Annotated in this window: 99 protein-coding genes, 1 tRNA gene and 2 pseudogenes (2 of these 102 running past the window's edge); 44 read left to right on the forward strand and 58 right to left on the reverse strand. The window is 70.4% G+C overall.

Annotated elements, in window-relative coordinates; genetic code table 11:
* From ACXDC7_RS14895 to ACXDC7_RS14910, 4 genes are all read right to left on the reverse strand, one after another.
* Positions 1-191: the 5' end (the start) of a peptide ABC transporter substrate-binding protein gene (locus ACXDC7_RS14895; protein ID WP_459222589.1), read on the reverse strand. Its footprint begins 1465 nt before the window's first position; 191 of the gene's 1656 nt are visible here — the first part of the coding sequence; the start codon lies at positions 189-191; the stop codon falls past the left edge of the window.
* Between the two features lie 179 nt (positions 192-370).
* Positions 371-2815 (reverse strand): aminopeptidase N, encoded by a 2445-nt coding sequence (gene pepN / locus ACXDC7_RS14900; RefSeq protein ID WP_459222590.1) that lies wholly within the window; start codon positions 2813-2815, stop codon positions 371-373.
* 45 nt (positions 2816-2860) lie between these two features.
* Positions 2861-4207: an MFS transporter gene (locus tag ACXDC7_RS14905; RefSeq protein WP_343045952.1), complete on the reverse strand. Its 1347-nt coding sequence runs from the start codon at positions 4205-4207 to the stop codon at positions 2861-2863.
* Positions 4208-4643: 436 nt separating this feature from the next.
* Positions 4644-5552 (reverse strand): NADP-dependent oxidoreductase, encoded by a 909-nt coding sequence (locus tag ACXDC7_RS14910; protein WP_459222591.1) that lies wholly within the window; start codon positions 5550-5552, stop codon positions 4644-4646.
* Between the two features lie 108 nt (positions 5553-5660).
* On the opposite strand from ACXDC7_RS14910, the gene ACXDC7_RS14915 reads away from it, so the two are divergent.
* The gene (locus ACXDC7_RS14915; RefSeq protein WP_459222592.1) at positions 5661-6098 is read left to right on the forward strand and encodes a winged helix-turn-helix transcriptional regulator; all 438 of its coding nucleotides are present in this window, start codon (positions 5661-5663) and stop codon (positions 6096-6098) included.
* A gap of 5 nt (positions 6099-6103) precedes the next feature.
* Here the strand turns inward: ACXDC7_RS14915 and ACXDC7_RS14920 are convergent, their stop codons facing one another.
* Both ACXDC7_RS14920 and ACXDC7_RS14925 read right to left on the reverse strand, forming a co-directional pair.
* Positions 6104-8260, reverse strand: a complete 2157-nt coding sequence (locus ACXDC7_RS14920; RefSeq protein WP_459222593.1) for a penicillin acylase family protein — start codon at positions 8258-8260, stop codon at positions 6104-6106.
* Positions 8257-8940, reverse strand: a complete 684-nt coding sequence (locus tag ACXDC7_RS14925) for a type 1 glutamine amidotransferase domain-containing protein (RefSeq protein WP_179445688.1) — start codon at positions 8938-8940, stop codon at positions 8257-8259. The genes ACXDC7_RS14920 and ACXDC7_RS14925 overlap by 4 nt, the downstream gene beginning before the upstream one ends.
* A gap of 136 nt (positions 8941-9076) precedes the next feature.
* On the opposite strand from ACXDC7_RS14925, the gene ACXDC7_RS14930 reads away from it, so the two are divergent.
* Positions 9077-10504: a glucose-6-phosphate dehydrogenase gene (locus ACXDC7_RS14930; protein ID WP_459222594.1), complete on the forward strand. Its 1428-nt coding sequence runs from the start codon at positions 9077-9079 to the stop codon at positions 10502-10504.
* 4 nt (positions 10505-10508) lie between these two features.
* On the opposite strand, the gene ACXDC7_RS14935 is transcribed toward ACXDC7_RS14930, so the two are convergent.
* Positions 10509-10898 (reverse strand): ArsR/SmtB family transcription factor, encoded by a 390-nt coding sequence (locus ACXDC7_RS14935; protein ID WP_459222595.1) that lies wholly within the window; start codon positions 10896-10898, stop codon positions 10509-10511.
* Between the two features lie 165 nt (positions 10899-11063).
* Between ACXDC7_RS14935 and ACXDC7_RS14940 the strand changes: the two genes are divergently transcribed.
* The 3 genes and pseudogenes from ACXDC7_RS14940 to ACXDC7_RS14950 all read left to right on the forward strand — a co-directional run bounded on the left by ACXDC7_RS14940 (position 11064) and on the right by ACXDC7_RS14950 (position 12564).
* Positions 11064-11792 (forward strand): methyltransferase domain-containing protein, encoded by a 729-nt coding sequence (locus ACXDC7_RS14940; RefSeq protein WP_459222849.1) that lies wholly within the window; start codon positions 11064-11066, stop codon positions 11790-11792.
* Between the two features lie 27 nt (positions 11793-11819).
* A pseudogene (locus ACXDC7_RS14945) lies at positions 11820-12077 on the forward strand (arsenic resistance protein); the annotation flags it as partial.
* A gap of 79 nt (positions 12078-12156) precedes the next feature.
* Complete coding sequence (locus ACXDC7_RS14950; protein WP_179445684.1) at positions 12157-12564, forward strand: arsenate reductase ArsC; 408 nt, start codon at positions 12157-12159, stop codon at positions 12562-12564.
* A gap of 40 nt (positions 12565-12604) precedes the next feature.
* On the opposite strand, the gene ACXDC7_RS14955 is transcribed toward ACXDC7_RS14950, so the two are convergent.
* Positions 12605-14851 (reverse strand): ATP-binding cassette domain-containing protein, encoded by a 2247-nt coding sequence (locus tag ACXDC7_RS14955; RefSeq protein ID WP_459222596.1) that lies wholly within the window; start codon positions 14849-14851, stop codon positions 12605-12607.
* 83 nt (positions 14852-14934) lie between these two features.
* On the opposite strand from ACXDC7_RS14955, the gene ACXDC7_RS14960 reads away from it, so the two are divergent.
* Complete coding sequence (locus ACXDC7_RS14960) at positions 14935-15939, forward strand: helix-turn-helix transcriptional regulator (protein ID WP_459222597.1); 1005 nt, start codon at positions 14935-14937, stop codon at positions 15937-15939.
* 354 nt (positions 15940-16293) lie between these two features.
* On the opposite strand, the gene ACXDC7_RS14965 is transcribed toward ACXDC7_RS14960, so the two are convergent.
* From ACXDC7_RS14965 to ACXDC7_RS14980, 4 genes are all read right to left on the reverse strand, one after another.
* Entirely contained in the window at positions 16294-17439 is a 1146-nt protein-coding gene (locus ACXDC7_RS14965; RefSeq protein WP_459222598.1) for a hypothetical protein, read from the reverse strand.
* On the reverse strand, positions 17432-17773 hold the full coding sequence (locus ACXDC7_RS14970) for a GmrSD restriction endonuclease domain-containing protein (protein WP_459222599.1): 342 nt from the start codon (positions 17771-17773) through the stop codon (positions 17432-17434). The genes ACXDC7_RS14965 and ACXDC7_RS14970 overlap by 8 nt, the downstream gene beginning before the upstream one ends.
* 194 nt (positions 17774-17967) lie before the next feature.
* The gene (locus ACXDC7_RS14975; RefSeq protein ID WP_459222600.1) at positions 17968-18273 is read right to left on the reverse strand and encodes an XRE family transcriptional regulator; all 306 of its coding nucleotides are present in this window, start codon (positions 18271-18273) and stop codon (positions 17968-17970) included.
* A gap of 5 nt (positions 18274-18278) precedes the next feature.
* The gene (locus ACXDC7_RS14980) at positions 18279-18431 is read right to left on the reverse strand and encodes a type II toxin-antitoxin system RelE/ParE family toxin (RefSeq protein ID WP_459222601.1); all 153 of its coding nucleotides are present in this window, start codon (positions 18429-18431) and stop codon (positions 18279-18281) included.
* Positions 18432-18778: 347 nt separating this feature from the next.
* On the opposite strand from ACXDC7_RS14980, the gene ACXDC7_RS14985 reads away from it, so the two are divergent.
* Entirely contained in the window at positions 18779-19438 is a 660-nt protein-coding gene (locus ACXDC7_RS14985; protein ID WP_459222602.1) for a haloacid dehalogenase-like hydrolase, read from the forward strand.
* A gap of 324 nt (positions 19439-19762) precedes the next feature.
* On the opposite strand, the gene ACXDC7_RS14990 is transcribed toward ACXDC7_RS14985, so the two are convergent.
* Positions 19763-20179: a PIN domain-containing protein gene (locus tag ACXDC7_RS14990; protein ID WP_459222603.1), complete on the reverse strand. Its 417-nt coding sequence runs from the start codon at positions 20177-20179 to the stop codon at positions 19763-19765.
* Positions 20176-20424, reverse strand: coding sequence for a type II toxin-antitoxin system Phd/YefM family antitoxin (locus tag ACXDC7_RS14995; protein WP_459222604.1), 249 nt, complete (start codon positions 20422-20424; stop codon positions 20176-20178). The genes ACXDC7_RS14990 and ACXDC7_RS14995 overlap by 4 nt, the downstream gene beginning before the upstream one ends.
* A gap of 359 nt (positions 20425-20783) precedes the next feature.
* Between ACXDC7_RS14995 and ACXDC7_RS15000 the strand changes: the two genes are divergently transcribed.
* A complete protein-coding gene (locus tag ACXDC7_RS15000) occupies positions 20784-22121 on the forward strand; it encodes a hypothetical protein (RefSeq protein ID WP_459222605.1) in 1338 nt (445 codons plus the stop codon).
* Between the two features lie 779 nt (positions 22122-22900).
* Here the strand turns inward: ACXDC7_RS15000 and ychF are convergent.
* The 3 genes from ychF to ACXDC7_RS15015 all read right to left on the reverse strand — a co-directional run bounded on the left by ychF (position 22901) and on the right by ACXDC7_RS15015 (position 25889).
* On the reverse strand, positions 22901-23992 hold the full coding sequence (ychF, locus tag ACXDC7_RS15005) for a redox-regulated ATPase YchF (protein WP_459222606.1): 1092 nt from the start codon (positions 23990-23992) through the stop codon (positions 22901-22903).
* Between the two features lie 50 nt (positions 23993-24042).
* Entirely contained in the window at positions 24043-24468 is a 426-nt protein-coding gene (locus tag ACXDC7_RS15010; protein ID WP_218843858.1) for a DoxX family membrane protein, read from the reverse strand.
* 161 nt (positions 24469-24629) lie between these two features.
* The gene (locus ACXDC7_RS15015; RefSeq protein WP_459222607.1) at positions 24630-25889 is read right to left on the reverse strand and encodes a M18 family aminopeptidase; all 1260 of its coding nucleotides are present in this window, start codon (positions 25887-25889) and stop codon (positions 24630-24632) included.
* A gap of 154 nt (positions 25890-26043) precedes the next feature.
* On the opposite strand from ACXDC7_RS15015, the gene ald reads away from it, so the two are divergent.
* Both ald and ACXDC7_RS15025 read left to right on the forward strand, forming a co-directional pair.
* On the forward strand, positions 26044-27162 hold the full coding sequence (ald, locus tag ACXDC7_RS15020) for an alanine dehydrogenase (protein ID WP_179445668.1): 1119 nt from the start codon (positions 26044-26046) through the stop codon (positions 27160-27162).
* Entirely contained in the window at positions 27159-27602 is a 444-nt protein-coding gene (locus ACXDC7_RS15025) for an Lrp/AsnC family transcriptional regulator (protein ID WP_459222608.1), read from the forward strand. Before ald ends, ACXDC7_RS15025 begins: the two co-directional genes overlap by 4 nt.
* Before the next feature lie 43 nt (positions 27603-27645).
* On the opposite strand, the gene ACXDC7_RS15030 is transcribed toward ACXDC7_RS15025, so the two are convergent.
* Complete coding sequence (locus tag ACXDC7_RS15030; RefSeq protein ID WP_179445667.1) at positions 27646-28602, reverse strand: sugar-binding transcriptional regulator; 957 nt, start codon at positions 28600-28602, stop codon at positions 27646-27648.
* Between the two features lie 493 nt (positions 28603-29095).
* Here ACXDC7_RS15030 and ACXDC7_RS15035 point away from each other — a divergent pair, with 493 nt between their 5' ends.
* From ACXDC7_RS15035 to ACXDC7_RS15050, 4 genes are read left to right on the forward strand one after another with little or no spacing between them, the layout of a single operon-like run.
* Positions 29096-30103, forward strand: a complete 1008-nt coding sequence (locus ACXDC7_RS15035; RefSeq protein WP_179445666.1) for a sugar kinase — start codon at positions 29096-29098, stop codon at positions 30101-30103.
* 50 nt (positions 30104-30153) lie between these two features.
* Positions 30154-31698, forward strand: coding sequence for a DNA recombination protein RmuC (locus ACXDC7_RS15040; protein ID WP_459222609.1), 1545 nt, complete (start codon positions 30154-30156; stop codon positions 31696-31698).
* A gap of 10 nt (positions 31699-31708) precedes the next feature.
* The gene (locus ACXDC7_RS15045) at positions 31709-33508 is read left to right on the forward strand and encodes a beta-galactosidase (protein ID WP_459222610.1); all 1800 of its coding nucleotides are present in this window, start codon (positions 31709-31711) and stop codon (positions 33506-33508) included.
* A 9-nt stretch (positions 33509-33517) separates the two neighbouring features.
* Complete coding sequence (locus ACXDC7_RS15050) at positions 33518-34915, forward strand: DUF2252 domain-containing protein (RefSeq protein ID WP_459222611.1); 1398 nt, start codon at positions 33518-33520, stop codon at positions 34913-34915.
* 9 nt (positions 34916-34924) lie between these two features.
* Here ACXDC7_RS15050 and ACXDC7_RS15055 read toward each other — a convergent pair whose 3' ends face one another.
* From ACXDC7_RS15055 to ACXDC7_RS15070, 4 genes are read right to left on the reverse strand one after another with little or no spacing between them, the layout of a single operon-like run.
* Positions 34925-35884 (reverse strand): nucleoside hydrolase, encoded by a 960-nt coding sequence (locus ACXDC7_RS15055; RefSeq protein WP_459222612.1) that lies wholly within the window; start codon positions 35882-35884, stop codon positions 34925-34927.
* 58 nt (positions 35885-35942) lie between these two features.
* The gene (locus tag ACXDC7_RS15060; protein ID WP_179445661.1) at positions 35943-36242 is read right to left on the reverse strand and encodes a thiamine-binding protein; all 300 of its coding nucleotides are present in this window, start codon (positions 36240-36242) and stop codon (positions 35943-35945) included.
* Positions 36243-36285: 43 nt separating this feature from the next.
* The gene (locus tag ACXDC7_RS15065; RefSeq protein WP_459222613.1) at positions 36286-37101 is read right to left on the reverse strand and encodes an SDR family oxidoreductase; all 816 of its coding nucleotides are present in this window, start codon (positions 37099-37101) and stop codon (positions 36286-36288) included.
* Positions 37102-37144: 43 nt separating this feature from the next.
* On the reverse strand, positions 37145-38152 hold the full coding sequence (locus ACXDC7_RS15070) for a 4-hydroxy-3-methylbut-2-enyl diphosphate reductase (RefSeq protein WP_459222614.1): 1008 nt from the start codon (positions 38150-38152) through the stop codon (positions 37145-37147).
* A 67-nt stretch (positions 38153-38219) separates the two neighbouring features.
* Between ACXDC7_RS15070 and ACXDC7_RS15075 the strand changes: the two genes are divergently transcribed.
* Genes ACXDC7_RS15075 through ACXDC7_RS15085 form a run of 3 tightly spaced genes read left to right on the forward strand, consistent with a single transcriptional unit; the run spans position 38220 to position 43253 of the window.
* Positions 38220-41747: an ATP-binding cassette domain-containing protein gene (locus ACXDC7_RS15075; protein WP_459222615.1), complete on the forward strand. Its 3528-nt coding sequence runs from the start codon at positions 38220-38222 to the stop codon at positions 41745-41747.
* A 52-nt stretch (positions 41748-41799) separates the two neighbouring features.
* Positions 41800-43014: an exodeoxyribonuclease VII large subunit gene (gene xseA, locus ACXDC7_RS15080; protein WP_179445657.1), complete on the forward strand. Its 1215-nt coding sequence runs from the start codon at positions 41800-41802 to the stop codon at positions 43012-43014.
* Positions 43011-43253, forward strand: a complete 243-nt coding sequence (locus ACXDC7_RS15085; RefSeq protein WP_179445656.1) for an exodeoxyribonuclease VII small subunit — start codon at positions 43011-43013, stop codon at positions 43251-43253. The genes xseA and ACXDC7_RS15085 overlap by 4 nt, the downstream gene beginning before the upstream one ends.
* Before the next feature lie 18 nt (positions 43254-43271).
* On the opposite strand, the gene ACXDC7_RS15090 is transcribed toward ACXDC7_RS15085, so the two are convergent.
* The gene (locus tag ACXDC7_RS15090) at positions 43272-44159 is read right to left on the reverse strand and encodes a LysR family transcriptional regulator (RefSeq protein WP_179445655.1); all 888 of its coding nucleotides are present in this window, start codon (positions 44157-44159) and stop codon (positions 43272-43274) included.
* 89 nt (positions 44160-44248) lie between these two features.
* Between ACXDC7_RS15090 and ACXDC7_RS15095 the strand changes: the two genes are divergently transcribed.
* Positions 44249-45196, forward strand: a complete 948-nt coding sequence (locus ACXDC7_RS15095) for a DMT family transporter (RefSeq protein WP_459222616.1) — start codon at positions 44249-44251, stop codon at positions 45194-45196.
* Here ACXDC7_RS15095 and ACXDC7_RS15100 read toward each other — a convergent pair.
* The gene (locus tag ACXDC7_RS15100; protein WP_179445653.1) at positions 45102-46076 is read right to left on the reverse strand and encodes a helix-turn-helix domain-containing protein; all 975 of its coding nucleotides are present in this window, start codon (positions 46074-46076) and stop codon (positions 45102-45104) included. The genes ACXDC7_RS15095 and ACXDC7_RS15100 overlap by 95 nt on opposite strands.
* Before the next feature lie 83 nt (positions 46077-46159).
* On the opposite strand from ACXDC7_RS15100, the gene ACXDC7_RS15105 reads away from it, so the two are divergent.
* A complete protein-coding gene (locus tag ACXDC7_RS15105; RefSeq protein WP_459222617.1) occupies positions 46160-46318 on the forward strand; it encodes a hypothetical protein in 159 nt (52 codons plus the stop codon).
* A 9-nt stretch (positions 46319-46327) separates the two neighbouring features.
* On the opposite strand, the gene ACXDC7_RS15110 is transcribed toward ACXDC7_RS15105, so the two are convergent.
* The gene (locus ACXDC7_RS15110) at positions 46328-46912 is read right to left on the reverse strand and encodes a DUF4245 domain-containing protein (protein ID WP_459222618.1); all 585 of its coding nucleotides are present in this window, start codon (positions 46910-46912) and stop codon (positions 46328-46330) included.
* Positions 46913-47094: 182 nt separating this feature from the next.
* On the opposite strand from ACXDC7_RS15110, the gene ACXDC7_RS15115 reads away from it, so the two are divergent.
* From ACXDC7_RS15115 to ACXDC7_RS15135, 5 genes are all read left to right on the forward strand, one after another.
* A complete protein-coding gene (locus ACXDC7_RS15115; protein WP_459222619.1) occupies positions 47095-49341 on the forward strand; it encodes a reprolysin-like metallopeptidase in 2247 nt (748 codons plus the stop codon).
* Positions 49338-50027 (forward strand): hypothetical protein, encoded by a 690-nt coding sequence (locus ACXDC7_RS15120; RefSeq protein WP_459222620.1) that lies wholly within the window; start codon positions 49338-49340, stop codon positions 50025-50027. Before ACXDC7_RS15115 ends, ACXDC7_RS15120 begins: the two co-directional genes overlap by 4 nt.
* Positions 50028-50031: 4 nt before the next feature.
* Complete coding sequence (locus tag ACXDC7_RS15125) at positions 50032-51438, forward strand: class II fumarate hydratase (protein WP_459222621.1); 1407 nt, start codon at positions 50032-50034, stop codon at positions 51436-51438.
* An 80-nt stretch (positions 51439-51518) separates the two neighbouring features.
* The gene (locus ACXDC7_RS15130; RefSeq protein ID WP_459222622.1) at positions 51519-51986 is read left to right on the forward strand and encodes an N-acetyltransferase family protein; all 468 of its coding nucleotides are present in this window, start codon (positions 51519-51521) and stop codon (positions 51984-51986) included.
* Positions 51983-53272, forward strand: a complete 1290-nt coding sequence (locus ACXDC7_RS15135; protein ID WP_459222623.1) for a GNAT family N-acetyltransferase — start codon at positions 51983-51985, stop codon at positions 53270-53272. The genes ACXDC7_RS15130 and ACXDC7_RS15135 overlap by 4 nt, the downstream gene beginning before the upstream one ends.
* Positions 53273-53342: 70 nt before the next feature.
* Here the strand turns inward: ACXDC7_RS15135 and ACXDC7_RS15140 are convergent, their stop codons facing one another.
* Together ACXDC7_RS15140 and ACXDC7_RS15145 are read right to left on the reverse strand one after the other, a co-directional pair.
* Entirely contained in the window at positions 53343-54581 is a 1239-nt protein-coding gene (locus ACXDC7_RS15140) for a PhoH family protein (RefSeq protein WP_459222850.1), read from the reverse strand.
* Positions 54582-54958: 377 nt separating this feature from the next.
* A complete protein-coding gene (locus ACXDC7_RS15145; RefSeq protein ID WP_459222624.1) occupies positions 54959-55792 on the reverse strand; it encodes an isoprenyl transferase in 834 nt (277 codons plus the stop codon).
* A gap of 162 nt (positions 55793-55954) precedes the next feature.
* Between ACXDC7_RS15145 and trhA the strand changes: the two genes are divergently transcribed.
* Positions 55955-56626, forward strand: coding sequence for a PAQR family membrane homeostasis protein TrhA (trhA, locus tag ACXDC7_RS15150; RefSeq protein ID WP_179445643.1), 672 nt, complete (start codon positions 55955-55957; stop codon positions 56624-56626).
* Here the strand turns inward: trhA and ACXDC7_RS15155 are convergent.
* The 6 genes from ACXDC7_RS15155 to ACXDC7_RS15180 all read right to left on the reverse strand — a co-directional run bounded on the left by ACXDC7_RS15155 (position 56617) and on the right by ACXDC7_RS15180 (position 64430).
* Complete coding sequence (locus ACXDC7_RS15155; RefSeq protein ID WP_459222625.1) at positions 56617-57117, reverse strand: DUF1203 domain-containing protein; 501 nt, start codon at positions 57115-57117, stop codon at positions 56617-56619. The two genes, trhA and ACXDC7_RS15155, sit on opposite strands and share 10 nt — an antisense overlap.
* 55 nt (positions 57118-57172) lie before the next feature.
* Complete coding sequence (locus ACXDC7_RS15160) at positions 57173-59131, reverse strand: thioredoxin domain-containing protein (RefSeq protein WP_459222626.1); 1959 nt, start codon at positions 59129-59131, stop codon at positions 57173-57175.
* Between the two features lie 163 nt (positions 59132-59294).
* Positions 59295-61331: a hypothetical protein gene (locus tag ACXDC7_RS15165; protein ID WP_459222627.1), complete on the reverse strand. Its 2037-nt coding sequence runs from the start codon at positions 61329-61331 to the stop codon at positions 59295-59297.
* An 88-nt stretch (positions 61332-61419) separates the two neighbouring features.
* Positions 61420-62268, reverse strand: coding sequence for a hypothetical protein (locus ACXDC7_RS15170; RefSeq protein WP_459222628.1), 849 nt, complete (start codon positions 62266-62268; stop codon positions 61420-61422).
* Positions 62265-63026, reverse strand: coding sequence for a helix-turn-helix transcriptional regulator (locus ACXDC7_RS15175; protein WP_459222629.1), 762 nt, complete (start codon positions 63024-63026; stop codon positions 62265-62267). Before ACXDC7_RS15175 ends, ACXDC7_RS15170 begins: the two co-directional genes overlap by 4 nt.
* A gap of 540 nt (positions 63027-63566) precedes the next feature.
* Positions 63567-64430 carry a sigma-70 family RNA polymerase sigma factor gene (locus ACXDC7_RS15180; RefSeq protein WP_459222630.1) on the reverse strand — a complete coding sequence of 288 codons (864 nt, stop codon included), beginning with the start codon at positions 64428-64430 and terminating at the stop codon, positions 63567-63569.
* Positions 64431-64514: 84 nt separating this feature from the next.
* On the opposite strand from ACXDC7_RS15180, the gene ACXDC7_RS15185 reads away from it, so the two are divergent.
* The 3 genes and pseudogenes from ACXDC7_RS15185 to ACXDC7_RS15195 form a co-directional block, all read left to right on the forward strand.
* Positions 64515-64811 (forward strand): hypothetical protein, encoded by a 297-nt coding sequence (locus ACXDC7_RS15185; protein WP_459222631.1) that lies wholly within the window; start codon positions 64515-64517, stop codon positions 64809-64811.
* 50 nt (positions 64812-64861) lie between these two features.
* On the forward strand, positions 64862-65296 hold the full coding sequence (locus ACXDC7_RS15190) for a DoxX family protein (RefSeq protein ID WP_459222851.1): 435 nt from the start codon (positions 64862-64864) through the stop codon (positions 65294-65296).
* Positions 65271-65498: pseudogene (locus tag ACXDC7_RS15195) on the forward strand (ATP-binding protein); the annotation flags it as partial. The gene ACXDC7_RS15190 and the pseudogene ACXDC7_RS15195, both read left to right, overlap by 26 nt.
* A gap of 186 nt (positions 65499-65684) precedes the next feature.
* Here the strand turns inward: ACXDC7_RS15195 and ACXDC7_RS15200 are convergent.
* Positions 65685-66236 carry a helix-turn-helix domain-containing protein gene (locus ACXDC7_RS15200; protein ID WP_459222632.1) on the reverse strand — a complete coding sequence of 184 codons (552 nt, stop codon included), beginning with the start codon at positions 66234-66236 and terminating at the stop codon, positions 65685-65687.
* A gap of 56 nt (positions 66237-66292) precedes the next feature.
* Between ACXDC7_RS15200 and ACXDC7_RS15205 the strand changes: the two genes are divergently transcribed.
* Complete coding sequence (locus ACXDC7_RS15205; protein ID WP_459222633.1) at positions 66293-67702, forward strand: L-lactate permease; 1410 nt, start codon at positions 66293-66295, stop codon at positions 67700-67702.
* The gene (locus tag ACXDC7_RS15210) at positions 67699-68481 is read left to right on the forward strand and encodes an NAD(P)-binding domain-containing protein (RefSeq protein WP_459222634.1); all 783 of its coding nucleotides are present in this window, start codon (positions 67699-67701) and stop codon (positions 68479-68481) included. The genes ACXDC7_RS15205 and ACXDC7_RS15210 overlap by 4 nt, the downstream gene beginning before the upstream one ends.
* Positions 68482-68507: 26 nt before the next feature.
* On the opposite strand, the gene ACXDC7_RS15215 is transcribed toward ACXDC7_RS15210, so the two are convergent.
* Complete coding sequence (locus ACXDC7_RS15215; RefSeq protein WP_459222635.1) at positions 68508-71852, reverse strand: phosphodiester glycosidase family protein; 3345 nt, start codon at positions 71850-71852, stop codon at positions 68508-68510.
* A gap of 119 nt (positions 71853-71971) precedes the next feature.
* The gene (selD, locus tag ACXDC7_RS15220; RefSeq protein WP_459222852.1) at positions 71972-72976 is read right to left on the reverse strand and encodes a selenide, water dikinase SelD; all 1005 of its coding nucleotides are present in this window, start codon (positions 72974-72976) and stop codon (positions 71972-71974) included.
* A gap of 244 nt (positions 72977-73220) precedes the next feature.
* On the opposite strand from selD, the gene ACXDC7_RS15225 reads away from it, so the two are divergent.
* From ACXDC7_RS15225 to ACXDC7_RS15235, 3 genes are read left to right on the forward strand one after another with little or no spacing between them, the layout of a single operon-like run.
* Positions 73221-74393: a Cmx/CmrA family chloramphenicol efflux MFS transporter gene (locus tag ACXDC7_RS15225; RefSeq protein WP_459222636.1), complete on the forward strand. Its 1173-nt coding sequence runs from the start codon at positions 73221-73223 to the stop codon at positions 74391-74393.
* Positions 74380-75078, forward strand: coding sequence for a TetR/AcrR family transcriptional regulator C-terminal ligand-binding domain-containing protein (locus tag ACXDC7_RS15230; protein WP_179445635.1), 699 nt, complete (start codon positions 74380-74382; stop codon positions 75076-75078). Before ACXDC7_RS15225 ends, ACXDC7_RS15230 begins: the two co-directional genes overlap by 14 nt.
* Positions 75059-75940, forward strand: a complete 882-nt coding sequence (locus tag ACXDC7_RS15235) for an alpha/beta fold hydrolase (protein ID WP_459222637.1) — start codon at positions 75059-75061, stop codon at positions 75938-75940. The genes ACXDC7_RS15230 and ACXDC7_RS15235 overlap by 20 nt, the downstream gene beginning before the upstream one ends.
* Here ACXDC7_RS15235 and nrfD read toward each other — a convergent pair whose 3' ends face one another.
* Genes nrfD through fdh form a run of 3 tightly spaced genes read right to left on the reverse strand, consistent with a single transcriptional unit; the run spans position 75941 to position 81206 of the window.
* A complete protein-coding gene (gene nrfD / locus ACXDC7_RS15240; RefSeq protein WP_459222638.1) occupies positions 75941-76930 on the reverse strand; it encodes an NrfD/PsrC family molybdoenzyme membrane anchor subunit in 990 nt (329 codons plus the stop codon). It lies immediately after the preceding gene.
* Entirely contained in the window at positions 76927-77925 is a 999-nt protein-coding gene (locus tag ACXDC7_RS15245; RefSeq protein ID WP_459222639.1) for a 4Fe-4S dicluster domain-containing protein, read from the reverse strand. Before ACXDC7_RS15245 ends, nrfD begins: the two co-directional genes overlap by 4 nt.
* Positions 77925-81206 (reverse strand): formate dehydrogenase, encoded by a 3282-nt coding sequence (gene fdh / locus ACXDC7_RS15250; RefSeq protein WP_459222640.1) that lies wholly within the window; start codon positions 81204-81206, stop codon positions 77925-77927. Before fdh ends, ACXDC7_RS15245 begins: the two co-directional genes overlap by 1 nt.
* 126 nt (positions 81207-81332) lie before the next feature.
* Here fdh and ACXDC7_RS15255 point away from each other — a divergent pair.
* The 4 genes from ACXDC7_RS15255 to ACXDC7_RS15270 all read left to right on the forward strand — a co-directional run bounded on the left by ACXDC7_RS15255 (position 81333) and on the right by ACXDC7_RS15270 (position 85845).
* Positions 81333-81427, forward strand: a tRNA-Sec gene (locus ACXDC7_RS15255).
* 34 nt (positions 81428-81461) lie between these two features.
* Complete coding sequence (gene selA / locus ACXDC7_RS15260; protein WP_459222641.1) at positions 81462-82754, forward strand: L-seryl-tRNA(Sec) selenium transferase; 1293 nt, start codon at positions 81462-81464, stop codon at positions 82752-82754.
* Positions 82755-82757: 3 nt separating this feature from the next.
* Positions 82758-84473: a SelB domain-containing protein gene (locus tag ACXDC7_RS15265; protein WP_459222642.1), complete on the forward strand. Its 1716-nt coding sequence runs from the start codon at positions 82758-82760 to the stop codon at positions 84471-84473.
* A 349-nt stretch (positions 84474-84822) separates the two neighbouring features.
* A complete protein-coding gene (locus tag ACXDC7_RS15270) occupies positions 84823-85845 on the forward strand; it encodes an LLM class flavin-dependent oxidoreductase (RefSeq protein ID WP_459222643.1) in 1023 nt (340 codons plus the stop codon).
* 255 nt (positions 85846-86100) lie between these two features.
* Here ACXDC7_RS15270 and ACXDC7_RS15275 read toward each other — a convergent pair whose 3' ends face one another.
* Positions 86101-87435: a PIN domain-containing protein gene (locus ACXDC7_RS15275; protein ID WP_459222644.1), complete on the reverse strand. Its 1335-nt coding sequence runs from the start codon at positions 87433-87435 to the stop codon at positions 86101-86103.
* Between the two features lie 590 nt (positions 87436-88025).
* On the opposite strand from ACXDC7_RS15275, the gene ACXDC7_RS15280 reads away from it, so the two are divergent.
* Entirely contained in the window at positions 88026-89150 is a 1125-nt protein-coding gene (locus tag ACXDC7_RS15280; RefSeq protein ID WP_179445628.1) for a hypothetical protein, read from the forward strand.
* A 5-nt stretch (positions 89151-89155) separates the two neighbouring features.
* Here ACXDC7_RS15280 and ACXDC7_RS15285 read toward each other — a convergent pair whose 3' ends face one another.
* From ACXDC7_RS15285 to ACXDC7_RS15320, 8 genes are read right to left on the reverse strand one after another with little or no spacing between them, the layout of a single operon-like run.
* Positions 89156-91801: a glutamate--cysteine ligase gene (locus ACXDC7_RS15285; RefSeq protein WP_459222645.1), complete on the reverse strand. Its 2646-nt coding sequence runs from the start codon at positions 91799-91801 to the stop codon at positions 89156-89158.
* Between the two features lie 58 nt (positions 91802-91859).
* Positions 91860-92627 carry an SDR family NAD(P)-dependent oxidoreductase gene (locus ACXDC7_RS15290; RefSeq protein WP_179445627.1) on the reverse strand — a complete coding sequence of 256 codons (768 nt, stop codon included), beginning with the start codon at positions 92625-92627 and terminating at the stop codon, positions 91860-91862.
* Positions 92628-92658: 31 nt separating this feature from the next.
* Positions 92659-94119 carry an aldehyde dehydrogenase family protein gene (locus ACXDC7_RS15295; RefSeq protein WP_459222646.1) on the reverse strand — a complete coding sequence of 487 codons (1461 nt, stop codon included), beginning with the start codon at positions 94117-94119 and terminating at the stop codon, positions 92659-92661.
* On the reverse strand, positions 94116-94952 hold the full coding sequence (locus tag ACXDC7_RS15300) for an ATP-binding cassette domain-containing protein (protein ID WP_179445625.1): 837 nt from the start codon (positions 94950-94952) through the stop codon (positions 94116-94118). Before ACXDC7_RS15300 ends, ACXDC7_RS15295 begins: the two co-directional genes overlap by 4 nt.
* Positions 94949-95746: an ABC transporter ATP-binding protein gene (locus tag ACXDC7_RS15305; RefSeq protein WP_459222647.1), complete on the reverse strand. Its 798-nt coding sequence runs from the start codon at positions 95744-95746 to the stop codon at positions 94949-94951. Before ACXDC7_RS15305 ends, ACXDC7_RS15300 begins: the two co-directional genes overlap by 4 nt.
* Complete coding sequence (locus tag ACXDC7_RS15310; RefSeq protein WP_459222648.1) at positions 95743-96564, reverse strand: ABC transporter permease; 822 nt, start codon at positions 96562-96564, stop codon at positions 95743-95745. Before ACXDC7_RS15310 ends, ACXDC7_RS15305 begins: the two co-directional genes overlap by 4 nt.
* On the reverse strand, positions 96561-97508 hold the full coding sequence (locus ACXDC7_RS15315; RefSeq protein WP_179445622.1) for an ABC transporter permease: 948 nt from the start codon (positions 97506-97508) through the stop codon (positions 96561-96563). Before ACXDC7_RS15315 ends, ACXDC7_RS15310 begins: the two co-directional genes overlap by 4 nt.
* Before the next feature lie 3 nt (positions 97509-97511).
* Positions 97512-99050, reverse strand: a complete 1539-nt coding sequence (locus ACXDC7_RS15320) for an ABC transporter substrate-binding protein (protein ID WP_179445621.1) — start codon at positions 99048-99050, stop codon at positions 97512-97514.
* 190 nt (positions 99051-99240) lie between these two features.
* On the opposite strand from ACXDC7_RS15320, the gene ACXDC7_RS15325 reads away from it, so the two are divergent.
* Positions 99241-100632: an amidase gene (locus tag ACXDC7_RS15325; RefSeq protein WP_459222649.1), complete on the forward strand. Its 1392-nt coding sequence runs from the start codon at positions 99241-99243 to the stop codon at positions 100630-100632.
* On the forward strand, positions 100632-101378 hold the full coding sequence (locus ACXDC7_RS15330) for a FadR/GntR family transcriptional regulator (protein ID WP_459222650.1): 747 nt from the start codon (positions 100632-100634) through the stop codon (positions 101376-101378). Before ACXDC7_RS15325 ends, ACXDC7_RS15330 begins: the two co-directional genes overlap by 1 nt.
* Here ACXDC7_RS15330 and ACXDC7_RS15335 read toward each other — a convergent pair.
* Positions 101354-101908 (reverse strand): TetR/AcrR family transcriptional regulator, encoded by a 555-nt coding sequence (locus ACXDC7_RS15335; RefSeq protein WP_459222651.1) that lies wholly within the window; start codon positions 101906-101908, stop codon positions 101354-101356. The genes ACXDC7_RS15330 and ACXDC7_RS15335 overlap by 25 nt on opposite strands.
* A gap of 33 nt (positions 101909-101941) precedes the next feature.
* On the reverse strand, positions 101942-103177 hold the full coding sequence (locus tag ACXDC7_RS15340; protein WP_459222652.1) for a trans-sulfuration enzyme family protein: 1236 nt from the start codon (positions 103175-103177) through the stop codon (positions 101942-101944).
* Positions 103178-103335: 158 nt separating this feature from the next.
* Here ACXDC7_RS15340 and ACXDC7_RS15345 point away from each other — a divergent pair, with 158 nt between their 5' ends.
* From ACXDC7_RS15345 to ACXDC7_RS15355, 3 genes are all read left to right on the forward strand, one after another.
* Complete coding sequence (locus ACXDC7_RS15345) at positions 103336-103791, forward strand: Lrp/AsnC family transcriptional regulator (protein WP_459222853.1); 456 nt, start codon at positions 103336-103338, stop codon at positions 103789-103791.
* Positions 103792-103864: 73 nt separating this feature from the next.
* Entirely contained in the window at positions 103865-105394 is a 1530-nt protein-coding gene (locus ACXDC7_RS15350; RefSeq protein WP_179445615.1) for an MFS transporter, read from the forward strand.
* A 25-nt stretch (positions 105395-105419) separates the two neighbouring features.
* A complete protein-coding gene (locus tag ACXDC7_RS15355) occupies positions 105420-106454 on the forward strand; it encodes a DUF2330 domain-containing protein (RefSeq protein ID WP_459222653.1) in 1035 nt (344 codons plus the stop codon).
* A 76-nt stretch (positions 106455-106530) separates the two neighbouring features.
* Here ACXDC7_RS15355 and ACXDC7_RS15360 read toward each other — a convergent pair whose 3' ends face one another.
* The 8 genes from ACXDC7_RS15360 to mca form a co-directional block, all read right to left on the reverse strand.
* Positions 106531-107217: an AIM24 family protein gene (locus ACXDC7_RS15360; protein ID WP_179445613.1), complete on the reverse strand. Its 687-nt coding sequence runs from the start codon at positions 107215-107217 to the stop codon at positions 106531-106533.
* A 57-nt stretch (positions 107218-107274) separates the two neighbouring features.
* Entirely contained in the window at positions 107275-107868 is a 594-nt protein-coding gene (locus tag ACXDC7_RS15365; RefSeq protein ID WP_459222654.1) for a putative glycolipid-binding domain-containing protein, read from the reverse strand.
* A gap of 52 nt (positions 107869-107920) precedes the next feature.
* A complete protein-coding gene (nrdF, locus tag ACXDC7_RS15370) occupies positions 107921-108919 on the reverse strand; it encodes a class 1b ribonucleoside-diphosphate reductase subunit beta (protein ID WP_179445611.1) in 999 nt (332 codons plus the stop codon).
* A 13-nt stretch (positions 108920-108932) separates the two neighbouring features.
* Positions 108933-111203 carry a class 1b ribonucleoside-diphosphate reductase subunit alpha gene (gene nrdE, locus ACXDC7_RS15375; protein ID WP_459222655.1) on the reverse strand — a complete coding sequence of 757 codons (2271 nt, stop codon included), beginning with the start codon at positions 111201-111203 and terminating at the stop codon, positions 108933-108935.
* Positions 111179-111649, reverse strand: a complete 471-nt coding sequence (gene nrdI, locus ACXDC7_RS15380; RefSeq protein ID WP_179445610.1) for a class Ib ribonucleoside-diphosphate reductase assembly flavoprotein NrdI — start codon at positions 111647-111649, stop codon at positions 111179-111181. The genes nrdE and nrdI overlap by 25 nt, the downstream gene beginning before the upstream one ends.
* A 32-nt stretch (positions 111650-111681) precedes the next feature.
* The gene (gene nrdH / locus ACXDC7_RS15385; protein ID WP_179445609.1) at positions 111682-111933 is read right to left on the reverse strand and encodes a glutaredoxin-like protein NrdH; all 252 of its coding nucleotides are present in this window, start codon (positions 111931-111933) and stop codon (positions 111682-111684) included.
* 222 nt (positions 111934-112155) lie between these two features.
* Positions 112156-112353 (reverse strand): hypothetical protein, encoded by a 198-nt coding sequence (locus ACXDC7_RS15390; protein WP_179445608.1) that lies wholly within the window; start codon positions 112351-112353, stop codon positions 112156-112158.
* Positions 112350-113309 (reverse strand): mycothiol conjugate amidase Mca, encoded by a 960-nt coding sequence (mca, locus tag ACXDC7_RS15395; RefSeq protein WP_179445607.1) that lies wholly within the window; start codon positions 113307-113309, stop codon positions 112350-112352. Before mca ends, ACXDC7_RS15390 begins: the two co-directional genes overlap by 4 nt.
* Positions 113310-113449: 140 nt before the next feature.
* Here mca and ACXDC7_RS15400 point away from each other — a divergent pair, with 140 nt between their 5' ends.
* Positions 113450-113497, forward strand: the beginning of a protein-coding gene (locus tag ACXDC7_RS15400; protein WP_179445606.1) for a DUF4307 domain-containing protein. 363 nt of this gene lie beyond the right edge of the window; only the first 48 of its 411 coding nucleotides appear in the window; the start codon lies at positions 113450-113452; its stop codon lies beyond the right edge, outside the window.

Consider the following 113497-nt stretch of genomic DNA (forward strand, 5'->3'; position numbering starts at 1 on the left):
TCGGCGGTGTTGCCGGCGATCAGCGGATTCTCGGGGGTGCAGCTGTTGACGCTGTATTCACCGCCGCCCGCCGCTGCTCCGTCGGTGGTCCCGCCGGGATTGGTGCCGCCACCGGAGCCGCAGGCAGCGACCAGCATCGCAGCGGCGATGCTGGTGGCTCCGGCGGCCAGCAAGCGAGTACGTCCTCGCATGTGTCCTCCTTGGTTGTCCCGCTGGTAGCGGTCGCTGTGCGGACGGCGGCTGGTCGGCGCGGACGCCTTGGAACCGACCACACGTCCAAGTTGTGAGCCTTTCTAAGGCATCGCCGAGCACAGTGTCCAGCACACGCCCGACGCCGCAATGTGATTGTGACCAACGGGCGACGGCCGCCTCAGGCGTACCGCTCGATCGAGCGGACCACCCGCTCCAACTGGTCGGTGCCGTCGGTCAGGGCACGCCGGACCAACGGGTCCAGATCGGTACGCCGCAGCGTGCGTCGGGCCTGTTCGAGCAGTTCGGGCGTACCCACCGCCACGGGGAAGGACAGTCGCAGCACCTGGCCCAGCGCCCAGCTCCGGCGGAAGCGGGTGGTGTCCGGCATGGTCGCGAACCAGCGCTCGGCCAGCTCGATCAGCTCGGCCGCCTGCCCCGGCGGGAAGAGCCCGGAGGCGGTGGCATACAGCTCGTAGGCTGGTAGCCGGCTCTGTTCGCTGATGATCGCGAAGGCGAGCGCCTTGTCCGCCGCGCCGGGACGCCCGGCTCGCGCCCGGGCGGCGTGATTCAGCGCGGCGGCCGAACGGTCCCGGGTGAGCATCGGCTCGATGTAGGAGTCGTCGCCGAGCAACGCGAGACGGGTGACGATCGACCAGCGCAGTTCGTCGTCCAACTGCCGGCCGGGTGGCAGCCCCGTCCCGGCCAACCAGCCCGCCAGCCGGGCCGTGTCGGCGCTGGAGCGGATCAGCAGTTGCCAGCCGATCAACTGGCGATCGCTGCCGGGCTCGCCCGCGGCCAGCACCCGCTCCGCGGTGGCCGCCACCCGGGCCAGCCGCGCGGACCGATCGGCGATCGGGGCGAACGGGCCCGCCAGTTGGTCGGCGGCGAACCCGAGGATCGCGCGCAGGATCAGATCGGAGGGCTCGTCGGCGATGTCGGCGAGCACGCGGTCCAGCGCGATCGCGGGGTCGAGCTCGGCATTGCGGACGCTGTCGCGGATGCTGTTCCACAACACCACGCGGGTCTGCGGATCCTTGATCGCCGAGATCGACGACAGGCCGGCCAGCCCGTCGGCCACCCGGACGCTCGCCCAGGTCTCGTCGCCCGCATCGGGCACGACCAGCGACCCGAGCACGCCGGTATCGGCGTCGGCTCCGCGCAGCCGGATGCGGCGCCGGTCGAGTTCGGTGCCGTCGGCGGCCAGGGCAGCGACGGCCAGATCGTGTTCCCGGCGGGTGTCGCCGCGGCGCTGCAGCGTACCGTCCGGACGCGCGCTCAACGTGTCCAGCCCGGATGTGCGCAGCCAGGCGTCGGCCCAGCCGCCCAGGTCGCCGGCCCCGGCCCGGGCCCAACTGAGCAGCAGGTCGCCGAGCTCGGCATTGCCGTAGGCGTACCGGTCGATGTAGTCGCGCAGGCCGGCCAGGAAGACGTCGTCGCCGATCTTGGCGGCGAGTTGTCTGAGCACCGCGGCGCCCTTGGCATAGGAGATCCCGTCGAAGTCCGCGAGCGCGGCCGCGGCGTCGGCGGCGCCGTTGCCCGCCACGGGGTGGGTCGAGGGCGCCTGGTCGGCGACCGAGCCCCAGTCCTTGCGGTTGATCCCGAAATCGATCCACAGCGGATAGCGGGTCCGGTCGGCGCAGACCCGGTGGGCGAGGTACTCGGCGAAGGACTCGTTCAGCCACAGGTCGTCCCACCAGCGCATGGTGACCAGGTCCCCGAACCACTGGTGGGCCAACTCGTGGGTGATCGTGCCGGCACGGGTGCCGCGCTCGATGTCGGTGGTGGCGCCGCGGAACAAGAAGGCGTCGCGCAGGGTGACGCAGCCCGGGTTCTCCATCGCGCCGGCGTTGAAGTCGGGGACGAAGGCCTGGTGGTAGTCGCCGAACGGGTAGGGCACGGCGAACAGGTCGTGATAGGCGTCGAGGCCGATCCTGGTCACCTCCAGGATGTCGGGAGCCTCGGCGCGCAACTGATCGGCCAGGGATTGCTTGGCATGCAGGCCGAGCGCGATGGGACCGGCGGCGCGTGGCGAGCTGTACTCGTCGAGCACCGAGGCATAGGGCCCGGCCACCAGGGTGACGAAGTAGGTCGCCAGCGGCGGCGTCGGCGCGAGCTGCCACAACCCGGGCTCGACCTGGCTGAAGCGGCCGTTGCCGAGCACGGTCCAGCCCGTCGGCGCGCGCACGGTCATGCTGATCGGCGCCTTGAGATCGGGCTGGTCGAAGCAGGCGAACCAGCGCGGGGCGGCGTCGAGGAAGCTCATCGCATAGAGATAGGTACGCCCGTCGGCCGGGTCGACGTGGCGGTGCAGGCCCTCGCCGTCGCCGCTGTAGGCCATCTCGCCGCGCACGACCAGGACATTGTCGGCCGCCAGGTCCGGGAGCGGGATCCGGCCGTCTCGCCAGCTGTCGGTCGGCAGCGGCGAGCCGTTCAGCTCGGCGCCCAGCAGCCGCTTGCCCGCGAAGTCGACGAAGGTGGTCCCGCCCGGGCGCGCGGTGAAGGAGATCGTGGCCGTCGAGGCGAAGCGATCACCCTTCGCGGTCAGGTCGAGCGCGATGTGGATGGACGAAACGGTGATCAGTTGCCGGCGCGCGATGGCCTCCGTGCGCTGCAGGCTGGGCATGGGCCCCAACCTAGCGGCAGAACCCGCGAAATCGCGGGCCCCGGGTCAGGCGGCCGGCGCTTCCTCCTCCAGCCGGGCGTTGCGGCGCTCGGGCAGCGCGAAGGTGACCAGCGCGGCGAGCGCGAAGGCGGCGGCGAAGACCCCGAAGACGAGCAACGGCCCGCCGATGAGTACCAGCGGTGGGACGATCAGCGGCGCGGCGATGGAGGCGATTCGGCCGAAGGCGGCGGCCGCGCCCGTCGCGGTGCCGCGGACCTGGGTCGGGTAGATCTCGGGACCGATGGCATACAGCGCACCCCAGGCACCGAGATTGAAGAAGGACAGCGCGCACCCCGCGGCGATGATCGTTTCCGGGGAGTTGGCGAGCCCGAAGCCGGCGGCGGCGAGCGCCGAGCCGGCGAGGAAGATCGCCAGCGTGGCCCGGCGGCCGATCTTTTCGATCAGGAACGCGGCTGCGGCGTACCCGGGAAGCTGGGCCAGCGTGATGATCAAGGTGAACTCGAACGAGCGGACCAGGTCGAAGCCGCGCTGCACCAACAGGGTCGGCAGCCAGATGAACGCGCCGTAGTAGGACAGGTTGATGCAGAACCAGACGATCCACAGGGCGCCGGTACGCCCGCGCAACCCGCGGGACCAGATCGAGCGGCTGCCGCTGTCCGCCGGTGCCGGGTCGTCCGCGGGTTCGTCGGAGGCGGCCGGCGGGGCGATCCCGGCTGGTTCCTCGAAGGTACGCACGGCGCGCTCGGCCTCGGCGTACCGGCCGCGTGATTCGAGGAATCGCACCGACTCGGGCAGGCCGAGGCGCACGACGATCGCGTAGACGGTCGGCACGATGCCCACGGCGAGGGCCCAACGCCAGCCGTCGGGGCTGCTCGGCACCAGCAGGTAGCCGAGCAGCGCCGCGAGGATCCAGCCGACCGCCCAGAACGCCTCGAGCGCGACGACCATCCGCCCGCGGATGTGGCGCGGCGCGAACTCGCTGACCAGCGTGGAGGCGACCGGCAGCTCCGCGCCGAGCCCGAGCCCGACGATGAAGCGGAGCACCATCAGCACCGCGACCGAACCGGCGAGGGCGGATGCGCCCGTCGCCACCCCGTAGATCAACAGCGTGAGCGCGAACACCTGGCGGCGGCCGATCCGGTCCGCGAGCAGCCCGCCGAGGCTGGCCCCGACCGCCATCCCGATGAAGCCGACCGACCCGATCAGAGAGAGCTGGGTGTTGTCGAGCTTCCACTGCTGCGCGAGCGCCGCCATCACGAAGCTGATCAACCCGACATCCATCGCGTCCAGCGCCCAGCCGATGCCCGAGCGGCCGAGCAGTTGCCCGTGGGCGCGGTTGAACCGGAGCCGGTCCAGCCGCTCGGTTCTGGACAGGCGCGTCGAGGTCGTCACGGCAGGATTCTCACACGCGGGCCGCGCCGGCGCCCCGACGTTGATCGAGCCGGCGAAGCGAGCCGTGTCGAGATGCGAGGTCAGGCCAGCCACCCGGGCGCCGGCCCGGTCCCGGGCACCCGAGCCGCGCCGAAACCGACCACTCGCTCGGGTTATGGCCGCCACCCACGCCCAGACACCGCCCAAACCCCGACGAGTGGTCGGTAATGGCGCGCACAACGGTCTCGACGGCGCTCGAGATCGGAGATCAGGCCAGCCACCCGGGCGCCGGCCCGGTCCCGGGCACCCGAACCGCGCCGAAACCGACCACTCGCTCGGGTTATGGCCGCCACCCACCCCCAGACATCGCCCAAACCCCGACGAGTGGTCGATAAAGGCGCGACGGGGCCGCTTCCCTGGTCGCGCCTACCCTGATCGCGCCGGCTGCCGATCAGCCTCACGGGACGAGCAGGACGCGTCCTCGAAGGCCGCCTTCGGCGAACCGCTGGTACGCCGCGGCCGCCTCCGCGAGCGGAAACGTCTCGGCCACGCGCACCGCGAGCTCACCGGAGGCGCTGCGACGCAACAGGTCGGCGAGGCGCGGACCGTCGGGCGAGACGCTGACCGTCCCGACAGTGATCCCCCGCTCGCCGGGCACCGGCGCGGGCGGGAAGACGCCCACGAAAGCGCCCCCGTCGGCGACCGCCGGGAGGGCCCGCTCCTGGAGGCCCGCCGCATCGAGCACGGCGTCGTACCCGTGCTCTCGCAGCTCCGTGACCAGTTCCACCGGCGTACCGTCGCCGCGGGTGATCCCGGCGACGAAGTCCCGGTCGCTCTCGCGGGCGAGCCCGCTGACCTGCCAACCGGCGGCCGCCGCCAGGGCGATCGCGTAGCCGCCGACGCCGCCGGCCGCGCCCGTCACCAGCAGGCTGCGACTCTCGGCCGGGCCCAACAGGTCGAGGGCCTGCGCGGCGGTCAGCGCGTTCAACGGGACGCTCGCCGCGCCGACCGGATCGAGCCCCTCGGGGAGCGCGGTCACTGCATCGGCGGCGAGCACGACCCGATCGGCATGGGCCCGCGCGGGCGCGCTCAGATCGGCGTGCAGGCCGACGACCCGATCGCCCGCCGAGAGACCGTGGACGCCCGGGCCGATCACACTGATCACCCCGCTGACATCCCAGCCGAGGCCGACCTCGTTCGGCAGCCCGAAGGCGTCGCGCAACATGCCGCCCAGGACCTGGGCATCGGCGGGGTTGATGCCGGCGGCGGTGACGTCAATCGCCACCTCGCCGACGCCCGGGGTCGGGTCGGGCGGCTCGGCAAGCTGTGGAACGGCGCTACCGGCCACTGCGGAGAGTGCGTACATGTGAGTGCTCCTTTCGATCGCCAACTTCTTGTGTGGCTCACTATTCGAGAGCTACTCTCCCCTGGGAAGTAGGCACCTGAGAGTGCGTGAGTGACCTGAAGGAGAGCGATGGCGACGACGACCGCGGATCAGCGCCGAGCCGAAGCCAGGGCGGCTTATGACGCCTATCTCGCCCAGTGCCCGTCGCGCCAACTGCTCGCCCGGATCTCGGACAAGTGGGTGACCCTCGTCATCTGCGCACTCGGCGACCATCGTGGCCCCCTGCGCTACTCCGAGCTGGCGCGTCGGATTCCCGGGGTGAGCCAGAAGATGCTGACCCAGACGCTGCGCGCCCTGGAGCGCGACGGCCTGATCGGCCGCACCGTCACCGCGTCGGTACCGCCGCGGGTGGACTACGAGCTGACCCCGCTCGGGCACTCGCTGCTGGAGCCGATCTGGCACGTCAAGCACTGGGCCGAGCAGCACATGCCCGAGATCGACCGCGCGCGGGCCGCGTACGACGGCGCGCGCGACGAGCCGACCGGCGCCGTTCGCGCCTCCGGGTAGGGCCCTCAGGATTCCGGTACGGGCATCGGCAGCAGTTCGCCGCGTGCCCAGGGCCCGAGCTGATCGGCGTAGTGGGGATCGGTCGGGTCGGCGCTGATCCCGCCGGGGATCACCCAGCCGGACGCCGCCGGATCGGCGAAGTCGATCACCTGTCGATAGACCGTGGTCAGGGTGACGTCGAACCCGTCGGCGTTCAGCGAATAACCGGCGGCACGGATGGTGTCGCCGTCGCCCGGCAGCGGCACCTCCGGCGGGTCGGCGAACCCGGCGCCCGCGCCGAGGGTGTGCGTCGGCCGCAGCCGGTGCAGGTCGGTCCAGTCGTCCGGATCGGTACGCCAGGCCGCTGCCAGCGCCCCCACCAGCACCTCGCGGTCGACCTCGGCGGGCCGCAATGTCGCCCGATTCACCAACCGGACCATGATCACCGCGACCCCGTCGGCCGGCGCGCCCCGCAGGGCTCCGGCCGCCTCCTCGCCGAGCAGCGACGCGGCCAGCGCGCGCCGGAACCGGGCGTACGCCGCCGCGCGCCGGCCGTCGCGAAGATCACCGTTCCAGGCGGCGAGCAGGGCCCGCGTGCGCTCGGCATCCCCTTCCAGCGGGCCGATCCGCGCGCACTCCGCGGCCCACCGCCGGGCGGCAGTCGAGACCGTGTCGAGCTGCATCGCCCGCGCCTCCTCCGCCGTCCAGCCCACGCGTGCGGCGAGCAGCTCGCCGATCCGCTCGATCCGGAACGGCGACGGCGCGTACCGGGTGATCAACGGCCCCGAGTTCGCATCGACGACGAGGTTGTTGGCATTCGCCAGCCAGCCCGGCTCGGGATTGATCATCCGCGGCAGGTCGGACTCCGTTACGCGACCGGTCCAGCCGCCGGCCCGGGCCGGAACCGGCGCGGACATGCCCGCCGGCTGCGCCCGCTCCGGTAGCTCGCCGCGCAGCCGGTAGCCGATGTCGCGTCGATCGGCGCAGACGAAGTTGTTCACCGGGTCCACCCAGCCGGCCTGGACCTCCAGCAGCTCCGCGACGCTGCGGCAGTCGATCATCCTCCGCAGCACGTCGAACTGCCGGCACACGCGGTCGGTGGCGACCCAGGACAGCGACAGCGCCCGGCCGCTCGCCGGGTCGCCGTGTACGACCGGGCCGCGCGCCGTGCGCGCGATGGTGATCGACTCCTCCGCGCCGCCACGCACGGCGATCCGCTCGGTGCGGCTCTGCACCGGCGCCCAGCCCTCCGCCTCCCGCGACTCGGCGCCCGCATCGCGGAACTCCTCGACGAACAGATCCTGGTTGTCGGCCGAGCCGTGGGTGATCGCCCACGCGAGGCGACCGTTGGCGCCGAAGTGCGGCCAGCCCGGGAGCGTCGGGAACGTCGCGCCCGCCACGTCGAACTCCGGACAGCTCACGCGCACCTGCCAGTAGGCATTGGGCACGTCCACCGCGCGGTGGGAGTCGTTGACCAGCAAGGGCTTTCCAGACGCGGTACGCTCGGCGCCGATCGCCCATACATTGGAGCCCGCGCCGGCCTCGGCCAGGAAGCCGAGCTCGGCGGCCTCGGCCACCTCGCGACCCGATGCCATGATCAACTCCGCCGTTGCGTCGTCCAACGGCCCCTGCACCGCGCCCGGGGGCACGGTCAGCGCGAGGCCGGGCAGGAGCGGCGGGTCGAGCGCGGCCGCGGCCTCCGCGCCGATCCCGGCGATCAACATCCCGCGGGTGAGCTTGAACTGCCAGTCCCCCATCAGCACGTGCCTGATCTTGAACGCGGCGACGGCCTGCCACGGCTCCCACGGCTCGAACACCAGGCCGCGCTCGGCGTACTCCGGCGCCAAGCCCTCGGCCGCGGCGGCGTTCACCCCAGCTGCGTGGCGCTCGAACGCGCGCCGGGTGGCCGGCGCCATCGCCTCGACATCGGCTCGTGCCCCGTCGGCGAGGTCGATCCGCCGCGCGAGGCGATCACCCGGCAGGCCGGCGGCGCCGATCACCTCCGACCAGCGCCCGGTGGCGCGGCGCCGGTCGTACTCGAACTGCCACAGCCGATCCTGCGCCGCGGCGTACCCCATGCCGAACCAGGCGTCGTCCTCGGTGGCGGCGATCACCGTGGCGATACCGGCGCGATCGCGCTCGATCCGCGGCGATTCGCCGGTCCGGGTCGCCGATCGACTCACGCGAGTGCGTCGACCACGGCCCGGGCCACGCCGTGGGCGCTCTGCGGGTTCTGCCCGGTGATCAACGTTTTGTCGGTGACGACGTGCTCGACGAACTGATCGTCGGCCTTGGAATACCGAGCGCCTCGGTCGGCAAGCTCGTCCTCCAACCGGTAGGGCACCACATCGGCTCGCTGGGCGGACTCCTCCTCGGGCCAGGAGAACCCGGTCACGTCGCGACCGGAGATCACGTATTCGCCATCGGCCCTTCTGGCCTGCAGCAGGCCCGCGGGCCCGTGACAGACGGCGGAGACGATCTTGCCGCGAGCATCGAAATCGGAGATCAACTTCGCCAGCGATTCGTCGTCGAAGTCGAACATCACCCCGTGACCCCCGGTGAGATAGATGGCGTCGTAGTCGTCGGCACTGACCTCGCTCACCGCGACGGTGTCTTCCAACCGATCCATGTACTCGCGATCGGCATAGCGTTCGGCGGTCCCGCCGTCGGCGAGCACGTCGTGGGCCAGACTCTCGGGGTCGATCGGCACCCGTCCCCCGGCGATGCTGGCGATGGTGGTCTCGTGCCCGGCCTGCTCGACGACATCGGTGAAGTGGCTGAGCTCGCCGAGCCACAGGCCGGTCCGGTAGCCGGCCTTGGCGTACTCCCCTGCGCTGGTGACGATGATCAGGATCTTGGCCATGACCTGCTCCTTCTGCTCGGGGTCGGAACCACCACGCTACCCCTCGCCGCGCGCCGCCCGGGCCCCGACCGGGTCGCGACCGGAACGCCGTCGCTAGGCTGCCGCTGGTTCCGTGGCTCGACGATCGGAGGGCGAGATGACGGCAGGTGGCGGAGTGGACGAACCCGGCGCTCGGACGAGCACGTTGGTGATCCTCGGGGCCTCGGGCGATCTGACCGCGCGCCTGCTGCTGCCCGGGCTCGGCACGCTGCTGGCGGGCCAGCCGGAGCGCAAGGTGACGATCATCGGCGCCGACCGCGAGCCGATGGAGACGAGCGCCTGGCGCGAGCTCGTCCGCTCGGCCCTGACCAGCACCGGCTGCCCGGCAGAGGTTGCCGCCGAGACGGCCGATCGGGCCGCCTGGCAGACGGTCGACCTGCTCGACGAGGAGAGCCTGCGGGGGCTGCTGGGCGCCATCGGCGGCCCGGCGGTGCTCTATTTCGCGGTGCCGCCGCGGATCGCGCAGGGGGCCTGCGAGCTGCTGGCGAGGATCAGGCTGCCGTCCGGGATCAGGCTCGGGCTGGAGAAGCCCTTCGGCACCGATGGGGCAAGCGCGAAGGCGTTCAACGAACTGCTGCACGGCTTCGTGGCCGAGGAACGGGTCTTCCGCGTTGATCATTTCCTCGGCACGTCGACCGTGTTGAACGTGCTCGGCTTCCGCTTCGCCAACAGGGTCTGGCGGCCGGTATGGAATGCCGACAACATCGAGCGGATCGACGTGATCTTCGACGAGACGCTCGCCCTGGAGGGCCGGGCGGGTTACTACGACACCGCGGGCGCGCTGGTGGACATGATCCAGAGCCACCTACTGCTGGTGATGGCGGTGACGATGATGGAGGAGCCAGCCCGGATCGATGCCACCGAGCTGCGTGATCATCTGGCGCACGTCGTGCGCGCGACGCGGATCTGGGCCGACGAGCCCGCGACTGCCTCGCGGCGGGCGCGCTACACCGCGGGTCGGATCGGCGAGCGGAACGTGCCGGACTACGTGGACGAGCCCGACGTGGATCCGGGCAACGAGACGGAGACGCTGGCGGAGCTGACGGTGGAGGTACGCAATGCGCACTGGGCGGGCGTACCCGTCACCTTGCGCAGCGGGAAGGCTCTCGGCGCCGACCGGCACCAGATCATGATCACGTTCCGACCGGTCGCGCATCTGCCGGAGGGCCTCGGCGCCGGCCAGGTCGCGATCCCGAACCAGCTCGTGCTCGATCTCGGGCCCGACCGAGTGGCGCTGGAGATCACCACCAATGGCGCCGACGACTGGCGAGACATCGAGGCGACGACGATGTCGGCGGCGCTCGGCCCCGGCGCGATGGAGCCCTACGGGCAGATCCTCGCCGGGATGCTCGACGGGGATCCGTTGCTGTCCGTGCGCGGCGACATCTCCGAGGAATGCTGGCGAATCATCGACCCGGTACGCCGGGCCTGGCAGGCGAACGAGACGCCGCTGGAGACCTACCCCGCCGGCTCCGACGGACCGGAGTCGTGGCCGCGAGCCCGCCAATGGGCGAGCGTCGACTGAGCTATCAGGCATCGACGGCCTGATCGCGGCCCCGCTCGAAAGCGCGGTCGAGGCCCGCGGACAGGGCCTCGAAGGTCTCCCCGACGAGTCGGTAGTAAGCCCACCTCCCGCGCTGCTGGCGAGCCACCAACCCGGCCTCGACGAGCACACGCATGTGGTGGGAGACCGTCGGCTGACTCAGGCCGACCGGGCCGGTCAGATCGCAGATGCAGGCCCCGGCGCTTTCGGCCGCGGCGATCAGCGACACGAGCCGCACCCTGGTCGGATCACCGAGTGCCTTGAACACGCCGGCCAGTCGCCGAGCCGATGGCTCGTCGAACGCACCTTCGGCCAGCGACGTCGCGCAGCCGTCGATCCTCGCTGGCGTGATCACCGGTTCGGGGGGCTCGCGCATCCCGCTATGGTACGCCACACATTGACGAGCGTCGATGGATAACGCAGGATTGTCGCATCGATGATCGTCAATAGATTGAGCGGAGCGACAGGAGGAGCCATGGCCAGGACTGGCAACGCGACCCGGGAACAGGTCCGCGCACGCTACGCCGCCGCGGCGACCGCCGTGACCCGCGGTGACAGCGATGCGACGGCGTCGGTTGATGCGGACTGCTGCGGACCGGCCGGCGCCGCTCCCACCGACGAGGTGTTCGGCGCGTCCTTGTACGGCACGGACGATCGGCTCGGGCTGCCCGTCGAGGCGCTGACCGCCTCCCTGGGCTGTGGCAACCCGATGGTCGTGGCCGACCTGCACGAGGGTGAGAAGGTGCTCGATCTCGGCTGCGGCGGCGGCATTGACGTACTGCTATCGGCGCGCCGGGTCGGTCCCCGGGGGTACGCCTACGGCGTCGACATGACCGACGAGATGCTCGAACTGGCCAATGCAAACAAGGCCAGAGCCGGCGCGACCAATGTCGAGTTCCTCAGGGGCACGATCGAGGATGTCCCGCTCCCCGACGGCGCGGTCGATGTGGTGATCTCCAACTGCGTGATCAATCTCTCCACCGACAAGCCCGCCGTGCTCGGCGAAATGCACCGGGTCCTCGCGCCGGGCGGGCGGATCGGCATCGCCGATGTCGTCGCCGAGGACCACCTCACGCCGGCGGACCGCGCCGAACGCGGATCGTTCATCGGCTGCATGGCCGGCGCCCTGTCGCGTCGCGAGTATCTCGACGGGTTGGCCGCCGCCGGCTTCGTCGACGCCGAGATCTCGTTCACCCACGAGGCAGCCCCTGGCATGCACTCGGCGCTCATCCGTGCGAGGAAGCCCGCACACGCAGAGCCGCCAGCGTGACCCGGACGGTCAACGGGGGCCCGGCTGCTCCCCCGGATCGAGCCGTGGGCCCTCTACGGGCTCTTGTTCACCATCGTCATCCTGTTCGCGCTGCAGGGCGAACAGATCACATCCCGTCTGCTCGATGTGGCCAGGATCGCGCTGCCGCTGTTGGCGTACTTCGTCGTGATGTGGGGCGGCGGGTTCGCCCTCGGCCGGATCCTCGCGCTGGGGTACGCCAGATCGACGACCCCCGCCTTCACCGCCGCGGGCAACAACTTCGAACTGACCATCGCGGTCGCCATCGAGTCGTCCATGTGGCGCTCACCCTGCGCAAGCGTTACCACCGGCCGGCCGACCGACGCCGGCCGGACCAGGAGCTCCGATGACTGACCAGCGCCCCGCCGTCCTGTTCGTGTGCGTGCACAATGCCGGGCGCTCACAGATGGCCGCCGGATGGTTGGCCAGGCTTGCCGGTGATCGCATCCACATCTTCTCCGCCGGTACCGAACCGGCCGATCAGGTCAATTCGATCGCTGTGGCGGCGATGAGCGAGGTCGGCATCGACATCGCAGCCAACCAGCCACGCCGGCTGACCCCCGAGTTGGTCGAGGGCGTCGATGTCGTCGTCACCATGGGCTGCGGGGACACCTGCCCGTACTTCCCCGGAAAGCGATACGTGGACTGGCCGCTGGCCGATCCCGCGGGACGACCGCTGGAGGTGGTCCGCCAGGTCCGGGATGAAATCCGGGGGCGGGTCGAGTCGCTGGTCGCGAGTCTGCTCGAGGTCTGATCAGCGCTCCGGCGGTCGTACCCCGCGGCCCTGCGCAACCTCAGGCTCTGCCACGGTACGCGTCGCGCAGCGCCCGCCCCGTGGCCGTGTCGCCGATGCCATCGACGAGCCCGGAGTAGAGCACCTGTCCGCCGTGGCGCCCGGGCCCGGGTCCGAGGTCGACCAGCCAGTCGGCGACGCGGATCACCTCGAGGTTGTGCTCGATGACGACGACGGTGTGGCCGTGGTCGACCAGATCATCGAGCACCGCGACGAGTCGCGCGATGTCGCTGAGGTGCAGCCCCGTCGTCGGTTCGTCGAGAAGGTAGACACTCGGCTCCGTCGCGTCCCTGAGCTCCTTGGCGATCTTCACCCGCTGCGCCTCACCGCCGGAGAGCGTGTTCAGCGGCTGCCCGAGCGCGAGATAACCCAGCCCGACCCGGTCGAGGTGGGCGAGCCGCGACCGGATCGCCCGGTCGTCGAGCCGGTCGATCGCATCGGTGATGCTCAGTCGCTCGACGTCGGCGATCGAGAGCCCGTCGATGGTGTGGGCACGCGCCTCGGCAGTGAACTTCGTACCCTGGCAGGTCGGGCAGGTCGTCTCCTGCCCGTCCATGAACGCGAGATCGGAGTAGATGATCCCGAGCCCCTTGCATGCCGGACAGCCGCCTTCTGAATTGGCGCTGAACAGGCCCTCGGGCGCGCCGGTGATCCTCGCGAAGTGTCTGCGCAGGATCTGTGCGATGCCGACGTAGGTGATCGGAGTCGATCGGCGATTCGGCGACACCGGCTTCTGATCGATCGTGATCGCACCGTGCTGCGCGACGATCTCGGCGGCGAGGCTCGACTTCCCCGACCCGGCGACCCCGGTGAGGACGGTCAGCACTCCCAGCGGCAGGTCGACCGTCACGTCGTCAAGGTTGTTCGTTGTCGCGTTGGCGATCGTCAGCCCACCGGCCGGCCTCCTGGGCGTTGGCACCGTCGGCGTCTGAGCCCTGAGGGCTCGGCCGGTCGGTCCGTCGGAACGGACGAGGTCGTCGAAACTTCCCTGGAAGATGAGGTGTCCACCCGCGCTCCCGGGGCCGGGGCCGATCTCGATGATCTCGTCTGCCCTGGCCATCACGGCGGGATCGTGCTCGACGACGAGGACGGTGTTACCACGGTCGCGGAGCCTGCCGAGCAACTCGATCATGGCGTCGACGTCGTGCGGATGTAGGCCCACGGTCGGTTCGTCGAAGACGTAGAGCATCTCGACCAGGCTCGAGCCGAGATGTTTGACCGCTTTGATGCGCTGCGACTCGCCGCCGGACAGGGACGACGTGGCGCGGGCAAGGTGGAGATATCCGAGTCCGATCGTGTCCATTGCTTCGAGCCGGTCGAGCAGGGCGCTGACGACGCTGCGTACCTCAGGCCGCTGCATCCGGGCGACGGCGTCGCGGAGTTCGGGAATCTCGAGACGGGAGAGTTCGCCGATCGTGCAACCGTCGACCGTGGCGGTGCGCGCAGCCTCGGAGAGGCGTTCGCCGCTGCAATCGGGGCAGGTCTCCGAGTGCGTGAACTCGGCGATCGTCGCGCGCTTGTGTTCTGAGACGGTGTCGGAGGTCCGCAGGTAGATGCGCTCGAATCGCTCGACGACGCCTTCGTAGTCCGCAGGCAGGGCGTCGGAGAGGGCCGACGCGATCCGTCGGCCGTGGAGCAGCGCGTCGACGTGCTCTGCCGGCCACTCGCGCAGGGGCGAGTCGACGGCGAAGACGCCGACCTCGGCGTACTTGCGGTACCAGTACTGGCCGTCTCCGAAGCCGGGCAGGACGATCGCTCGTTCGTCGAGCCGGCGATCCCGGTCGAGGAACTTCTCGACGTCGGGGCGGACGACCTCGCCGATGCCCGAGCAGGTCGGGCACATGCCGTCGGGGTCGTTGAAGGAGAATGCGGAGGACTCGCCGACGTGCGGTTCGCTGAGCCGGGAGAACAGCAGGCGCAGATACGTCCAGGCGTCGGTGATCGTGCCGACGGTCGAGCGGGCGTTGCCGCCGATCCGTCGCTGGTCGATGACGATGACCGGCGAGAGCCCGTCGATGCTCCCGACCTCCGGTCGCGTCCACTTCGGCAGGCGATTGCGAGTGAACGGCGGGTAGGTCTCGTTGAGTTCGGCGCCCGCCTCGGCCGCGATGGTGTCGAAGATCAACGACGACTTGCCCGAACCGGAGACGCCGGCGATGACGACGAGACGGTTCCTGCGGATGTCGACGTCGAGGCGGTCGAGGTTGTTGGTCGTGGCTTGACGGACCCGGATGGCTCGCTCGGTCATGTTCGCCGACGCTAGGACCAGATCCGGCCGGATCCTGACCGCAATTCGTGTCATCCTCGAGCATGGCCGATGTCACTCGGCGGATGCTCGATCTGCTCGCCCTGCTGCAGACGCGGCGTCGCTTCACGGGCGCCGAACTCGTCGCGCGGCTCGGCGTGAGCGAGCGGACCGTACGCCGGGACATCGATCGGCTTCGTGAGTACGGGTACCCCGTCGACGCCGCTCCCGGGCCCGGCGGCCACTACGGGTTGGCCGCGGGCCGAGCGATTCCGCCGCTGATCTTCGACGACGACGAGGCGGTCGCGATCATGCTCGCGCTGGCCGCGAACGCGAACGCCGATCAGGGTCGCCCCGGCAGCATCGGTGACGCAATGTCGCGGGCGTACGGCAAGCTCGACCAGGTCCTGCCGCCACGCCTGGCGATGACCGCTGCCACGGTGCGGGCGAGTGTGGAGGCGGACGCGCTTCGCGTACCGACGATCGACATCGCCGACATCACACGCATTGCCACGGCGATCCACGAACGCCGAGAACTCGGGTTCGACTATCGCCGGGGCGAGCGGGCCACCCGGCGCCGGGTCCACCCGCACCGCCAGGTGCACCACCTGATGCGCTGGTACCTCGTCGCGTGGGATTCCGACAAGGGAAGCTGGCGGGTGTTTCGGACGGATCGTATGAGCAACCTCGACGTGCGCACGACGGCGTTCCAGCCACGCGAGCTGCCGGAGGACGCGGCCCTCGACCGGGTGAAGGCGGCGGTCAAACGATCGAGCCGCAAGGCGGTCGTGACGGTCGCGACCTCTGTCGATGAGGTAGCCGCCGCGCTCCCCTTTCAGTCGATGGACGTCGACGTACTGGGCGAACAGCGGACCCGCGTGACGCTGCGGTGCGACGACTGGCGCTGGCTCCTGTTCCACCTCAGCCACCTGGAGTGCGCCTTCACCATCGACGAGCCCATCGCATGGGCCGAGGCGATCGAGCGCTTCGCCGCGTCGACGGCGAGAGCGCAACCTCAGGGACCTTGGCGCATCGGCCTGAAAGGCCCAACCCCGCCTCGCGACAGACGCCCGCCCAAAGATCACGAGTGACGACCCATCGCCGACAAACGGTTTGGGGGGTGCAGTCGGCTCGCGAACCCGCCGCAGTTTGGTTTGAGCACGTGCGTGGCAACGACCAGCACGGAGGTCAGCGATGGTCTCGGCCCGGCGCCCGAGCCGTTACGTACGAATCCTGGTCAGCGCCGTGCGAACTGGCGCACTTCGCTTCAATGCTGGTCCCGGCGTGAGCTTGGGTAGGTCCTTCAAATGCTGAGCAACACCAGCTGCGGAGTCAGCATGGACCGTAGACATCTTGATCGAAGGCACCTTCCTTGCCATAGTCCGGGTTCACTTCTACCCACCCAACACGATTGCGCCACGAAAATTCCCGCCATGACATTTCCTTCAGTTGTCACCATACTCCCCCGCCCTCCAAGGCCCAATTCTCGTGGCAGCCGATTCCAACCTCTCGCCGTAGACTTGCCACAAGTTTGGCTGCTTCTGCCTGATCCATGTGAAACCTTGCCAGACGTCTTGGTCGTCGATCCCCCAACCTCGGTCTTCAGGGGGAATCGATTCGATGACCGCAGGAAGGTTCTCAACCATTCTCATCGCTAAGTGGTTGTCGGCGTCTGCAAGCCAACCAACTGCTCTGATGAGCCAAGCTACCGTAGCACTGACGGGCTCGGTCGAGCCTTCTGATGACCATTGATCAAACGAGCGCAGGTTGCCTCGATGAAGCAGGAAAGCGAGAGCCACGGGGACATTATTCCTAATCTCGTTCAGCGCATCCGGGCGCGTCGACGACCCTGGCGTGTAGCGTCCGACCTCCACGTCCTTGACCGCAAGGAGACTTCCGGTCAGAACATTCAGCCTGAGACCGCCGGAACCTCGATAATCGATCCTTTCAACCGCGTGCAAGAGGCCACCTGCCGAATCCGGAAGCGCATTGACCAGGTCTCGGTAAAATCCGTGACCCGGGCGCTGATTCTCTGCTGTGACTCCAGTCACAAGAGCGACGATTTTCGACGTCTCGATCTCTACCCCTCGATTCATCGCGGACGCTACAAAGTCGAGCAGCCCAGGATAGGGATGGAAGCCGCGAGCGCCTTCCGCATAGCGACGCTCGAGCCCGCTGACGTAGTCACTCACGACGGATTCAGTGAAGTCGTCTGGGACGCTCACGCCAGTGGACGTCCCAGGCAACGCGAGAGCGACGTTGGCGCGAAAGATAGCGAGAAGCAGGCGTCTATCCTCGCCCTCGTACTGACGGACTTCGCGCCACAGAAGCCCGATGTGCGTGGCGTCAGAGGATCGATCAACGATCTCAAGTAGTGCGTCACGTCGCTGCCGTCGGGAGATCTGCTCTTGACGCGCCAGCGTTCTGGCTTGCAACTCGTTCAGATCGCGATCGCGTTCTGACTGCTTCGCACCCAGCCGCCATATAAAGACGGGGATGAGTGCCGTGACCAAGATGGTGACAACGCTCAAAAGAAGCACCGGGTCTTCCCATGACCACTTTGCTGAGAGGCCCTGCCACCATTCAGTCACTTCTTGCCGCCAGAGGTGAGCCTGCTAGGCAACCGGTCCGGACGCCTTCGCGGAGCTCGTCAATGTGCTGCTTGAACACCGCGAGGAGCAGGGTCGTCTGACGCTGCTTGCCGTCGACGACGTGCACGGTATTGCCCTCGATCGTGTCCACGGTCTGGTCGAGGGTGATGATCGTGCCCAAGAGGTGCGCACCGTCGATCAAGTCCTCCAGGAGATCTTCCCAATGAGCCTTGTACCAGGGGTACTCGCGCTGGCGAAGAGGGGTCCTGTCCAGCCCTTTACGTTCGTGGCCGCGGAGCGTGTGAACCGGGTACTCGTTCGCTGCCTTGATCATCAGGGCCCCTTCCACCTGCCAAGGTGTCCAACATTGAAGCAGACCCCGCACCCGGAGGGTCGCGAGGTCAGGCACCCCGCTCACTGCTTGTTCGCTCCGGAGGGTATTCCGGCACGGAACTCCACCACGTCGCCACGAAGAACCATCTGGGGTCGAATCAACCAGCAGTGGAAGCATTGACGGACGTGGAGGGCCTAGGCGATTTGATACGACTCGTCGCCAACCTGGACCTCGACCCGAAGCGTCCCGCCGACGGCCTCCACGTAGCGGCGCAGCGTGTCGACCTGCGTGCGCTCGATGTCGCCATGTTCGATCTTCGAGACACGCTTCTGACTCACGGCCAGTTGTTGCGCGACGTCAGTCTGGGTGAGGTTGTGCGCCTCGCGTAGTTCCCGCAGCCGGTAGGCGCGCACCTCGGCGCGCATTCGTGCTTCGTGAGCCGCGACCTTCTCCGGGTCAGCAGGCCGCTTGGCGAGCAGGTCATCGAGGGTCTTGGCCATGTCACTCACCTTTCCTTGAGTCGTCGCAGATGTTCGTCGTATCTGCCATCGGCGATCGGAATGTTCTTGCGGTACCACTTCTGCCACTGACCCCGCTTGTCACCACCGAGCAGCAGGATCGCTCGTCGCTTCGGGTCGAAGACGAACAGGATCCGCACCTCGCTGCGGCCGGATGACCCGGGGGCGCAGCTCCTTCATGTTCTTGTGCCGCGACGCCTGGATCGTGTCGACGAGTGGTCGCCCGAGTGCCGGACCGTCGCTCGCCAGCACCTTCAGGCCGCGATCACCTGTGCGTAGGAGTCGTCGTCGAGCCCGAGCAGCCACTCCTCCACGAGGTCGCTGTCGATCTCCCACACGACACGAGGATACAACTCACGCATTCTAGAACTCAAGAGGTATGTTCAAACCTGCGAGTTCCGCCTGCAACGGCACCTCGATCACGAAGACCCCGCAAAGATCATGAAGACCCCGCAAACTCCACCGTAGTCTGGGTAGCGTCCGCACTATGCGAACAGCTACCGACGAGGACGGTGATCACCGCCTGGTCATCTACGACCTCGACGGCGTGATCACCCGGAGGGATACGTTCACCGCCCTGGTCATCCACCGCTTGCGCCGGGCACCATTTCGGCTGCTGCGGGCCACCATGGCGGCGATGCCCATGCTCCGAGGGGACGCAACCAGTCGGCACGAAGCTGCGCAGCGAGTCGCGGAGATAGCTATGACCGGCTTGCGCGAGCGGGAGTACATCGCCGAAGCCCGGGCATTCGGGAAGCGAATCGCAGGCGACCCGTGTTGGATTCGCCCTTGGGCCGTGGACCGACTACGGCGTCAACACGCCAAGGGTGCGCGCATCGTTGTCGCCACGGCCACCGAGCGCTCCCTCGCTGCAGCCTTGCTCGACCATGCCGCGGTGCCGTATGACTCGCTCTCTGCCTCGTCACTCACAGAAACCGCTTCAGGTATGCAAGTAGCCGACCACCGGGTCGGCACGCGGAAGATGGAAGCACTCCGCGAAATGGGCGTATCCATCGAGGACGCCGAGTTCGTCACCGACTCCACAACCGATCTGCCGACGGCGCAGGTGGCCGCGCGAGTTGTTCTCATCGGCGCATCCACGCGTACGCACGACAAGTTCCTCCGGTCGGGCGTGACGTTGAGCTAGCTCGTGAAACATTGCGCAACGCAGGCTGCGCTCAGACTCATCGAGAGCGACTCTCGGGCCCACATCTCATCGAGACTCAAGAGATCCTGGGACATTGCCGACCGAGGCCTTGCCTCGCCGCAAGATGTCAGTTCGAAAATCTGAACTCCACCGAGTCGCCACACGAAGAACCATCTGGGACCGAATCAACCGGCAGTTGGGAGCGCTGCCAGACGTGGAGGGTGCCAGTTTCGCGACGTCAGTCCGGTGAGGCTGTGCGGCGCTGAACTGCCGGACGAATGCTCGCTGCCATGGCATCTCCACCGCATCCCGTCACGAAGGCCATCAGGACCACGGGTCGATGACGGCAACGCCCACCCCCTCGAAGTCAGACACGTTGCGGGTGACTACGGCGAGGTCGTGCTCGATGGCGGTGGCGCCGATGAGCGCGTCTCTCTCAGGGCTGGGATCGGGTACGTGCAGATGGGCCGTCCGTCTCGCCACCGCGAGATCGATGGGGAGGAGTCGGCCCGAAAAGCTGTCCAGGACCTCCTCGTCAAGCCACGCACGAATCGCCTGCGCCTGTCGCCTGTCCTTGCGTTCGAGTCGCGCTATCCCGATCTCGATCTCCAGAACGGTGATGACACTCAGGAACAGGTGGGACGGCTTCCTCGCTGCAACCCAGGCCCGCACCCGGGGATCTGCAGTGCGCTCGGGCTTCCGGAGTTCGCTCAACACGTTGGTGTCGAGGAGGTACTTCACAGCTCGGGCACCTTCAGGCCGACCTGCAGCGGGGCGGGCTCGAACTCGATGTCGTCGTACTCCTCGTCCATGCTCAACCGCCCGACCAGATCCTTGCCGTCACCGTGCAACTGCCGGTACTCGTCGACCGTCAGCAGCACGTACGCCGGCTCTCCCCGGTCGGTGATCACGACAGGCCCCTCGACCGCAGCTCGCTTGGCCGCACTGACGTCCTGGTTGAACTCGCGCGCAGTCATCGTCGTCATCGCCACCACCTCACGTGTAGGTACATACCTACACGATACTCCCCGGCCTGCTCAGAGCCAAGGCCGAGCGCCCGGCGCAGCGCTGGAAGCACCAGCGCACTTCACTTGCTGTCGGCAGAGTGGGGAAACACACTGCACCGGTGACAGTCATCAACCCCTGGCCCGCACGAGCCAGCCGGCTCCTCCTTCGAGTGGCGACGAAAGGACGACATCGACCAACTGGTCCTCTTCCGTAACGATCCAGGTGTCAACCGGTTCACGATGCGCACCAGATCCGACGCTATGGCCTCCCGTTCTCAAGCGTCGTCGACACCGCGTGGCGAGACCGGAGTGTCAGCGCTCACCGGCACGCTGATCCCGTGGAGGACACCGCCGACGATTTGCTCCCAAGACCCGTTTTCGCGGTCGCTCGGGGCCATCTGGCCCGTGCCCGGGCCGACCGCGCTCGCATCAACGCCATCTGGAACTCGATGCGAACCGACCAGCAATTCTCCGCATGGGTCGAGTCTCCCGACCCTGGGATCCGCGAGTTGCGGTGTTCCTTCGAGCCCGCTGACGTCCTTCAACGCGAGGCGGATGAAGCCATGGCCGGTTTCCTCCGTGACATCAAGGCCGCACTGGACGCGTGCGTTCTTGCTGCGGCAAACTCTGTCTGCCGCCCGATCGGGTTTGTCGAGCCCGAGGCTCACCGGATGCCGCTCGTCGCTGGACCCTCGGAGTTCGATTCTCTTCCTAGGCATGGGCACCTGAGAGGCCTTCGCCCGGACCAGGTCCGTGCCCTCCGGCTCCTCCAACCGTTCACCGAACGCCTTGAGGCCGAGTCCACGCGGACGATCGCCCGTCACATGGCCCATCTCGCCGCCGGGCTTGAGGCGCTGAGCGCTTGGGCGGCCTCCCATGGCGAGCGTCGGTTGTTCACGGCATGGGCGTCCGAAGCCGATCCCAAACCTGAGCTTCCAGACGGTGTGCGCATCGAGGAGACCGAGATCGACCCAGCAGGTCCACTGGGGCAGCCCAAGCGGTTGGCCAGATTCACCCTCCACAAGGACTCGGCTGGAGCGTCGTTCGCCGGCAACCCCAACGTTTCCTTCGACGTCATCTTGAACGCCGGCCCGTGGCCGGACGACCCCGACGACAACTTCTCCCACCGCTCGCATGGACTGGTTGTGATCGCCAAGCACCTCATCGAGGGACTGGAGCGGTCGGTCAGCGAGCCCTACCGCGCTGATCTTCTCCGCACGCTGGACCAGAACATCCCCGAGGAGAAGGTCGACACCTGGCTACCCGTGAAGTTCAGCAGCGCCGAGGAGGAATCCGAAGCCCGAGCCGCAATCGCGGAGTCCGACAGGGGGATGGCTACCTACCTCAACGGCGAAGGAACGCTGGTGTACATGCGCCTTTGCCGGGACGTGAGACGGGCACGTCGCGACCCCGAACCAAGCAGGCGACTGGCGGCTCATGTGGTGGGGTTTTCCCCACATGACGAGAGACGAGGGCACGGCGCACCCCTAGCCCGACTTGCTTCGGGCGGGTCGGTTGTCTACTCCTGTGGCCGGATCGCCCGCGCCTCCAGCAGTCCACGCTCTTTCGGCGAGAACTTCGAGGACTTCGCCCGCTCCCACAACCCAATCTTGGAGCCACGCCAGAGCGCTATCACGAGCCTCGTGCCGAGCCACTTTCCTGGCGTCCTTCAGTGAGATGAGTAAGTCGCGAACCGTCACACCCTTGTCGTGTTCTACCGCACGAAGCGACCAGCGATTGACCCGTACTCCGGGGAGTCGCAGCATGCCCCGTTCCTCGGCAAGATCGACGTTCTCTGCAAACGAGCCTTGTCGCCGGTACCTGCCCCAGAGGACACGCTTCAGCGTGAGTTCTGCGGCAGTGTGCAACTCTTCCAGCATTACCTCTGGAGCCACCTCGTTGAACTCCCAGCCGACGAGCATTTGAGCCGTGACATCCAAGCGAGTCTCTAGGTCAGGCGCGTTCGGGGCGGAGAAGCCGAAGACTGTCGTCTCCCACGGCGGGCTCGATCTGCTCACGAGTTTCGGCACCCAGCCATCAGGATGGAAGTCGGACTCGCTGAATCGGTACTGCGCAGCAATATGGGCGAAGGACCGACCAAGCCCGCGCCGGTCGGTCGGGCTCCTGTGAGGGAGTTCAACCGCCTCGCAGATAGTAGGCAGATCGCGAGCCAACCTAGCGATCAACAGGTCGATCAACCACCACCGCCCATCGACCACGACTCCACACTGATCGCCAGTAACCGACGAAGCCCAGCGAACCCCCAGTTGGCGCGATCTGCGCCGCCCAGCCGCTCGCATCGCTTCGATTGCCGGGCGATCTCGACCATCAAACTGGCAGTACCAGTCCATTCCACCCATGCCCAACCCTTCCGGCTCTGACGGACCCGCTTTCTAGCCGCCGTCAAACTCACAAGACGCCCGGAGACGAAGCAGGATTCAGGCACATGGGACAGTCACTTCTTGTTGCCAGAGGTTATTCCGCTACGGAACTCCACCACATCACCATCGGCCATCACGTAGTCCTTGCCCTCCAGGCGTACCTTCCCCTTGGCCTTGGCCTCGGCCATCGAGCCGGCGGCGACAAGATCATCGAAGGTGACGACCTCGGCCTTGATGAAGCCCTTCTCGAAGTCGGTGTGGATTACGCCCGCCGCCTGCGGCGCGGTCGCGCCCTTGGGGATCGTCCAGCCGCGGGACTCCTTCGGGCCGGCGGTCAGATAGCTCTGCAGACCCAGGGTGTCGTAGCCGACGCGGGCGAGCACATCCAGCCCTGGCTCGGCGATTCCCATGTCGGAAAGGAACTCCGCGGCCTCGTCGGGCTCCATCTCGGCCAGCTCGGATTCGATCTTGGCGTCCAGGAAGATCGCCTCGGCGGGCGCGACCAGCGCCTGCAGGCGCTCCTTTAGTTGATCATCGGCCAACTCGTCGGAATCAAGATTGAAGACATACAGGAACGGCTTGGCGGTGAGCAGGAACAGATCCCGCAGCGGTCCGCGGTCCAGCCCCGCCTCGAAGACGGTACGCCCGGACTCGAGCACCGCCTGCGCCTCCTTCACCGCGGCGACGGCCTCCGCCCGGTCCTTGTTGATCCGGGCCTCCTTCTCCATCCGCGGCAGCGCCCGCTCGATGGTCTGCAGGTCAGCAAGGATCAGCTCGGTCTTGATCGTCTCGATGTCCGACCCCGGATTCACCGCTCCGTCCACGTGCGTCACGTCCGGATCGGCGAAGACCCGCGTCACCTGGCAGATCGCGTCGGCCTCGCGGATGTGGGACAAGAACGCATTGCCCATCCCCTCGCCCTGGCTCGCGCCGCGGACGATCCCGGCGATGTCGACGAAGGTCACGGTGGCGGGCACGATCTTCTCCGAGCCGAAGATGCCGGCCAGCACCTTCAGCCGCGGATCCGGCACCCCGACCACGCCGGTATTCGGCTCGATCGTCGCGAAGGGATAGTTCTCCGCGAGCACGTTGTTGCGGGTCAGGGCGTTGAACAGGGTCGACTTCCCGGCATTTGGCAGGCCGACGATTCCGATGGTGAGTGCCACGCCGGCCAACACTAATGGCCGGCGCGGCGTTCTCCCATCCGCGCCGGGGCTCAGGCGCCCGCCGGCACCGCCCGGTCCCCGCGCCGGCGCAGCACCGGCACGAGCAGCCGCGAGTCGACGCTCAGCCGGCCGGGCCCGACCACGGCGAGATACGCACTGAGCACCGCGAGCACGAGCGCGAACTCATACCCGCCGGCCTGGGCATAGAACCCGTTGCCGCCGTGCACCAGCACCGCGGCACCGAGCATCGTCAGCGCAAACAGCGCGCCGACGATCGGCGTGAGCAGGCCGAGCAGCATCGCCGCCCCGCCCGCCAGCTCGAGCAGGGCGACCAGCGGCCCGAACACGGCGCCACCGGGAATGCCCATCCGCTCGAACGAGGCCCCGGCGGCACCGAGACCACCGGAGCTCACCTTCTGCACGCCGTGGGCGATCATCACGATCCCCAGCACGCCGCGCAGCACGAGCCGTGCCACATCTTCGATCCTGCCGCGGCCTGCCTGGGGGGAGTCTGTCGCGGACTGGTTCATGGGTTGCTGCCCTTTCGGTCAGTGGTTGACATTTCAACACTTCGAACGACAGCCTGCCGTACTCCGTTCCCGCTGCCCCCGGATTTTGCTGACCAGAAAGGAACCGTTCACCACAGGTACGCGCGGAGCGCCGTGGCGAGACCGGCGAGATCGCGCGTACCCGCGAACTCCCGCACCGAATGCATGCTGAGCAGCGGTACGCCGACATCGACCGTGTCGATGCCGAGCCGCGTCGCCGTCAGCGGACCGATCGTGCTGCCGCACGGGATGTCGTTGTTCGACACGAACGGCTGCAGCTCGACCCCCACCGCGTGGCATGCCTGCGCCCATCGGGCGGCGCCGGGCCCGTCGGTCGCATAGCGCTGGTTGGCGTTGATCTTGAGCAGCGGGCCGCCGTTCAGCAGCGGATGGTTCGCCGGATCGTGCCGCTCGGCATAGTTCGGATGCACGGCGTGCCCCGCATCAGAAGACACGTGGAAGGACCGCGCGAGCATCGCCTCGTGCTGATCACCGTCGGCACCGAGCGCGCCGGAGGTACGCCGCAGCACACCCTCCAGCAGCGCACCCGAGGCGCCGGTGGTACTCCCGCTGCCCACCTCCTCATGATCGAATGCGGCCAGCACCCGGATGTCCGGACCATGATCACCCGCCTCCTGATCATGATTCAGCAACGCGGTCAGCCCGGCGTGCACGCTGGACAGATTGTCCAGCCGCCCGCTGGCGAAGTACTCGCCGGCATCGCCCACCACCGCGGGCGGCTGGGTGTCATACGCGTACACGTCGAAGCCGACCGGATCACCGGGCAGGCCCGACCCGTCGAGCAGTGTCGACACCAGGTCGCGCTCGCCCAGGCCGATGACCGGCGCGGTGTGCGCCTGCCGGCCGAGCTTCAACCCCTGCTCGTTGACCGAGCGGTCGAGGTGGATCGCGAGCTCCGGGATCCGCATGATCGCGCCGGTCCGGACGAGCGCCTCGTTGCCCTCGACGTCGACCACGCGCCCGGCCAACCCGAGATCGCGATCGGTCCAACTGGCCAGCAGCGGCCCGCCGTAGATCTCCACCCCCACCTGGTCCCAACCGAACCGCCGCAACTGCGGGTTCGGCTTGAGCTTGAACCCGGGTGAGTCGGTGTGCGCGCCGACGATCCGGTACGCCGACGCCGCCCCCGCGCCCTCGGGTACCCACCAGGCGAGCACTGCCCCGCCGCGGACCAGGAAATGCCCGCCGGGGGCGGCATCCCACCGCTCGTCGGCCCGCTGCTCGGCCCAGCCGGCCGCCCGCAGCCGTCGCGCGACCTCGCCCGCGGCGTGGAAGGAGGTCGGCGAGGCGATCACGAAGTCGGCCAGATCACGGGTCGGTGCATCCATGACCGCGACTCTAGAGCCCTCCGAATCCGCACCGAATCGGCGCGACTGCAACTGGATGCGTGGTCGAGGATGAAAAGTCCCACCGATTCCATTGCACATCTGCCCATGGCCAGCCGACAATGAGAGGCAAGCAACCGCCTCGAAGGAGAAGCAGATGCGCGTCGGCGTACCCACCGAAGTGAAGAACAACGAGTACCGGGTCGCGCTGACCCCGGCCGGGGCCAGCGAACTGACTCGTCGGGGCCACGAGGTGTTGGTCCAGGCCGGCGCGGGCCTCGGCTCGGCGATCACCGACGCCGAGTACGCCGAGGCCGGCGCGCAGATCGTGCCGGGCGCCGACGACACCTGGGGCCGGGCCGAACTGGTGCTCAAGGTCAAGGAACCGGTCGCCGAGGAGTTCGGCCGACTGCGGCCGGGCCTGACGCTGTTCACCTATCTACACCTGGCCTCGGCTCCGGAGCTGACCCGCGAACTGCTCGACAAGCAGGTCACCGGCATCGCCTACGAGACCGTCCAGACGGCGACCGGCGAACTGCCGCTGCTGGCGCCGATGAGCGAGGTGGCCGGACGGCTGGCGCCGCAGGCCGGGGCGTACCAACTGATGCGTCCCTACGGCGGCCGCGGCGTGCTGCCGGGCGGCGTGCCCGGCGTCGCGCCGGCCCGCGTGGTCGTGATCGGGGCCGGCGTGGCGGGCATGAACGCCGCCCAGATCGCCGTCGGGATGGGCGCCGACGTCTCCCTGCTCGACCTCAACGTCGACAAACTGCGAGCGGCCGACAAGATCTTCGGCAATCGGGTACGCACGCTGGTCTCGACGCCGTGGGAGGTCGAGCAGCAGGCGGTCGAGGCCGACATGATCATCGGCGCCGTCCTGATTCCGGGCGCGAAGGCGCCGACCGTGATCCCGCATTCGCTGGTGCAGAAGATGAAGCCGGGCGCGGTGCTCGTCGACATCTCCATCGACCAGGGTGGCTGCTTCGAGGACTCGCGGCCCACCACGCACTCCGATCCGACCTACCGCGTCGGCGAGACGATCTTCTACTGCGTGGCGAACATGCCGGGCGCGGTGCCGCACACCTCGACCCGCGCGCTGACCAATGTCACGCTGCCCTACGCTGCCGCGCTGGCCGACCGGGGAACGCTGCCGGCGCTGCGCGCCGACCCGGCCCTGGCCCGGGGGCTGAACACCCACGGCGGCCGGCTCACCGAGGAGCCGGTCGGTGCGGCATTCGGTATCCCCGTGACCCCGCAGGCACAGGTGCTCGCCGAGTGAGCCCGGACGAGGTCTCGCGCGCGATCCTGGTCGCGTTGCAGCGCGACGGGCGCCGCTCCTATGCGGCCCTCGGCAAGGATGTCGGACTGTCGGAGGCGGCCGTCCGGCAGCGCGTGGCCCGCATGATCGAATCCGGGCTGATGCGGATCGTCGCCGTGCCGGATCCCGCGGCGCTGGGCTTCGACCGGCGCGGCACGATCGGGGTACGCACCGACGGCCCGTTGCAGCCGATCGCCGAGCGGATGGCCGCGCTGCCCAGCGTCACCTCGGTGGTGTTCACCGCCGGCTCGGTGGACCTGCTCGCCGAGGTGGCCTGCCGCAGCGACGAGGAGTTCCTGACCGTGATCGAGCAGATCCGGTCGCTGGAGAATGTGACCGCCACCGAGAGTTTCGTGCATCTGCGACATGCGGTCGGGCCGCAGTTGCGGATCGACCGTTGACCGACCGGCAGTTGATCAAGCGGAGTTGATCAAGCGGGGTTGATCAGGCGGGCGCCGGTGGTTCCGCGTCGACCAGCGTGCTGGCGGTGTCGGCGTCGGTGATCAACCAGTCGACCCACCCCGCCGACAGCGCAGCGGTGATCGCGCGTACCTTCTGCGGGCCGTAGGCCGCCGCGATCACGCACGGAATCTCACTGAGTCGCTCGGCGGATACGGCCATCAGCCGCTGGTGGATCGGATGGTCCAGGAAGCGGCCGTCCGCGTCGAAGTGCCGGCCCAGGATGTGCCCGACGGCGCCGAGCTCGGCGATCTCGGCCTCCTCCGCGGGAGCGAGCAACCCGTCGAAGATGTTCGTCCGCCCCGATCCGGTGGCGCCGATGCCGACCACCGCGACATCGGCCCGCGACCCGAGCGCGAGCGCCGTCGCGACGGCGCTCTCCCGCCGCAGCCCACCGGCCACCCGCGCATCGGAGACGATCAGCGGGGCGGGTAGGACCCGGTGGGTGCCGCCGAACGCCCGTGCCAGCCGGCGCGCGATGTCGGAGCCGTCCATGATCGGGTTCGCCTGGTCGAGCAGGCCGATCATCTGGACGACCACCACCCCCGGCCGATGCCAGCTCGGCAGTTCCTCGATCAACTCCGAAACGGTGCCGCCCGTGGAGGCCGCGATCACCGAGTCATCGGCCACACACTCCTGCAGGATCTCGCCGAGCACCTGTCCGAGGGCAGAGTTCAGAGGAGCACCGGGATCAACGGCGGCCACCCGCGCGCCGCCGCTGAGCGCGTACCGCCGGGCGAGCCGCTCCTCGAGCTCGATGGCACGCTCGCTCGGATGCCCGATCTCGATCCGAACGATGCCTCGCCGCCGCGCCTCCGCGAGCAGCCGGGACACCGTCGGCCGCGAAACACCCTCGACCTCGGCGATCCGGGCCTGGTCCCAGCCGAACTCGTAGTAGTGCCGCGCGACGCGCAACAGCAACAGCACCCGCTCCCGGCTCATCTCCCCCATTCCCCCGCCACATCCGCCACACCGGCCCCGAAATTGTGTGCGGAACCACCGGCCCCCGCGGCAATACCCCTTCCAACCGCGGCCACTCGGCCGATCCGTGAACATACGTTCAGTGTCCAACTGGCTGGATCACCGGAACGCAACGTAGCGTGTGCCCCCGAACGGCCCACCCGCCGGGTCAGCGATGACCTGCGGCGAACCAGGCGACGGGCACATCTGTGCGACCGGCATCGCCACGCCGAGAAGACGGTGGCTGCTCCGGGGGGAGTCATCACAGCCAGTCGAGTCGGGCGTTCCTGCGGGCCGCCGCGTCATCCGCGCGGCGGTTCCGCTGCCTCCCGGCCAGCCTCCGCAGCCGCCCGCTCCAGGCCGAGTAACGTCAGCCCACGCGGGACCCGCCGACCGGGCCCGCGCGGCCCCGCCGATCATCGACGGCGGGCGCGACACACGGGGGCAGGCACATGTATGTGATCACCGGGCGGCCATGACCGGCAGCCACGGCATCGCGCGACGAGCCCTGCCCGACGATCCCGCCGGCGCCGACGACACCCGCTTCGACGTCAGCACCTTCGGTGAGGGCCAGCTCCGCCTCACGGTTCCGGCCGGCGATCGCCTGGCCACGACGAACCGGCTCCGCGTGACCGCTGCCTGCTCCGAGGCCAATGTCGCCGGCCTGCTCGCGCAGTTGCAACGGCGTACCGCATGGGCGACGGTCGTGCCCGACGGCGAGCTCGGCGACCGGATTCTGCGCGAGTACCGCGCGGTCGGCGTCGACACCTCCCAGGCGCTGCGCCGCGACGGCCGGGTGGCGCTGTACTTCCTCGAACCCAACGGGGGCGCCGTTCCCGCCCGGGTGCGCTACGACCGCGAGCACACCCCGTTCCGCGATCTCGCGATCGACGACTTCGACTGGGATGTCTTGTTGGACACCAGCGTGCTGTTCGTCTCCGGGATCACCGCCGCACTGACCGAGGCGACGGCCGGCGTGGTCGACCACGCGATCGACCTCGCCCATCGGCACGGCGTTGCGGTCGCGCTGGACGTCAATCACCGCGATCAACTGTGGTCCGCCGACCGCGCCCGGGCCACGATCACCCCCTGGCTGTCCCGGATCGACATCTTGTTCTGCTCGCGGACCGACGCCAATACCGTGCTCCGGATCCCGCACGCCGGCGCGACGGTCGCCGCCGAACTGCAGCAGCGCTTCGACATCGAGACGGTGATCACCACCGACGGCACCGCCGGGGTGCATCGCGCGTCCGCGGAGGGGCTGCGCTCGCACCCGGTGCGCTGGGTGCCGGTACGCGACCGCCCCGGCGCGGGCGATGCCTTCATCGGGGGCGTACTACACGGCTGGCTGGACGACGATGTGGATGCGGGTATCGGGACCGGGCTGCGGGCCGCCGCCCTCGCGCTCACCCATCACGGGGACCTCACCCACCTCAGCGCCGACGATCTGATCGTCGCCCGACGCGCCGACATCGTCCGCTAGGGCGGCGCGTGGTCCGGCCGCTTGTCGGTGGCGGACGCCAAGATGGGGGCATGGAGATCGTTGGCATCGGGATGTTGCTGATCGGACTGGCGCTCGGCGCGGGCGCGGTCTGGCTGGTGCTGCGCGCGCGGGCGGCATCGACGGCCGGCGAGCAGACGGCGCGCGAGCAGGCGGCGAACGCCCGGGGTCAGGCCGAGATCGAGCGGTCCCGCGCCGACGCCGAGCGCGCCCGCGCCGAGGCGGCCGCCGTGCGCGAGCGGCTCTCCTCGGGCCAGGCCGCGATCGCCGACGCGCGCGCCGAGGCGGCGAATGCCCAGGCCGAGGCCGCCGCCGTGTCGGCCGAGCTGGCCAGCGCCCGCGCCGAGCGCGATGCGGCCCGGGAGGCCGCCGAGCGGTTGCGCGCCGACCGCGACGCCCTGGTCGCGCAGTTCAAGGCGTTGTCGGCCGAGCAGCTCGCGGCCCAGGACAAGCAGGCCGATGCGCGCGCCCAGGAGCGGTTGCGCGCCACCGAGCAACTCCTCCGACCGGTCGCCGAGACCCTCGCCCGCTTCTCCGACCGGCTGACCACCGTGGAGAAGGAGCGCGTCGCACTCGCCACCGACCTGCGCAACCAGGTGCAGGCCGTCCAGGCAACCGGTGAGCACCTGCGCCGGGAGACCCACGCGCTGGCCACCGCGCTGCGCAAGCCGCACCAGCGCGGCGCCTGGGGCGAGCTGCAGCTCAAGCGGGTCGCCGAGGTGGCCGGGATGATCGAGCACTGCGACTTCACCACCCAGCACACGACGTCTGCCGATGACAAGGCGGTACGCCCGGACATGCGCGTCTCCCTCGGCGATGGCAAGTGCCTGTTCGTCGATGCGAAGGTGCCACTGGCGTCCTTCCTGGACGCCCACGAAGCAGCCGACGACGCCTCCCGCTCCGCCGCCCTGGCGCGGTTCGCCACCAACGTCCGTGGCCACATCACCCAGCTCAGCGACAAGCGCTACTGGCAGGCCGAGGAGGGCAGCCCCGAGTTCACGATCCTGTTCCTGCCGAGCGAGGCGCTCGGTGCCGAGGCGCTGGCCCAGGCGCCGGATCTGCACGAGTTCGCCGCCGCGCGCAACATCGTGCTGGCCACGCCGACCACGCTGATCGCGACCCTGCGCGCCGTGGCCTACGGGTGGAAGCAGGCCGCGCTCGCCGAGTCCGCGGCAGAGGTGTTCCGGCTCGGCCGCGAGCTGCACGACCGGCTCGGCACCATGGGCAACCACTTCGACCGACTGGGCCGGGCGATCGAGCGCGCCGTCACGGCCTACAACTCGACCCTGTCGTCCCTGGAGACCCGGGTGCTGGTCAGCGCGCGGCGGTTCTCCGAGCTGCGGGTGAGCGATGCCGAGCTGGCGGCCTCGTCGGCGGTCGAGGAGCCCGTGCGTCGGGTGAGCCAGGCCGAGCTGGTCGACGACGCGGCCGGGGTCGCCCCGATGCTGGGCCGCGCCGATGACCGGCTGCCGGAGGCCGACCAGCTCCGCCGTGGCGAGCCCGACCTGTTCGACCTCGTCGAGGAGGCCGGCCCGCGCCCGGACGGGCGTACCGACCGGCGCGACGCGGCTGGCTAGGCTGCCGCGCGTGGCTGCGCTGCTCACCTGGTCCGACGGCCGGCTCCTCCGGGCCGGCGTACCGCATCGGATCCTCGCCGGGGCGATCCACTACTTCCGCGTGCATCCGGACCAGTGGGCCGATCGGCTCGCCCGGCTGCGGGCGATGGGCGCGAACACCGTCGACACCTATCTCGCATGGAACTTCCACCAGCCGCGCGAGACCGAACCGCCGGACTTCACCGGCTGGCGCGATGTCTCGCGGTTCGTCGAGCTGGCGGCCGGGCTCGGGCTCGACGTGATCATGCGGCCGGGGCCCTACATCTGCGCGGAGTGGGACAACGGCGGCCTACCCGCCTGGCTGACCGGGCGCGACCTGATCCCGCGTACCGCCGATCCGCGATGGACGGCCCCGATCGAGGAATGGTTCGACGACGCACTGCCGCGGCTGACCGGGCTGCAGGCCGCGGCGAGCGGTCCGATCGTGGCCTGGCAGGCCGAGAACGAGTACGGCAGCTACGGCGACGACGCCGACTATCTGCGCTGGAACGTGCGGGCGCTCGCCGAACGCGGCGTGACCGAGTTGATCTTCACCGCCGACGGGGGCGAGGACTACTTCCTCGACGGCGGCGCACTGCCGGGCGTGCTGGCCGCCGCGACCTTCGGCTCGCGGGCGGCGGAATCGCTGGAGGTCTGGCGGCGGCGCCGCCCCGGCGAGCCGATGATCAACATCGAGTTCTGGGACGGCTGGTTCGACCACTGGGGCGAGCGGCACACCACCCGTCCCGGCTCCGACGTGGCGGCCGAGATCGGCACGACGCTCGACGCCGGCGGGCTCGACGGCGGCGGATCGGTCTGCCTCTACATGGGGCACGGTGGCACCAACTTCGGGCTCTGGGCCGGCGCGAACACCGGCCCGGGCCCGGCGGGCGAGCTGCCGGAGCGCATCCAGCCGACGGCAACCAGCTACGACTACGACGCCCCGATCGCCGAGGACGGCTCGCTGACCGAGAAGTTCCACGCGGTACGCGCGGTCTTCGGCGCCTACGCCGAGCTCCCCCCGGTGCCCGAACGCCTCGCCGCCACCCCCCGCCGGCTCGCCCCGACCGAGCTACCGGCGCGGCCCGGCCCCGGTCTGCTGGACTGGGCGCGCGCGAGCGACCCGCTGCCGGGGATCGCGCCGCGCCCGTTCACCGACCTGGGCATCGACCAGGGCCTGGTGCTCTACTCGGCTCGCCCCGTGCTGTCCGCGGGCGACCAGGTGCTGCGACTGCGCGACCTGCACGACCGGGCGCAGGTGTGGCTGGACGGCGTACCGCTCGGCGTGCTGGACGAGCTGACCGGCGCCGAAGGGCTGCCGTTCACGGGCACCGGCGAGCGCGGCCGGGTCGACGTGCTGGTGGAGAACCGCGGCCGGATCAACTACGGCCCGCGGTCGTTCGAGGACAAGGGCATCCTCGGCGGTGTGCTGATCACCGGGCGGTACGCCTTCGGCTGGCAGCACCGCCCCCTGCCGCTGCCCGAGCTCGGCGAGCCGGAGCTCGATTCGATCATGAGCGGAGCGATCGCGGCCGGTGCCGGGTCGCCGGGCTGGGCGCGGGCGGAGCTGATCATCGACGAGCCCGCGGACTGCTGGTTGGCCTTCCCCGGGTTCGGCCGCGGATTCGTCTGGTTGAACGGATTCCTGCTCGGCCGCTACGACGCCGCGGGGCCGCAGCGCAATCTGTATACTGCCCGGCCCCCCTGCTCCGCGCGGGCGCGAACACCGTCACGGCGTTGGACCTGGAGCGCAGGGGCGCGAGCATCGCCGTGGAGGACGCACCGCGGCTAGGGTGAGCCGATGAGCATCCCGGAACGCCCGGTGGCCGAGTTCGCCGGGGTCGACGGCAAGACGCTGCGCGAGAGGTTGCCGCGGGGTGAGCTGGCGGCGCTGCGGCTGCCCGACGATCGCGATCCGCTCCGCATCCTGGCCGAGCAGCACGAGAGCCGGCTCGCCGGCCTGATCGGGGTCCGGATCGGCCGGATGCTCCAGTCGCCGTTCGCCTACTACCGAGGCACGGCCGCGGTGATGGCGGCCGATCTCGCTCCGGCGCCGGTGACCGGCCCGCGGGTGGTGGCCTGCGGCGATGCGCACATCTCCAATTTCGGCTTCTTCGCCTCCCCGGAGCGGACGCTGCTGTTCGACCTGAACGATTTCGACGAGGCCGGGATCGCCCCGTGGGAATGGGACGTCCGGCGGCTCGCGGCGAGCATCCACATCGGCGGCCGGGACAACGGCATGTCGGAGCCGCGCTGCCGCGAGGCCACCCTGGCCGGCGTCGAGGGCTATCGGGAGACGCTGCGCGAGCTGACCGAACTCACGGCCACCGAACGCTTCTATGTCCAGGTCTCGTCGGGAGACCTGGAGGAGAAGCTGTCCGGCCGCGGCCTGAAGATCACCCGCAAGGCGACGAGCAAGGCGCGCGGGCGTACCTCGGACCAGGTCCTGGAGAAGATCACCACCCGTGATGATCATGGGGCCCTGAGGATCGTCGACCAGCCGCCGATCACCCGCCATGTCGATCATGCGTCGCTGGAGGACATGAACGGCCTGTTCCGCCAGTACCTCGGCACGGTGCGAGCCGATGCGGCGTACCTGTTGGCGCAGTTCCGTCCGGTCGATTTCGTGCTGCGCGTGGTCGGCGTCGGCAGCGTGGGCACGCGGTGCTACGTACTGGCGCTGGAGGGCCCGGGCGGTGAGGTGATCTTCCTGCAGGCCAAGGAGGCACAGCCGTCGGTGTTGCAGACCTATGGGGGCATGCCGCGGGTGATCCCGGCCCACGAGACCGGCGAGTTCTCCGAGGGGCGGCGCGTCACCGCCGGGCAGCGCATCCTGCAGGCGCAGTCGGATCCGTTCCTCGGCCACATCGTCGGATACGCGGGCGAGCTGTCGCACCGCAACACGCGGGTCGACTACTACTGGCGCCAGTTCCGCGACATGAAGGGCTCGATCGAGCCGTCGCGGCTCGATGCCGCCGACTTCGGCCGGTACGCCACCCTGTGCGGCCGACTGCTCGCCCGCGCCCACAGCCAGTCGCCCGCCGGGCCGGCGATCGCCGCCTATCTCGGCCGCAGCACCCGGGCCGCCGAGGCGCTGGCCGACTGGTCGGCCGGCTATGCCGATACCTGCGAGGCCGACTTCGCCGCGCTGGAGCGGGCGGTTGCCGACGGGCGGTTCCCCGTGGATCGCGGGGTCTGACGACCCGGGTCAGCCCCCGTCGGCCCCGATCCGGGCGATCGCGTCGATCATGACATCCCAGAACCGGTCGGCGTCGAGATCCAGCGCCACCCGGTGCCGACCGGCCGGGGTCGGCCCGCGCAGGTCCACGACCGTCATCCCGCGGGTCGCCGCGCCGGCCAGCTCCACCGTGATCGGAGCCCGGCGGGTGGTGATCATGGTCGGGTCGATCAGGTACGCGACGGCGCACGGGTCGTGAACCGGCGGCGCGCTGAACCCCTGATGGGTGCGATAGGCGCCGCCGTAGAAGGCGAGCATCTCCTCGACGAAGCGCGCCGGGCCGCTGCCGAGCGCGCGGATCCGCTCGCGTACCTGCGGTGTCGCGAGCGCGCGGTGCGTGACGTCGAGCCCGATCATGGTCACGCGCCACGGTGCGCCGAAGACGATGTGGGCCGCCTCGGGATCGGCCCAGATGTTGAACTCGGCGACGGGCGTCCTGTTGCCCGGGCCGACCGCGCCGCCCATCAGTACGACCTCATCGACCCGCTCGGTGATCCGCGGCTCCAGCCTGGCCGCGAGGGCGATATTGGTCAGCGGCCCGACCGGGACCAGGCTGACCTCGCCGGGCTGGTGGGCCAGCACCGTGTCGATGATCAGCTCGGCGGCATGCCGCGCATCGAGCGGGTCGGTCGGCTCGGCCAGGGCCGGGCCGTCGAGGCCCGTCTCGCCGTGGATGTCGGGCGCGACAATCAGCTCACCGACGAGCGGTCGGTCCGCGCCGGCCGCGATGCGTACGCCGGTCAGGCCGAACGTCGCCGCGATTGCTCGGGCATTACGGGTGACCTTGGCCAGCGTCTGGTTACCGGCGACCGTCGTCACGGCGAGCAGGTCGATCGCCGGGCTGCCGTGTGCGAGCGCCAGCGCGATCGCGTCGTCGTGACCCGGATCGCAATCCAGGATGATCTTGCGCGGGGGCCGGTCGTCCGCCACGGTCAGGTCTCCTCTCGGTTGGTCGGGGTTGCCGGGTGCGGACCAGCGTGCCTGGCCGTCAGTCGCCGAGAGCCCGCTCCACCCGCTCGACCTTCGCGGTCAACTGGCCGGTGTGGCCGGGCCGGATGTCGGCCTTGATCACCAACGAGACCCGTGGGCTCCGGGCGGCGAGCGCGTCGACGCAGCGCTTGATCACGCCCATCACCTCATCCCACTCGCCCTCGATGTTGGTGAACATGGCATTGGTCTCGTTGGGCAGTCCGGACTCCCGGACGATCCGCACGGCCTCGGCGACCGCGTCGGCCACTCCGCCGTCGGGGTCGGTGGCCGCGGGGGCGATGCTGAACGCTGCGATCATGCCGCCCATCCTGCCCCCTGCCGTCCGCGGGGCGGCACGGCCCTCAGCCCCAGCGCCGGAAACCGCCCTCGGAACTGATCACCTGCCCGACCACCCAGCGACCCTCGTCGCTGACCAGCCAGGCGATCAGCCGCGCCGGATCGTCGGGCTCGCCGAACCGGCCGGCGGGGAAATGGGCCCGGATCTCGTCGAGCCGATCCGCGCGATCGGTCGTTTCGGCATCGAGATACCCGGTGTTCACCGGCCCGGGATTGACGGTGTTCAACACGATCCCGGCCTCGATCAGATCATCGGCGACGCTCGGGGTGAGCCCGGCGAGCGCCGCCTTGGACGCGGCATAGGCGATCTCGTCGCGCATCGGGCCGGCGACCTGCCCCGAGGTCATCCAGATCACCCGGCCACCCGGACGAGACGAATCGTGCCGGGCCGCGAACGCCTTGGTGGCCAGGATGGTGGAGCGGGTGTTGACCGCGAAGTGGCCGTCCAGGCGGTCGGCGGTCATCTCCGCCAGCGGCCCGTCGCCGCCGCTGCGGGCGTGGTTGCAGATCAGGATGTCGAGTGGGCCGAGCGCGTCGGCGGCCAGCCCGATCAAGGCCTCCCCCGCATCGGGCGCGGCCAGGTCGAGGGAGGCGTCCGCGAGCCGGGCCCCGGGCTGCTGCGCCTCGGCGAGTCCTGCCAGCACGTCGGCGATGTCGTCGGCGCCCCACGGTTGATCATCGTCGTGGGCCGACCAGTGCTGAACGAACAGATCGGCCCCCATCGACGCGAGCCGGCGGGCGACGGCGTACCCGATCCCCTGCCGTCGACTGACGCCGGTGATCACCGCGGTACGCCCGGAGAGGGTTCGGCTGTCTTCCATTCGCCGATCATGCCCGCCGGTGTGGCGGGCGACAACCAAAATTTCAGTCGTTGATCGCGCCGGTACGCAATCGCTTGCGCAGCTCCGGCGGCAGGGCGAAGACCAGATTCTCCTCGGTCAGCCGCTCCTCGGTGGCCGCCGGGAACCCCCTGTCCACCAACAGGTCCAGCACGCCCTGGACAAGATCATCGGGCACCGAGGCGCCGGAGGTGACACCCACGGATTCGACCCCATCCAGCCAGGCCTCGTCGACCTCGCCGGCGTTGTCGACCCGGTGCGCGGCCTTCGCCCCGGCCTCCAGGGCGACCTCGACCAGGCGTACCGAATTGGAGGAGTTGGCCGAGCCGACCACGATCACCAGGTCGCTGTGCGCGGCGATCTGCTTCACGGCGGCCTGCCGGTTGGAGGTGGCGTAGCAGATGTCGTCGCTCGGCGGGTCCTGCAGCAGCGGGAACTTCTCCCGCAGCCGGTGCACCGTCTGCATCGTCTCGTCGACGCTCAGCGTGGTCTGCGACAGCCATGCGACGTTGTCGGGATTCTCCAGCTCGAGGTCGTCCACGTCCTCGGGCGACTGGACCAGGGTGATGTGCTCGGGCGCCTCGCCCGAGGTGCCCTCCACCTCTTCGTGCCCCGCATGCCCGATCAGCAGGATCTGCTTGTCCTCGCGGGCGAACCGCTTCGCCTCGTTGTGCACCTTGGTCACCAGCGGGCAGGTCGCGTCGATGGTCTGCAGGCCGCGCTGCTCGGCCTGGGCGTGCACCGCCGGCGACACCCCGTGCGCGGAGAACACCACCAGCGCGCCCTCCGGCACCTCGTCCAACTCCTCGACGAAGATCGCCCCGCGCTCGGACAGCGTCTCCACGACGTGCTTGTTGTGCACGATCTGCTTGCGGACATAGACGGGCGGGCCGTAGTGGTCGAGGGCCTTCTCGACGGTGATGACCGCCCGGTCCACGCCGGCGCAGTAGCCCCGGGGAGCGGCCACCACCACCCGGCGACCGGAGCTTTCCGGCGTCGGCGGCTGGTCGGACCGGCTCTCGGTTGCAGTCATACCGCCAGTCTAGGGGCGCCCCGAATTGGGATGCGCCTGTCGGCCGGCTCCCCTAGCGTGGCCCGTCGTGACCCCGATCAGCGCCGCCCCGCCCCGCGCGGGAGACCCGACGGCGGAGGCCCAGCCGATCGGCTGGCGCCGCCTGGCGGGCGCGCCGGCGGCGGTCGCGGTGCTGTTGTGCCTGGCCGGCGCCGTCGGCGAGACGCTCGGCACGGTGGTCGCCGGCCGGCTTGCCGAAGGCGCCACGGTCGGGCTTGTCGCCGCCCTCGCCGCCTGTGTCGTGCTGGGCGCGGTGCTCGAATCCGTCGGCCGGGTGATCTGGGCCGGCGTCAGCGACCGGGCCGAGGGCCGGCTGCGCGACGATCTGGTCGCCGCCGCCTGGGCCCAGCCGGTGCACCGGCTGTCCGAACAGGCCGCCGGGGAGATCCTGGACCGCGTCGACGACGACACCCACGAGGTGGGTACGCTCGTCCGCCGCCAGGTCTGGGAGTCGCTGCGGACGATCTTCGTGACCTTGCCGATGTGGGTCGTCGCCGGACTGACCTGGTGGCCCGCCTGGATTCTCTTCCCGGTCGCGGCGGCCGCCTGCCTGCTGGTGGTCCGGCCGCTGCTCGGCACGATCGCCGAGCGCAAGGTCACCGAGGAGATCGCCTGGACCGACCATGCCGCGATCTTCGAGGAGGGGGTCGCGGCCCGCGACGACCTGCGGACCAGCCTGGGCGCGGCCTTCATCCTGCGCCGCAGCACCGAGCAGGCCGCGCGGGTGCTGCGCCTGTTCCGGCGCGTGGTCGCGGCCCAGGTGGCGCTGATCTTCCGCTCGACCGCACTGCTCAACGGGCTGCTGGGCGCCGTCGTCGTGATCGGCGCCGCGCTGGTGCTCGGCGGCCGGCTCGGGCTGGGCGAGCTGGTCACCCTGGTGCTGCTGACCACGATCTTCGTCGGCCAGATCGGTCGGCTCGCCGAACAACTGCCCGAGCTGCAGGCCGGCATCGGCGCGGTCATCCGGTTGCGCCAGTTGCTCGAGGCCGAGCGCGAGCCGACCGGCGGCCTCCCGCTGCCGGACGGGCCGCTGGAGCTGCGGATCGACGGTCTCGACTTCGGCTATGCCGACGGCGGCTTTCGCCTGCGCGTCGACGACCTGACGCTGCCCGCCGGACAGACCCTGGCCCTGGTCGGCCGCTCCGGCTCGGGCAAGTCGACCCTCGCCGCGCTGCTCTCCCGCGCGGTCGAACCGCCGCCCGGAACGATCACCCTGGCCGGCACCGGCATCGACCGGCTCCGGCTGACCGACCTGCGGCGCGCCGTCGGGGTGATCACCCAGCGCACGGAGATCCTGGCCGGCACGCTGGCCGAGAACATCACCCTGTTCACCGACATCTCGCGCGAGCGGGTGGCCGCGGCGATCGACGAGCTCGGCCTCACGGCGTGGGTGGACAGCCTGCCGGGCGGCCTGGACACGCCCCTCGGCCCCGGCGGTGCCACCTTGTCGGCCGGCGAGGAGCAGCTCGTGTCCTTCGCCCGGCTACTGGTCCGCGAGGTACGCGTCGTGGTGCTGGACGAGGCAACCGCCCGGATGGATCCGCGCACCGAACGGCTGGTGATCGCCGCCTCGGCCCGGCTGTTGCACGGGCGTACCGGCATCGTCATCGCCCACCGGCTGGCCACCACCCGTCGCGCCGACCGGGTCGCGGTGCTGGCCGCCGGCACCGTGCTCCAGCAGGGCCCGCGGGCCGAGCTCGAGCGCGCACCCGGGCCGTACCGCGACCTGTTGTCCGATGCCGGCGAGTGGCTCGAGGGCGGGCCCGCCGGCGAGCCCGAGCCGGCCGCGGCAGATCCCGCCGGCGTGGGCACGCTGCGCCGCCGCACCGACGCACCCGACCGGCCCGATCCGGGCGCGATCCCGAGCCTGGTCCGCGTGGTGACGCGCGCGATCACGGCCCACCCGCAGTGGGGCATGCTCGGCGCGCTTCTGTTCGGCATCGCGGCACTGATCGGCGGCTACGGGACGGTCACGGCGTACCTGTGGGGCCAGATCGTCGCCGCCCTCTCCGCCCCGACGGTCGACCCGGCCCGGCTGTGGCCGCTGGTCGCGGGCATGATCGGCAGCCTGTTCGCGTGGGTGGTCCTGTTCCCGCTGGCCATCCGGCAGTACCTGCCCTGGTGGGGCGAGATCCTGCTCCGGGTGCGGTCGAGCGTGCTGATCGCGCAGACCGCGCAGCGCCGGCTGCCCCGCGACCCGCCGGGCGAGGTGGTCTCCCGGGCCCTCGACGCCGACCGCCTGTCGCGCTACGCCGATCGCTGGGTCGACTTCGTCAACGGCCTGGTGGTGGTTGTCGTGACCACGGTGCTCGCCCGCAATCTGGCGGCCGGTGCGGTGCTGGTCGTCGTCATGGTCGCGGCCGCGCTGGCCTCCTCGCTCGGCCGGCCCGTCGCCGGGCGCTCCGCGGCCAGCGCCGCCACCGCCCGGGCCGGATTCGGCCGCGCCCTGGTCTCCGCGCTGGACGCCACCCGGACGGTCAAGCTCGCCGATGCCACCGGCGCCGTGCACGCCCACCTGCGCCGCGTCGACGCCGGCCGGGTCGCCGCGGCCGTCCGCGAGCACCGGGTGCAGGCCGCCCTGGACGGCGTACCGATGGTCATCGTGCAGGGCGGCGTGGTCGCGGTCTGGGCCATCCATCTGCTCGGCGGCTGGGACCTTGCGACCGCCCTGATGCTGTCGGTGACGGTGGTCGGGTTCGACTACTTCGGCATGGTCACCGGCTGGGTGATCACCGAGGCGCCCGGCACCCGCGCCTGGCAACGCGAGACCAGCCGCCTGGCCGGTGGCTCCGATCTGATCCGGCTGCCCCCGAATGTCGATCTGGTACGCGGGACCGCGCCCGCCCCCGGCGAACCGGCGGCCCTGGCGCCGCTTCGCCGGCTCGAACTGTCCGACGTCTCCGTCGTGCACGAGGACGGCACCATCGGCGTCGAGGACGTCTCGCTGTCGATCGCGCCCGGCGAGTTGGTGCTGCTGCTCGGTCCGATCGGCGCGGGCAAGTCCAGCGTGTTGCGTGCCCTGGCCGGGCTGGTCGACCACACCGGCACCATCACCTGGAACGGTGACCCGGTCACCGACGTCGAGCTCTACCTGCGCCCGAGCCAGGTCGCCTATGTCGCGCAACTGCCGCGGGTGCTGTCCGGCAGCTATGCCGACAACATCGTCCTCGACCACGCCGGCCGCAATGCCGCGCAGGCGGCCGACGCCGCCCGGCTCGGTCCGGATCTCGCCGCGGCGGGCGGACTCGACACCGTCGTCGGCCACCGCGGGGTGAGACTGTCCGGCGGGCAGGTCCAGCGGCTGGCGCTCGCCCGGGCGCTCGCGACGAGGGCCGAGCTGGTGCTCGCCGACGACATCTCCAGCGCGCTCGACGCAACCACCGAGATCGAACTGTGGCGCACGTTGCGCGGGCGCGGCACCACCGTCATCGGATCGACCTCCAAGCGCTCGGCACTGGCCGTCGCCGACCGGGTCCTGGTCCTCGACCAGGGCCGCGTGGTCGCCGCGGGGACCTGGCCGGAGCTGGCGGGCCGGTACGGCCACCTGGCCGGCTGAACCGCGGTCGCGGCGCGGCAGCGGTGTCGGGCCCGGTCGCTAACCTGATCCGGTGCCGTTGCAGACCTCACCGGATTCGCCCGCGCCGCTGCGCGACGTGGTGAACGGTGTTCGCGGCTGGGTGGAGCGGCTCGGGCGGGTGTGGATCGAGGCGCAGGTGGTCGAGCTGAAGGCGTACCGGGCGATGACGTTCCTGACCCTGCGCGATCCGCTGGCCGACGTCTCGGTCACCGCGACGGTCGACAACGTGGTGCTGAACCGCAACGGGCCGGTGCAGCCGGCGAGTCAGGTGGTGGCCGAGCTGCGACCCTATCTGCACACCCGCGCCGCCGATCTGCGCTTCGAGTGTTCCGATCTGCGGCCGAGCGGGGAGGGGCGGCTGTTGGCCCGGTTGGAACAGTTGCGGCAGCGCCTGCAGGCCGAGGGGCTGTTCGGCGTCGACCGCAAGCGGGCCCTGCCATTCCTGCCGCGGGCCATCGGGCTGATCACCGCGGCCGGCAGCGCGGCGGAGCGCGATGTGGTGGAGAATTCGCGCCGCCGCTGGCCGTCGGCGGTCTTCGTCACCCGCAATGTGCCGGTGCAGGGCAGCGGGGCGGCCGCGGAGGTGATCGCGGCCGTGCAGCACCTGGACCGCCGCGCCGAGGTCGAGGTGATCATCATCGCCCGCGGCGGCGGATCGCTGGAGGATCTGCTGCCGTTCTCCGACGAGGGGCTCCTCCGCGCGGTCGCGGCGGCCCGGACCCCGGTGGTTTCCGCGATCGGGCACGAGACCGACACCCCGCTGCTCGACCACGCCGCGGACCTGCGCGCCTCCACCCCGACCGATGCGGCCCGGCAGGTGCTGCCGGACGCCCGCGAGGAGGCGGCCCGGTTGGAGCAGGTCCGCGCCCGGTTGCATCGCGCCATCGACACCATGATCAGCACCGAGCGCCGACACCTTGATCAACTGCGGTCCCGGCCCGCCCTGGCCGACCCCCTCTACGGGTTCGAGCTGCGCCATGATCAGGTCGCGGCGCTGCGCCAGCGGGCGCGGCGGGCGATCGATCAGCGCCTGCGCCACGACGCGACCGAGCTCGAGCACCAGTTGGCCCGGGTCCGGGCGATGTCGCCCAAGGCGACCCTGGAGCGCGGGTACGCCATCATCGCTGACGCCCGCGGGGCGACCGTCAGCTCGGTCGGGCAGGCGACGGTCGGCGAGGAGTTGTCGGTGCGGCTGCGCGACGGTGAGCTCGCGGTGCAGGTACGCGGAAGCGAGGAGCGACGATGAGCGCGAACGACGGCGCAACCGGCGAACAGAGCCCCGACGAGACCGAGATCAGCTACGAGGCCGCGCGCGAGGAGCTGGTCGGGATCGTCGGGCGGCTCGAATCGGGCGGCGTACCGCTCGCGGAGTCGCTGGAGCTGTGGGAGCGCGGCGAGAAGCTGGCGAGGATCTGCGCGGACTGGCTCGACGGCGCGCGCGCCCGGGTCGAGGCCGCCCGGGCGACGGACCAACCGGACGACTGAGCTGCGGTCGGGCCGCGGTCAGCCGGCGGCCTGTTCGGCCAGCAGCTCGATGGCCCGCGCCACCACGGGCGTACCGGCGACGGCATCGCGCGCGTGCACCACGACGCGGCGATGCGGCGTCGGGTCGGTCAGGGCCACGGTGCACACCTCCGGGGGCAGCCCGCGCGCGCCGAGGGTCGGAACCACCGTGATCCCGAGACCGGCGGCCACGAAGGCGATCGCGGAGACGTGATCGGTGGTCTCCACCACGAAGCGCGGATGGAAACCGGCGGCGACGCAGGCATCGATCGTCATCTGCCGGCAGGGCCCCGCGTGACGGTCGTTGTCGATCCATTCCGCGTCGGCCAACTCGGCCATCCGCACGCTTCTCCGCCCCGCCAGCCGGTGCCCTCGGGGCACGACCGCCAGGTACGGCTCGGTGACCAGCTCCCGCTCGTCATAGCCCGGCGGCGACCCGACACCCGGGGGCGCGACGACGATGGCGAGATCGGGGCGGCGCTGATCCGCATGGGTGAGCTGCTCCTCGATCTGCACCCGGACCCGGACCTCGGGGAACTCACGGGTCAGGGCCACCGTCATCCCCGGCAGCCAGTTCGTGCCGGCGGTGGCGAATGCGGCGACGAAGAGCCCGGCGCTGCGACCGGCGCGCAGATCCGCGACCCGCGTCTCGAGGTCGGTCAGCGCGTCCAGCGCCCTGGCCGCGTCGCGGGCCAGCGCGCGGCCGGCGGGCGTGGGCACCACGCCACGGCCGGAGCGCTCCAACAGCCGCAGCCCCGTCTCGCGTTGCAGGGCGGCCACATGCTGGCTGATCGCGGAGGGGGTGTAGCCGAGCTGGCGGGCGGCGCGGTTCATCGAGCCGGATTCGATCACCGACCGGAAGACCGTCAGGCGTTGGGCGTCGAGCATGCGGGCAGTCAATCACGATTCATGATCACTAATCAATAGATAATTGATCGTCGCTTGTGCTAATCACTTGCGCGTCCGACGATGGAGCCATGACTCGCCGCCCCGGACTCCTACCGCTGCTCGCGCTGCTCGGCACCGTGCTCGCCTGGTCGTCCGCCTTTCTCGTCCTGCGGATCACCGCACCCGTCTTCGGACCGGGCGAGATCGCCCTCGGCCGGCTGGCGGTCGGCAGCGTCGCGCTCGGCCTGATCGCCTGGCGGCGCGGGATCACCATCCCCCGCGGCCGCGCGCTGGCCCTGCTGATCAGCTACGGCGTGCTCTGGTTCGGCGTCTACTCCGCGGTGCTGGCCTGGGCCGAGAACTACCTCGATGCGGGCACCGCCGCGCTGCTGGTGAACCTCGCGCCGGCGCTGGTCGCCCTCTACGGGGCGATCCGACTCGGCGAGGGTCGCCGCCCGAGCCTCTTCGTCGGCATCGCGATCGCGCTGGCCGGCACGGCGTTGATCGCCTTCGGATCGGCGGGCGGCCCGCGCCTGACCCTGCTCGGCGTCGCCCTCGGCCTCCTCGCGGCGCTGCTCTACGCCGTCGGCGTGATCACCCAGAAGCACACGCTGAATGCGGGCGTCGACGGGGTCACCGCCACCACCCTCGGCTGCGTGATCGGCATGATCGCGACCCTGCCGTTCGCGGGCTCGCTGATCGGACAGATCGCGACCGCACCGCTGGCGGCCACCCTGGGGATCGTCTGGCTGGGCGCGATTCCGACGGCCGCCGGATTCCTGCTGTGGGCCTATGCCCTGGGCCGGGCGCCGGCCGGGATCACCGCCGCGGCCAGCTACCTCGTCCCCGCCGTGGTGATCATCACCGCCTGGCTGCTGCTGGGCGAGGTGCCGACCCCACTCGCCCTGCTGGGTGGCGCGCTGTGCCTGGGCGGCGTGGTGATCACCCGGCTTCCGCAGCGAACGCCCGTCGGTACGCCTGCGGGGCCACCCCGACCTCTCGCCGAAAATGATCACGCAGCACAACAGCGCTGTTGAAGCCCACCCGGCGGGCGATCTGCTCGACCGCGAGATCGCTGCCCTCCAACAGTTCGCGCACGCGGGCCACCCGCTGCCGGTTCAGCCAGTGCGCCGGAGTCGTGCCGACCTCGGCCCGGAAGCGCCGGGCGAAGGTACGCGGGCTCATCGCCGCCTCGCGCGCCATGCTGCGTACGGAGTGCGGCTCGTCGAGACGGTCCAGCCAGTCGTTGAGCAGGTTGGACAGCGAGTGATCACCGGTGGCCGGCATCGGCCGTTCGACGAACTGTTGCTGACCGCCGTCGCGCTGCGGCGGAACGACCATGCGGCGAGCAATCGCGGACGCGACGGAGGCGCCGAGCTCGCGCCGGACGAGGTGCAGGCAGGCATCGATGCCGGCCGCGGTTCCCGCACTGGTGATCACCCGACCGTTGTCGACGAAGAGCACGTCGGGGCGCACATCCAGGTCGGGATGGCGGCGCGCCAGCTCCTCGCTGTGATGCCAGTGTGCGGTGCACGGCTGGCCGTCCAGCAGCCCGGCGGCGGCCAGCACGAAGACCCCGGAGCACACGCTCAGCACGATCGCCCCGGCCGCGTGGGCCTCTCGCAACGCGTCCAGCACCTCGGCCGGCGGTGGCGGGCTGACCCTGCCCAGGTAGGTGTTGCCGGCGGGCACGATCACCAGGTCGGCCCCGGCCAGCGCGTCCAGCCCGTTGTCGATCAGCAATCGCGAACCGCTGCTGGTGACCAGCGGACGGGCCGGATCCGGGGTCACGTCGGCGTAGTCGAAGCGGGGCAACCCGTCCATGCTGCGATCGATGCCGAACACCTCGACGGCCACGCCGTACTCGAAGGTCGAGATCCGCTCGATGCACAGGGTGCGCACGGTGTGCAACGTCATGGCGCCGAGTATGGCACAAATCTTGCCACCACCGTCTCTTCTGCCACTCGTGGCGGGATGGCTACCAGGAAAGACTTCATGCCATGGGCACCGTCATCCTCATCGCACTCATCGCCGTGATCATCGCGCTGCTGGAACACACGCACCGCGCCACCCTCCGCCGCGGCCGCAACCCGTGGGCCGTGGTCGGTCCGCAGCCGCCGCGCGGCCGGCCGCCGGTCCGCGCGCGGCCCGTCGGCTGACCTCGCGCCTCAGGGCGACAGCGTGGAGGCGTACGCCTCGAGCTGGGCATAGCCGACATCGCCCGCCACGATCGTGACGGCACCGTCGGCCCGCCGGACCAGCGAGCGCGTCCGCCCGTCCTGGCTGACCAGGCGCTGCCACTCCGCGTTGCCCACGCGTGCGGTGCCGTCGGGCACGCCCTGTCGGCTGGCGCGCGCGATCAGGTCGTCGGGCAGCGCATCGCCCTGACTCAACTCGAGGTAGACCCGCTCGGGATCGAGGAAGCCGAGCTGCCACTCGTTGCGCGGCGACGGTTCGGCATTCAGGCCCGGTGCCCCTTTGGGCAGCCACCGCACCCGCGTCGGCACCCAGGTGTCGGGCAGACCCTCCGGCGCCAGGACGGGCCAGTCCACCGCCGCCCTGGCCTGGGCGAGCTGGGGGCGCCACTCGACCGGCTGCACCGGCGCCTCCGGCGGATTACGAGTGTAGATGAAGGTGATCACCAGCACCGGGATCAAGATGATCAACAGCGACCGGATCATGTCGCCCGCGCCGGCCTTCCGGGTGCCGCCGTGCGAGGGCGGCGGCCCGGACGCGGCGGGGATCTCACTCACCTTGCCATCGTCACAGATCGATCCAAGCTTGCCCAATCCGTCCTGCCCGATCCGGGCACCGGCACGCCCGCTCCGCACGGGTGACAACACCCGCCCGTTTCCTCGCGAATCGCCTGCGCCGCGCCGCCGACGCCGCTAGGTTCTCAGCCAAGGCCCGCCCCCCCAGCCGAAGGCAGACGCCCATGTTTCCTCACTTCGCGCCGCGCCGCTGCCCGGTCGCCCTGGCGATCATCATTGCAATCCTCGGCCCGATCGCGGTGGCGCTCACCGCGCCACCGGCCCGGGCCGAGCCGGGCGAGCACTGGACGCCGACCGGCCGGACCGCGCCCGCCCCGGGCACCCAGGACCCGACCCGGCAGCGGCGTTCGACCGGCGGCTACGACGTCTGGACCCTGCAGCTCGACGAGTTGCGGCGGGAGCTGGCGGCGACGTCCGCGGACGACGAGGTACGCGTGGCGCTGCCGCGGCCCGACGGCGAACTGGAGACCTTCGCGGTCCGGCGTACCACCGTCCTCGCCGACGGACTCGCCGCCGCACGCCCCGACATCGTGACCATGGGCGGCACGAGTGTCGACAACCCGGGCGTCCGGGTCCGCCTGGACCTGACCAACCTCGGGTTGCGCGCCTACGTCCGCGCCCCCGGCCAGCGGTCCTGGTATGTCGAGCCCCAGAGCCCCGGCGATGCGGAGCAGTACGTGAGCCTGGCCAGCGCCGATCTGGCCGCGGAACTGCCTCGGCTGGAGTACCGCGAGGACGCAGAACAGCCGGAGGTCGCCGAGGACGAGGCGGGCGCCGCGCCGGCGCCGGGCGCGGTGCCCCTGCGTACCTACCGGATCGCACTGCTGTCCGACGTGACGTATGCCGAATATGTCGGCCAGGCAAATGTCGTCGACGCCAAGGCCAGCCTGATCAACCGGGTCAACGACATCTACGAGACCGACCTCGGCACCCGGTTCGTGCTGGTCGACGGAACCGAGAAGCTGAGCTTTGCCACCGAGGCCGAGCAGACCGGGGCCAACGGCCCCTGCGGCGCGCAGCCGTGCTTCACCCCGGCCCAGGTGACCGCGTGCAGCTCCGGCACGCTGAACCGCAACACGGCGGTGATCAACGCGATGCTCGGCAACGACGACTACGAGATCGGGCACATCGCGCTCGGCCGCAACGGCGGCGGCATCGCGCGGCTGTGGTCGGTCGGCGACCCGGCCGTGAAGGGCGCCGGTTGTACCGGCCTGACCCGGCCGGTCGGCGACTACTTCGCGGTCGACTACGTCGCCCATGAGATCGGCCACCAGTTCGGCGGCTATCACACGTTCGCCGGCTGCGGCGGCAATTCCGACCCGAACCGGCTCGAGCCCGGCAGCGGATCGTCGATCATGGCCTATGCCGGCATCTGTGGCGCCGACAACCTGCAGCAGCGCAGCGATCCGTACTTCCTGGGCCACAGCATCCGCCAGATCGCGCGCTTCCAGGCCGACGGTCCCCCCTCGTCGGTGCTGCGCACCCGCGGCGATGGCTCCCGCGCCGCGGCCCCGGGCACCGAGGACCTGGACGCCGGGTCCGAGCCGCCCCCGGGTGGCTGGGGGTACGGCGGGCAGGTGAGTCACCCGGGCAATGCCTACCCGACGGTGTCCGCGGGTACGGACCGGGTGATCCCCGCGCGCACCCCGTTCACGCTGACCGCGCAGGGCAGCGACCCCGACGGCGACGAGTTGACCTATCTGTGGGAGCAGAACGACTCGGCGCGGTCGCCGCTGCCGACGCAGCCGAAGACCGCGGGCCCGCTTTTTCGCCAGTTCGGCGTCGCCAACACCGCGCCCAAGAGCCCGTCGGACTACTACGACGCCGGGCTGAACGCCGCGACGGGCGACCCGTCGCGGACCTTCCCCGACCTGGCCCAGGTGCTGGCCGGCAATACCAATGCCGAGACCGGCCGGTGCCCGGTGGCCGACGCGTCGGCCCCCACGGCGAGTGAGCGGGACTGCCTGTCGGAATACCTACCGACCGCCGACTACGTCGGCAACGCCGGCGACGCGGTGCTGAACTTCCGGGTCAGCGCGCGCGACAGTGCCGGCCGCGCGGGCGGTGTGGCCTTCGCGGAGACGCGCGTGCGGGTGGACACGTCGACGGGTCCGTTCCGGGTCACCTCGCAGGCCGCCAACCACACCGTGCGCGCCGGCGGTCAGGGCGTGATCACCTGGGAGGTGAACGGCACCGACGCCCCCGAGCTCGCCGAACGGGTACGGATCACCCTGTCGCGCGACGGTGGCAAGACCTTCGATGTGGTCCTCGCCGAATCCGTCCCCAACTCCGGTCGCGCGCGGATCACGTGGCCGACGACCGACCTCGCCGATGCGCGGATCATGGTCAGCGCCGTCGACAACGTGTTCTTCGACGTCAACGACTCCCGATTCGCGATCCAGCGGCGGTGACCGGGCTCCCGCGCACGCTGGCCCGGGCACGGACGCCGCAGGGCGAGCTGGCGCTGCGCGAGCGGGTCGCCGACGACGGCGCCACCGTGCACGAACTGATCGTGAACGGCGCGTTCGCGATGGACTCGGCCGAGGTCGCCTCCGAGCTGGCGCTCGGCGACACGCTTGCGCAGGCCGCCGGCCCGGACGGCCGGGTACTGCTCGGCGGGCTGGGGCTCGGCTTCACCGCTGATCGGTTGCTCCGGCACGGTGTCGGCGAGCTGGTCATCGCCGAGCTCGCCGAACCGCTGGTGGCGTGGGCCCGCGCGGGAATCACCGACCGCCTGGGCCGGGTCGCGGCGGATCCGCGGGTACGCCTGATCGCGGGCGACATCGCCGAAGAGCTGACGGCCGGTGGCCCGGGCTTCGGCGCGATCGGCCTGGACGTGGACAACGGCCCGGACTTCTTGATCCATGAACCGAATGCCGCGCTCTACGGGGCGCCGCTGCTGCGGGCGGCGTACCAGCGCCTGGTGCCGGGCGGGCTGCTCGCCATCTGGTCCGAGCGCGCCTCGCCCGCGTTGGCCGAGCGGCTCGCCGCGCTCGGCCGCACCGACACCGTGATCGTGCCCGTGCGCCGCGACGGGCACGCGATCGACTACGCGATTCACCGGGTTCGCCGGGCCGCGGGCCACCCGGCAGAATGACCGCATGACTGAGAACGCCGCGACGCCGCAGTACCGCACCGAGCACGACACGATGGGCGAGGTCCAGGTCCCCGCCGACGCCTTGTGGAAGGCGCAGACGCAGCGTGCGGTGGAGAACTTCCCCATCTCGGGTACGCCCATCGAACCGGCGCTGATCCGCGCGCTCGGGCTGATCAAGGGCGCGGCGGCGCGGACCAATGCGGCGCTCGGCGTGCTCGATGCCGATGTCGCCGACGCGATCGTCGCCGCGGCCGCCGAGGTCGCCGAGGGCAAGCACGATGCCGAGTTCCCGATCGACGTCTTCCAGACCGGGTCGGGCACCTCGTCGAACATGAACACGAACGAGGTGATCAGCTCGCTGGCCAGCGAGCAGGGGCCCGCCGTGCACCCGAATGATCACGTGAACGCGTCGCAGTCCAGCAACGACGTCTTCCCGAGCGCGATCCACATCGCGACCACCGATTCCTTGATCAACGACCTGGTGCCCGCCCTGCGGCATCTGGCGGAGTCGCTGCGCGCCAAGTCCGAGGAGTTCGCCGAGGTGGTGAAGTCCGGGCGTACCCATCTGATGGATGCCACCCCGGTCACCCTGGGCCAGGAGTTCGCCGGGTACGCCGCACAGATCCAGCTCGGCGTCGACCGGGTCGAGGCAGCGCTGCCGCGGGTGGCGCAACTGCCGCTCGGCGGTACGGCCGTCGGCACCGGCATCAACACCCCGCCCGGATTCGCGGCGCAGGTGATCTCCACGATCGCCGACCAGACCGGCCTGCCCTTGACCGAGGCGCCCGACCACTTCGAGGCCCAGGGGGCCCGCGACGGGCTGGTCGAGGCCTCCGGGGTGCTGAAGACCATCGCGGTGTCGCTGATCAAGATCGCCAATGATCTGCGTTGGATGGGCTCGGGCCCGCGGGCCGGCCTGGGCGAGATCAATCTGCCCGACCTGCAGCCGGGCAGTTCGATCATGCCGGGCAAGGTGAACCCGGTGATGTGCGAGGCGACGCTGATGGTCGGCGCACAGGTGATCGGCAACGACGCGGCGGTGACCTTCGGCGGCGCGTCGGGCAACTTCGAGCTGAACGTGATGTTGCCGATGCTGGCCCGCAATGTGTTGGAGTCGGTGCGGCTGCTCGCGAATTTGTCGCGGCTGCTGGCGGACCGCTGTGTGGACGGGATCACCGCCAACGCCGAGCACTGCCGGGTGCTCGCGGAGTCGTCGCCGTCGATCGTCACGCCGCTGAACAAGTACATCGGCTACGAGAACGCGGCGGCGGTGGCGAAGCAGGCGCTGAAGGAGAACAAGACCATCCGCGAGGTCGTGATCGAGCGCGGTTTCGTCGACGACGGCTCGCTGACCACCGAGCAGCTCGACAGCGCCCTCGACGTCTTGGCGATGACCCGGCGGCCGGCCTGAGCACCGCCCCGGCGCCCTGGCGGATCCGGCGGGCGGTCGCCCGCGACGCCGAGCCGTGGGCCGAGGCGCTGACCACGTCGATGGCCCAGACCTATGCCGATCTGCTGCCCGGCGACTTCGCCCGGCTCCGGCGCGCCGAGCAGCCGGCGGTTGCGGCCGAGTTGGCGGCCCGGCTGGGCGGGCCCGGAAATGATCACGAGCACTGGCTGGCCGAGGACGCCGACGGCATCGCCGCGGTGGCCGAGACCGGCCCGGGGCCGCTGGAGTGGGAGATCGAGAACGGCTATCCCGCACCGCCGGTGCCGCTGCAGTTGATCAAGTTGTACGCCGTACGCCGCGCGCACGGCACCGGGGTCGGGCAGGCGCTGTTCGATGCGGCGCTCGGGCCGAGAGCGGCGTACCTGTGGATCTTCGACGGCAACTCCCGCGCGCTCGCGTTCTACCGCCGCAACGGATTCCGGCCGGACGGATTCACCGCCGTCTCGGGCCCCGGCTGGGGGGAATCTCTGATGCTGCGACTGGCCCGGGCGTCTACCGTCACTGCATGAGCATCTCCCAGACCCCGGTGATCGCCGAACGGCCCGGCGTGCAGCTCCGGGTGGTGGCGGCGGACGAGACGGCGACCTGGTTGCGCCCGCTGCAACTGGCCTTCTTCAACAACGATCCGATCGACGAGGCTCGGCTGGCCGCGATGGCGGAGGTTGTCGCGACGAGCCGCACCCTGGGCTGGTTCGACACCGCGAACGGCGCGTGCGTCGCGACGTTTCGCCGCTTCGAACACGAGCTCACCCCGGTGCTCGGCGACCCGGTGCCGTCGGCGGCGGTCTCCTCGGTCACCGTGGCGCCCACGCACCGGCGCCGCGGGCTGCTCCGGGTCGCCATGGTCGACGAGCTGCGTCGGGCGAAGGACGAGGGCTACTCGCACAGCGGCCTGATCGCGGCGGAGTACGGGATCTACGGGCGGTTCGGTTACGGCCCGGCGACGCGGGTGCGGGACCTGCGGATCGACGTGCCGCGCGCGGGCGCGATCGCCGAGCCGGCCGGCGGGAGCTTCGAACTGGTCGAGCTGGACCGGCTGCCGGAGTTCGGTCCGCAGGTGCACGACGCGATGCGCCGGCGCGTGCCCGGGATGGTCTCGCGCACCGGCCTGAACTGGCGCCGCCTGGCCCGGATCGTCGGCGCGCGCCCGGCGGATGCGACGGCCGGGCGCCGGTTGCTGGTCCACCGCGGCCAGGACGGCGAGGTGCGCGGGTACGCCGTCCACACCGCCGTCAGCGGCGACCTCAACGGGCAGCCGACCGCCACGATCACCGTCGAGGACCTGACGGGCGTGGACACGGCGGCCGAACGCGCGCTGTGGAGCTGTCTGATCAACACCGACTGGGTGGACACGGTGATCGCGCCGGCCCGGGCGCCGGACGAGTCGGTGGCGTCGGTGCTGGCCAATCCGCGGGCGCTGGCCGCGACCGCGTCCCAGGACTATCAGTGGATCCGCCCGCTGGACGTATCGGCGCTGCTCACGCAACGGGGGTACGCGGCACCCGGTGAACTGGTGTTGACGGTGCATGATCGCGACGGCCTGGCCGGCGGCACCTTCCGGCTGGGGACCGACGGTGAGCGCACCGAGTGCCTGGCCACGCACGCGGATCCCGACATCGAGCTGGACGTCGCCGCGCTGGGCACCCTGTGGCTGGGCGGCTACTCGGCGAGTGAGATAGCCGCGCGCGGCGGTCTCGTTCCCGGTCCCGACCGCGCTCTTGATCAGCGGTTGCTGAACCGGGTCTCGGGCCTGTTCTCCTCCGACCGTGCGCCGTGGGTGCGCGACGCCTACTGAGGGATCGTCCTGACGGCGTGGGCCGGCCCCCCGACGGTGATCGACACGTCGGGGGGCCGGTGATCACAGCTCAGCCCAGTTGTTGATCTTCCAACATCTCGGTGACCAGCGCGGCGATCGGCGAGCGCTCCGAGCGGGTCAGGGTGACGTGGGCGAACAACGGGTGGCCCTTCAGCTTCTCCACCACGGCGACCACGCCGTCGTGCCGCCCGACCCGCAGGTTGTCGCGCTGGGCGACGTCGTGGGTGAGCACCACGCGCGAGTCCTGGCCGACCCGGCTGAGCACGGTCAGCAAGACGTTGCGCTCCAACGATTGCGCCTCGTCCACGATCACGAACGCATCGTGCAGCGAGCGGCCCCGGATGTGGGTCAGCGGCAACACCTCGAGCAGGCCGCGGTCGAGCACCTCGTCGATCACATTGCGGTTGGTCACCGCGCCGAGGGTGTCGAAGACCGCCTGCGCCCAGGGGGCCATCTTCTCGTTCTCGGTGCCGGGCAGGTAGCCGAGCTCCTGGCCGCCGACGGCGTACAGCGGCCGGAAGACGATCACCTTCGAGTGCTGCCTTCGCTCCAGCACGGCCTCCAGCCCGGCGCACAGGGCGAGGGCGGACTTGCCGGTGCCGGCGCGACCGCCCATCGAGACCACCCCGACCGACGGGTCGAGCAGCAGGTCGAGCGCGACGCGCTGCTCGGCGGAGCGGCCGTGCAGCCCGAAGGCATCGCGATCGGAGTTGATCAGGCGTACCTGCTTGTCCGGCGTGATCCGACCGAGCGCCGACGCCCCACCCCCGAGCAGCACCACACCGCTGTGGCAGGGCAGATCTCGGCCGGCGTCGAGGTCGATCACGTGCTCGGCGTACAGCCGGTCGATGTCGCCTGGGGTCACGTCCAGCTCGGCCATACCGGTGTAGCCGGTCTCGATCGCCGCGTCGGCCCGGTACTCCTCGGCGGCGAGGCCGACCGCGGACGCCTTCACCCGCATCGGCAGGTCCTTGCTGACCAGCACCACATCGCGGCCCTCGGCGCGGTAGTTGAGGGCGACGGCGAGGATCCGGGAGTCGTTGTCGCCGAGCCGGAAGCCGCTCGGCAGCACCGTGGGATCGGTGTGGTTGAGCTCGACGTGGATCGTGCCGCCGTCGTCGTTGGCGGGCACCGGCGCGTCGAGGCGGCCGTGGCGCAGCCGAAGATCATCGAGATGCCGCAGGGCCGTCCGCGCGAAGTAGCCGAGCTCGGGATGGTGGCGCTTGGCCTCCAACTCGGTGATCACCACGACCGGCAACACGACGTCGTGTTCGGCGAAGCGGCGCATGGCGTGCGGATCGCTGAGCAGTACGGAGGTGTCGATCACGATGGTCCGGGTGACGCCGCGCTCGGCGGCGGGGCGGTCGGCGGTGGGCAGTGCACTGTGAGACACGGTTGATCCTCGCCGTGGGGCCGCACGTCACCTCGCCGGCCCCACCTGGGTCAGGTGGTGGACCGGAACAGGTGGCGGGCTGGTGAAAGCCCTGTCGAGCTCGGTCGAGCCGGACGCGCCATATGACTTCCTTCCGGGTGAGCGGCTTCCCGACCGCTCACGTCTTCGACGCTACGGCGGGCCCGGCACAGTTGCGGGTACGCCACGCCGGACGGCTCGTGAACGTCTGGTTACGGGCCGCTCATCCGAGGACCGCCGCGAGGGCGCGGGCCTCAGCGGCCGAAGCGCCGCTCGCGCTGCGCGTAGGCCCGCAGCGCGCGGACGAAGTCGACCTTGCGGAAATCGGGCCACAGCGCCTCGCAGAAATAGAACTCGCTGTGCACCGACTGCCAGATCAGGAAGCCCGACATCCGCTGCTCCCCCGAGGTCCGGATCACCAGATCCGGGTCGGGCTGGCCGGCGGTGTAGAGGTGGTCGGCGATGTGGTCCATCTCGAGGGTCTGGGCGAGCTCGGCGATGCCGACGCCGCGCTCGGCCTGCTCGGCGAGCAGCGACCGGACGGCATCGCGCAGCTCGTGGCGGCCTCCGTAGGAGATCGCGATGTTGACGTGCGTGGCCGCGCCGGCGTTGCTGCGCTCCTCCGCCGCGCGGAGCCGAGCCGCGGTATCGGCGGGCAGCAGATCGAGCGCCCCGACCAGTTGCACCCGGCATCGGCCGGAGTCGGCCAGGTCGTCGACGAGCCGCGCGATGACCTCAAGCAGCGACCCGAGCTCCTCCTCGTCGGCGCGGCGCAGGTTGTCGGTCGACAGCACCCACAAGGTGACCAGGCCGATGCCCGCCTCGGCGCACCAGCCGACGAACTCCTGCAGCTTGCGCGCCCCGGCCCGGTAGCCGGCGGCGAGCGGCTGACCGGGGGCGTTCAGCCGGGCCCAGCGCCGGTTGCCGTCGGCCATCACCGCGACGTGGTGGGGCAGCTTCTTCGGATCCAGCTCCGCCAGCAGCCGATGCTCGTAGGTCGAATAGAGCACCCCGGGTGGGCGCAGGCGGCCGATTCGCTCACGCAGGCGCGCGAGCGTCGCCTTCGGCGTCTCGGTGATCCGCGGCATGGCCGCGAGCCTAGTGACTCGCCCCGCCTCCCGGCGTACCCGACGCAGAATTGATCACGCGCCGAGCATTGGCGTACCCGCGCGGACCGGCTACCCTGAACCTACGCAACCGTAAGTTACGGCGGCGTAGGTTTGTTCCGAGATCCGTGCGAAGGTTGGTCGATGGCAACGAGTTCACCGGGCCTGGCGAGCGAGATCGCCCGCCCGCTGAAGCCCAAGCTGCGCGGCTGGCTGCACGCCGCGATGCTGCCGCTGTCGCTGGCCGCAGGCATTCTGCTGGTGGTGCTGGCGCCCAGCGCGCTCGGCAAGATCGGTGGCGCCGTGTTTCTCGCGGCCTCGGTGCTGCTGTTCGGGACCAGCGCGCTCTACCACCGCTTCTACTGGGGCGCGCGGGGCGAGGCGGTGCTGCGGCGGATGGACCATTCGAACATCTTCGTCTTCATCGCGGCGACCTATACGCCGATGGCGCTGCTGCTGCTCGACGGGACCGGGCGCTGGGTGCTGCTCGGCCTGGTCTGGGGGGCCGCGATCATCGGTCTGTTGTCGCGGGTGCTGTGGCTCGGCGCGCCGCGCTGGTTCTACACCCTGCTGTATCTCGCGATCGGCTGGGCGGCGGTCGGCTGGTTGAAGCCGTTCTGGGACAACGGCGGCCCCCTGGTCTTCGCGCTGATCGTCGCGGGCGGGTTGCTCTATTCGGTCGGCGCGCTGGTCTATGCCCGCAAGCGGCCCGACCCGTCGCCGCGCTGGTTCGGCTTCCACGAGATCTTCCACGCCTGCACGGTTGCCGCCTTCGCCTGCCACTACGCCGCGATCAGCGTCGCCACCTACGCCTGATCGGCGCCGCCTCGCCGGGCCGTGAAGGAGTAGCACCGCGACAACACGTTGCGGGCCTGGACAAACTCGACGCGCGGGTCGGCGATGATCTCCTCGATGGTGGTACGCAACCCCTCCCCCGCCCGGACCAGGCGGTGTCGGTCGTAGACCTGGACGTGACGGCGACCCGCATCATCGCCGAAGGCCTGCACGACCTGGTCGCGCCCCTCGAAGCTGTCCGGAAAGGTGCCGTCGGCGCCCGGGCACCCGTCGGCGTGCACGACGACGGGGCCGGTCTCGGCGTACGCGCTGACCCACGGGAAGGGGCGGAACGCGATGATCGCGATCTCCTCACCCGGCTGGGAATCGGCCAGGCAGCAGCGCAACGGCCAGCCGCCGTCGGGGTCGGCGAACGGCTCGACCGGGGCGCCCGCATGATCGATTCCGCGCGCCAGCAGTTCCGCGAGGGTGGTCGGATCCACGCCGGTGACGGCGAGTTGTGGTGTCTGCACGGGTCCAGCATCGAGGTCGGTACGCGGCCCCGCTGGCGGGAATCGGACGCGGCGTTCAGGCCAGTTGCGCGCGCAACCCTTCGGGGTCGTGGACGGGCAGACCGCAGGCCTGGTTGGTGCAGACGTACGCCGCGGGCAGCTCGGCGCCCCGACCGCGCGCCAGCGGGAACTCCGCGCTCGGGCCGGGCAGCGCGAGGATGACCGAGCCCTCCGGCGCCTCGCGCCAGGCGGTCGTGACCAGCTGGCCGTCGTCGCCGAAGATCACGATCTCGCGGGCGGCGACGCGGTCGGCGATGATCAACTCGCGCAGCCACCAGCCGGCGAACCGCGGCGCGGCGGTGGCCAGGGCGGCACCGGTGGCGGTCGCGGCGGGGAGGCGATCCAGGCCCTCCCCGGTCAGCCCGGCGACCGCCCGGTGCGCGGCGATCAGGGCACTGCCGCCCGAGGGGGTGGCGTTGTCGGACAGGTCGCGCGGGCGGGCGTAGAGGTCGGTCGCCGCGTCGGCGTCGTACCAACCGCCGTCGCCGGCGGCGAACAGCTCGTCGGCGCGGTCGAGCAGCGTACGGGCGCGGTCGAGCCAGGTCGCGTCGCCGGTCGCGCCGGCGAGCGCGGCGTAGGCCTGCGCGAGCGCGCCGTGATCCTCGGCGATCCCCGGTGCCGTGCCGGGTTGCCGATCGCGGCTGACGCGCAGCAGGGTCCGGTCCGACTCGCGCCAGTGGGTGTCCCACAGGTACGCCGCGGCGCCGCGCGCCCGGTCGAGCCAGTCGGGGCGGTCGAAGATCATCGCCGCGGTGACCAGTGCGGTGATCAGCCAGCCGTTCCAGGCGGCAACGATCTTGTCGTCGCGGGCCGGGCGGGGGCGCCGGTCGCGGGCGGCGAGGAGCCGCTCGCGCCAGTCGTCCTCGATCGGTGCGAGGGCGCGCAGGGTGGAGGCGCCGTGTTCGAAGGTGCCCCGATCGGTGACCCCGAACGCGGCCGCCGCGCGCGCCGCGTCCGCGCCGAGCACCGCGCGCAGTTGGGCGGGGGTCCAGACGTAGAAGGCGCCCTCGACCAAGCGGCCGGACGCGTCGGCGGAGTCGGCGTCCAACGAGGCGGCGTACCCTCCGCCGTCGACCAGCAGCTCGCGGTCCAGCCAGCCGACGAGCCGTTCGGCGGTCGCGCGGTAAGCGGCGGCCCGCTCGGGATCCACCCGCGTGCTCGCGCGGGCGAGCGTGCCGAGCAGCAGCGCGTTGTCGTAGAGCATCTTCTCGAAATGCGGCACCACCCAGCCGGCGTCGACGCTGTAGCGGGCGAAGCCGCCGCCGAGATGATCATGGACGCCGCCGGCGATCATGGCGTCCAGGGTGGCCGCGACCTGTTCCAGCGATTCGGGCGTACCGTCGGCGAGCAGGGCGTCCAGAACCATGGTCGGCGGGAACTTCGGGGCGCCGCCGAAGCCCCCGTGCAAGGGGTCGAAATCCTCGCGCAGGCGGGCGAGGGCGCCGGCCGGATCGGCCTCGCCGGGCAGCGCGCGCTGGGTCGCGGCGACATGATCGACGATTGCCGTGGCGCTGCTGATCACCTCCTCGCGGCGGTCCCGCCAGGCGTCGGCCAGCGCGGTCAGCACCTGACCGAAACCCGGCATCCCACCGCGTTGGCGCGGCGGGAAGTAGGTCCCGGCATAGAACGGACGGCCCTCCGGCGTCAGCCAGACCGACATCGGCCAGCCGCCCTGCCCGGTCAGGGCCTGGGTGGCGGCCATGAAGATCGCGTCGACATCCGGCCGCTCCTCCCGGTCGACCTTGATCGGCACGAAGTTCGCATTGATCAACTCGGCGATCTCCGGATCCTCGAACGATTCGTGGGCCATCACGTGACACCAGTGGCACGCCGCGTACCCGACCGAGAGGAAGACCGGCACGTCCCGCTCGCGCGCCTGCGCAAACGCCTCGTCCGACCACTCCCGCCAGTCGACGGGATTGTCGGCGTGCTGACGCAGGTACGGCGAGAGGCTGTCGGCGAGTCGATTGGCCATGGTTCGAGTGTTGCGCACCCGGTCTTGCCGCTCGACCCCACGCCGGTCGAACCTCCCGGACGTCTCGGGAGTCCCCGTCAATCGCCCAGGTCGTTGCGGCCGATGCGGCGGCGCTTGCCGAGCTTGCGCAGGACTCGCCGCGCCCGACCAGGCGGAGGCCAGATCACTGACTCGCTCCCTCAGCCGAAGCGGAGGCATCGGCAGGCTTGAGCGGGGCCTCGCTCGGACCACCTTCTGGCACCGGGGCAACCGATCGATTCGCGGCCCAGAGGCAGAAGTCATCATTGACCTTGATGACGAGCGCGATGATCGTTCGCAGGGCGGTGACGTAGGCATGGAAGTGGGTGTCTTCGCCCTCAACGTCTGCTTGCGAACCGTGCAGGTACTTGTTGCGCAACTCCGGCCCGTTGCTGAAGTCAGTCTTGTTGAGGAAGTAGTTGAAGTACTGCGCCTCGGCCTCGGTCAAAAGCGATGAGTGGCGCCTCACCCATCCGCGAGATTCCATGGCGTCGACAGCGGAGCGACCTTCCTGCGAAAGCCTGTAGTAGCTACAGGCCTGAGCTGCGAACAGCGACCTCAAGACCAAGAACTGCGGGACACTGGCGACCTGTACCCTCTCGCCCGTATCCTCCAGGATGCCGAGCGAGATCAGATGATCGACAGCGGGCTGTTGGTACTCGCGGAAATCGGCGTAGGAGACGACGTTTCCGATAAGAAGCCCGGCCGCGTCATCGCCGTTCAACTCCTCGCTGATGTCCGTCAGCGCTGACTGGTCGGAGAACAAGGCATGAAGAATGCCGGCAATCTGGTCGTCGTCGGTCGCATAGACGTACTTCCCGGGAAGCAGGCTCGGAACCTCTCGGTAACGAACGGGATTGGAGGTGATCGCGAGCAGGTCCCGATCGAGTTCGCCGTTCTCGACAAATAGGCTGAACTGAGCAAGCATGCTCTCCATCTCAGCAAAGAGGTGACGTACTCTCTCGAGGTAGGACGCGGCCCGGCTCGACGGCCTGAACGAGAAGTTCGCAGCCCCGAACTCCTCTTTGAGGTAATCCTCGAAGAACCAGAAGATTACTCCTTCAAGGTCCTTTTTCTTGGTCTCCAGGTAGTGCTGATACAGCCTCGTCTGAAGCAGGGTGCTCATGTCGACCGCACGAAATCTTGCGCCAACCATGTACTCGGTCTTGCCCGTCGTCATCAAGAAGCGTTCAGAGACGCCCAACTGCGAGGGATAGGACGGCAGTGTCAGCAGGACACCATGGTCGGCGAATTCGAACAGGTGCTGGAAGTTATTGAGGATGCTCGGGTTGTCACAAGTCTCGTCCAGCCATCGGCTGCTGTACGTGAATCGAGCAACCATCCCGTCTGAGTCGTCCATTTCATAGAGCACGGGCTCGTTCTGCGACTCGGATAGCCGCACCTCGGCCCCAGTTTTGAGGCCAGTGTTGTTCTCGAAGAACGCCTGCGTCATCTCCGCGTTGCGGCGCTTCGCGCGCAGCTTCAACTTTGCATCAATGCCAGTGATCGAGCTGACACGAGCGGTTTCGATGAGGCCGATGTAGTTGGGGTTCGCGTCTGGGCTATCGACGTATCGTTCGAGCAGGTCGCGAGCATCGGCTGGCGTGAAACGGGCCGGGAGGTGAACCTCCGCGCGCACATCGCGCTGCAGGTACTTGCGGATGATGTGTTCCGCGTTCGCCGGAGACCTGATCAACCGGTCCCGCACCTCTGCGTCGTAGGCGAGCACGAGCTTCTTGCAAGCGAGCATGTCGCGCAGATGCACCCCGGTCTGATCGAGCGCAGCCAGCATGACTGCCGAGGTGCAACGTTCGAAGGCCATGTTGCGCCCGAGAAGCTCGAGGAGGTCAGCGTGGTAGTCAAAGTCGACGCCGACGACGATCGAGACGCAGTCCGCGTCGTTGATCGCCGAGAAGAACTTGGCCACCGTGCTCCGGATCGGACCGATCTTCGATACCGCCGCGAGGCGCTCCGCCTCGGTGTAGTCGCGAGGAAGGAAGCCGTTCTCAAGGTACTGCTGCACGTTGTGGAGCTCGATGATGTCCATTGCGTCAGTCGGCGCGTTCGACGGGTCGAACTGCTCTACGATCCGAGCGACGCGGGCCACGAACCACCCGGCGGCCAGATCGTGCACGCCAAAAAACCGAACCCTCCGCAGAGACGCTCCTTCCTTGTTGCTCACCGGTTGGCCTCACTCCCCGCTTGTTACTTCCTGTGCTGACATCGTTGCTCAACGGACCGACATCAAGAGGAGCGCTGGGCGAGCATCCTCACCCACCGAACGCGTCGCGCCACTGCGCGAAGAGCCCGTCTATAGCGGTCGGATCGACGAAGGTGTCGAACGCGGTCTTGGCTCGCTCTGCGCTGAACGGATCCCGCAACACGCGCGCCGTCCACTCCACACTCTGGCGAGCGTCAACGCCGACCTCGGGATGATTTATGAAGCCCGCGATCACCCGGGAGGTCTCATCTAGATCGGCGACGGCCAAGAGGCGCCAGAGGTCGCCGAGGTCCTTGTCTCGAACGAGGCCCTTGCGCGGCTCCCGGAGTCGTTCGCCGATCTTTGAGCCCTTGGCCAAGATGAGCGCCGGGATCTCCGCGATGTGGAGGTCAGTCGTGAGCCGCGGGTCGGCCAAGTCGTTGATCCTCACGAGCGATCGGTTGAAGGCGGCGAGTTCGAGGCCGAGCGCGTTGCCGACGGTGAGCTTGCCATGCGCGGGCTTCAGGGCCGGAACTCCACGCGTGTTGCGGCTCGCAGTGCCCGACATCCCGTGTGGCGCCAGCAGATCGACCTTCTCGCGGAACGATCGCGTGCCGTCGGCCTCGTGGTAAGGCGTCCGGCCCCAGAGCCCGGGACGCGCCGTTGTGCGGTGCTCGTAGCCCGCGTCGGCGAGGAGGGCCTCGATGCTCGGCACGTCGCCGACCAGCCCCGGCGTCACGCCGAGATCGCCATCGCCGGTCGGCATTCTCGGAACGTCAAGGTCCATCGTCCGCAGCAGGACTGCATGGGCGCCGACCAATGTCAGCGACTCAGCGTGGACCTGGAGAACCTCGACGACGTTGATGATCGCACGGCGGCTCCACTCAATCTCGGTGCGCGGCTCCTTGAAGTCCGTCACGCCACGCGCCTACCCATGAGGATGTCGGCCTGCTCGATCATGCCGTCGATGCCACCGTAGGCGTCGATGACGACCTGGTCGCGAGCGGCGACCGCGATGCCGGCGATGGTGACACGGCCGACCTCACTCACGCCGTCGAACGGGATCAGCGTCACCCGCATGCCGAAGGATCCGGGCTCCTTGCGCGCGAGGCCGGCCGCCTTGGCTGCGCGCGCGACGTCCTCGACGTAAAGAACAGGCCAGGCCTCCCCCGCGCTGGACCGGTATCGGTTGGCTCCAGCATCGCCGGTGAGTGCGTAATCGATGGCGGCCCCGCGAAGCGCGTCAGCGATCTGATCCGCCGACCGTCCCGCAGCGAAGTCCACGGCGTCGGCGCGCCGCGTCAGGCGTGCGGCGCGACCCGCACGGAACAGCAGGTCCACTTCCTTCCCAGCGGCTACCCGACCGTCGGCATCGAGAAGCCCGATGCGAGCCCAGCGCTGACGCCACAGCGCGACGCCCGGATTCGACGCCACATCGAGCTCCGGGTCGCACGCCAGACGTGCGGTCGCGATCGCGTCCACATCCGCGAAACCGGTGAAGCGGATCGGCTCTCCCAGGACTGTCAGGATCTCCTGTGCCAGATCGAACGACGGACTCACCGCGCCGGCCTCGATCCGCGTGACCGTCGTCGGGGCAACGTCGACCAGCGCCGCGAGCTGACGAGCACTCAGCCCGTTCGCGCGGCGCAACGTCGATATGCGCTCTGCCAGGTCCACGTCCAGCAGTGTACGAGACTGTTGCGAATACGCAACACGTAGAGAGTCGGCCTGACACCTCACCTGTCCTCGAAACGTGTCAGGTCGTTCACCGCGTGGGAGATCAGCTGCCACCAGATCACCAGTGACGGGGTCCAAGTGATGCACAAGAGTGACGCACGATGCTCCGGAATCGGCGGTGCGCGGGACGACCCCGCTGACTCTCGAGTCACCCCCCCGTCTCCCGGAGCCCGCCGTGGCGCGGTGCGCTCCGGTCAACGCCACGCCGAGAGTCACACGGGTGCGCACCAACGGTCAGCGCACGGCGTGGGAGAGCAGGTCACGGCGTCCCCGTCGGCGAGCCCGACGGTCGGTTGGCGGCACCGTCGATCTCGGTCCGTGCCGGGCCCCCTGCCGCATCACACGTCGCGATGACCGCCCGCTACCGCAACCTGGCTACAGAGGCTCCAGCGGCACCGCTTGTTGGTCAGTTCTGACACCACCCAGGTAGGGAAGCGGTCGAATGTAGGTGAGCGGCGACACCACCCGGGGCGGATGAGGTCATGAGCTGCTTGAGTACCTGGCGCTGACCGTGTCGCCCGGCTTCATGCGAGCGATTTTGATACGGGCAATCTTGTTGTTCTCGAATATGAAGGTGATGGCAGCCAGCGGGTGACCTCCGGGGGCTATGACTGCGGCGGCGGCGCCGTTGACGAGCATCGGGATGCTGGCGTGGATCCGGTCGGCGAAATAGCGGGTTTCTTCGGCCACGGCACGGTTCCCGACCACTTCGATGGCTCCACCTTCAGGTAGCACCGCTGGGTCGGCGGTGCGGACGACGTCGGGTGCCATGAGCGCGATGAGGGTATCGGTCCGTCCTCCACGGGCGGCCGCGAGGAACGCATCGACGATCCGCCAATGATCTGACGCACCTGGCGCATCGACGGACGCCGCGTCTGCTCCTTCTAGGCGTTGTCTTGCACGGCTGGCCAGCTTCTTCGCGTTCGCCGACGTCGTGTCCAGTACGACGGCTACCTCCTGGAACGGTATGCGGAACAGGTCGTGCAGGACATAGGCCACTCGCTGGGTGGCGGTGAGCTGGTTGAGGAGCAGGAGAAGCGCGCGTGAGATGTCCTCGCGCCGGAGGTACTCCTCGTCGGCCGCGAGCTGGTCACTCGGGACTACGTCGGCAAGGAGGGGCAGTTCTCCGCGTCGTTCCCGTGATCGCAGCTGGTCGAGGCAGAGGCGCGCGGTCACGGTTGTGAGCCAGCCGGCCGGGTTGTCGACCTGCGTTTGTGCTGCGCCGGCCGCGCGCAGCCAAGCGGTCTGTACGGCGTCCTCGGCGTCCTCGAGCGAGCCAAGGATCCGGTGCGCGAGTGCGAGCAGTCGAGGCCGTGCCACCTCGAATTCGTTGATCAAGTCCATGTGGGCGGTCACCTTTCGGTCGTGCCGAGCGTCATGAGGGGCGACCAACCAGACATCGACAGACCCTGCACGTAGGAGACCCTCATGAGCGTACAGATCGTCCAGTTCGGCACCGAACCTCAGCAAGTAGGCGAGGTTGAAGAGGCAATCAAGAGGCTGTTCGCCGCCGTCGAGTCGGCGGCGCCCGCGGGCATTGAGTACACGGCTGCCCGTGTTGGAGACAGCTCGCAGTTTCTGCTCACGCTTTCCCTCCCCGATGACGCTGCCAACCCGCTCCTCGATATTCCGGAGGCTGGGGCGTTCCGCGGCAAGGTTGGTGAGTGGGCCGGCGGTCCGGTGCCGCCCTCGACGCTTCACTTCATCGGGCGCTACACCGCGTGAGCGAGACTGCGTCGACGGCACTTTCGACGGCGTTGCTGGCCGTGACGGTCGTGTGTGTCGTCGCGAACGCCTTCATCGCTGCCGCCGATGCGGCACGGGCCAGGTTCGTGTTGGCGAACGCGGCTGAGGTCGGGTTGCGGCCTGAGGTTCTGCCCTACCTCGCCGTCCTGAAAGCGTCCGGCGCAGCCGGGCTGGTGGTCGGGCTCACGGGCATCGCGCCGTTCGGCCTGGCCGGCTGTGGGACTGGTGATGTTTTACCTGTCTGCGGTCGGAGCGCACGTTCGGGCATCGGTCTTCCACAACATCGGGTTTCCGGTGCTGTTCTTGGCGTTGGCTCTGAGCGCGGTCACCTTCTTCGCGATGGTCGCGATCTGACGCGGGCAGACGAAGCGACCTTCCGATTCGGTAGCCGATGGCAGGCGGACAGTCTCGTGTCGACCTCCATGCGGCGATCCGGCACGCGTCGACCTGCTCTGCATCGATGAACTTGGCTACATGCAACTCGACCGACTTGGTGCCGAACTGCTGTTCCAGCTCCTCACCGAACGGGAAGAGAAGGCGTCCGTCGCGATCGCGTCCAACGAGTCCTTCTCCGGGTGGACCAAGACCTTCACCGACCCGCGGCTTTGCGCCGCGATCGTCGAGCGGTTCACCTTCGGCGGCACCATCATCGAGACCGGCACCGACCCCGTCGGTGTTGAACGAGACCGACAAACGGTGTCAGACGAAACCGACGGACGCAGCAACCCCACGTACACGCCCGTCGAGGTACTGGATCAGCTCGCCGACCACTCCTCACCCCCGAGTGATACGCACACCCGGACCAGTCTTCTGGAAACAACACGCCGCATCAACGCCCGATCCCCGACCCGCTCAGCGCGGGGTGATGGTGAGCATGTGGAAGGCGCACACCCGCTTGCCGGGGTTGCCGAAGTGGTGGGGCGCGTCGGCGCGCGCGGACAGGGTGTCACCCGCGGCCAGTTGGTAGCGGTGCTCGCCGACGACGTATTCGAGCCGGCCCGCGAGCACGTGCAGGACCTCCTCGGTGCGGCTGCGGTGGGCCGGGAACTCCGCGGAGCGGGCGCCCGGGGGCACGGAGTACGCGATCAGTTCCACCCCCGGGGCCGGCCGAGCCAGCGAGGCGCGACGGATCCCGTTGTCGTCGGTGAAGGTGGTGAGCTCCGCGGCCGGCACCAGCACCGGCTCGGACCCCGCCTGCTCCAGCAGATCGGACAGCGCCACCCCGAGAGCCCGGGCGATCGCGGTCGCGTTCGCCAGGCTGGTGTTCAGGGCGTCGTTCTCGATCCGGGACAGCGTGCCCCGCGACACTCCCGATGCCGCGGCAAGCTGGTCGAGGGTGATCGCCAGCTCGGCGCGGCGGGCACGCACGGCTGCACCGAAGCGGTGGGCCTGATCGGTCGGCACGCGCTCAGCCTAACGCCGTGTTGCGTATGCGCAACTCCACTGACAGCATTCGCAACATGCTCCTGTTGCCGCTGGCCCCGGTGCTGGTCGCCCTCGCCCTGAGCCTGGCCCGCCGCTCGGCGCTGCTCACCTCCGCCGCCGGCGCGCTGGCCGCGGTGATCATCTGCGCCGTGGCGTACCCGCTGACCCCCGGGCAGGTCGTCGAGGCCACCCGGCAGTGGGCGCCGGTGCTGATCGAGGTGCTGGCGATCGTGTTCGGCGGCCTGCTGCTCAGCGAGGCGATGCGGCGTACCGGCCGACAAGACGTCATCGCGAGCTGGCTCGGCCGCACTCTCGGCACCGGTACGCCCGCCGCACTCGCCGTGCTGCACGGCGTCACGCCCTTCGCCGAATCGGTCACCGGCTTCGGCATCGGGGTGACGCTCGCCATCCCGCTGCTGCTGCACCTGGGCTTCTCCAGCCGCCGGGCCGCGACCATCGGGCTGCTCGGGCTGTGCACGGTCCCCTGGGGTTCCATGGCGCCGGGCACGCTGATCGCCGCCAGTCTCAGCGGAATCGGCTTCCAGCCCCTCGGCGTCGGCTCGGCGATCGCCAGCGGCCCGGTCTTCATCGGCGTGGGCCTGGTGGTCGCCACCCTCACCAGCCCGCCCGGCGCCCGCGCCCGGAACCTGGCTGCCGCCACGGCCAGCGGCGCGACGCTGTGGGCGTCGATCCTCGTTGCCAACCTGCTCCTCGGTACGCCGGTGGCCGGCGCCGTCGGGGCGCTGCTGACGCTGGTCGCGCACCTGCTCGTGCACCGCCTGCGTGGCGCGCGGATCGTGGTGACCCGCGCGCTGGCCGCGGCCGCCAGCCCGTACGCGGTGCTGCTCGGCGGCATCCTGATCGCCACCGCGCTGCTCGACGCCACCCGCGCCGGCGGCCCGTGGCACTACCTGGCCTCGCCCGCGATCTGGCTGCCGCTTTCCGTCGCGGCCACGCTGCGCGGCCGCGACCTCGCCGGCGCGGTCGCCGCGACAGCGCGGCGCTGGCTGCCCGTCGGGCCGGCCAACGGGCTCTTCCTGCTGCTCGGGGTCGTGATGGCGGTCAGCGGGATGGCCGCGGCAATCGCACGCGCGGTCGCCCAGCTCGGCCCCGCCTACGTCCTGCCGCTCGGTTTCCTCGCCGCGCTCGGTGGCTGGCTGACCGGCTCCAACGCCGCCGCGAACGCGATGTTCGCCGCTCCGCAGAGCGAGATCATCCGCCTGCTCGGACTCCCCGCACTGATCGCGATGTCGGTACACAATGTGTGCTCGTCGCTGTTCATGATGGCCTCGCCGGCCAAGATCGAACTCGCCGCCCAGCTCTGCCCCGAGCCGGCCGAGGGGCGCCGCGCCGGCCGCACGGTGACGATCACCGCCCTGGTGATCACCGGCGTCCTGTCGCTCGGCCTCGGCCTGCTCACCCTCTCGCCTACCATGCCCCGATGAGCACGCAACCGACCCTCGGCATCATCGGCGTCGGCGAGCTCGCCGCCGCCATCGTGGACGGGCTGGCGCTCGACCCCGAGCGCGAGGCGCCAACGATCGTGCTCTCGCCGCGCGGCGCCGCGACGGCCCGCGCTCTCGCCGAGCGCCACCCCGCGGTCATCGAGATCGCGGACGACAATGCCGAGGTGGCGTCGCGCGCCGGCACCCTGCTGCTCGCGGTTCGTCCCGACGACCTCGCCGCCGCGCTGCGGGACGTGGACGTTCCCGCGGGAACGCTCGTGATCAGCGCCGTGGCCGGCGTCGATCACGGTCGGCTGCGCGAGCAGCTCGGTGCCGACCCGACGATCGTTCGCGCCATTCCCATGCCGGCGGTACGCCAGCGCGCCGGCGTCACACCGATCCATCCGCCCGACCCGGCCGCGGCGGCCCTCTTCGACCGGCTGGGCGGCACGCTGGCGGTGACCGAACAGCCGGCCTTCGATGCCCTGGCCGCGATCACCGGCACGGTCTCCGCCACCCTCGCCGTGCTCGCCGCGATCGCCGACTGGGCCGGCCGCCAGCCCGGCCTGGACCCGTCCGCCGCCGACGCCTTCCTCCGCGGCATCGTCACCGGTGTCGCGGGCGAGTTGCACACCGACGAGCCGCTGGCCGCGGTCGCCGGCGGCCACGAAACCCGCGGCGGCCTCAACGAGCAACTGCGTACCGACTGGTTCGACGACGCGAATCGCGCCGCCCTCGACGCCGCGCTGGACCGGCTGCTCCGCCGGATCCGCGGCTGACTCGCGGCGGGTCAGCCGACCGCTGGTCAGCCGACCCGGATCTGGCGCTGCGCGGTGGCGCCGTTCACCGTGACGGTCAGCGTCGCGGTGCCCGCCCGGACGGCGGTGATCCGGCCGGTCAGCGGGTCGATCGTGATCACCGCGTTCCGGGGCTTCGAGCCGACGGCCACCCCGGTGCCGCCCCAGGTCGCCGACACCGGCCAGGCCACCGGCACCTTCCGGGAACCGTCCTGGGTGATCACCGCCTTCACCTCCGCCGTCTCGCCGCGGGCCAGCGTGGCGGGCGCATCCAGCGCCAGCTCGTCCACCCGGGCCCGGGTCTCGGCCCGCAGCCAGTCGGTGCGCCCGGCAGCGCCCGGGTCGATCCCGATCATGGTCCAGCCGGTGAACCCGCCGGCATCCGGCGTACCGGACGGGCCCTTGCCGGAGTTGCCGTTGATCACCCGGGTCACCCCGTCCAGGGCCGAGGCATCGAAGATCCCGACGTGGCCGTTGAGCTGGGCGACCTGCTTGCCGGAACGACGGGTGAAGTCGGCCAGGGTGCGCGCCAGCGCGTCGGCCTCCACCCGGTCGCCGAGCTGGCTGGCGGCGTCGGGCTGCGGGTCGTCGACCGGATGGTGGTTGGCCACCAGCACCCCGGTGATCCCGGGATCGCGTTCCGCATCGGCCAGCCCCGCCTCCAGCATCCGGAGCTGATCGGTGCTGCCGCCCGGGTGCAGGTTGCCGGTCGAGGAGTCCAGGGTGATGATCTTCGTCCGCTGCAGAACCCGCTCGGTCGCGGTGTCGCCGAATTCGGCCCGGAAGTTGTCGATCGAGCCGCCCATGATCTCGTGATTGCCCGGCACGTAGACATGATCGAGATCGCCCAGCTCCTCCTCCAGCACCCGCCTGGCGAGCGCGATGTCCTCCGGCGCGGCCTCGTCGACCAGATCGCCGGCGATGATCACGAAATCCGGTTTGGCGGCGACGATCTCGCGCAGCGTGCGGCGCGCCGCCTGCACCAGATCGGAGTCGGGATTGCGGGCCACGAACTGGGCGTCGCTGATCACCGCGATCCGCAGTGGCCGGTCGTCCACCGTGCCTTGGCTGATGATCGCCGGGTCACGCGCCGGCGCGGGCTCCGGAAGGTCGATGCTCTGCGGCACCTGGGCCCGCAGGTCGGCGATCTCCAGCCGGTCGCGATAGCTGGCGTTCGAACGGGTCTCCATGAAGCGGATGGCCGTGAGCTGCAGCGGGTACGCCGTCCCGGCCGGCACGGGGAACGTCACCTTGCGCCACCCCGTCCAGTCGATCAGGGCGCCGTCGAGATTGGTGCTGGTCTGGTCGCCGCGGGTCACCTGCAGCCGGGGCCACTCCCCCTTCCCCGTGCCCTTGATCCACAGCGACACCGACCGGGGCTGCCCGGGCAGCTCGATCGGCGTCACCGGCACGGCGTACATCCCGCGGGTCGCGGTGCTCGTGGTGAAGTCGAAGTCGAGCGCCAGCGCCGGACCGCCTTCGGGCCCGGTTGCCGAGCCCAGGCTGCCGGTGGCGCGGGCCGTGCCGACCTTCCAGTCCGCCGGATCGGCGAAGTCGGCGACCTCGCGGTCGTCGTGGCCGACGGTCACGCCGAGCGTGGTCTCCTTGCCGCGCACCGCGATGGTCACGGTCCCCGACTGCGCGCCCTCGCGCGCGCCGATCACCAGCTCGGCCAGGCCGTCGCGCTCGACCGTGAGCCCGTCGCTCGCGGCCACCTCGATGTCACGGTTCTCGACCGGTACGCGGTTGCCGTCGGCGTCGATGCCCGTCACCCGGACCGCGGAGGTGTCGGCGGCCGAGCCGAGCGGGACCAGCGTCGCGGAGGCCTCGATCCGTTGCAGGTCACCGAAGACCCGCAGTTCGGCGCTGGTGGCGTCCCGGCCGGCCCCGTAGATCACGGTCGTCGTTCCCGGCCGGTTGCCGCGCACCACGGTCCGGTCGTAGGGCCCGCTGCGCTCGGTGTCCTCGACCCGCACCAGGCCGGCCCTGGCCCGGATCACCGGCCGCCCGGCCGGGGTGGCGGCGAGGTTGGCGTCGAGGCCGGTGCCGATCAGCGTGCGGCTCAGCCCGGGCAGTACGCCGTGCGCCGCGGGCTCCGGCAGGCCCGCGGCCGGCTCGAGCTCGGGCCGCAGCACGCGCCCGGTCGGCGAGGACCCGCGCGCCGCGGACCGGAAGACCAGTGCATTGCTGTCCGCGCGCTGCTTGCCGTCCGACGGGCGGTTGATCACCTGCAGGTCGTCGGTGCCGGCCGGCCGCGCGACCAGGGTGGTGGAGCCGCCGCCGTCGAGGTTGACCGCGTTCCACATGCCGAGGTCGGACATGAACCGGGCGAGCTCCTGGATGGTCATCCCGTGCGCATCGGCGGACCTGCCGTCAACGGTGATCACCTTGATCGCGGTGCCATCGCGGTTGACGCCGATCGCGGTCCGGGCGGCGGTCACCTCGTTGTCCTCGGTGACCCGTCCGTCGGTGAGCAGGCGCTGCGACCCGCCGACGGCAAGATCAACATCTTCGGACGCCCGGATGGTCAGCTTCGCCTCCGTGCCGACCGCCAGTCCGGCGAGTCGGTCGGCGGCGCGGCCGCGCCCGACCAGCACCGCGCCGTCGTCGGGCACGGCGTCACCCGAGGCGATCGCGCCCCGGTCGGTCGTGTTGGCGCTCACCCGGCCGCCGGAGATCATCACGATGCGCACCGGCTCGGACTCGCCGACGAGCCGTCCGATCGGATACGTGCCCCAGATCGGGGTGAAGGCCGCCAGGCTGTCGCCGGCGAAGCTCGGCGAGTTGACCGAGCCGATCTCCGACGTCTCGCCGCCCGCCTCCACGGTGGCACCGCTCATCAGGGACTGCACGGCGGCCTTGCCGTCGCGGATCGTGAACGCCTGCCGCGGGCCACCGCCGGCGGTCCGCAGGCCCTCGTTCGGCGAGACATTGGTGCCGATCGGCGCATCGGAGGCGTTCATGTCGAAGTAGTCGCCGTTGATCGCCGCGACCGCGTCGGCATTGCGCGCGAATTCCTCGACGGTGGCATTCGAGCCCGACACCTCGCCGCCGTCGGTGACGTCGAGCGACAGGCTCGGCGTGGTCAGATCGGCGTCCATCACGTGTCCGGTCACCCAGCCGCCCGGTTGCAGCCGTCGGAAGCTGGTCAGCGTCAGCCCGGGCGCGATGTCGGTACGCCGGTCCTCGACCAGCGTGGCGGGCGCGACGCGGAGCGCCGCCGCGGTCGCCCCGGCCGGATCGGTCTCGGCCCGGACCTGCGTCGCCCCGCCGAGCAGCCCCGCGGTCGCGAGCAGCAGCCCGAGGGCGAGCGCGAGACCGCGCCGCGTACCGGCGGTGGTGGCAGTGGACATCGTGGCTCCCTCGACAGACGACACCGGTGCAGACCCGAGCCAGCCTGCCCTACCCGTGCGCCCGCCGGGGAAGCCTCAGGTGTCGCGCGGGCGAACGGCAGTTGTCCGATGCCCGCCCACTACCGCTGCCCGCACACCGTGACGCGGGCCTCGCCGGCGACCAGCCGGCCGATCACCGGATACCCGGGCAGTTCGCCGGCCACCAACAGGCCGCCGGAGGTCTGGGCGTCGGCGAGCAGGATCAGCTCGTCCTCGTCGACGCCCGAGCCGTCGAGGTGCGGGCGTACCCAGTCCAGATTGCGCTTCGATCCGCCCGGCACGAAGCCCTCGGCCAGGGACTCGCGCGCGCCGGGCAGATAGGGCACCGCCGCGGCGTCGATCTCGGCGGCGACCCCGCTGGCGCGGCACAGCTTGTACAGGTGGCCGAGCAGCCCGAAGCCCGTCACATCGGTGGCGCAGGTCAGGCCGGCGGCCAACGCGGCGCGCGCAGCATCGCGGTTGAGGGTGGTCATGCTCGCAACGGCATCGGGAAACACCTCGCCGGTGGCCTTGTGCCGGTTGTTCAGCACGCCGACGCCGAGCGGCTTGGTCAGCGTGAGCGGTACGCCGGGCGTACCCGCGTCGTTGCGGAGCAGCCGGGTCGGGTCGGCGATGCCGGTCACGGACAGGCCGTACTTCGGCTCGGGGTCGTCGATGCTGTGCCCGCCGGCCAGGTGGCAGCCGGCCTCGGCGCAGACGTCCGCGCCGCCGCGCAGCACCTCGGCGGCGTACTCGAACGGCAGCGTCGAACGCGGCCAGCCGAGCAGGTTGACCGCGGCGATCGGCTCGCCGCCCATCGCGTAGACGTCCGACAGGGCATTCGCCGCGGCGATCCGGCCCCAGTCGTAGAAGTCGTCGACGACCGGGGTGAAGAAGTCGGCGGTGCAGACGACGGCGCGACCGCGGCCGTCGACGTCGTCGGCGATCCGGACCACCGCCGCGTCGTCGCCGTTCTCCAGGCCGACGATCAGCTCCTCCGCCGCGCTCGTCGGCATCACGCCGGCGAGCACGCGTTCCAACTCACCCGGCGGGACCTTGCAGGCGCAGCCGCCGCCCGCGGCGTAGCGCGTCAGCCGGTCGGTCATCCCCTCGCGTACCGCTGCCGTCATGCCGGCCAGCCTAATCAGGCCGAATTCGGTTGGCCCCCGGCGCCCGATCGCACTAGCCTCGCTGGCATGTCGAGCCCCGAGGCATCCAGAGCCGGGCTGGCGGTCAAGCCGTCGGCCCCGCGCTGCTGAACCTCCCCGCCCCGAGACACCCGTCCGGCGGGTACGCCGACGCGCTGACCAGACGAAGCCATCCGTTCCCCTTCGCTCTGGAGTGTCCTCGATGCCTGTTCCTCTCTACCTGCTTGCCGTTGCCATCTTCGCGATGGGCACGTCCGAGTTCATGCTCGGCGGCCTCACCCCCGATCTGGCTCGCTCCCTCGGTGTCTCCGTCGGCACCGCCGGGCTGCTCACGACCGCATTCGCGCTGGGCATGATCATCGGCGCTCCGACCATGGCCGCCCTGGTCCGGCGCTGGAATCCTCGCACCAGCCTGCTCGTCTTCCTGACCATCTTCGCCGCGGCGCACGTGATCGGCGCCTGGGGTGATCACTTCGGATTGTTGCTGGCCATGCGCCTGGCCTCGGCTCTCGCCAATGCGGGATTCCTGGCGGTCGCCCTCGGCGTCGCCGGGACCCTCGCCGGCCCCGATCGGGCGGGCCGCGCGATCGGGGTGTTGCTCGCCGGAACCACGCTGGCCACGGTGATCGGCGTACCGGCCGGTGCCGCGCTCGGCGCGCTGCTGGACTGGCGGGCCACGTTCTGGGCCGTGGCCCTGCTCTGCGTACCCGCGGCGATCGGGATCCTCGCCGGCATCCCCGGCGACACGCTCGCCGGGGCTGCTCGGGAGGTCGATCTCCGCGGGGAGCTGGCCGAGCTCCGCCGGCCGCGCCTGAGGCTGGCGATGCTGCTCGGCGCCCTGGTGAACGGATCGACCTTCGCCACGTTCACCTACCTGGCGCCGATCGTGACCGGGCGTAGCGGTCTGGGCGAGGCCTGGGTGCCGGGGGCGTTGATGATCTTCGGGATCGGGTCCTTCGCCGGTGTCAGCATCGCCTCGCGGGTGTCCGATCACCGCCCATTGATCATCATCCTCGGCGGCGGTCCGATGTTGGTGCTGGCGTGGTGCGCGGTTGCCGTCGCCGCGGGCAATCCGCCGGTCCTGTTCGTGGTGCTGTTCGTCTCGGGCGCTCTCTCGTTCGCGGTGGGCAGCACCCTGATCGCGCGCGTGCTGCGCGCGGCGCCGGGGGCGCCGACGATGGGCGGGGCATACGCGACGGTCGCCTTCAATCTGGGCGCCGCCGCCGGGCCCGCCGCGGCGGGCCTCGCGTTCGACGCGGCGGGCGCGCTCGGGCCGGTGTGGGTCAGCGCATGCCTGACGTTCGCGGCGGTAGCGCTCGCGGCGCTTGCGCGGCGCCGCCTGGTTCCCTACGATTCGGAACGTGCCGTTTCGTAATGATGGTCCTGCTCGGGGCCGCCCGCGCGACGATGCCCGAGAACGCGCCATCCTCGCGGCCGCGCTGGACCTGCTCGGCGAGCGCGGCTACGACGGCGTCTCCTTCGAGGAGGTGGCGCGGCGCGCGGGCGCCTCCAAGGCCACCCTTTACCGACGCTGGCGGACCAGGCGAGAGATGATCATCGCCGCCCTCCGGGTCGGCCCCGCGCAGCGCGTCGAGCCGGCCGAGATCGACACCGGCAGCCTGCGCGGGGACCTGCTGGCCCTGTGCCGCCGACTGATCACGACGATGCGTTCGACCGATGGCCGGACGGCGTTGCTGCTGTTGGAGGCCGGCCTGGACGACCCCGAGTTGTGTGCGGAGATCGAGCGCTCCGTCGGCCCGACCGGCGCCCGCCTACCGCCCGTGGTCGTCGACCGGGCGGTACGCCGTGGCGAGTTGCCCGCCGGGGCCGATCCGTTCGCCTTCGAGGAGGTCGCGGGCGCCACGCTGCTGTTGCGCCGGTTGAACGGGCTGGCCACCGACGAGGCGTACCTCGCCTCGCTCGTCGATTCGATCATCCTGCCCGCGCTCACCGCCTCGGCGAACCACGACGAACTCCCGGCCGGGATCTTCTCCGGCCGGCCCGAGCCAGATGCCACGTCCCGCTCAGAAGAGGAGAACGATGCCCCAGCCGACGATTGACGGATTCGCCTACCGCACCATCGCCGGAGCCGGCGGCGTCGACCTCAACGTCGCCGTCGGCGGTTCGGGACCGGCGATCGTCCTGCTGCACGGGTTCCCGCAGACCCATCTGATGTGGCGCGGCGTCGCTCCCGCGCTCGCCGGCGTGCACACGGTGATCGTGCCGGACCTGCGCGGCTACGGGGCCAGCGACAAGCCCGTCGCCGACGATCCCGAGACCTACTCCAAGCGCACCATGGCCAATGACATCGTGGCGATCGCGGAGACGCTCGGCCATGATCGGTTCGGCCTGGTCGGCCACGATCGCGGCGCGTTGGTCGGCGTGCGGGCCGGTCTTGATCATCCCGACCGGGTGCTGTTCCTCGGCATTCTCGACGTGCTGCCGACGATGGACACCTGGGACGTGCTGCACGGCGTCGACGCGAAGGTTGCCTGGCATCTCTATCTGATGGCGCAGCCGCCCGGGCTGCCGGAGAAGATGATCAAGGCGACCGCGGAGGAGTTCTTCGGCTCGTTCCTCGACGCCTGGGACCCGACCGGCGCGACCTTTCCGGATGAGGTACGCCGGCACTACCTCGACGCGTCGATCGGCGCCGTCGACTCGATCGTCGCCGACTACCGGGCCACCGCCGGCATCGACCTGGTCATGGACCGCGAGGACCGCGCGAACGGCCGCCGCCTGGCGATGCCCGTCGGCGTGATCTCCCAGGATTGGGGCGCCGCACTCGGCTTCGACGCCGCTGCGCTGTGGGGCGCATGGGCGCCCGACCTGCGCTACGAGGCCATCGACGCCGGCCATTTCATGGCCGAGGAGAAGCCCGGCGAGATCGCGCGGTTCGTCCGCGAGCTGGCCGCGGGCTGATCAGTCGGCGGCGTCCTTCGCCGCCTCGCCGGCCGAGGGCGCGGGCGTACCCGCGGCGGCCGCCGCTTCCTGCTTGCGCCGCAGCCGCTCCTTCTGCGGGATGACGGTGTACTTGGGATCGCGGGCGGACACCATGCCGGCCTCGAACACGCCGAAGCGCAGCACCTGGGAACCGGCCACCATCGCGGCGCCGGCGATCGCCGACAGCACCCGGTTGCGGCGGCCCAGCACGCTGAGCGCGGCGCCGCCCAGGGCAAGCCCGCGGGCGATCTTCAGCAGCCGCCCGGCCTTCCCGGTCCGGTACGGCTCGGCCAGCAGATGCCCGAGCCGGCGCTCCATCAGCTCGCTCGCGCCCACCTCGAGCGCCACCCCCAACACGCCCATCCGGCGCGCCGGCGCGGCCTGCTCGGTGGGCACCAACAACAGGCCCAGCCCGCCGGCGGCCATGGCACCCGATCCGCCGAAGACGAACGGCAGTTCCTTGTGCGCCTCGTGCCACGACGGCACCGCGGTGTTCGCCAGCAGCGCGGCGGTGTAGGTCGCCAGCGGCGGCCCGAACAGCGCGGCCCCGGCCCCGGCGAGCCGCCCGATCAGCCGGAACTTCCCGAGCACCTGAGTGCCGGCCGCGATCCCGGAGAACGTCGCGAACGGCGCCAGGATGTAGGACCCCATCGACAGCGGCGAGGTCGGCTTGAAGACCCGCAGCATGTTCAGAAAGCGCTCCGGCCGACCAAGATCGTGGACCAGCGCCACGGTGCCGGCCATCGCTCCCCCGGCCGCCGCGAACCGGGCCACCTTCTCCAGGGCCGGCAACCCGCGCAGGGCGGCGCCTTCGGCCAGCAGCGACGATCCGCCCGCCATGCCGCCGACGAAGAGATAGAAGGGCACATCCGGCACCTTCCACACGGGCGGCTTGATGATCGGTCGCCCGTAGTAGGAGTCGAACTCCGCCTCGGGGACCATCCGCTCCTCACGCGCGCCGCCGCTCATCGGCGTACCCCGATGAACGCCGCGACGCCGATCCCGACCAGCGTGGCCGCGGCCGCGCCCACATGTCCCCAGATCGAGCCCATCGCCCGGGTCGTGACCACCGGATCGGGCGGGAAGCCGTAGGTCTCCGGCTCGTCGAGCAACAGGAAGAACGCACCGTCGCCGCCGACCCCGTCGTCGGGATCGCGCCCGTACAGCCGCGCCTCGTCGACGCCGAGCTCGTGCAACTGCGCGAGCCGCGCATCCGCCCGCTCGCGCAACTCGTCAAGATCACCGAACTGGATCGACTGGGTCGGGCACGCCTTCGCGCAGGCCGGGGTCAGGTCGTCCTTGAGCCGGTCGTAGCACAGCGTGCACTTGAACGCCCGGCCGTCGCCCTTGCGTACATCGATCACGCCGTAGGGGCACGACGGCACGCAGTAGCCACAGCCGTTGCAGATGTCCTCCTGCACGACGACCGTGCCGAACTCGGTGCGGAACAGCGCCCCGGTCGGACAGACGTCGAGGCAGCCCGCATGCGTGCAGTGCTTGCAGACGTCGGATTCCATCAGCCAGCGCACGCCGGCCTGATCGCCACCGCCGTGATCACCGTGATCACCGGCGGCAAGATCACGAAGATCGACATCGTCGACCGCGTACGCTCCGGCGCCGGCCTGTTCCCGCGTACCCGTCGCGGTCCCCGCCGACACCCGCTCCGCGCCGGGCGGCCCGCTACCGGGCATGCCCAGATCGATGGTCGGCCGCGGCGGGGCGGGCTGCTCGATGAACGCCACGTGCCGCCAGGTGTTGGCCGACAACTGGACCGTGTTGTCGTACGACATCCCGGTCAGCTCATAGCCATCGGCCGGTACGCCGTTCCACTCCTTGCACGCGACCTCGCAGGCCTTGCAGCCGATGCACACCGAGGTGTCGGTGAAGAATCCCTTGCGCGGCAGATGTTGATCATGTCCGGCGTCCGCGGCCGGGTCGTCCAGCCGGCCCCACAGCGATCCCATCAGGCTCCCTCCTCCGGCGCGATCACACCCTGCTCCACCGCCCGGGTGCGGAAGTCCTCCACGAGCGCCTCCAGCTCCGGCCCGCGCGGGCGTCGCCCGGGCAGCACGGCACAGGTGCCGACCTTGCCCTGGATGAACACATTCGGGTCCAGCGTCAGGTTGACCAGATCATTGGCCGAATCGCCGGTGATCACGCCGTTCGGCCCCCAGTGATACGGCAGACCGACCTGCTCGACCCACCGATTGCCGACCCGCAGCCGCCGCATCCGGGCCGTCACCAGCACCCGCGCCTCGATCGCGGCGCGGCTGGTCACGATCGTCGCCCAGCCGCCGTTCTCCAGGCCGCACTCGGCGGCCAGTTCGAACGACACCTCGCAGAACATGGCCGGCTGCAGCTCCGACAGGTACGGCAGCGTGCGGCTCATCCCGCCCGCGGTGTGGTGCTCGGTCAGCCGGTAGGTGGTGAACACGAACGGGAACACCTCGTCCGGCGAGGGGTTCAGCGGGTTCTCCACCGAGTCGACGTTCTGGCGTACCGGGTTGTTGCGCACACCGTAGAGCCGGTTGTCCACGGGCGATTCCGGCGGCTCGTAGTGCGTCGGCAGCGGCCCGTCGGCCAGCCCGGACGGCGCGAACAGCCAGCCCTTGCCGTCGGTCTGCATCACGAACGGGTCGTCGCCGCCGATCGCCGCCGGTCCGGTCGCGTCCTCGGGCGGTCGGAAGTGCGGCGGCAGATCGTCGATGAAGTCGGCATTGTCGCGACCGACCCAGCGCCCCTGCCCGTCGGCGGCGTCCGGGTCCCACCACAGGTACTTCTTGCGCTCCGACCACGGCTTGCCGTCGGGATCGGCCGAGGCCCGGTTGTAGAGCATCCGCCGGTTCGCGGGCCAGACCCAGCCCCACTCGGGCGCGACATCGGTCTGCTCCCAGTGCGGCTTGCGGCGGGCGGCCTGGTTGACCCCGTCGGCGTACACCCCGCAATAGATCCAGCAGCCGCAACTGGTGGAGCCGTCGTCGGCGAGTTGGGTGTAGGCGGTCAGCGGCGTACCGTCCGCGGCGCGGCCGTTGATCTCGGCGAGCACCGCCTCCGCATCGGGCTCGTCGTACTTGCCGTGCGTCGGATAGTCCCAGGCCAGGTCGAGCACGGGCCGGTCCATCTCGTCGATCCGGCCGGCCTCGTCCGCGGCCGCGCGCAGCTTCTCCCGGACCCGCTGGCCGAGCCGGTAGTAGAAGTCGAGATCGCTACGCGCATCGCCCGGCGGCTCGACGGCCTGCTGGCGCCACTGCAGCATCCGGTTGGTGTTGGTGAACGTGCCCGACTTCTCCACGTGCGAGGCGGCCGGCAGGAAGAACACCTCGGTGCCGATCTTGTCGGTCTCCAGCTCGCCGGTCTCGATCTCCGGGGAATCGGACCAGAAGGTCGCCGTCTCGATCAACCGCATGTCGCGCACGACCAGCCAGTCCAGATTGGCCAGGCCCATCCGCTGCATCTTGCCGTTGGACGAGCCGACCGCCGGGTTCTCCCCGACCACGAAGTAGCCCTTCACCTTGCCCTCGATCTGGCCGAGCACGGTCGCATAGGTTCCGTGATTGCCGGTCAGCCGCGGCAGGTAGTCGAAGCAGAAGTCGTTCTCGGGCGTCGCGGCATCACCGAAGTACGCCTTGAGCAGGCTCACCGTGTAGGCGCGCATGTTGCCCCAGAAGCCCTTCTTGCCCGAGTCCTCGGCGACGAAGTCGTCCAGGGTCGAGTGCAGCTGCGCGTGCGGCATCGGGATGTAGCCCGGCAGCAGGTTGAACAGCGTCGGAATGTCGGTCGAGCCCTGGATGCTGGCGTGCCCGCGCAGCGCCATGATCCCGCCGCCGGGCCGGCCGATGTTGCCGAGCAGCAACTGCAGGATCGAAGCGGTGCGGATGTTCTGCACGCCGATGGTGTGCTGGGTCCAGCCCACGGCGTAGCAGAACGCGGTGGTCCGTTCCCGGCCGCTGTTCGCGACCAGCGCGTCGGCCACCTCGGCGAACTGCTCCCGGCTGATCCCGCAGACCTCCTCCACCATCTCCGGGGTGTAGCGCGAGAAGTGCCGCTTCAGGATCTGGTAGACGCAGAACGGATCGGTCAGGGTCTCGTCGCGCCGCGCCGGCGGGCCGACCGAGATGCCGCCCGCGCCGGCCCGCTCGCCCCGGGCCGCCTCCTGCTCGGCCTCCTCGGTCTCCACATCATGCGCCGAGGTGGCCTGGGCCGGGTCGCGCGTACCCGCGGACGACCCGTCCGCGGCGCCGCCGGCGTACTGCCAGGTCGCCGAGGAATAGTTGCGCTTCTCCGGATCGAAGCCGGAGAACAGCCCGTCCAGATCCTCGGTGTCGCGGTAGCGCTCGTCGATGATCACCGCGGCATTGGTGTAGTTCAGGACGTACTCGCGGAAATCCAGCCCGTTGCTCAGCACGTGGTTGATCAGCGCGCCGAGGAAGGCGACATCGCTACCGGCGCGGATCGGGACATGGGTGTTCGCCACCGCGGAGGTACGCGTGAAGCGCGGATCGACGTGGATGATCTTGGCGCCGCGCAGCTTCGCCTCCATCACCCACTGGAAGCCCACGGGATGGGCCTCGGCCATGTTCGATCCCTCGATCAGGATGCAATCGGCATTGGCCAGGTCCTGCAGGAAGTTTGTGGCACCTCCACGCCCGAACGAGGTCCCCAGACCGGGAACCGTGGAGGAGTGTCAAATACGCGCCTGGTTCTCGATCTGGATCGCGCCGAGCGCGGTGTACAGCTTCTTCATGAGGTAGTTCTCCTCATTGTCCAAAGCTGCCCCGCCGAGGCTCGCAATGCCCGTCGTGCGGCGGACCTTGTTGCCCTTCTCGTCGGTCCACTGCCAGAACTCGCGCCGGGTCTTGATCACCCGGTCCGCGATCATGTCGATGGCGGTGTCAAGATCGAGATCCTCCCACTCGGTGCCGTAGGGGCGCCGATAGCGCACCTTGGTCGCCCGGTTGGGATAGGTCACGAGTTGCTTGCTGGCGCTGCCCTTCGGGCACAGCCGACCGCGAGAGACCGGGCTGGCCGGGTCGCCCTCGATCTGGATGACCTTCTCGTCCTTGACATAGACCTTCTGGCCGCAGCCGACGGCGCAGTAGGGGCAGACGGAATCGGCGACCCGGTCGGCATCGGCGATCCGCGGCCGCAGGTCGCGGCTGCGCTCGGACTCGGCGGCGGCGCCGCGGCCCAGCCGGTCGGCGCCGAGCTGGCGCAGCATCGGCCACTTCGCGAACAGGTCCACCATCGCGTGCCTCCTGACGTCGCCATCGCCATCGCCGGTTACCCCGTCAGCCTAACGCCCCCGGACCGAGTGCGGGGACAGGTGGGGTGCACCCGGCGAGTGCCGGCCGGGGGTAGGCTCGCGGTTCGCGGAGGCGTACCTCGTCTGGTGACGGGCGCGGTCTTCAAAACCGTTGTGGCCGGGTATCTCGGCCAGGCGGGTTCGATTCCCGTCCGCCTCCGCCACCCTTCGCCCGACGGATGCGAGGAGACCCCGGGAGTGAGCGAGTTCGACCCGCGCCGCCGGGTCCCCCGCACCGACGCCGTGCTCGCCGACCCCCGGCTGGTCGCGGCCGCCGGGCGCCTCGGCCGCGGACCGATCAAGGACGCCGTCGGCGCGGCCCTGGCCGCCTGCCGGGCCGGCGAGATCGCGCCCGCCGAGGTAGCCGACCGGGCGGTCGCCCGGCTGCCGCGCGACGCGGGTTCGCTGCGGCCCGTGATCAATGCCAGCGGCGTGATCGTGCACACCAACCTCGGCCGGGCTCCCCTGTCGGACGCTGCGCGCGCCGCGGTCGACCGGGCCGCCGGCGCGACCGACGTCGAGTTGGACCTGGCCACCGGGCGGCGCGGCCGCCGCGGCGCCGGGGCCGTCGGCGCCCTGGTCAATGCGGTGCCGGGCGCCGAGGCCGCGCACGTGGTGAACAACGGCGCGGCGGCGCTGGCACTGGCGGCCAACGCGCTGGCGCGCGACCGCGAGGTGATCATCGCCCGCGGCGAGATGGTGGAGATCGGCGACGGCTTCCGGATCCCCGAGCTGCTGGAGGCGGCCGGCGCGCGGCTGCGCGAGGTGGGCACCACCAATCGGGTACGCCTCGCCGACTATGCGGCCGCCGTCGGGCCGCAGACGGGGTTCGTGATCAAGATCCATCCCTCCAACTTCGTCGTGGACGGTTTCACCTCCACCGTGGGGCTCGGCGAGCTGCGCACGCTGGGCGTACCGGTGGTGGCCGACATCGGCTCCGGTCTGCTCACCCCGCACCCCCGACTGCCGGACGAACCGGACGCAGCGACCAGCCTGGCCGCGGGCGCCGACCTGGTCACCGCGTCGGGCGACAAGCTGCTCGGCGGCCCGCAGGCGGGGTTGATCATCGGCCAGGCGACGCTGGTCGAGCGGTTGCGCCGGCACCCGCTGGCCCGCGCGCTGCGGGTGGACAAGCTCACCCTGGCCGCGCTCGAGGCCACACTGGTCGGACCGGTCGCGCCGGTCCCGGCGGCGCTCGCGCGGACGCGGGACGAGCTGACCGCGCGGGCGGAGCGGATCGCGGCGGCGATCGGCGAGCCGGCGCGGGCCATCCCGAGCGAGGCGGCGGTCGGCGGCGGGGGCGCGCCCGGTGTCACACTGCCCAGCGCCGCGGTCGCGCTGCCTGAGCACCTCGCCGAGATCCTCCGGCTGGGCAATCCCGCGGTGGTCGGGCGCGTCGAGCGCAGCCGACTACTGCTGGACCTGATCGCCGTCGACCCGGCCGACGACGAGTCGTTGATCACCGCCGCCCGCGCCGCGATCGGAACCTGAGCGATGCACGTGCTCGCCACCGCGGGCCATGTCGATCATGGAAAGTCGACGCTGGTCCGCGCGCTGACCGGATCCGACCCGGACCGGCTCGCCGAGGAGAAGCGACGCGGGCTGACCATCCGGCTCGGCTATTGCTGGACCGAGCTGGATCCCGTCGGCGAGGTCGCCTTCGTCGACGTGCCCGGCCATGATCGTTTCCTGCCGACGACGCTGTCCGGGCTGGGCCCGGCGCCGGCGGTGCTGTTCGTGGTGGCCGCCGATGACCCCTGGATGCCGCAGGCCGCCGAGCACCTCGCGGCGCTGGACGCGCTGGGGGTACGCCACGGCGTGCTCGCCGTGACCCGCGCCGATCTGACCGATCCGGGCCCAGCGCTGGCCACGGCCCGCGCACAACTGGCCGGGACCGGGCTGGCGGGCGCGCCCGCGGTGGCCGTCAGTGGGCGTACCGGACAAGGGCTGGCGGAGCTGCGTGCGGCGCTCGGTGCGATGCTCGCCGCGATCCCGGCTCCCGATCCGGCGACGCCCGCGCGGCTGTGGGCCGACCGCAGTTTCCACCTGCGCGGCTCCGGCACCATCGTCACCGGCACCCTGCCCGCGGGGACCATCGCGGTCGGCGACCGGCTGGTCACCGACGCGGTCGAGGTCCGGGTGCGCGGCATCCAGGCGCTCAGCAGCGACACCGACCGGGTGGTCGGGCCGGCGCGGGTGGCGCTCGACCTCGGCGGCGGCGTCGGACGGTCGGTGGCCGAGGGCAGCGTGCTGGTGGCGCCGGAGGCGTACCGCTGGACGAGCGAGATCGACGTCCGTCTGCGCGGCGACGGCGACCCGCCGCGCGGGCCGCTGCTGCACATCGGGGCGCTGGCGTGTGCGGTGCACGTCCGCCCGCTGGGCAACGGGTACGCCCGGCTCGGCCTGGAACGACCGCTGCCGCTGCGCGCGGGCGACCGGGCGATCCTGCGCGACCCGGGCGACCGGCGGATGTGGGGTGTCGCCGTGCTGGATCCCGACCCGGTGCCGCTGCGCCGCCGCGGCGCGGCCGGTCGGCACGCCACGGCGCTGGCGGGCTTCGACGGCGGGATGGCGGCGCCGCTGCGGGTGCGGGGGGCGGCGCGCCGGTCCGAGTTGGCCCGCTCGGGGTTCGCCGACGATCTTGACGCCGCGGCGGGCGATGAGTGGCTGCTCGATCCCGCGCGGGCGTCGGAACTGGCCGCGCGGCTGACCGAGTTGGTGGCCGCCGCCGGTGTGGACGGGATCAGCCCGGCCGACGCGGCACGGCGGCTCGGGCTGCCGGATCCGGTGTTGTTGCGAGCGCTCCCCGGGCCGGCGCCGATCGAGCGCGGCGGCCGGCTGGTCGCGGGCACCGGGCTGGGCGAGGCCGAGTCGAGGGCGCTGGCGGCCCTGGCGGCCGAGTTGGCCGACGAGCCGTTCGCGGCCCCCGATGCCGACCGCCTGCGCGAACTCGGCATCGACGACGCGATGCTCGCCCGGCTGGCCCGCGCCGGGCGCCTGGTCCGGCCGGCGCCGGGCATCGCGCTCGGTCCGGGGGCGGTGAACGAGGCGGTCAGCAGGCTGGCGGAGCTGCCGCAACCGTTCACGGCGAGCGAGGCCCGGTGGGCGCTCGGCACCAGCCGCCGGGTGGCTCTTCCCCTCCTCGACCACCTCGACCGATCCGGGCGTACCGTCCGGCTGCCGGATGATCGCCGGCGGCTGCGGACCTGAGTTCGGCACGCGGCTTGGGTGGGGGCCCGGTGCGGCTGGTCGGACCAGCGCCAATGCCGCACCGGTGTGACGCTCGGCGGCTGCCTGTCGCCCGTGGGCCCCGCCACGACGGCATCCGGTCGACCTCCGGCGACCGCGAGAGCCAGAACGGTGCGGATGCCCCCATCCGCGAACCGAAACGGCACCCGCGAGCGATACTCGGCCCGCACCTGCCGGGTTCAGCCCGTGGCTGCCAGTTCGGCCCGTGCCTGCCGAGTGAGCCCGCGCCTGCCGGTTCGGCTCGCGGCTGCGGGTTCACCCCGCGAAGCCTCGGCGGAATACAATCGCCAGACTTGAACGTTCAACCGTCATGAAGAAGATCGGATTCCTGTCGTTCGGGCACTGGACGCCGTCGCCGCAGTCGGAGACGCGGACCGCGGCCGACGCGCTGCTGCAGTCGGTCGACCTGGCCGTGGCCGCCGAGGAGCTCGGCGCCGACGGCGCGTACTTCCGGGTGCACCATTTCGCGCGCCAGCTCGCCTCGCCGTTTCCCCTGCTCGCCGCCATCGGCGCCCGCACCTCGCGGATCGAGATCGGCACGGGCGTGATCGACATGCGGTACGAGAACCCGCTCTACATGGTCGAGGACGCCGGCGCGGCCGATCTGCTCGCCGGGGAGCGACTGCAGCTCGGCATCAGCCGGGGATCGCCGGAGCAGGTGATCGACGGCTGGCGCTACTTCGGCTACGAGCCGGGCGAGGGAAGGACGGACGCCGACATGGCGCGGTCCCACACCGAGGTCTTCCTCAAGCTGCTCGACGGCGAGGGCTTCGCTCAGCCGAACCCGCGCCCGATGTTCCCGAATCCGCCCGGCGCGCTACGCCTGGAGCCGCACTCCCCCACGCTGCGCGACCGCATCTGGTGGGGCGCAGTCTCCGACGCGACGGCGCGTTGGACGGCCGAGCAGGGCATGAACCTGATGTCGTCCACCCTGAAGGCCGACGAGACCGGTGAGCCGTTCCATGTCCAGCAGGCCAAGCAGATCCGGGCCTTCCGCGAGGCGTGGGCAGAGGCCGGACATGATCGCGAGCCGCGGGTGTCGGTGAGCCGGTCGATCATCCCGTTGATCAACGACACCGATCGGGCCTACTTCGGCGTGGAGCGCAACTCGCGCGACCAGGTCGGCCAGATCGAGCCGAACCTGCGCGCGGTCTTCGGGCGCAGCTACGCCGCCGAGCCGGACAAGTTGATCACCGAACTGGCCGAGGACGAGGCCATCGCCGAGGCGGACACGTTGTTGATCACCGTGCCGAACCAGCTCGGAGTGGACTACAACGCGCACGTGATCGAGGGCGTACTGACCGAGGTTGCCCCGGCCCTCGGCTGGCGCTAAGAACGTGCCGGCACGAACATCTGCACGGCCAATTCCCGACACATCCTCGTACTGCACGCCTGCTTGGCCTTGTCGATCGAGTCAGCCACGCGTGACGAGAGGTTCGGTGACAACGCCGCGCCCATCCACTCGGAAGGAGCCCCGACTGTTGCGCGGCGGGAGCACGCGGCTCACGTGGATGCCGACGGCGCTCTGAAAGCCCAACTAACATGGCCCATCAGAACCACATCTCCCGACTCTTAGTTGCGACGACAACTATTTGTCTTCCAGTTCCTCGATTGCAGTCGACACCTCGCGGAGCTCATTCTCGATCGACCGTCGACGTCGCTCCATCGCGTTTTCCCACCGTTCCTCCTGATTGCCAGCATCACGAAATCGCCGCTCGAGGTCAGCCCTACGTTCCACTAAGGACTCTAACCGCTCGTCCAACGCCGCCAGCCCTGCTTGCATTTCGTGCCGCGAGCGGCTGAACTGTTCCAGCCCCTCGGCAGACCCACTATCGGCAGCTCGCGGTGATACGTACAGCTCGGAGATAAGCAGCTCACGTTCTCGCTCCAGTCGCAACTGCTCATGCGCGATTATATCAAGTTGGGTAAGCAGGGCTGGACCCTCGCTGTCCGCCCTCCGTCGCCGTCGGCCAGAGTTCGCCATGTGTAGCTGCTGCCGAACGAGCACGTCATAGCGTTCCTGCAATACGCGAAGCGGCCGTTCATTGCCAGAAGACACCTCCTTTACTTCATCGAGAGATTCGTTGCTCACAGGAGACTGGGTGCGCTCCTTAGCGTACTTTAGAAACTGCAGCGGCTCGTAGAAGTGGATGCGCTGCCCCGAAGCTTCCCAATATTCGTCAATTAGTTCCGGACGACCTCCCTGTGTCTTCCCTCGATCGATGCGCCACCAGTCCTCTTTAGCATCGTCGGTCACGAATATCAGGGGGCGCTTGGAGGCAGCTCCATATTGAAGGATCTCCTTCCAGATGATGAGGTCACCGTACTCATTGCCATTTGACTTGCCTGCATCCTTGTAGCCTGGCGGAACCTTGTTCTCGTACCGCTTCTTGCCGTCGTCCGCGATATCCTCCAGATCTTTATCACTGAAGCGTTCGCCGATACGCGCGACATACAGGTCGCTGATCCGAATGAAGACTTTATCCGGATCGCCATCGCCACTTATCCATTCTTCGTGCGCGCGCGCTTGGGTGTCGAGTATCGTCGTGAATGTGATGAATAGGTCATTTAGCCTGTCCGTCAATTCTCCTCTATTCAGCGAAGGGTGGTGCTTGTATTCATTCAAGGTCTTCTGAATCGTGTTCTTTGCGGCATCTACTGATTCCTTGACTCTTGAGAACGCATCACCAGTGTTGCTGATAACATCGAGGCGTCGACGCTGGAATTCCAAGCCAACTTGGTAAGGAAGCCAAAGGGACTCGCGAAGCTGTTCGAGGACATGCAAAAATTCATCGCGCGTGTTCCGTGTGTAACGGAAGAAGTTCAGCAGGGTATTCGTATCGAGGACGATCGCTCCGTCGTTCCACAGGCTGTCGATCTCTTGCCCATCGAGCGGATAATAGGCTCGGAAGGTCTGCCGCATCGCGTCGTCCTTTCAGCGTCTCCATTGAATGGTACAGGGAGTATCCGACGACTCCGGACAACAACCCCCACGTGATTCAGGACGTGCTGACCGAGGTCGCCCCGACGCTCGGCTGACGCTGAGAAGGTGCGGTCGACTGGCGCGCTCATCGCCACCCGCGTATGCGCCGGTTCGAAACCTGCGGCGGCATTGCCGTTTCCGCTCCAAGCACAAGCTGGTCAAGGTGATCGTTAGCGAGCACAGCGATCGTATTCACGGCTGGCTGATCGCGAGACGCCCACGCGTCGGGTCGCCCGACTCGGTGTTGGCCATCGTCGCATGGTTCGCATATCGAGGGTTCGCGATATAGGCCGTCGCCGACACTCGCTCCGATCCAGCGGTCGCCACGATCGCTGACGCACTATTGCGATCTGCTGGCGGGGACGCGTCCGGGACATCGGCATGGAACGGCCCGAGCAGTGGCCCGCTGATCGTTGTTGCTCGTCGAGGGTTCGACCGCCGTCACCGCGATCGACGACCGCCAAGCGGCGACCGGCCCCGGTCGTCGTGGCCTGCCCCATCGCATCATCAGACTGTGCCAAGGTAGCCACGTGCCCGTACCACCCCGCGCCGAGCGCCGCCGGCTGGAGGACGAACTGCGCTCTCGCGGCCTGCCGCTGGTGCTCTCCCCGGCGATTCGCGGGCGGGCGCTGATCGAGCGCACCGCGCCGGTCATGCTCGGTCTGGCGACGCTGCTGACCGGGCTCGATCTCGGGGAGCGGATCGGCGACGAACTGCCCGACCCGGAGACCTGGGAACCGGGGACGACTCCTGAGGATCTGGCCCTGGTCGGCCTGATGCTCGCCGCGCTCGGGCTGCTGCTGGCCTCGCCCTTCGTCGCCTGGCTCACCACATTCGTCGAGCGGCGGCTGCCCCGGCGGGCGCGCGTGGTACTCGGCCTGGTCGCAATCGGAGTGCTGCTCGCCGGCCCGCTGATCATCGGGCTTCCGGTCCTTCCCTATCTCCCGCTGCGCGTGCTGGCCGCGGCCGGCGTACTGCTGCTGGCCTACTGGGGAGTCGGCACGATGCTGACCTGGGCGGGTCATCGCGCGGTACACGAGCTCTGGACGCTCGGGCCGATGATCTCCCGCGTGCTCCCGGTGCTGATGGTGGCGGTGCTGTTCTTCTTCTACAACGCCGAGATCTGGCAGATCGTCGCCACCCTCAGCTTCGGTCGCACCTGGGCCGCGGTCGCGGTCTTCCTCGGCCTGGCCGTCGTCCTGACCGCGGTCAACGCGAGCGACGAGGTCGGCGAACTGCTGCGTGATCAACGGCAGCGGCACCGCACCAGCCGGCTGCGCCCGCGCGAGCGGCTCAACCTGCTGCTGGTCGCCGTGCTGGTCACGCTGATCCAGCTCACCTGGTTCGGGGTGCTGGTATTCGTGTTCTTCGTCGCGTTCGGGGTGCTGACGATCACCGATGCGACGGCGGCGCAATGGATGGGCCGCCCGCCCGACCGGCTGGACGGACTCTCCGGGCTGTTGCCGATCAACCGGCAACTGGTCCAGGTCTCGATGATGATCGCCGCGTTCTCCGGGCTGAACTTCGCAGCGATCGCCGGCAGCGACAAGCAGTACCGCGCCACTTTCGTCGACCCCGCGCTCGATGAGGTACGCCGCGGCCTGGAGGTACGCGAAAGCTACCTACGGCCCGATGATCACCGCCGAGACGCCTGAGCCGCTCAGGCCGGGTCGCCGCCCAGCACCCAGGTGTCCTTCCCGCCGCCCCCGCGGGAGGAGTTGACGATCAGGCTGCCGGCGGGCGCGACCCGGGTCAGCGCTGCCGGCACCAGATGGCTGTCGATGGCCTCCCCGTCGGCGCGCAGGTGCACGAATGCCCGCAGATCCATGTGGTGCGGGAACAGCCCGCTGCCGTCGAAGGTCGGGTGCGTCGACAGCCGCAGCACCTCCTGGGCGATGAACCGCTCCGGATTGGATTCCAGCTCGCGGCGCCGCTCCTCCAGCTCCGCCTCGGTCGCCGCCGGACCGATGGTGATCCCGGCGCCCCCGTAGCCGTCGATCGGCTTGACCACGAGTTGATCAAGGTTCGCCACCACGAAGTCACGCTGATCACGTTCGGCGCACAGCCAGGTCGGCACCTGCGGGATGATCGGCTCCTCACCCAGGTAGTAGCGGATCATCTCGGGCACGAAGGCATAGACCGCCTTGTCGTCGGCCACCCCGTTGCCGAGCGCATTGACCAGGGCCAGGTTCCCGCGGCCGAGCGCCCGCGTGATGCCCGAGCGCAGTCGGTTGCCCTCGGCATCGTGGGAGGACAGCAACATGTCCTCCTCCATCCGCACGTAGAGCACGTCGATCCGCTCCTCGCGGCCGCGCCGCAGCGCATACAGCACACCGTCGCGCGCCACCAGGTCATCGGTGTCCAGCAACGAGATCCCGGCCCGTTCGGCGATCATGGTGTGCTCGAACCAGGCGGAGTCGGCCGACCCGGAGCTGAGCATCGCGATCCGCGGCTCGTCACCCGCCGCCGGCGGTGCGGCGGCGACCAGCGTTTCCAAGATCATCTCCGGTACGCCGTCCACGGGCCTGACGCCGGCCGGCATCGGGATGTCGGCCCCGAGCCCGCCCATCATCTCGCGGCTGGCCAGGGCGTACCCGATGCCGGAGGGGACGCGCAGATTGTCCTCCAGCACCATGAATTCCCCCGGCCCGGTGCTGACCAGGTCGAACCCGCTGATGTGGTTGCGCACCGGCTGCCACGACGGCATCCGGCCGACCGACCGGAATCCGGGCGCCCGGTCCAACAGCTCCGGCGGGATCAGTTGATCACCGATGATCTCCTGGCCCGCGTAGATGTCGCGCAGGAAGGCGTTCAGCGCGCGGGCCCGCTGGCCGAGACCGTCGCCGAGCCGCGCCCAGGTGTCGGCGTCGATCAGCCGCGGCACCAGGTCCAGCGGGAAGACATGCGGCCGGTCCTGGCCCGACACCCGGAAGGTGACGCCACCGCGGCCGAGCTCGCGTTCGACCGCGTACTGCGTGCGCCGCAGCGTCACCGGGCCGATCCGGTCCACGGCGGCCAGGATCTCCCGGTACGCCGGCCGCGGCCGCCCCGCTGCGTCGACGGCCTCGTCGTGCACCGGCGGACCCGCCTCGGGCAGCTCCTCGCGATCCAGCCGCTGGTAGCCGTGCAGCAGGCTCGACCCGGCGCTCGGTAGCGGAGCAGCGGACGGCTGGCCGGCGGTCTCGGCCACCACCAGGTCGACGACATCGGTGAGCAGCCCGCGCCGGCGCAGCACGCGGCGCTGCCGCGAGCTGGACGAGCCGATGTGCAGCGCGCGGGTCACCAGATCGGTCACCGTGTCCCAGTCCCCGGCGGCCTCGAGCTGCGGGCGCAGGCCCGCGGTCAACTCCTCGATCGCGTCGGTCGCGCGTCGCGGCCGGTGCGACTCCGGGTCGATCAGCTCGCCCTCCATGCCCGAGCGTGCCGCCTGCCAGAGCGCGGCCCGCGCCATCGGCGCGCTCATCTGCGTCGGCGGCTCGCCCCGCTCCATCCGACCCACCTCGCGATCCACGAGCGCCCGGAACAGTCCGGCAATCGCCGCGATGGTGTCGACCGAGGGGCAGGAGTCGCAGATCCGCAGCTCCAGGGTGTCCAGGTGCGAGGACGGGCGGACGTCGAAATAGACCATCCCGGGATCGGTGATCACGCCGCTCGCCACCAGCTCGGTGATCAACTCGTCGTACTCGGCGGCGGAGCCGACGGGCGCCGCCGGCCCGGTCGTCGGCCAGCGCTGCCAGATCAGGGTGCGCGCGCTGGCGTACCCGGTGTCGGTGCCGTCGGACCAGAAGGGAGACGAGCAACTCAGCGCGAGCAGCAGCGGCAGCCATGGCACCAGTCGGACCGCCACCCGGACGGCCTCGTCGCGATCGGCGACGTCGACGTGCACCTGGGTGCCGCAGATCAACTGCTCCCGCGCCAGCAGTTGATAGTCGGCGAGCATCCGCCGGTAGCGCGGCGACTCGGTGACCTGCAGATCGGTGGGCATCGACAGCGGCATCGTGCCGGCGGCGGCGATCCCGACGCCGAAGCGTTCGGCGGTACTCGTCAGCAGCCGTCGGTTGTGCAGCAGGTTCTCCCGCAACTCGGCCAGGTCGGTGAAGACCGCCGAATTCGATTCGATCACGAAGCGCTGCATCTCGGCGACATAGATGTCCTCCGGCAGCGCCTCCAACAGATCGCCGGCGCGCGACGTCAACCGCCTCGTCTCGAGATCGATCAGGTGGAACTCCTCCTCCACCCCCAACTTCCGCGCGCCCGCACCCGTTTGCCCACCCCCCGTGTGCCCGCCGCCCATTTCCCCAACCATTGCGCCAGCCTAGGGGCAGGCGCGTTACGCCCGGGTTACCGGCAGCGGGGTCGGGTCGTCAGGCGGGCGGCTCGAAGCGCCCGTCGATGGCGGTCCACCCGCCGTCGACGAAGAGCTGGCTGCCGGTGACGAAGGACGCGGCGTCGCCGGCGAGAAAGACGACCGCACCGACCAGTTCGTCGGGCCGGGCCCAGCGCCCGAGCGCGGACTTCTCGGCGTACGCGCGGCCCCAGTCGGCGTCGTCGCGGATCTGGCGGGTGAGTGGGGTCTCCACGACGCCCGGTGCGACGGCGTTCACCCGCACCCCGGCGGGCCCGTACTCGGCCGCCGCCGTCCGCAGCAATTGCACCAGCCCGGCCTTGGTCGCCGCATACACGCCCTGGCCCGGTTCGGTGGTCACCGCCCGGATGGAGGAGAAGCCGATGATGCTGCCCCCGCCGCGCGCCGCCATCGCGCCGCCGAACTCGCGCACCAGCGCGAACGACGCGCGCAGATTCAGCGACACGACGCGCTCGAAGTCGTCGGCGGTGTAGTCGGCGATCCGCTTGCGGACATTGGTCGCCGGGGTGAAGACGAGAACGTCGACGGTCAGCTCGGCGGCCGCCCGCGCGACGGCTGCCGGGTCCAGCACGTCGAGCGGGTACGCCGTCGCGGGCTCGCCGAGACGGCGTACCGTCGTCGCCAGCGCCGCCTCGTCGCGGTCGGCACAGATCACCGCCGCACCCTGGGCGGCCAGGCCCGCGGCGCACTCGGCGCCGATCCCGCCCGCCGCACCCACCACCAGCGCGCGCCGGCCATCGAGCCGGAACAGGTTCGCATAGTCCATGATCATCTCCGTCTGGTCAGGCCCCGCCTTGTCAGGCCCCGGCGCGGGTGTCCGGCCGGATGATCGCCATCCGGGTCACGGTGAGTTCCTCGATCGCGAACCGCGGCCCCTCGCGGCCGGCGCCGGAGTCCTTCACGCCGCCGTAGGGCATCACGTCGGAGCGAAATCCCGGCACCTCGTTGACGACCACGCCGCCCGCCTCGATCCGTTCCACAGCGGCGAAGGCGGCGGCCAGGCTGGCGGTGAAGATCGCGACGTGCAGCCCGTAGCGCGAGTCGTTGACCAGGTCGATCGCGGCGGCCAGGTCGGGTACCGAGCGGACGGCGACGACCGGCCCGAAGATCTCCTCGGCCCAGGCCTCGGTGACCACCGGCGGGTCCACCAGCACCGTCGGCTCGATGGCGCCACCGACCAGTCGGCCGCCGGCGATGATCTCGCCGCCCGCGGCCTGCGCCGCGGCCAGCCAGTCCCGCACCCGCCGGGTGGACCGCTCGTCGATCAGCGCGGCGACCCGGGTCTTCGGGTCCCGCGGATCGCCGACGACCACCTCCGCCAGCCGAGGGGCCAGTTCGGCGAGGAAGGCCTCGCGTACCTCCTCGACCACGATCACCCGCTGCACGCTGATACACGCCTGACCCGAGGCGTAGTAGCCGCCGCGGATCACCGCATCGGCCGCCGCGGCCAGGTCGGCATCGGCGGCGACCACCAGCGCCGCATTGGATCCCAGCTCCAACAACACCTTGGTCGGCGCGGCGTCGCGGGCGATCGCGTGCCCCACCGCGGCCGAGCCGGTGAACGAGACCGCGCCCACCCGCGGGTCCGTCGTCAGCGCGCGACCCACCGCCGCATCGCCGGTGACCAACTGCACGGCGCCGGCCGGCGCGCCCTCGGCGACCAGCGCCCGGCGCAGCACGTCGACCAGCCACAGCGTGGCGAGCGGCGTCTGCGGCGCGGGCTTGACGATCACCGGACAGCCCGCGGCGAGCGCCGGCGCGATCTTGTGCATCGCCAGCAGGAAGGGATAGTTGAAGCCGGCGATGCCCACCACGACGCCGATCGGGCGGCGCTGCCAGAAGCCGATCAGACCGTCGCCGCTCGGCAGCAGATCCAGCGGCACGGTCTCGCCGTGCAGCCGGGCCACCTCCTCGGCGGACAGCTCCAGGGTGAGCAGGGCTCGGTCGACCTCCACCCGGCAGTCGATCAGCGGCTTGCCGGTCTCGGCGACCAGCAGTTGCTCCAGCTCGGCGCGCTGCCCGCGCAGCTCGGCCAGCGCGCGCTGCAGCGCGCCGCGGCGGATCCGCGACGGCAGGGCTCCGACCACGTCGGCCAGGGCTGCGGCATGGTCGACGGCCTGCGCGGCGACCGCCTGGTCGCCCACCGGCGCAGTGCCGATCACCGATCCGTCGTGCGGGAAGATCACCTCTTCAGAACCCGGTACGCGCTGCCAGTCCTCGCCGATCGGAAGCCCGTCGGGCCAGCGCTGTTCGATCATGGTTCCTCTCCGTCCGTGCCGGCAAGCAGGTCGGCGGTGCCGGCACCCGCCAGTGCGCGATCGAGATCGGGCACCGCGGTGATCAACTGGCGGGTGTAGGCGGCCGCGGGATCGGCCCAGATGCGTTCCACCGGGCCGATCTCGACGATCTCGCCCGCGCGCATCACCGCCATCCGGTCGCAGACGTGCCGGACCACCGACAGATCGTGCGAGACCAGCACGAGCGTCAGCCCCAGGTCGTCGACGAGCCCGGAGATCAGGTCGAGCACCTGCCCGCGCACCGAGACGTCGAGCGCGCTGACCGGCTCGTCGGCCAGCAGGATGTCCGGTCGCGGGGCGAGCGCGCGGGCGATCGAGATCCGCTGCCGCTGCCCGCCGGAGAACTGGTGTGGGAAGCGGCGGGCGGCCTCGGCCGGCAGGCCGACCTGTTCCAGCAGCTCGCCGACGCGGGCGCGTCGTTGCGCGGGGGTCGCGCCGATCAGCGGCTCGGCCACGATGTCGGCGATCCGCATCCGCGGGTCCAGCGAGCCCGCCGGGTCCTGGAAGACGAGTTGCAGCCGCCGGCGCAGGAACCCGAGCCGGCGCTCGGGCAGGCCGGAGACGGGCGTACCGTCGATGATCACCCGGCCGGCGCTCGGTCGGTCCAGCGCGGCCAGCAGTCGCAGCAGGGTCGACTTGCCCGATCCCGACTCGCCGACGATCCCGAAGCGTTCCCCCGCCGCGACCTCGAAGTCCACCCCGCGCAGGGCGTCGACCACCGGCGCCGGCCCGAACAGCGACCGGCGGGCGCGTCGGTAGCGCCGGGACACGCCCTGGGCGACGACGAGGCTCATCTGCCCACCTCCGCCCGCGGGGCCAGCCGGGATGCGGCGAGCAGTTTGCGCGTGTAGGCGTGTTGGGGCCGGGCGAGCACCTCGCCGACCGCCCCGGCCTCCACGATCCGGCCCTCGGTCATCACCAGTACCCGCTCGCAGACGGTCGCCACCACCCCCAGGTCATGGGTGATCAACAACAGCGCCGCATCGTGCTCGGCCACGCCGCGTCGGATCAGGTCGAGCACCCGGGCCTGCACGGTGACATCGAGCGCGGTGGTGGGCTCGTCGGCGATCAAGAGCTCCGGGTCATTGGCGAGGGCGATGGCGATCACCACTCGCTGTCGCTGGCCGCCCGACAGTTGGTGGGGGTACGCCAGCGCCGCCTGGGCGGGATCGGGTAGCCCGACATCGGCGAGCAGCTCGACGGCCCGGCGCCGGGCGGCCGCCCGGTCCGGGCGGGTGCGGTGGATGATCATCACCTCTGCCACCTGGTCCCCGATCCGCATCGTCGGGTTCAGCGCGGTCATCGGCTCCTGGAACACCATGCTGGCCAGCCGCCCGCGGATCCGGGCGCGGGCGCGTTCGCCGGCTTCGACCAGATTGCCCTCGAACCCCGCCAGCCCGACCCGCCCACCTGCCCGCAACCCGTCGGCGAGCAGGCCCAGCGCGGCGAGGGCGGTCAGCGACTTGCCCGAGCCCGACTCGCCGATCAGCCCCACGCGCTCGCCGCGGCCGACGGTGAACGAGACGTCGTCGACCAGCCGCCTCGCGCCGGCGGTGACGGTCAGGCCCTCGACCTCGAGCACGCTCATTGCACACCCGCCAGTCGTGGGTCGAGGCGGTCGCGCAGGCCGTCGCCGAGCAGGTTGAAGCCGAGCACCGCAAGGGCAATCGCGATCCCGGGGATGATCACCAGCAGGGGTGCGGCGTAGATCAACTGCTGGCTCTCCTGCAGCATCCGGCCCCAGGACGGCGTGGGCGCCGGCGTGCCGAACCCGAGGAAGGACAGCGCCGCCTCGGCGAGGATTGCGATCGCGAACGAGACGGAGGCCTGGACGATGATCAGGCTGGCGACGCCCGGCAGGATGTGCCGCACGGCGATCCACAGCGGCGAGCGGCCGGCGGCCCGGGCCGCCGTGATGTAGTCCGCGTGCAGCAACTGCAGGGTGCCGGACCGGATCACCCGGGCGAAGATCGGCACCGTGGAGATGCCGATGGCGATCATCGCGACGGCGGTGCTTCCGCCGTAGACGGCGGTGAACATGATCGCCAGCAGTAGGGCCGGGAAGGCCAGCAACAGATCGACCCCGCGCGCCAGCAGCACACCGAAGATGCCGGGCAGCATGGCGGCCAGGATGCCCAGCGGCACGCCCACCACGGCCGCCACCCCGACGGCCACCACGCCCACCCACAGCGTGGTCCGGGCACCGACCATGAGCTGGCTGAAGACATCGCGTCCCAGCGCGTCGGTGCCCAGCAGATGCTCTGCCGACGGACCCTGCAGCCGGTCGATCGCATTCACCAGGGTCGGGTCCCACGGGGTCCAGACGAAACTGATCAGCGCCACCGCGATGATCAGCGCAACCAGGATCCCGCCCACCCACAGGCTCGGGTTGCGTGGGCCGCTCATCGCGCCGCCCGCAGCCGCGGGTCGATCACCAGGTACAGGGCGTCGACCACGAAGTTGACCACCAGCACGGCGACGACCAGGACCATCACGACGTCCTGGACGACGATCAGGTCGCGGTTGGCGACGGCGTCCAGCAGCAGGGAGCCGATGCCCGGCACCACGAAGACCCGCTCGACCACCACGGCCCCGATCAGCAGCGTGGTCAACTGCAGACCGAGCACGGTGACCACCGGGATCGCGGCATTGCGCAGCCCGTGCCGCAACAGCGCCGGCACCGGCCGCAATCCCTTGGCCCGGGCCGTGCGCAGATAGTCCTCGCCGAGCACGTCCAGTACCGCGCTGCGGACATAGCGGGCCAGCACGGCCGCCTGGACCAGGGCAAGCGCGAGCACCGGCATGATCAACTGCTTGACGAACATCGCCGGGTCCTCGCTCGGCACCGTCCACCCGCCGGCCGGCAGCCAGCGCAGGCGTACCGCGAAGATCGTCACCAAGACGATGCCCGCGGCGAAGGCGGGCACCGCCATGCCGACCTGGGACAGCGCCGACAGGACCAGACCCGAGACCCGGCCGTTGCGCAGCGCCATCAGGCAGCCGAAGGGCACGGCGATCAGCACCGCGACGATCATCGCGCAGGCGACCAGCCAACCGCTGACCTGCAGCCGGTCACCGATCAGCGGCGCGATCGGCGTGCGGCCGATCCAGGAGTCGCCGAGGTCGAGGGTGAGCAGCCCGCGGACCCAGTCGACGTACTGCACCACCAGCGGACGGTCGAGCCCGAACTCCGTGCGCAGCCGGGCCACCGCCTCCTCCGAGCTGTTCACCCCCAGCGCGACCCGCGCCGGATCGCCCGGCAGCACCGCCATGAAGAGGAAGACCAGCACGGAGGCCGCGAACAGGCTGATGATCAGCAGCCCGAGCCGGGCCAGCAGCCGCAGCGCCATGGTTCAGCTACGGCCCAGGCCGGACAGGTCGAAGGACTCGGACACCGCATTCTTCGGCAGCCCGGTGATGTCGGCATCGGCGACCATCAGGTTCGGGAAGAGGAACAAGAAGTCCGCGGCGGCATCCTCGGCGATCATCCGGGCCGCGCGCTTCATGTTCTCGGTCTGCTCGGCCTCGGTGCCGGTGTCGGCGGCCTTCAGCGCCGCGACGAACTCGGGCTTGCCGTAGTGGGTGTAGTAGTCCGGGTCGCCGAAGACGGTGCCGATGTCGCGCGGCTCGACGTGCGCGACGATCGACATGTCGTAGTCCGAGTCCTTGAACACCGTCTGCAGCCACTGCGCCGGGAACTCGAGCTGATCGAGTTCGACGGTGAAGCCGGCCTGCTGGAGCTGGCTCTGCACCACCTGGCCGCAGGAGACCGCGTAGGGCAGGTTCGGGACCCGTAGCCGGATCGTCTCGTCGGCCTTGCCGGACTCGGCCAGCAATTGCCGCGCCCGGGCGGGGTCGTAGGGGTCGACCGCGGTCAGGTCCTCATACCAGGGGTCGGTCGGCGGGACCATCGAGCCGATCAGCGTGCCGCGGCCCGCCCAACAGGTGTCCAGCAGGGCCCGATGATCGATGGCCGAGCGGACGGCCCGGCGTACCCGCTGATCGCTCATCGGCTCGGTCGAGTTGTTGAACGACAAGACCACCTCGCCGTTCGTGGTGCCCTCGATGATCTGGAACCGCTGATCGCCCTCGAACTGGCGCAGCGCCTCGGGCGCCTGCACGGTGCCGATCACGTTGATCGTGTTCGACAACAGCGCGTTGTTCAGCGCATTCGGGTCCTTGAAGTAGCGGAAGGTGACCTCGCCGAAGGCCGGCGGGTTGCCCCAATAGTCGTCGTTGCGGGTCAGCGTGATCGAATCGCCGCGGCGCCACTCGCCGAAGGTGTAGGGGCCGGTGCCGACCGGGGCGTTGGCAAGATCGCCGACGCCGTCGGGGGTCATCATCGCGCCGATCCGGGTGGTCATCCGGTAGAGCCAGTCGTTGGACGGCTCGCGCAGGGTGACCCGCAACTGGGTCGGCGAGACGGCCTCGGCGCTCGCCACGCGATCCATCGCAGACTTCAGCGACACCGACCAGTTCGACTTGACCCGCTCGATGGAGAAGGCGGCATCGTCGGCGGTGAAGGGCTTGCCGTTGCTGAAGGTCGCGCCCTCGACCAGCTCGAAGGTGTAGGTACGCCGGTCCTCGCTGAGCGTCCAGGACTTCGCCAGGGCCGGGACGATCTGGCCCTCGTTGTCCACCTTCACCAAGGTCTCGTAGACGTTGTAGAGCAACACCTGCGGGATGGCCGCCCCGTCGGTGCTGGTGAAGTCGAGGTTGGCGGGCTCGGCGATCAGGCCGACCGCGAGCGCATCGGTGTTCGGCCCGTCGGTCCCGCCCGGTGCGCCGCCGTCACCGGTGGCACCGGCCGAGCACGCGCTCATGATCACCAGCGCCAGCACCGCCAGCGCACCCGCGGCAGCCCGCGCCCATCCGTCAGTCCGGCCAGCCATCGCCCGCCCTCCCTCGCATTCGTGGGCCTCGTCGCCCGCGCTCAGCGTACGGTCCGAGCCGCCGCCCGCCGGCGCCGTCTCAGTGGTCTGACCAGTTGACTCGCCCGACCGTGGGGCTACCCTGCTGTTCGGATCGGGCGGTGTCAAGGGCCCGGCAAGATGCCCGCCGAAGGGCAGAGCGGAGACGTCGATGACGAACCCGGCACGACTGAGCGCGGCCGAGTTGCTCCGCCGCTACGCCACGGGCGCCCTCACCCCGACGCAGGCCCACGACGCGGTGCAGGCCGAGATCGAACGCCGCGAACCCGTACTGAACGCCTTCTGGGTACGCGATGCCTCCGCCTCGGCGGCCGCGGCGGAGCAGAGCACGAAGCGCTGGGCCCGGGGCGAACCGGCCGGGCCGCTGGACGGCGTACCGGTCACGATCAAGGAGAACCTGGCCCGGGCCGGCGTACCCATGCCGGCGGGCAATGCCGCCGTGGCGCCGGTGCTGCCGGAGCGCGACTCGCCCGTCGCCGCGCGGCTGGCGGCCACCGGGGCGATCATCCTCGGCTCGACCGTGATGCCGGACTGGGGCATGTTGTCCTCGGGCGTGTCCAGCCTGCACGGGATCACCCGCAGCCCGTGGAACCCCGACTGGACCACGGGCGGGTCCAGTTCCGGGGCGGGCGCCGCCGCGGCGGCGGGATTCGGCCCGCTGCATGTCGGCACCGACATCGGCGGCTCGATCCGGCTGCCCGGCACCTGGCTCGGCCTGGCCACGCTGAAGCCGACCGGCGGACTGATCCCGCTGGATGCGCCCTATCTCGGTCGGGCCGCGGGACCGATGGGGCGCTCCGCCGATGATCTTGGTCTGCTGCTCGGCGTGCTCGCCGGGCCCGACCGACGCGACTGGACCGCGCTGCCGACGGTGACGGAGCCGACACCCGCACCGTCCGTGGCGGGTCTGCGAGTCGGGGTCCAGCGGGCGGCCGGCGCTGGGATGGACGTCGACGCCGAGGTCGCGGCGGCGACCGATGCGGCGGCCGCGATCTTCGCCGCGGGAGGCGCGGAGTTGGTCGACCTGGCCGGGTTCTTCACTCCCGAGCTGTTGCGCCGCCTCGACCTGTTCTGGCGGGTTCGCTCGCTGCATGATCAACGCGCGCTGCCGGCCGAGCGGGCGGAGCGGACGCTGCCGTTCATCCAGCGCTGGGTGGCCGGCGGCGCGGGCGTGGACGGTCTCGAGCTGATGGCCTGCTACAACGCGATCATCGAGCTCCAGTCCCGCACCATCGCCGCCACCGACGGGCTCGATCTGATCATCTCGCCGGTGGCGCCGGTCGCGGCCTTCCCCGCCGAGTGGCCGATGCCGTTCGGTGATCAGGATCTCGGGATGGCCCATATCGGCTTCACCGCGCCGTACAACATGTCCGGTCAGCCCGCCGGGACGATCAATTGCGGATTCACCTCCGACGGCCGGCCGATCGGGCTGCAGGTCGCCGGGCAGCGCTTCGCCGACCGGGCGGTGCTGGCGGCGCTGACCTGGTTCGAGAACCACCGGCCGGCGACCGCCGAACCGCACTGGCCGATCGGGGAGTCGTGATGGCGCCCTTCTCGCCGGTCCAGCCCGTCCGCCTCTACGAACGGATCGTCGAGCAGATCGAGCAGGCGGTTCGGGCCGGCGAGCTGCGCCCCGGGCAGCGACTGCCGAGCGAGCGGCAACTGGTTGCCGAGTTCGGCGCATCCCGGGCGACGGTGCGCGAGGCCCTGCGCGTGCTGGAATCGAACGGCGTCGTCCGCTCGCGACCCGGCGACCCGGGCGGGCCGGAGGTGCTGGGCTTCTCCACCGCGGCACTGAGCCGGCAGCTCCAGCGGCTCGCCGGCTCCGCCGAACTCGATCTCGCCGATCTGGTGGGATTCCGGATGATCATGGACGGCGCGGCCGTGACGCTCGCGGCGCAGCGGCGTACCGACGACGATCTGGCGACGCTGGATGCGCTGGTCACCGAGATGGAGTCCGCCGCCGAGCGGGGCTTCGGACCGTTCAGCGAGGCAGACCTTGCCTTCCACGAGGCGCTGACCCGCGCCGCCGGGAACACGCTGGTGCTGTTGTGCCTGCAATCGGTACGCAGTGCGGTGCTCGGACTGATCGCCGACGAGCTGGCCCGGGCGAGCGACGCGACCGCGCGGATGCGGGAGTCGGTCGAGCGTCACCGCGGCGTGCTCGCCGCCGTCCGGGCCGGCGACGGCGAGGGCGGCGCGGCGATTGCCCGGCGCGACCTCTACGACTACTACGCGCCCCATGTCGCAGCGTCGGCCCGCGATCAGTTGCGGGCGCTGCTGGGCTGATCGGGTCCGAGCCAGCGGCGCACCTCGGGCTCGATCTCGCGCCAGGAGCCGACCGCCTCGGCCTGCTGCCCGCGCATCGCCCTCAGGTACAGGCCATCGCCGATCAGCAACAGGATGCGGGCCATCGCCGGGTCGCCGACGACGTCCAGCAGTGCGGCGTACCAGCCGTCCTCGAGGCCGTTCAGCACCTTCCGCGCACGGTCGGCGCCGGTCTGGGTCAGCCGGCTGGCGGCGATGTAGAGCTCGTTCAGATCGCTCGGGGACTCCGCCGAGGTGCGCAGGTAGTAGTCCACCGGCCCTTCGGGTGCCTCCCGCATCAGCGCGACGTCCTCGCCACCGAGCTCGGCGAGCCGGTCGAGCAGGCCGTCGACGAGCGCCTCGCGCGACCCGAAGTGATAGAGCAGGCCGCCCTTGGAGACGCCGGCCCGAGCCGCCACGGCGTCCATGGTCGCCGCCTGTTCGCCCGCCTCGGCGACGATCGCGGCGAAGGCGTCGAGCACCTTGTCACGGGCGGCGGGCGGTCGCGGCATGCGCTGCAGCGTACCCAGCAAGCCGGCGGGCACTCAGCGCGGCACGCCCGCGCCCGGTGCTGACCGGCTCTCGCGCGCGGCCGGCTCCGGGGCCTGCCCCGCCGACGCGGCCCCGGCCAGGGCCTGCTCGAGATCGGCGATCACGTCCGCCGGTTCCTCCAGGCCGACCGACAGCCGCAGCAGCCCGGCATGCGGGCGCGCCTCGGCGGCGACCGGGCGGTGGGTCAGCGCCGCCGGGTGCTGGATCAGGCTGTCCACCCCGCCCAGGGAGACGGCATGAGTGATCAGCCGGCAGCGCTCGGCGACGGCGGCCGCCGCGGCGTACCCGCCCCGCAGGCTGAACGCGAGCACCGCACCGGGTGCGCTCATCTGCCGCTCGCAGATCCGCTGCGGATCGTCGATGCCGGGATGGTGCACGCGAGCCACGGCGGGCTGGGCGGCGAGCCAGTTGGCGATCATGGTCGCGTGCTCGGACTGGGCGCGCACCCGCAGCGGCAGCGTCTGCAGGCCGCGCTGGGCCAGATGTGCCGCATCGGGATGCAGCAGGCCACCGGTGATCGCGCGGATCCCGCGCAGGCGCCGGGCCCACGCGGCATCGGCGGCGATCGCGCCGCCGACCAGGTCGCCGTGTCCGCCGACGAACTTGGTCAGGGAGTGCAGGGCCATCGCTGCACCGTGCGCCAGCGGGTTCTGCAGCACCGGGGTGGCGAAGGTGTTGTCGATCACCACGGGTACGCCGCGCGCCTGCCGCACCAGGTCGGCGATGTCGACGAGATCCAGGGTCGGGTTCGCCGGCGTCTCGGCGAGCACGATGCCCGTGCGGGGCGTGATCGCGGCGGCCACCTCGGCGGGTCGCGCCCAGGTCACCTCGGTGCCGAGCAACCCGGTCGCGAGCAGGTGATCCGTGCCGCCGTAGAGCGGGCGGACCGCCACCACGTGCGGCGTACCGGCCTGCACGCAGGCAAGCAGCAACGCGGACACCGCGGCCATTCCGGACCCGAACGCGACCGCCTCGGGCGCGCCCTCCAACTCGGCGAAGGCGTCCTCGAACCGGGCGACCGTCGGGTTCCACAGCCGCTGGTAGACGAAGGAGTCGGCCGGCCCGGGGCGCCCGCCCGTGGCGAGCGTCTCGTAGGCGTCGCCGCCCGCCAGCACGCCCGGGAGCGCCGAGGTGCTCGACCGGTCGATCGGCGGCACGTGGGCCCAGCGCGTCGCCGGACCGCCCAGGTCGCGGCGTCCCGCGTGTACGGCCCGGGTATCTGCGCTCATGCCGGTCATCTCCGCTGCTCCTTTGCTCGTCGATCTGACGCGATCCTGCACAGATGCCCGCGAGAGTGCGACACTGATGACACAAGATTTCGCAGATTGTCCGTCTGTCACTCGATTCCTCGAAGACAGCGGTACGCCGGGAGGACCTCGTGCAGGAGATGCAGCCCCTCGACGACCTCGACCGCACCCTGGTCCGGCTGCTGGCCGAGGACGCCGCACGGTCCAACAAGACGCTCGCCCGGGCAGCCGGCGTGGCCGAGTCGACCTGCCTGAACCGGATCCGCGCGTTGCGCCGCCGCGGGGTGATCACCGGCGTCCGCGCCGAGATCGCCCCGGAGCAGCTCGGGCTCGGGGTGGTTGCGATGGTCTTCGTCCGCTTCCACGCCCAGCAACGCACCCAGTTCGCGCAGTGGCGGCGCGAGATCTCCGCGCTCCCCGGGGTGATCGCCGGCTATCACCTGTCCGGCGCCTACGACTACCTGGTGCACGTCGCGACCGAGTCCCCCGACGCGTTGCGGGACTTCGTGCTCGATCACCTCTCACACCGTCCGGGCGTCGCCCGGGTCGAGACCAGCCTGGTCTTCGACACGGTCCGCGGCCCCGGTCTCGCGTGAACACGCCCGTGGAAACTTAACCGTCTAGACGGTATAGTTACGGTCATCCACGTCCCGCAGGAGGAGGGTGACCATGACCAACCAGTTGATCGGCAGCTCCGAACGCGCCGGCCTGCGCGAATGGCTCGCGCTCGCCGTCCTGATGCTGCCCGTGCTGCTCGTCGCGGTGGACAACACCGTGCTCGGCCTGGCCCTGCCGGCCATCGCCGCCGACCTCCATCCCAGCGCCACCCAGCAACTGTGGATGATGGACGCCTATCCCCTGGTGCTCGCGGCGCTGCTGCTGGTGATGGGCAATCTCGGCGACCGGATCGGCCGGCGCCGCCTGCTGCTGGTCGGCGCCACCGGGTTCGCCGCGATCTCCTTCCTCACCTCCTTCGCGCCGAGTGCTGGGTGGCTGATCGCCGGCCGGGCCGGGATGGCGATCTTCGGGGCGATGCTGATGCCCTCGACGCTGGCCCTGCTCCGCTCGACCTTCGCGGTCCCCGCCGAGCGCCGGTTGGCCATCGCCGTCTGGACGGCGACCTTCGGCGCCGGCGCGGCACTGGGCCCGCTCGTCGGCGGCGTGCTGCTCACGGCCTTCGACTGGGGCGCGGTGTTCTGGATCGCCGTGCCCGTCCTGGTACCGCTGCTGGCGCTGGCTCCCCTGTTGATCAAGGAGTCGCGCAATCCGGCCCCCGGCCGTGCCGATCTGCTCAGCGTCGCGCTGTCCATCCTGGCGATGGGCCCGGCCGTGCTGGCGATCAAGGAGTTCGCGGTGCAGGGCCCGGGTCTCGAACCGTTGCTGCTCGCCGGCTTCGGCGCGGCCGTCGGTGTGATCTTCGTCCGCCGCCAACGGCTGCTCGCGGCAAGCGCCGGTCGCCAGCCGATGCTGGACGTCGCGCTGTTCGGCATCCCTGCCTTTCGCTACTCCGTGCTGGTGAACCTGTTGAGCATGATCGCGATGGTCGGCTTCCTGTTCCTGGTCTCCCAGCACCTGCAACTCGTGCTGCAGCTTTCCCCGCTGGACGCCGCGCTCGTCCTGGCGCCGGGCGCGCTGGCCTCGATCGTCGCCGGGTTCGGGGTGGTCTTCGCGGTCCGCCGGATCCCGGTACGCGTGGCGATCACAGCCGCCCTGTTGCTGTCGGCATCGGCGTACCTGAGCATCGCGATCGCGGGCGCCGGGGTGTCGGCGCTCGTGCTCGCGGCCGCGTTCACCCTGCTCGGGCTGGGCGTCGGCGCGGCCGAGACCCTGTCCAACGACCTGATCATCTCCTCGGCCCCGCGCGACCGGGCCGGCGCCGCGTCGGCGGTGTCGGAGACCGCATACGAGGTGGGCGCGGTGCTCGGCACGGCGCTGCTCGGCAGCGTGGTGACCGTGGCGTACCGAGCGCACCTGTACCTGCCGGCCGGTGTGGACGGCGTCGCCGCGGACGCGGCGCAGGGTTCCCTCGGCGGCGCGCTGGACGAGGCGGCGCGGATCGGCGGCGAGAGGGGCGCGGCACTGGCCGATGCGGCGCGTGCGGCCTTCGAGTCCGGAGTCACGGTGACCACGGCGCTGGGGGCCGCGCTGATGCTGGCCGCCGCGGTGATCGCCTGGCGGGGGCTGCGACAGGCTCGCTGACCCCCAGGCGGGGTGCAATCTTCCCATGGCCCGCCGTCACCGCCCGCTCCTTTTGCTCGTCACGCTGCTGCTCGCGATCATGGGCGGCGTGGTGGCCGCACCGGCGTACGCGTGCGCGTGCGGCGCCTACGAGCCGAGCCGGCAGCGCGATCTCTCGCTGAGCGGCGAGCAGGCCGCGATCAGCTTCGACGGCAGCCGGGAGCGGATGGCGATCAGCACCGGGCTGCGCACCGACAGCACAGACCTCGCCGTCCTGCTGCCGCTGCCGGCCGAGGCGACGCTGACCCTGGCCGATCCGGCGATGTTCGACCAGCTCTACGACGCCACCGCGCCGGAGGTGATCACGACCGAGAACTGGCTGCCCGGCGGCGCGGGCGTCGGCGACGGCGCCCCGGGAGCGGCCGGCGGCTCGGTCCAGGTGCTGGCCGAGGAGCGGATCGGCGAGTACGCCACCGCGCAGCTGCGCGGCACGCCGGACGATGTCGCGCAATGGCTCGGCGCCAACGGGTTCCGCAGCCGCGACGAGGTGCTCGACGGGCTCGGCGGCTATCTGGAACGCGGCTGGATCGTGCTGGCCGTCCGCGCGAGCCTGCCGGGCGGCGGGGCCGACGAGCTGCGGAACCTGCAGCCGCTGGTCGCAGAGTTCGCGACCAGCGAGCCGGTGTATCCGATGCTGCTCTCGGCGACCTCGGAGGACCGGCTGCCGTTTCGGCTGTACGCCTTCGCCCCCCATCGCCTCGACGCGACCGTCGGCGCCGCGAGCCTGCCGGTCAGCTTCGCCGGCCCGTTCGATGCTGGAGCGGCCCCGGCGGCGGCGGCGTTCGCGCAGCCGGGGGCGGGCTTCCTGACCCGCTTCGACGACGTGCTCGATCCGCGGGAGATCACCAGCGACGTCGCCTTCGCCGACAGCGCGGTCGGCGACCAGCCGCTGCGTGGGGTGATCCACCGGACCGTCGATCGCAGCGGCTGGACCCTGGCGGGCGGGGCGGCGATCCTGATCATCGCCGCGATCGCCGTCGCGGTCGGGGTTGGCCTGCGGCGCCGCCGAGCGGCTGGCTGACTGCTCACACCCCCCGGGGCGCCCGGGTTGTCCCGACGTTTGCGTCAGATCTGACGCAAACGTCGGGACAGACCCGTCAGCGGCCGCCGGTCCCGCCGACGACGGGCACGCCCTCCGAGGGCTGCACCACCACGAAGCCCGGGCCGTGGAAGGCGAGCTGGAAGGTCTCGCCCGAGCCGCGGCCGATCAGCGAGCCCATCTTGAAGTCGTTCTTGATCTGCGGCGCGAGATTCGCCGACCAGCAGACGGCCGCCTGCGGGTCGACATAGGTCGGCTGCTGCGAACAGTCGAGCAGCATCGGCGGACCGTCGGAGGTCACCGCGACCATGCCGTGGCCCTGCAACAACAGGTTGAACAGCCCGCCGGCCATGAAGCCCGCCCCGCCGAGCGACTTGATGTCCCAGTCGATGCTGGAGTCGAAGGCCAGCATGTTCTTGGTGTTCAGCGTGAGCGCCTCGCCCTCGAGCTGGACCAGGAAGATGTCGTGGGCCTGGCGGGCGTAGAAGACCTCGCCGTGGCCGCTGGCGCGCATCATGTTGGCCCCCTCGCCGGTGGCCATCTTCTTCAGCAGCTTCATCCCGCCGCCCGAGCCCTGGTAGGAGAAGTCCAGCTGGCCCTGGTAGGCAACCATCGCCCCGGCCGCGGAGACGATCTCCGGTGCCTGCGGCGTGAGGGCGCAGCGCAGCATCTTCTGCGACTGCAGGGCCCAGCGTTCGTTGGTCTGACGTTCGGCGTTCGAGGCGTCGAACAGATTGCTGCGCATGCAAGTCCTCCTGGGATTTTGGCCGGTACGCGAGGCCCATCCCAGCAGATGCGTGGGTCAGCGCGGGTCGACGCGGCGCGCCAGTCCCGGGTAGTTGATCACGAACCCGTCGGCGTCGACGGTCAACTCCGCACGGAAGTCCCGCAGCTCGCTCTCATAGCGCACCCGGCCCGGGCCGGCGCTGGCGTAGCGCTGGGTCGACGAGATGACGCGCAGCGACGGGACCTCGATCCAGGCCATCGTCAGCACCTGTTCCTCGACGGTGCCGTCCAGCAGACCGAGGCGGCGGATCGGCATCACGTTGGTCAGCGGACACAGCCCGAGATCGCAGTCCAGCGCGCCGTCCAGCCCGGCCGGGTGATCGAGCCCGGGCGGCGGCAGATCGGCCTCGCCGTCAGTCGTGACCGCGCTCGTCCAGCCGCCGTCGTCGTCGCGGCGCAGGTCGAGCGTCCGTGCCCAGCCATCGCCGAGCGCGCTCACGCGCATCCGTCGGGTGATCCAGCCCTCGCCGCACTCCAGCGCCCAGGCGAGCGCCCAGACGTTCGTGCGCTGGGTGCCGTGCGCGGTCAGCGTCGCACCGTCGACCGACGCATGGGCCGTGTCGAGGCGTTCCGGATCATCCTCCCCGAGCCAGGCGAATGATCGTCGCATGGGCCCATCCTCGCAGTGTCGCCGCACAACCCCGCAGCCGGCGTGGCTGCGGTCAGAAGTCCCAGTCCTCGTCGGTGGTGTTGACGGCCTTGCCGATCACGTACGACGAGCCGGACCCCGAGAAGAAGTCGTGATTCTCATCCGCATTCGGCGACAGCGCGGACAGGATCGCCGGCGACACGTCGGTCACCGTCGCCGGGAACATCGCCTCGTAGCCGAGGTTCATCAGCGCCTTGTTGGCGTTGTAGTGCAGGAACTTCTTCACGTCCTCGCTCAGCCCGACGCCGTCGTAGAGCGCGTGGGTGTAGGCCACCTCGTTGTCGTAGAGATCGAAGAGCAGGTCGAAGGTGTAGGTCTTCAGCTCCTCGCGCCGCTCCGGGGTCTGGGTCTCCAGGCCGCGCTGGTACTTGTAGCCGATGTAGTAGCCGTGCACCGCCTCGTCGCGGATGATCAACCTGATCATGTCCGCGGTGTTGGTCAGCTTGGCCCGGCTCGACCAGTGCATCGGCAGGTAGAACCCCGAGTAGAACAGGAACGACTCGAGCAGCGTCGAGGCGACCTTCTTCTTCAGCGGGTCATCGCCCTGGTAGTAGCCCATGACGATCTCGGCCTTGCGCTGCAGGTGCTCGTTCTCCACCGACCAGCGAAACGCCTCGTCGATCTCCCGGGTCGAGCACAGGGTCGAGAAGATCGACGAGTACGACTTCGCATGCACCGACTCCATGAACGCGATGTTGGTCAGCACCGCCTCCTCGTGCGGGGTCAGCGCATCCGGGATCAGGCTGACCGCGCCGACCGTGCCCTGGATGGTGTCCAACAGCGTCAGGCCGGTGAAGACCCGCATGGTGAGCTGCTGCTCCTCCTTGGTCAGCGTCCCCCACGACTGCACGTCGTTGGACACCGGCACCTTCTCCGGCAGCCAGAAGTTGTTCACCAACCGGTTCCAGACCTCGACGTCCTTGTCGTCGGCGATCCGGTTCCAGTTGATCGCCTGCACGTGGTCGACCAGCTTCACCGCCGGCGTCGCCGTGCCCTCGCCCGTTGTCGTCATGATCAGTTCTCCTTCACAGCATGCACGAGACGCAGCCCTCGACCTCGGTGCCCGACAGCGCGAGCTGTCGCAGCCGGATGTAGTAGAGCGTCTTGATGCCCTTCTTCCACGCATAGATCTGGGCCTTGTTGATGTCGCGGGTCGTCACCTCGTCGGTGAAGAACAGCGTGCAGGACAGGCCCTGGTCGACGTGCTGGGTCGCGGCGGCGTACGTGTCGATGATCTTCTCGTAACCGATCTCGTACGCGTCGGCGTAGTACTCCAGGTTGTCGTTGGTCAGGAACGGTGCCGGGTAGTAGACCCGCCCGATCTTGCCCTCCTTGCGGATCTCGATCTTGGCCGCGACCGGGTGGATCGACGACGTCGAGTTGTTGATGTAGGAGATCGACCCGGTCGGCGGCACGGCCTGCAGGTTCTGGTTGTAGATCCCGTGCTCCATCACGTCGGCCTTGAGCTGCGCCCAGTCGGCCTGGCTCGGGATGGCCACGCCGGCGGTCGCGAACAGCTCCTTGACCTTCTCGGTCTTCGGCTGCCACGGCGCATCCGTGTAGGAGTCGAAGAACTCGCCGCTGGCGTACTTGCTGCGCTCGAATCCGTCGAAGGTCTCGCCCCGCTCCCGGGCGATCTTGTTCGACGCGCGCAGGCAGTGGAAGAGCACCGTCATGAAGTAGATGTCGGTGAAGTCCACACCCTCGGCCGAGCCGTAGTGGATCCGCTCGCGGGCCAGGTAGCCGTGCAGGTTCATCTGCCCGAGCCCGATCGCGTGGCTCTTCGAGTTGCCGTACGCCACACTCGGCACCGAGTCGATGTGGCTCATGTCCGAGACCGCGGTCAGGCCGCGGATCGCCGTCTCGACCGTCTGCCCGAAGTCCGGGGAATCCATTGCCGAGGCGATGTTCAGCGAACCCAGGTTGCAGGAGATGTCCTTGCCGATCTCGGCATAGGAAAGATCATCGTCGTAGCGGCTCGGCGTGGAGACCTGGAGGATCTCGCTGCACAGGTTCGACATCGTGATCCGGCCGTCGATCGGGTTCGCCCGGTTCACCGTGTCCTCGAACATGATGTAGGGATAGCCCGACTCGAACTGGATCTCCGCGATCGTCTGGAAGAACTCCCGCGCGTTGATCTTGGTCTTGCGGATCCGCGAGTCATCGACCATCTCGTAGTACTTCTCGGTCACCGAGATCTCGGTGAACGGTACGCCGTAGACGCGCTCGACGTCATAGGGCGAGAAGAGGTACATGTCCTCGTTCTTCTTCGCCAGCTCGAAGGTGATGTCGGGGATCACCACGCCGAGCGACAGCGTCTTGATCCGGATCTTCTCGTCGGCGTTCTCCCGCTTGGTGTCGAGGAAGCGGTAGATGTCGGGGTGGTGCGCGTTCAGGTACACCGCGCCGGCGCCCTGGCGCGCGCCGAGCTGGTTGGCATAGGAGAAGGAGTCCTCCAGCAGCTTCATCACCGGGATCACGCCCGAGGACTGGTTCTCGATCTGCTTGATCGGCGCACCGGACTCGCGGATGTTGGTCAGCGACAGCGCGACACCGCCGCCGCGCTTGGACAACTGCAGCGCCGAGTTGATCGCCCGCCCGATGGACTCCATGTTGTCCTCGACGCGGAGCAGGAAGCACGAGACGAGCTCGCCGCGCTGCTTCTTGCCGGCGTTGAGGAAGGTCGGCGTCGCCGGCTGGAAGCGGCCGCCGAGGATCTCGTCGACCAGGTTCTCCGCCAGCGCCTCGTCGCCCCGAGCGAGCGCCAGCGCGACCATGCACACGCGGTCCTCGTAGCGCTCCAGGTAGCGCTTCCCGTCGAAGGTCTTCAGCGTGTAGGAGGTGTAGTACTTGAACGCGCCGAGGAAGGTCGGGAAGCGGAACTTCTTGGCGTACGCCCGCTTCCACAGGCCGCTGATGAACTCGCCGCTGTACTGGTCGAGCACCTCGCGCTCGTAGTAGCCGTGCTTGACCAGGTGGTCGAGCTTCTCCTCCAGGTCGTGGAAGAAGACGGTGTTCGGGTTGACGTGCTGCAGGAAGTACTGGTGCGCGGCCTCCCGGTCGGCGCCGAACTGGATCCGGCCGGCCTCGTCGTAGAGGTTCAGCATCGCATTCAGCTCGTGATAGCCGAGCCCGCGGAACCGCTCGGGGATCGCCTTGTCGTCGGCATCCGGGGCGACATCGGACGCGATGAGCTCGGGCGCCGGCTGTGGCGCGCTCCCCGGCTCGCCGCTGCCGGCGTCGGTCTCGGGCCCGGGCGCGGCGCCCTCGGTCAGCTCTTCGACTGTCGTCTCCACAGTTCCTCCAGTCCCTCCCGGACCCGGGTCACGTCCTCCGGGGTCCCCATCAATTCGAACTTGTACAACACGGGCACCCCGCACTTCGCCGCGATGATGTCGGCGGCGACGCCGTAGGTGTCATGGAAGTTGGTATTGCCGGCCCCGATCACTCCGGTCAGCCTGGCCCGGTTGGCCGGATCGTTGAGGAAACGCACCACCTTCGGTGGCACGTGCCCCTTCCCGTCGGCCCCGTAGGTCGGGACCACCAGCACGAACGGCGACCCGGCCCTGACCTGTTGCCCGGCCAGGGGCAGCCTCGTCGCCGGGAGCCCCAGCTTCTCGACGAAGCGGTGGGTGTTTCCCGAACTGGACGAGAAGTAGATCAGCCGCTCGTTCGTGTCGAGCAGATCAGATCCGTCGGCGTTGCCCGCGTCCGCTGCGGTGGCCAGCATCGCGTTCGGCATCGGTACGCCCGGATCGGTTTCGCCCGCGCCGCTCAGGCGACGTTGCTGGCCGCGGCATCGGCCTTGGCCAGCGCCGCGATCTTGTCGGGCCGGAAACCCGACCAGTGATCGGTGGCGGTGATCACGATCGGCGCCGCGAAGTAGCCCAGATCCTTGCTGTGCGCCAGGGCCGCATCGTCGGTGGTGAGATCGATGATCTCGTAGTCGATGCCGGCCTTGTCGAGAGCGCGGTAGGTCGCCGTGCACTGCACGCAACCGGGCTTGGTGTACACCGTCACGGACATGAGTCGGGCTCCTCGGAAGTGGGGTGGATGACGGGCCGGATTGCTCCTCCGGGCCTCGTTGTGCTTGTGTTGTGCGCCGGGTGCTCAAACACTAGATGTAGTGGCTGACGCTCACCTCGACCGCTAGATAAGCGTATTACACCGGTGTGATTTTGGGAAGACGACGGCGTGTCTTTTTCGCCTCGGGCCACCCCGCCCAGCGCTGGCGCGGGCGAGCGGGGATCAGTCGTCCGAACGCTCGGGCGTGTCGCGCCGACCACCCTCCTCGGCCTCGTCCTCGAGCCGCTCCCGCTCCGCGCGCATCCGCTTCATCATGCTGCGGAACAGCAGCACCATGACGACGGCCATCACCACCAGCAGGATCGCCATGCCCCAGCCCGCGATGGCGATGTCGGCCAGCGGATTGCCCTCGTTCCTCATGCCCGGGCCTCCTGCGCCGCCGACACCGCGATGCCCGCGAACAGATCGTCCTCCGGGGTCGCGGCGTCGATGCGGCTGCGGGCCAGCTCGAAGTCCTCGGTGGGCCAGGCCGTCTGCTGGACGTCGAGCGGCACGGCGAACCAGCGGCCGTCCGGATCGATCTGGGTTGCGTGGGCAAGAAGCGCCGCATCGCGTACCCCGAACCAGTCCGCGGCATCCACCCGCGTCGTGATCCGCTGCTCCCACTCGGGCTCGCGCTGCCAGTTCGCCAGTTGCTCCGCATACGGCGATTCGAGTCCCCGCTCGCGCATCGCGGCATCCAGCGCCTCGAACCGGGCCCGATGAAACGACATGTGGTAGTAGAGCTTGCTGACCGCCCACGGCTCGCCGTGTTCGGGCCAGGCGGTCGGATCGGCGGCGGCATCCCACGCCGCCAGGCTGATCCGATGAGTCATGATGTGGTCCGGGTGCGGGTAGCCGCCACGTTCGTCATAGGTCGTCATCACATGCGGCCGGAACTCCCGGATCACCTGGACCAGCCGGCCGGCCGACTCGTCGATGTCGGTCAGCGCGAAGCATCCGTCGGGCAGCGGCGGCAGCGGATCGCCCTCGGGCAGGCCCGAGTCGACGAAGCCGAGCCAGACCTGTTCGACCCCGAGGATCTCCCGCGCCGCGTCCATCTCGGCCTTCCGGACGGCGGCGATGTTGGCCTCGATGTCGGGGCGCTCCATCGCGGGATTGAGGATGGATCCCCGTTCGCCGCCGGTGCAGGTCACCACCATCACCTCCACCCCCTCGCCGACGTAGCGGGCCGTGGTCGCCGCTCCCTTGCTCGACTCGTCGTCGGGGTGGGCGTGCACGTGCAGCAGCCGCAGTGGTTCGCCCGCGCGGTCGCGGCGCAGTACGGGGACATCGTGCTGGGTGGTGCCCTCGTGGGCCAGCTCACGCTCGGTCATGTGCCCATCCTTCCCAGCCGCGCCCGTCCCGGCCAACTCGGGGTCTCGCTCTCCCCTTGCCGGGCCACCCCACTACTGCACAACACCGCGCCGACGGCACGGATTCCCTGCCGAGCGCCGCGGTGCCGCACAATTGCGGGGTGTCCGAGCAGCCGCTGACCGAGGCCGAGCAACGCATCGCGCGCCGT

The organism is Naumannella huperziae (assembly GCF_054073625.1).

Coding starts and splice junctions, on each gene's coding strand:
- pepN (WP_459222590.1), bottom strand. CDS start 2,815: ATGCCCAGCCTGCAGCGCACGGAGGCCATCGCGCGCCGGCAACTGATC.
- ACXDC7_RS14910 (WP_459222591.1), bottom strand. CDS start 5,552: ATGTACGCACTCTCCGCAGTGGCCGGTAGCGCCGTTCCACAGCTTGCC.
- ACXDC7_RS14915 (WP_459222592.1), top strand. CDS start 5,661: ATGGCGACGACGACCGCGGATCAGCGCCGAGCCGAAGCCAGGGCGGCT.
- ACXDC7_RS14925 (WP_179445688.1), bottom strand. CDS start 8,940: ATGGCCAAGATCCTGATCATCGTCACCAGCGCAGGGGAGTACGCCAAG.
- ACXDC7_RS14930 (WP_459222594.1), top strand. CDS start 9,077: ATGACGGCAGGTGGCGGAGTGGACGAACCCGGCGCTCGGACGAGCACG.
- ACXDC7_RS14935 (WP_459222595.1), bottom strand. CDS start 10,898: ATGCGCGAGCCCCCCGAACCGGTGATCACGCCAGCGAGGATCGACGGC.
- ACXDC7_RS14950 (WP_179445684.1), top strand. CDS start 12,157: ATGACTGACCAGCGCCCCGCCGTCCTGTTCGTGTGCGTGCACAATGCC.
- ACXDC7_RS14955 (WP_459222596.1), bottom strand. CDS start 14,851: ATGACCGAGCGAGCCATCCGGGTCCGTCAAGCCACGACCAACAACCTC.
- ACXDC7_RS14960 (WP_459222597.1), top strand. CDS start 14,935: ATGCTCGATCTGCTCGCCCTGCTGCAGACGCGGCGTCGCTTCACGGGC.
- ACXDC7_RS14970 (WP_459222599.1), bottom strand. CDS start 17,773: ATGATCAAGGCAGCGAACGAGTACCCGGTTCACACGCTCCGCGGCCAC.
- ACXDC7_RS14975 (WP_459222600.1), bottom strand. CDS start 18,273: ATGGCCAAGACCCTCGATGACCTGCTCGCCAAGCGGCCTGCTGACCCG.
- ACXDC7_RS14985 (WP_459222602.1), top strand. CDS start 18,779: ATGCGAACAGCTACCGACGAGGACGGTGATCACCGCCTGGTCATCTAC.
- ACXDC7_RS14995 (WP_459222604.1), bottom strand. CDS start 20,424: ATGACGACGATGACTGCGCGCGAGTTCAACCAGGACGTCAGTGCGGCC.
- ACXDC7_RS15015 (WP_459222607.1), bottom strand. CDS start 25,889: ATGGATGCACCGACCCGTGATCTGGCCGACTTCGTGATCGCCTCGCCG.
- ald (WP_179445668.1), top strand. CDS start 26,044: ATGCGCGTCGGCGTACCCACCGAAGTGAAGAACAACGAGTACCGGGTC.
- ACXDC7_RS15030 (WP_179445667.1), bottom strand. CDS start 28,602: ATGAGCCGGGAGCGGGTGCTGTTGCTGTTGCGCGTCGCGCGGCACTAC.
- ACXDC7_RS15035 (WP_179445666.1), top strand. CDS start 29,096: ATGACCGGCAGCCACGGCATCGCGCGACGAGCCCTGCCCGACGATCCC.
- ACXDC7_RS15040 (WP_459222609.1), top strand. CDS start 30,154: ATGGAGATCGTTGGCATCGGGATGTTGCTGATCGGACTGGCGCTCGGC.
- ACXDC7_RS15050 (WP_459222611.1), top strand. CDS start 33,518: ATGAGCATCCCGGAACGCCCGGTGGCCGAGTTCGCCGGGGTCGACGGC.
- ACXDC7_RS15060 (WP_179445661.1), bottom strand. CDS start 36,242: ATGATCGCAGCGTTCAGCATCGCCCCCGCGGCCACCGACCCCGACGGC.
- ACXDC7_RS15065 (WP_459222613.1), bottom strand. CDS start 37,101: ATGGAAGACAGCCGAACCCTCTCCGGGCGTACCGCGGTGATCACCGGC.
- ACXDC7_RS15070 (WP_459222614.1), bottom strand. CDS start 38,152: ATGACTGCAACCGAGAGCCGGTCCGACCAGCCGCCGACGCCGGAAAGC.
- ACXDC7_RS15085 (WP_179445656.1), top strand. CDS start 43,011: ATGAGCGCGAACGACGGCGCAACCGGCGAACAGAGCCCCGACGAGACC.
- ACXDC7_RS15090 (WP_179445655.1), bottom strand. CDS start 44,159: ATGCTCGACGCCCAACGCCTGACGGTCTTCCGGTCGGTGATCGAATCC.
- ACXDC7_RS15095 (WP_459222616.1), top strand. CDS start 44,249: ATGACTCGCCGCCCCGGACTCCTACCGCTGCTCGCGCTGCTCGGCACC.
- ACXDC7_RS15100 (WP_179445653.1), bottom strand. CDS start 46,076: ATGACGTTGCACACCGTGCGCACCCTGTGCATCGAGCGGATCTCGACC.
- ACXDC7_RS15105 (WP_459222617.1), top strand. CDS start 46,160: ATGGGCACCGTCATCCTCATCGCACTCATCGCCGTGATCATCGCGCTG.
- ACXDC7_RS15115 (WP_459222619.1), top strand. CDS start 47,095: ATGTTTCCTCACTTCGCGCCGCGCCGCTGCCCGGTCGCCCTGGCGATC.
- ACXDC7_RS15125 (WP_459222621.1), top strand. CDS start 50,032: ATGACTGAGAACGCCGCGACGCCGCAGTACCGCACCGAGCACGACACG.
- ACXDC7_RS15130 (WP_459222622.1), top strand. CDS start 51,519: ATGGCCCAGACCTATGCCGATCTGCTGCCCGGCGACTTCGCCCGGCTC.
- ACXDC7_RS15135 (WP_459222623.1), top strand. CDS start 51,983: ATGAGCATCTCCCAGACCCCGGTGATCGCCGAACGGCCCGGCGTGCAG.
- ACXDC7_RS15140 (WP_459222850.1), bottom strand. CDS start 54,581: ATGCGCCGCTTCGCCGAACACGACGTCGTGTTGCCGGTCGTGGTGATC.
- ACXDC7_RS15145 (WP_459222624.1), bottom strand. CDS start 55,792: ATGCCGCGGATCACCGAGACGCCGAAGGCGACGCTCGCGCGCCTGCGT.
- trhA (WP_179445643.1), top strand. CDS start 55,955: ATGGCAACGAGTTCACCGGGCCTGGCGAGCGAGATCGCCCGCCCGCTG.
- ACXDC7_RS15160 (WP_459222626.1), bottom strand. CDS start 59,131: ATGGCCAATCGACTCGCCGACAGCCTCTCGCCGTACCTGCGTCAGCAC.
- ACXDC7_RS15180 (WP_459222630.1), bottom strand. CDS start 64,430: ATGGACTTGATCAACGAATTCGAGGTGGCACGGCCTCGACTGCTCGCA.
- ACXDC7_RS15185 (WP_459222631.1), top strand. CDS start 64,515: ATGAGCGTACAGATCGTCCAGTTCGGCACCGAACCTCAGCAAGTAGGC.
- ACXDC7_RS15205 (WP_459222633.1), top strand. CDS start 66,293: ATGCTCCTGTTGCCGCTGGCCCCGGTGCTGGTCGCCCTCGCCCTGAGC.
- ACXDC7_RS15210 (WP_459222634.1), top strand. CDS start 67,699: ATGAGCACGCAACCGACCCTCGGCATCATCGGCGTCGGCGAGCTCGCC.
- ACXDC7_RS15215 (WP_459222635.1), bottom strand. CDS start 71,852: ATGTCCACTGCCACCACCGCCGGTACGCGGCGCGGTCTCGCGCTCGCC.
- selD (WP_459222852.1), bottom strand. CDS start 72,976: ATGACCGACCGGCTGACGCGCTACGCCGCGGGCGGCGGCTGCGCCTGC.
- ACXDC7_RS15225 (WP_459222636.1), top strand. CDS start 73,221: ATGCCTGTTCCTCTCTACCTGCTTGCCGTTGCCATCTTCGCGATGGGC.
- ACXDC7_RS15235 (WP_459222637.1), top strand. CDS start 75,059: ATGCCCCAGCCGACGATTGACGGATTCGCCTACCGCACCATCGCCGGA.
- nrfD (WP_459222638.1), bottom strand. CDS start 76,930: ATGAGCGGCGGCGCGCGTGAGGAGCGGATGGTCCCCGAGGCGGAGTTC.
- ACXDC7_RS15245 (WP_459222639.1), bottom strand. CDS start 77,925: ATGGGATCGCTGTGGGGCCGGCTGGACGACCCGGCCGCGGACGCCGGA.
- ACXDC7_RS15265 (WP_459222642.1), top strand. CDS start 82,758: ATGCACGTGCTCGCCACCGCGGGCCATGTCGATCATGGAAAGTCGACG.
- ACXDC7_RS15270 (WP_459222643.1), top strand. CDS start 84,823: ATGAAGAAGATCGGATTCCTGTCGTTCGGGCACTGGACGCCGTCGCCG.
- ACXDC7_RS15275 (WP_459222644.1), bottom strand. CDS start 87,435: ATGCGGCAGACCTTCCGAGCCTATTATCCGCTCGATGGGCAAGAGATC.
- ACXDC7_RS15285 (WP_459222645.1), bottom strand. CDS start 91,801: ATGGTTGGGGAAATGGGCGGCGGGCACACGGGGGGTGGGCAAACGGGT.
- ACXDC7_RS15290 (WP_179445627.1), bottom strand. CDS start 92,627: ATGGACTATGCGAACCTGTTCCGGCTCGATGGCCGGCGCGCGCTGGTG.
- ACXDC7_RS15295 (WP_459222646.1), bottom strand. CDS start 94,119: ATGATCGAACAGCGCTGGCCCGACGGGCTTCCGATCGGCGAGGACTGG.
- ACXDC7_RS15300 (WP_179445625.1), bottom strand. CDS start 94,952: ATGAGCCTCGTCGTCGCCCAGGGCGTGTCCCGGCGCTACCGACGCGCC.
- ACXDC7_RS15305 (WP_459222647.1), bottom strand. CDS start 95,746: ATGAGCGTGCTCGAGGTCGAGGGCCTGACCGTCACCGCCGGCGCGAGG.
- ACXDC7_RS15310 (WP_459222648.1), bottom strand. CDS start 96,564: ATGAGCGGCCCACGCAACCCGAGCCTGTGGGTGGGCGGGATCCTGGTT.
- ACXDC7_RS15315 (WP_179445622.1), bottom strand. CDS start 97,508: ATGGCGCTGCGGCTGCTGGCCCGGCTCGGGCTGCTGATCATCAGCCTG.
- ACXDC7_RS15320 (WP_179445621.1), bottom strand. CDS start 99,050: ATGGCTGGCCGGACTGACGGATGGGCGCGGGCTGCCGCGGGTGCGCTG.
- ACXDC7_RS15325 (WP_459222649.1), top strand. CDS start 99,241: ATGACGAACCCGGCACGACTGAGCGCGGCCGAGTTGCTCCGCCGCTAC.
- ACXDC7_RS15330 (WP_459222650.1), top strand. CDS start 100,632: ATGGCGCCCTTCTCGCCGGTCCAGCCCGTCCGCCTCTACGAACGGATC.
- ACXDC7_RS15335 (WP_459222651.1), bottom strand. CDS start 101,908: ATGCCGCGACCGCCCGCCGCCCGTGACAAGGTGCTCGACGCCTTCGCC.
- ACXDC7_RS15340 (WP_459222652.1), bottom strand. CDS start 103,177: ATGAGCGCAGATACCCGGGCCGTACACGCGGGACGCCGCGACCTGGGC.
- ACXDC7_RS15345 (WP_459222853.1), top strand. CDS start 103,336: ATGCAGCCCCTCGACGACCTCGACCGCACCCTGGTCCGGCTGCTGGCC.
- ACXDC7_RS15350 (WP_179445615.1), top strand. CDS start 103,865: ATGACCAACCAGTTGATCGGCAGCTCCGAACGCGCCGGCCTGCGCGAA.
- ACXDC7_RS15355 (WP_459222653.1), top strand. CDS start 105,420: ATGGCCCGCCGTCACCGCCCGCTCCTTTTGCTCGTCACGCTGCTGCTC.
- ACXDC7_RS15360 (WP_179445613.1), bottom strand. CDS start 107,217: ATGCGCAGCAATCTGTTCGACGCCTCGAACGCCGAACGTCAGACCAAC.
- ACXDC7_RS15365 (WP_459222654.1), bottom strand. CDS start 107,868: ATGCGACGATCATTCGCCTGGCTCGGGGAGGATGATCCGGAACGCCTC.
- nrdF (WP_179445611.1), bottom strand. CDS start 108,919: ATGACGACAACGGGCGAGGGCACGGCGACGCCGGCGGTGAAGCTGGTC.
- nrdI (WP_179445610.1), bottom strand. CDS start 111,649: ATGCCGAACGCGATGCTGGCCACCGCAGCGGACGCGGGCAACGCCGAC.
- nrdH (WP_179445609.1), bottom strand. CDS start 111,933: ATGTCCGTGACGGTGTACACCAAGCCCGGTTGCGTGCAGTGCACGGCG.
- ACXDC7_RS15390 (WP_179445608.1), bottom strand. CDS start 112,353: ATGAGGAACGAGGGCAATCCGCTGGCCGACATCGCCATCGCGGGCTGG.
- mca (WP_179445607.1), bottom strand. CDS start 113,309: ATGACCGAGCGTGAGCTGGCCCACGAGGGCACCACCCAGCACGATGTC.